This window comes from Kitasatospora humi (assembly GCF_020907985.1).
GTDB classification, from domain to species: domain Bacteria; phylum Actinomycetota; class Actinomycetes; order Streptomycetales; family Streptomycetaceae; genus Kitasatospora; species Kitasatospora humi.
In genome coordinates this window covers 1-112,672 of sequence record NZ_JAJJPA010000001.1, presented here as the reverse complement: position 1 = coordinate 112,672, position 112,672 = coordinate 1, and the positions used below count along the sequence as shown (strand labels likewise).

Here is a 112,672-nt window from a genome sequence, read left to right as displayed (position 1 = left end):
GGGCCAGGCCAACTACGCCGCCGCCAAGGCCGGCATCCAGGGGCTGACCGCCACGCTGGCGATCGAGCTGGGCCCGTTCAACGTCAACGTCAATGCGGTGGCGCCCGGTTACGTCGTCACCTCGATGACCGCCGCGACCGCCGAACGAGTGGGTTCCACTCCCGAGGAGCACCAGGCCGAGGTGGCCGCCCGCACTCCGCTGCGCCGCCCCGGTCAGCCCGAGGAGATCGCCTCGGTGGTGGCCTTCCTGGCCAGCGACGAGGCGTCGTACGTCAGCGGTCAGACCCTCTACGTCAACGGCGGCGCCCGCTGACGGGCCGTCGGTCGGGGCGGTGGGTGCCGCCCCGACCGGTGGTCACCCGCAGTTGAAGGGGTCGTACTCGCCTGGTGAGAAGTCGCCGATCAGGCCCAGGACGGCCAGCACCAGCAGCACCGAGGCGGCGAGCAGCAGCAGCGCCGCGAGCACCCGCAGGGCCCGGTCCGCCCCGCCGGTCACCGGCTGCGCCACGGCCCGCACCCCGGCGCTGAGGGTGGCCAGTAGCAGGCCCAGCGCCAGGAACCCGGCCCCCAAGGAGAGGACCGGGACGGCCCCCTGGTGCCGGCAGTGCCGGGTCGGCTCGACCACCGAGTGCTGGAAGGACCAGGCGTGCAGCACCTCGGCGAGCAGGCCGAGCAGGAAGAGCCCGCCGGCCGCGGCGGTGCGCCGGATCAGCGGGCGGTGGAGCGCGGTACTCATGGGCGGATCCCCCGTCAGGTGTTCGGGGGCAGCCTAGCGGGTGGGACGCCGGGGCCCCGCGTCCCACCCGGCGACCGCTCGTCAGCCGTTGGACCGCGGCTTCAGGGTGGTGCTCAGGATGGTGCGGTACTCGGCCGGTTGGGCGGCCGGCACGGTGTAGGGGTCCGCCGGGTCGGTGCCGTAGGTCGAGCCGGTGGCCGGCAGCGGCTTCGGGGTCGAGTAGCCGGCGAACACCATGGTCAGCGTGCCGTCCTGGTTCCGCACCACGGTCGGGTCGTAGACCCGGCCGCTGTAGTAGCCGGAGATGCCCAGCGGACCGCCGGAGGCGGCCTGCGCGGCCAGCGCCGAGAAGCTGTAGTCGGTGCCGATCAGCTTCTGCGGCGCCGACCAGTGCTGCCCGTCCTCGGAGGACGAGTAGAAGATCTGGTTGAACGCGTCGCTGTCGCCGTCCGAGGCGTGGGCACCGGACAGGAAGAGGCCGTAGGAGCCGTCCGGGTTGGTGATCACGGTGCCGCGCGAGCCGATCCAGCGCAGCACCGAGTCGCTGTTGGCGGTCGGCTCGCCCAGGCCGCTGACCTGGCCCAGGTCGGTGAAGTGCAGGCCGTCGGTGGTGTAGGCGGCGCGGACCACGGTGTAGTCCTCGTTGTTTCCGAACAGCGACTTGGGCTTGTTCTTGCCCTCGCCGATCGCGGCCAGCCGGGCGTACGGGGTGACCGCCGCGCCGGGCGCGCCCACGTCGCTGCCCTTGGCCACGGTGCCGGTGCCGCCGGTGCAGCCGGTCAGGTCGGTGGCGTCGGCCCCGGTGCAGCTGACCTGGACGATGCCGTTCGGGGTGCCCAGGCTCACGGTGACCGGGCCGCCGCCGGCCGGCTTCAGCGCCTTGGTGTCGCCGACCGGGATGGTGCCGGCCGGCAGCGTCACGGCGGCCGTGGTGCTGGTCGGGACGAAGTAGTCGACGATCTTCTCGGTGTAGAGCACCGCGACGCTGCCCCTGGGCGCGCCCGGGTAGCCGGGGACGGTGCTGATGATGCCGTCCGGGGAGACCAGGCCCGAGGTCTGTTGGGCGGTCGCCGGGACCACGCTGTCGGCGGTGATCGCGTCGCCCGCCTTGACGGCCACGCCGCCCGGGGTGCGGGTGGTGCAACCGGTGAAGGCGGTGGCGGTGGCGTCGTTGCAGTCCACCGTCACGCCGTCCACGGTGAAGTGACCGGGCTGCTCGAAGTCGGCGGTGCTGCCCACGGTGATGGTGACGCCGTCGCCGCCCGGGCCGGCCGGCACGGTGACCGCGCCGGTGGCGCTGGTGCTGCCGCCCATGCCGACCGGCTCGGCGGCGGGCAGACCGGCCAGCGGGTTGCCGTCCTTCGGGGTGAGGTGGTGCACGATCAGGTTGGTGCCCAGGGTGTCGCCCGAGGGGCGGGAGAGGGTGTAGAGCACCTGGCCGCGGTGGCCGGTGCCGTTGTAGTCCGGCACGGTCAGCACGAAGGCGTGGCCCTGGCCGTCGTCGTTGGTGTTGCCGTCCGGGCAGAGGCCGGGGTTCTGCTCCAGCGCCTCGCCCTGGTAGCGCCAGGTGCGGCCGTGGTCGTCGGAGGTCGCGGCGACCACCGCCTCGTCGCCGTCCTTGGGGCGGTAGTCGAACAGGCCGCTGAGGGTCCGGCCGCCGTCCTCGCTGGTGACGAACGGGAAGTAGTAGGGCTGCATCGGCAGCACGCTGCCCTTGGGCTGGCGCAGCACCGCGCCGGTCTCCGGGGTCGGGCCGCCGCTGGCGCAGTAGCCGGGCAGCGGGCCCGGGGTGCCGGTGACGCCGCTGGCCGCCGGGACGCCGTCGGCACCCGGGTCCACCGCGGTGTTCGGGTAGGTCACGCCGTTGACCGTGACGGTGGTGCCGGCGGTCGGGTCGCCCTGGGCCAGGGTCCACGGACCGCCGGTGACCCGGTCCACCACGGGAGTGCCGACGGTGTAACCGACCGGGCCGTGGTGGTGGCCGCGGCCCCGGCCCCAGCCGTCGGAGTCGGCGAGCGCCGGGCCGGCGGTGCAGGTGAGGGCGGCGACGGTGGTGACCGCGATGGCGGCTGCGGTCGCGGTACGACGGTGCGGCATGGGCGAGATCCTCCCGAAGTCGGGCCCGCGCTGGGCGTCCGCGCGGGACAGCGGCGATCCTGCACGGCTGTTCGGCGCCTCGGGGGCGGGATGCGGCAGAGTTCACCGGTCGTTCGTCGGCCTGCCGCCGATGGCACCCCTGCTGGGCACCGGTGCCCCGGTCAGCCGGTCCGGTTGTCCGCTCAGCGGGCGGACGGGGGCGCGATCCGGCCTGACTTTACCGTTGCTTGACGGGAGGTCAGGGAGTCGGCGGCCGACGGGCCGGGCATCGACTGAGGGTGGCCTGGACCGTTGGAGGCACGGCGAACTGTTCTTCGGACTTTTCCGGCGTGTTCACCAGTCCTGTCAAGGGTCCGAAATGACTATAGCTTCATCAGCTCTCCACACGATGGGATACCGGGGCCGACCCAGCGTCGGCCCGACCCTCCATCCAAAAGGAGTTCCATGGGCACCTCCCCCGCCACCGCGGGCTCCCGACGCTCCCTGAGCACCAAGGCCATGGCCATGCTCGCCGTCGGGGCCACCGCTCTGACCACCGGCCTGGTCAGCGCCCAGAGCGCGGCCGCAGCCACGAGCTTCCCGCACGTGGCCTTCAAGCTCCACCCCGCCTCCGAAGGCCAGATCAACGCGACGGCGCGCCCCACGCCGCTCAGCACCAGCGACTGCGTGACCCAGATCGGCATCCACTGCTACTCGCCGCTGCAGTACCGCGCCGCGTACGACCTGAACCCGCTGTACCAGCAGGGCATCACCGGCAAGGGCCGGACGATCGTCATCGTCGACTCCTACGGGTCGCCGACGATCCAGCACGACCTGGAGACCTTCGACAAGCAGTGGGGCATCCAGGACACCAAGGTCGACGTCGTCAAGTGGGGCAACGTTCCCGCCTTCGACCCGACCAACTCGGACATGACCAGCTGGGCCGGTGAGACCACCCTCGACGTCGAGTACGCCCACGCGATCGCCCCGGACGCCCACATCGTCCTGGTCGAGACGCCGGTCGCCGAGACCGAGGGCGTCACCGGCCTGCCGGAGATGATGGACGCCGAGAAGTCCCTGATCGACAAGGGCATCGGCGACGTCATCACGCAGAGCTTCGGCGCCACCGAGAACACCTTCCCGGGCTTCGACAAGGGCGACTACAAGTCCCTCACCGACCTGCGCTACGCGTTCAAGGACGCCGCCGCGCACAACGTGACGGTGCTCGCCTCCTCCGGCGACGCCGGCGTGACCGACTCGGACCTGAACAACAACCTGTACCCGTACAAGGTCAACTCCTGGCCGTCCGCCGACCCGCTGGTCACCAGCGTCGGCGGCACCCAGCTGACCCTGGACAACAACGGCAACCGCACCGCGGCCGACAAGGTCTGGCACGACGCGTACGGCGCCGGCGGCGGTGGCGTCTCGGCCGTCTTCGACCGGCCGTGGTACCAGGCCGGCGTGGCCAACGTGGTCGGCCAGCACCGCGGCACCCCGGACATCAGCATGAGCGCCGCGGTCGACGGCGCGGCCTGGACCTACGAGTCCTACGTCCCGGCCCAGGCCGGCTGGCACCTGACCGGTGGCACCAGCGAGGCGTCGCCGCTCTTCTCCGGCGTGGTCGCGCTCGCCGACCAGGCCGCCGGCCACCGCCTCGGCCAGCTCAACTGGCGGCTCTACGGCATGTCGATGCTGCCCTCCAACTGGAGCGGCATCACCGACGTGACCGCCGGTGACAACGGCTGGAACAACGTCCAGGGCTACCAGGCCAGCAAGGGCTACGACCTCGCCTCCGGGCTGGGCACGGTGGACGCCGCCAAGTTCGTCCACATGCTCGCGGGGCGCTGAGCCGGCCCTGACGGGTGACCGCCCCGGCGGCGCTCACGGGTGACCGCCCGGCGGCGGACCCCGAGCGACCGCCGGCCGGGAGACCGCCAAGGCGACCGGGGGGCACTCGCGGCGACACGCCGCGCGTGCCCCCTTCCGCGTGCGCGGCGGCGCATGTCACGCCTACCGTTGCTCGTCGGTCCAGTGGATGACCCCCGCTCCGGTGCGGAGCGGGCCCATCGAAGGGACGACGACTGCGATGACCACGATCCTGGTGACCGGCGGCACCGGCACGCTCGGCAGGCTCGTCACCGAACGGCTGCGCGCGGACGGGCACGACGTGCGCGTGCTGAGCCGAAGCTCCCACCCCTACGCCGTCGACCTGCGCGAGGGAGCGGGGTTGGCGGAGGCGGTCGCGGGCGTGGACACGATCGTGCACTGCGCCAGCTCACCGCGCGGCGGAGACGAGCAGGCGGCCCGCCATCTGATCGACGCGGCGCGCGCCGCCGGGGTGCGGCACCTGGTGTACATCTCGATCGTCGGAATCGACCGGGTGCCGCTCGGGTACTACCGGACCAAGCTCGCCGTCGAGAAGCTCATCGAGGGTTCCGGCCTCGGCTGGACCACGCTGCGCACGACGCAGTTCCACGACCTGGTCCGGCAACTCCTCGATGCCTTCGCCAAGTTGCCGGTCATGCTGCTCCCGGTCGGAATCACCGACCAGCCGATCGCGGCGTCGGAAGTCGCCGCCCGCCTGGCCGAACTGGCAACCGGCGCGCCTGCGGGGAGGGTTCCCGACATGGGCGGCCCCGAGGTCCGCACGCTGGCGCAGCTGGCCCGAACCTACCTGCGCGTGACCGGTCGCCGCCGCGCCGTGCTGAACGTGCCGCTGGCCGGGGCGACTTACCGCCGCATCCGGGAGGGCGGGCTGCTGGCACCGGACCGTGCGGTGGGCCGGATCACGTTCGAGCAGTACCTGACCGAGCGCGTGCACAGCGGGAGTTGACGCCCCGACGGCTACCCGTCCCGGCAGCGCGACCGCAGGGGCGGGCGAGCCGCTTGGCGCCGGTGACGGGAGTGGGCCGCGTGGGTGCCGGTCCCTGGGCGGAGACGCGTGAGGTGCCGCGCCCGGGCGGGACGCGGGAGCCCGGTGCCGTCACGCGCCTGCCTGTTGGGCCAGCTTCGCCGCGTAGCGCTCGGTCGAGCGGAGCTTGCGGCCGTCGGCGCCGGGCACCTTCGCTCGCAGCTCCAGGATCCTGGGCGCGAGTTCGAGCGCCAGTGCGGGGTCGCCGATGGCTCGCCAGCAGGCCTCCGCATTGGTGGTCACCTGCTGGGTCTCCTGGGCCTCGGGCCCGTCGGCGATCAGCAACACCATGGCGATCTCCCGGTACAGCTCCGCCGCTCCCACCAGGTCGCCCGCCAACCTGGCCAGGTGCGCGAGGACTTGACGGATCATCAGCACGGGAGGGGCGATCGGTCCGTGCGTCGCCACTGCTTGCTTCTCCAGGACGAGCGCGAGCTCCACCGCTTGATCATGGTCGTTGGCCTCGGCCATCGCGACGATCCGACCCAGCGCCTCGCGGTAGTCGGCCGGCGGTGCGTCGGGTTCCGGGGATGCTGCCGGAGCCTCGCCCTGGGCGGCCGTGGGCCCGGTTCCTGGTTCGCGGGCCGGCTCGGGTTCACTGGCCGGCTCGGGGTCACCGGCGGGCCCGGCGTCGCGGGCGGGCTGCTGGACGGAGTCCTGGGCCTGGACCTGCGTCCGGGCCTGCGTCTGGGCCTGCGTCCGGGCCTGGGCCTGCGGTTGCCCGGCGGCCGCGTCCTGCGGTGCCGGGTCAACGGTCTCCTGCTGGTCAAGCACTTGCTTCGCCAGCGACACACCCTCACCGCCGGTCGTCGCCGAGTCGCCGGGCGCCGCCGAGTCGGCGGCCGCGTGCTGACCGAGCGCTTGTTCCGCCGGAAGCTCCCCGGTCGGCAACCCGTCCCCGCCCTTGAGCAGGGACACCGGCCGAGTGGTCCGCACCGTCGCGGGCACACCGGGCTTGAGCAGCGACACCGGGCCCCGCTGGGCGGCGGTCCGCTGGCGCGGCACGGCACCGCCACCCGTCCCGGCCACCGCTCCGCCGGCCACGCCCGTCGCAGCGGCACCGGCCCCGCCCGCCACTGCGCCACCACCGGGCACCTGCACCGCAGCCGCCGAGCCAGCCGGACCGGCCGACGGACCATGGGGACCGGCCGAGCCGGCCGGACCCGTCGGCGCGGCAGCCACCGGCGCGGCCGTGGGCACGCTCTGCTGCCGGGCCGTGTTCTTGAAGACCGGCCGGTCCGGCGGATAGGCCGCCAGCACCAGCGCATCGGGCCGGAGCACCGAGTGCACCTGGGCACGCAGTTGCTCCGGTGCCAGGGTCGGGCCGGCGCCGGGCCGACCGCCGTGCAGGCACTCGATCAGCGCCCGGGTGAAGGTGCCGATCTGCTCCGGATCGGGCGCGACCACGGCCCAGAGCGGCACCCCCTCGGTGAACTGGGGGCTCTGCACCAGCGGCCAGGCGGCCTGCTCGGCGCTGAGGTCCGCGATCACCAGGGTGTCCCAGTCCGCAGGCCGGGCACGCAGCTCGCCGAGGATCGCCGACCAGGCCAGCCCGTCACTCCGGCCGGTGCCGGTCTTGGCGTCACGCAGCGTCAGTTGGAGCCCGGCGCCGCGCTTGTCCGCGACCAGGTGACCGCCGAGGTGCACCAGGAGCGGGCCCGGGTGGCGGGCGGCGGCCCGCAGGTGGGCGAAGACCGTCTGCGGATCACCGGCCGAAGGCAGGTGGACGGCGTCCACGGCTTCGGCGGCGAGCAGGATCTGCGGCGCGACCGCCGCCAGCATCGCGGAGAGCACCGGCCCCTGGCCACCCGAGCCGCTCCGGCCCCAGCCGCGCCGGCTTCCGTAACCGCCCTCGACGGCGAGGATCCGTCCGCGAAGCCCGCCGCCGACCACCGCCCCGGCCCCGTCGGCGGCCGTAGCGCCCGCCTGTGCCCTGGCCAGCGCGGCGACGTCGGCCAGCGGCACATCCGTGGTCCAGCCCGTGGAGACCGCGGGCGCACCGGCCGGGTCCGCCTCGTCCGAGCCGCCGGTGCTGGAGGCCCGTGCGGCCGCGCCGGCCGTGGGAGTGTCCGCGGGTGCCGCCTCGGTCACCGCTGCGGTGGGCCCGCCCGCTGACGCGCCGCCAGCCGCCGTTCCGGTCTCCCCCGCGGACGGGGCGTCGGGCTTCGGTCCGTCCGCACTCGGCACCGCACGCAGCACCGCCGTGGCCCGGGGCTGCGGCACGGCGCGCAGCACCGCCGTGGCCTGCGGCGCACCGCCCGGCCCGGTGGTGCCTGCCGCCGAGCCCGCTCCGGCCGCCTGGCGGATGGCCTCGGCCTCCTGCTCCTCGCCCCACGGCAGCCCGGCGGCCAGGGCCCTCGCCTTGGCGTCCGCCAGGCCCCGGTACTCCTCGGGCACGGCGTCCTCGACCACCGGCGCACCCGGCACCACCGGCGGCATGGGGGGCATCGGTGGCAGTGGTGGCAGCGCGCCGTTCCGCCCGCCCGGCGCCACGGCGTCGGTCGGCACCCCAGCAGTCCCAACGGTCGTTCCACTGTCCGCCAACGCCGGTCACCACCCCGCCCGCCACCCAGGGCGCCTCGGTCCACCGGGCCGCAGCCCTCGCGGCCGCGCCCCCTTCCGCGCCACCTTAAAGGGTTTGCACACCAGGGTTCCAGGCGCCTCGTGCACTGCTCAGCCCCGGGGAGCCCGGCAGCGGCCTCAGTACCTTTGCAGTAACCGAGGGGTCCCGGCCTAGCGTTCGACGCGCCGGCACTCACCCGAGGAACGAGGAGCACGTCATGAACGGGAACGCGGTACGGCGGATCGCGGTGTTCGGAGCGGGCGGCGGGGCCGGGCGACGGGCGGTCGCCGAGGCGGTGAGCCGGGGGCACGCGGTGACGGCGGTGGTCCCGAACCCTGCGACCTACCCGGGGCCGGCAGCCGACGGGGTCGTGGTGGTGGCGGGCGACGTGACCGATCAGGCCTCGGTGGCGGCACTGACGGCCGGTCACGATGCGGTGATCAGTGCGGTCCACCGTCCCGGCGTGCCGGCGGACGAGTTCTTCCCCGCGGCCGCGCGGGCCCTCACCGCCGGGCTGGCGGTGTCCCGGGTGCGCCGGCTGGTGGCGGTCGGCATTGGCACCGCGCTCGATGCGGCGCCGGGCGTGCCGCTGCACGACACCGAGGGTTTTCCGGCCGAGTACCGGGCTTTCTCGATCGGCCATGCGGCCGAACTGGCCGTGTGGCAGCAGGCGCCCGAGACCCTGGATTGGGTGGTGCTGGCTCCGCCGCCCACCTTGCTGGACGCGGACGGCGAGCGCACCGGCCGCTATCGCACCGGTGGAACGGGCCTGTTGGAGCTGCCCGCCGACGCCCCGCCGTTCCGCTACGCCGACCTGGCGGTCGCCCTGGTGGACGAGGCAGAGGCGCCCCGGCACCACCGCGCGCTGGTCGCGGTCGCCCACGGATGACGGACGACGACGGCCTCAGGGACGGGATTCGTACAGCACCGTGTGGAACAGTCCCGCCTCCTCCAGACCTGCCGGGTCCTCGCCCAGGGCCCGGACGGCGGCGACGGCGTACCGCTGCTCACGCTCGTCGGTGAACCGGCGCTGCGGGTACGTTCGGGTGGTGTCGGCCGTGGTCCGCAGACCATGGGCGGCGAGGGTCTCCGCGATCGGTGCGAACGGCACCGTGCGCAGCCAGAACGCGCTCACCCACACCGGGCGTTCGGCCCGGCTCAGCAGTGCGTCGAAGGTCCGCTCGGTGATGTAGCTGCCGCCGCCGGTCATGGTGATCAGGCCGACGTCGGCCAGTGCGGAGCTCAGCCGGGGGCCGGGCGGCTGCTCTTCGAGGTTGTCGGTGCAGCCCAGATCCAGCAGGCCGACCGCCTGGGCGTACCGCACCGCTCGGGCCGCGATGTCCAGGCCGATCACCGGGTAGGCGTCCGGGCGCCGCCGCTGCTCGTAGAACTCCTTGTCCCAGGCGGCCAGTTCGACCGTCGACAGTTGCCGGGCGCGGCGGCTGGTGTAGTGCTCGTACAGCTCGGCCATGGTCAGGTCGTGGTTGAGCAGCGCGGCATTGATGCCGTACGAGCAGCACACGTCCAGGACCGCCGGCCGTCGCGCGCCTGCGTCACCGGCGCTGCCGCGCAGCTCCGCCGCCCGGCGGAAGACCGGCTGCGCGTGCTGCGGGATCTCGTAGCCCAGCGGCTCGAGCCGGGTGAAGTACGCCCGTGGATCGGCCTGGTCGTAGATGTCCTCGAACCGGGCCTTGCCGCCGGGCCCTCCCCCGGCGTTCGGCCGGGAAGCTCCCCCACCCGGACCCGGTACCTCATCGTGAACGCTCATACGGCCACTCCCGAACGATCCATTCCTCCATCTCTACCACCGCAGCGGCTCCCGCAGGGACATGACACCCGAATCCGCACCCGGGTCGGCACCGGGGCGAACGGCGGTGGGGCCGGGCGAACGCTGGTGGCGGCAGCGTGACCAGGGCCGGGCGAGCGGCGGTGGCTCGAAACCGCAGGGTGCGGAATCCGCGCTTCCGACTTCCTGCTTGACTGGGCGCCGGCCCGACCGTTCGGACGGGCCGGCTCGCCCCCGTTCCCGAGCAGGCACCGTTCCCCCCAGCCACCGGCCCCAGCACGCACAGGCACGAGAAGGATCCATGCACTCCCTGCAACCGCTGCTCTCCGCGTTCGTCCCCATCTGGATCCTGACCGCGATCGGCTACCTGGTCAGCCGCACCGGACTGCTCGGCGACCAGGCCGAACCGGTGCTCGGCCGGTTCGTCTTCCACGTGGCCATGCCGGCGGCCCTGTTCACCATGCTCGCCAAGGCCCCGCTGCACAGCTTCGCCAACCCCTCGATGGTGGCGTTCGCCGCGGGCACGGTGGCGGCGAGCCTGCTGGGCTGGGCGGCGGCGCGGTGGCTCTTCGGGCGCCGGCCGGCCGACCAGGCGATCGCCGGGATGGCCGCGGGCTACGTCAACTCGGCCAACCTCGGGATACCGGTGGCGGTCCAGGTGCTGGGTGACGCCTCGTTCGTCGGCCCGGTCCTGCTCTTCCAGGTGCTGCTCGTGACGCCGGTGATCCTGGGCGCGCTGGACGCCGGCACCGATCAGGGCACCGGCACCAGCCGGCTGCTCCGGATGGTCCGTTTGCCGCTGCGCAACCCGATCATCCTGGCCTCCGCGCTGGGCGTCCTCTGCTCGGCGACCGGGTTCCGGCTACCCGGAGCGCTCGGCCACTCCTGCGAACTGCTCGGTGCCGCCGGGGTGCCGACCGCGCTGGTCACCCTGGGCATGTCGCTGCACGCCCGTCCGGTCCCCGAGCGGGCGCCGCAGGCCCCCACCCACCGCGCCGAGGTCGGGCTCGCCGTCCTCGCCAAGAACCTGGTGCAGCCACTGGTCGCCTTCGCCGTCGGCAGCCTGCTGCTGCACCTCACCGCCCACCAGTTGCTCGCGGTGGTGGTCTGCTCGGCCCTGCCGACCGCGCAGAACGTCTTCATCTACGCCCGGCAGTACGGGCTGAGCACCGCGCTGCCCCGGGACTCGGTGCTCTTCTCCACGCTGCTGTCGATGGTCACCCTCTCCACCGTGGACTGGGCCCTGGCCACCACCCACTGAACGCCCCCCAAGAGCCGCGGCCCGTCCCCGGGCTCCCGGTCTGACCTGCGTCGTTGTCCGGAGTTGATTGTCCGGCGGGCCTGGGCCCGCTGATCAATCCCGGGCCGGGCTAGAAACGGGGGCATGGAGTTCGGAATCCTCGGTCCGCTGCTGGTCAGCGACGAACACGGTGAGCGCCCGGTCGCCGCGCCCAAGCAGCGGGTGCTGCTGGCCGCGCTGCTGCTGCGCCGCGGCCAGGTGACCTCCACCGAGAGGCTCGCCGACTGCGTCTGGGACGGCGAGCCGCCGCGCAGCGCCAGGTCGGCCCTGCAGAACAGCGTGATGCGGCTGCGGGCCGGCCTCGGCGCGGCCGGTGCCCGCCTGCAGACCCACGCCGGCGGCTACCTGCTCGACGCGGCGCCCGAGGAGTTCGATCTGCACCGCTTCACCGAGCTGCACCGCCGCGGAGCGGCCGCCCTCGACCACCGCGACGACGAGCAGGCGGTCGAGCTGCTGGACGCCGCGCTGGCGGTCTGGCGCGGCGACGCCCTGCTGGACGTGCCCTCCGACCGGCTCCAGCGCGAGCAGGCGGAACGGCTCGCCGACCACCGCTTGCAGGCGATGGAGGGGAGGGTGACGGCCGAGCTGCGGCTGCGCCGCCGCTCCATGGTCGCCGAGCTGTACGCACTGACCGCCGCCCATCCGGGCCGGGAGCGGTTCTGGGCGCAGCTGATGACCGCGCTCTACCAGGAGGGCCGGCAGGCCGAGGCGCTGGCCGTCTACCAGCGGGTGCGCCGTGCGCTGGACGAGGAGCTCGGGGTGCTCCCGGGCGCCGAGCTGCGCGGGCTGCACCAGCGGATCCTGCGCGCGGACCTCGAGCCTCCGCTGGCGGACGGGCCACGGCCTGGTGACCGGCACCGCCCCGCCCCGCGCCCGGCAGCACCGGCCCACCCCGTCACCCCGCCGGCCCCGTCCCACCCCGCCACCCCGCCGGCCCCGGCCCACCCCGTCACCCCGCCGCCCCCGGCCCAGCTCGCCACCCCGCTGGCCGACTTCACCGGCCGGGTCACCGAGCTGGCCGAGCTGACCCGGTTGCTCACCGTCCGGCGGGGCACCGGCATCCGCGCCACCGTGCTGTCGGGTCCGGCCGGCAGCGGCAAGCGGACGTTGGCGGGGCAGGCGGCGCGGGCGGCGCAGCGGGCGTTCCCGGACGGCGTGCTCCGCGCCGACCTGCGGGGCAGTCGTACCGATCCGGCCACCCCGCACGAGGTGCTGGCCGCCTTCCTGACCGCGCTCGGCGTGCCGGCCGACCGGCTGCCTGCGGCGGGCGCCGACCGGGCCGCGCTGTTCCGCGGCATGGTGGCCGGGCGCCGCCTGCTGGTGGTGCTGGAGGACGCCCACAACGCGGCGCAGGTGCGCCCGCTGCTGCCCACCGACGCGGCGGGCGCGGCGCTGGTGACGGCTCGGTGCCGGCTGCCCGAGTTGGTGGGCGCCGTGCCCATGGCGCTCGGCCCGCTGCCGCTGCCCGATGCGGTGACCTTCCTGCGCCGGGCCGTGGACGCACGGCAACTGGTGGGCGATCCGGCGTGGCCGGGCGAGCCGACGGACGACCCGGCGGCCCTGGCCGAGTTGGCGGCGCTCTGCGACGGCCTGCCGCTGGCGCTGCGGATCTGTGCGCTGCGGTTGGCGACCCGGCCGGGCTGGACGGTGCGCCGGCTGGTGGACCGCCTGGTCGACCCGGAGCGGCGGCTCGACGAACTGCGGATCGGCGAACTGGACTTGCGGGCCGCCTTCGCCGGCACCCTGCGGGGGCTGGACCAGGCGACGGCGACGGCGTTCGGTCGGTTGGCGCTGCCCGGGCCGGCCACGGTCGGCACCCGGACCGCCGCCGAGGCGCTGGGCAGTTCCGCCTCCCACGCCGAGCACCTGCTGGAGCGGCTGGTCGACGCGCACCTGCTGACCAGCCGCACCCCGGGCCGGTACCGCTACCCCGCGCTGCTGCACCTCTTCGCGCGCGAGTACGCCCGGCAGCAGGGGGGTGCCGGGGGACGGCCGGGCCGGCAGCTCTGCACCACCCGGCGCTGCTGACGGGCCGTCCGTCAGTCCGCCTCCGTCGGCGCCGGGTGCACCCAGTGGTTGCTGCGGATCAGGCGTCCGGCGAACTCGACCCGGCGTTCCCCGAGCAGGCGGAACCCGGTCGCTCGGCAAATGCCGTTCGACGGGCCGTTGGTGACGGCGGGAAAGGCGTGCACCGCGCCCCAGCGTCGGTCGGCGGCGGCCTGGTCGAGCAGCTCGCGGACCGCCGACTTGGCCAGCCCGCACCCCTGGTAGCGTGGCAGCACCATCCAGCCGATCTCACTGATGAGCGCGCCCCCGGTCCCGGCGCCCGCGTGGGAGTCCTGTGGAGAGTCCTGGTGGGACCAGAGTGCGACAGTCCCCGCCGTACTACCGGCCACGTCGATCATCTTGATCCATGCGCGACCTGACGCCACGTCGGAAACGTCCCGTTCGAGCTTGGCGGCCATTCCCTCCACCGGCAGCGGGCCGCCGAGCTCGGCCATCATCACCGGGTCGCAGCGCATCGCCAGATAGGCGTCGAGATCCCGGAGTTCAACGTCCCGTAGCCGAATCCTCATTTTCCCGCTCCCTGTTCAACTACTGGTAAGACATGAGCACTTCACGTCACATCGGCTCTGTGCATTACTAGGTCTACGCGCGTTGTCCCGTCTTGAGCTCAGCATGCCCGAACATGCCCCACCATGCCCGTACATGTCAGTCAGGAGCATCTGGATGAGCGTCACCCGCCGTCTGCTGACCATCGTCGCAGCAGGCGCCACCTCCCTCGCCGCGGTCCTCGTGCCGACCGCCGCCGCCCACGCCGCCGCGGGCACCTACTCCCTGGTCGTACTCCCGGACCAGGGCGAGAGCGCCATCTACAACTTCGTCAACTCCGCCACCAAGTCGATCGACGTCACCATCTACGAGCTTCGTGACACCACGCTCGTCAACGACCTGATCGCCAAGCACAAAGCCGGCGTCACGGTCAGAGTGATCATGGACGGCAAGCAGACCTCGGTCAACGGCGCCGCCTACAGCGCCCTGCAGTCCGCCGGCGTCGGGGTGACCTACTCCTCCACCACGTTCGTCTACACGCACCAGAAGACGATCACCGTCGACGGCAACAAGTCCTACATCAGCACGGGCAACTTCGACACCACGTACTACTCGACCTCCCGCGACTACGGCGTCTTCGACACCGACAGCGCCGATGTCGCCGCGATCGAGGCCGTGTTCAACGCGGACTACGCCAAGACCTCGATCACCCCCTCCGACGGCGACAACCTCGTCTGGTCGCCCACCGACTCGCAGACCCAGCTGCTGAACCTGGTCAACGGTGCGCAGCACAGCCTCGATGTCGAGGAGGAGGAGTTCGGCGACACCGCCCTGGTCAACGCGGTCGTCGCGGACGCCCAACGCGGCGTCGCGGTCAGGGTCGTCGCCGAGAACGAGAACAGCACCTACACCAGTGAGCTGAACCAGGTCACCGCTGCCGGCGGCAAGGTGACCACCTACACCAGCTCCACCGGCTACTACATCCACGCCAAGGCGATCGTGGCCGACTACGGCACGTCGACCGCCAAGGCCTTCGCGGGTTCGGAGAACTTCTCCGACAACTCCCTCAACCACAACCGCGAGTTGGGCATCATCCTCAGCGACTCGGGCGTGGTCGGCGGACTCGAATCGGCCATCACCGCTGACTTCAACCACACCGCGGGCAGCGGCAGCGGCACCGTCACGGTCACCACCCCGGGCAACCAGAGCGGCACCGTCGGCACCGCCGCGAGCCTGCAGATCAGCGCCAGCGACACGGCCACCGGCACCCTGAGCTACTCGGCGAGCGGCCTGCCCGCCGGCCTGTCGATCAACTCCAGCACCGGCCTGATCAGCGGCACCCCGACCACCGCCGGCACCTCCAACGTGACCGTCACCGCCACCGACTCCACCGGTCCGACCGGCAGCACCACCTTCACCTGGACCATCAGCGGCGGGGGCGGCAACACCGTCACGGTGACCAACCCCGGCAACCAGACCGGCACCGTCGGCACCGCGGCCAGCGTGCAGATCACGGCCGGCGACTCCGCCGGCGGCCAGACGCTGAGCTACTCGGCCACCGGCCTGCCCGCCGGCCTGTCGATCAACTCCAGCACCGGCCTGATCAGCGGCACCCCGACCACCGCCGGCACCTCCAACGTGACCGTCACCGCCAAGGACACCACCAACGCCAGCGGTTCCGCCGGATTCACCTGGACCGTCAACCCGAGCTCCGGCGGCGGCTGCACCGCGTCCCAGCTGCTCGGCAACCCGGGCTTCGAAACCGGCACCGCCTCGCCGTGGACCGCGTCCTCCGGCGTGATCAGCGACTCCGCGTCCGAGCCCGCCCACTCCGGCTCCTGGGACGCCTGGCTGGACGGCTACGGCACCGCCACCACCGACACCCTGGCGCAGACCGTCACCCTGCCGACCGGCTGCACCAATGAGAACTTCAGCTACTGGCTGCACATCGACACCGCCGAGACCTCGACCACCACGGCCTACGACACCCTCAAGGTCCAGGTGCTCAACAGCTCCGGCACCGTGCTCGGCACCCTGGCCAGCTACTCCAACCTGAACGCCAACTCCGGCTACGCCCAGCACACCCTGAACCTGTCCGCCTACGCCGGCCAGACGGTCACCCTCAAGTTCACCGGCACCGAGGACAGCGAGTACCAGACCAGCTTCGTCATCGACGACACCGCCGTCAACGTGAGTTGATCACCGTGTAGTCAGCGCCGAGGCCCCCGGTTCGCCCGCCGAACCGGGGGCCTCACGCCGCGCCGAGCCGGACGGCCGGCCATGCGCGCTCTGCGACCGACCACCGAAAGCGGCGCCTACGAGCGCCACCTCCGGCGGGTGCGCAAGCAGTACCACTGCCACGGCGACACCCTGGTGGCCGCAACCGGCCGGCACCTGCCCCAACGCGGAGGTCACCGGCATCGCCGCAGGCATCCATCTCGTCGTCCGGGCACCCGGCGCCCCCGACCCTGACCGCCTGGTCATCGCCGCCGCCCACAACGACCTTGCCATCGGCAGCATTTCGCGCTACCTGCTCGCCGACGCCCGCGAAAAGGCCGACCGGATCGTCCTCGGTTACGCCAACGTCCCGGCAGCGCGCCATCGCAACCGCCATGCGCGAACTAGCCGCCCTCACCCGGCCGGTGGAGCCGAACGGGGACAACCGCTGAGGGCGGCTGTCAGGGATTGGAGAGCAGGTCGCGCAGCAGTGCCACGGTGTCCGGGTCGAGGCTGCGGCCGGTGCGGCGGCTCAGGGCGTCCAACCGGTTGACGGCCTTGAGGAGTTGGTCGCGGGCGCCGGCCGAGGCGTAGGCGTAGAACAGGTCGCGGTGCAGCAGTTCGACGTCGGGCGCCACGGCGAGGCCGCGGAAGACGGCCGCCTCGGCACTGCGGTGGTCGCCGTACTGCAGGCGGCGGGCGGCCAGTTCATGGGCGGTGTCGACGATCGCGGCCAGCATGTCCTGCCGGGCCGCCTCCGCCCAGCCGTAGGCGGTGGCCGGGGTCTCGGCGAACGGGGCGCCGCGGACCAGGGCGAGGGCGTGGGCGAGGGCGGCGTCGGCGGTGGTGCTGGTGCTGCGCATGCCGCGCCGGTAGAGGCTGCGGAACTCGTCCCAGTCGCAGGTGACCGTCGGGGCGAAGGTGCAGGTCTCCAGCTCGTCCTGCCGGAGGAACGCCCGGCCGTCGGGGTCACAGCCGAACCAGGCGGCGAGCCGGCCGACGGTGGCGGCTCCGGGCTGGTCGGCGCGCGCGTGGTCACCCGGATGCAGGGCGCGTTGGACGGCCGCCGGGTCGGCGCCCGGATTGAGCACCAGGAAGGCGGCCGCTTCGGTGAGGGCGGGCAGGGCGCTCGCTTCGGTCGGCCCGGTGGCACCGAGCACATCGACCGGGCCGAGCAGGCGCACCCGAGGGGTGGTGCGGACGGTGTGGGCCTCGGGCGAGCGGAGGATGGCCAGCAGGTCGTCCGCATCGGTACGGGCGACCACCGGAGTGCCGCCGGGCGGGGTGCCGCCGGGCACGGTGAGGGCGGGTTCCGCGGCGGGGAGCGGATCGGGCCGGAACGGCGTCCGCGGGTCGGCCGGAGCCGCCGGCAGGGCCGTTTCATGGGTGGGCGTGGGCTCGCTGGCGCCGGTGGGTTCGGTGGTGCCGGTGATGCCAGTGGGTTCGGTGGTGCCGGTGATGGTGCTGGTGTCGCCGGTGGCGGCGGGCGTGCCCGGGGCACTGGTGGGCTCGTTGGTGGTGGTGCTGTCAGTGCTACGGGCGGTGCCGCCGGGCTCAGTGGTGTCCGTGGTTGCAGCGGTGCCGGCAGGCACGTCGGCGGGCAGCGGCGTGGAGTCCACCGGCACCACGCGATCCACGGGCACCGCGGTGTCCGCGGACGGCGCGGTGCCCATCGACGGTGTGGCGTCCACTGCTGCCGCGGCACCCACCGGTGGCGTGGTGTCCGTGGTCGGCTGCTGGTCCCCGAGGCGCGGGGCAGCGTCCCAGGGCTGCGGCTCCACCAGCGCCGGAAGCCTCTCGGCGGCCGGCGCGCCGGCCTGGCGCCACGGCCCCTTGGGCGCACCACCGGCACCGGCGGGGTCGACCGTGGCGAACGGGCTGCTACCCGTGCCGATCAGCCGGGCGATCAGCTTGGGGCCGCTCTCCGGCGGCCCGTCGGGCAGCGCGCCGCCCACGAAGGAGGCGGTGCCGGCGGCGACGCCGGCCAGCACCGGCACGGGCTTCGGCAGCTCGGCGGGCTCGATCTCGTCCCCGTCGTAGGTCCAGGCGGGCGCCGGCTCCTCGCTGGTGGCGGCGGACGTGCTGAGCAGCTCGCTCCAATGGGCGAACTGTTCCTCGGTCAGCCGCTGCAGCTGAACGGACAGGTGCAGACCGGGCAGCACGGTGGCGCCGGTGCTGGGCAGCGTCCAGCGGGCGACCGGACCGCTGCCGCGCTCCGGAGCCCGGGAGATCACGGCCAGGCAGGTGCGCGGGCGGCCGTCCAGCAGCCGGCCCAGTTCCGACGGCACGTCGCCGGTCGGCGGCTGCGCGGAGAGCACGATGTCGGGCACCCAGGACTCGTCGGCCTCGCCGCGACTGCGGGCGTCCCGCGGATGGGCGGCACCGACGTTCAGCAGCGCGCCGCGCGCCTGCTCGATGCGCGGACCGAGTTCGTCCAGCGCCTCGGCGAGGGTCGGGTAGCGGTGCACCCGCTCGGCGACGGTGTCGGAGACCGGCAGTTCCTCCGGAAAGCCGATCAGGTGCAGGTTGAGCCGGTCCGCGAGCGGGCTGTGGGCCAGTTCCAGCGCGATGGTCCGCAGTACCGCCCGGGCGTCGTCGGGGTGTCCGGAGAGGTGCATCAGCCGGACGGTCTCCAGGTCGGCCAGGACCGCGGCACCGTCGGGCGCGGTGCCCAGCGTGACCAGCGCGGGGTAGGGCGCCGGCACCTTGCCGGCCTGCTCGGCGGAGAGCAGGTCGCCGCTGTCGCCCGCGCACCACCAGACGTTGGCGGCGTGCGCGGCCCGGAACGGGGCGATCGGCACGGCGGCGGCGGCCAGGTGCAGCTCGACGACGCCGCCGTTGGTGACCCGGACGGCAGCGAGCGGGGGCAGCCGCTTGCCGGTGCGGCTCACGTTGCGTCCCAGGGTGCGCAGCGACCGGTTGAGCAGGTCCAGCCCGGTGCTGCTCTGCCGGGCCTTGAGTTCGGCCTCGAAGGTGGCGGCGGGCAGCGCGGGCATCGGGATCCTGTGCCGGGGCCGGCGGGTCCGCTGCTGCCGGCCGCGGCGGTGGGCGACCGCGCCGATCAGCACGGCGGCGAGCAGCACGCCGATCCCGGAAGCGGCGAGGGCGGCGGTGTAGCTGCTCTTGGCGTCCTCGGCGGGTCCGCCGGGGTGGGCGACGGCGTGCGGGGGCACGCTCAGTTGGGGGGTCGGGTGCGGCGAACCGTCGCGGGTGGCGGGTGCCGACGCCGAACCGGCCGGTGCCGTGGCCGGACCGGACGCGGACGCACCCGGCGCGGACGCACCCGGCGCGGGTGATCCCTGGGCAGGCGTCCCCTGGGCAGCCGAACTCTGGTCAGGCGCCGACTGGTTGGGTGCCGGCTGGTTGGGCGCCGGCTGGTTGGGCGCGGGCTGACTGGGATCCGCCGCCGGCTGACTGGGCGCGGTACCCGGAATCGTCAGCACCATGCCGGGCTCCAGCAGGTCCGGATCGGTCAGCTTCTCCCCGTCCGGCGCGGTCACCCCCTTGTTCGCGTCGAACAGCTGCGGCCAGGCGTCCGAGCTGCCCAATTCGCGCTGGGCGACGCCCGAGAGCGTGTCACCGGGCCGCACGGTCACGGTGGCGTGCCGCGCCCCTCCCGAACCGGCCGCCGGGGCAGGAGCGTTGGCGGGCGCGATGGCGGGGGCCGGCGCGGCGTCGGGCTTGGCGTCGGCGGGCATCAGCAGGTGCCAGCCGGGCTGGATGGGCCGGTCCGCGTCGAAGACGGTACCGGAACCGTCCATCACCCGACCGGCGTTGAGCTTGGCGATCTCCTGCCACCGGTCCCCGGAGCCGAGTTGGTGTTCGGCGATCGACCAGAGGCTGTCGGCCGGGCGGCTGTCCTTCACCGTGTAGGTCGGCGCCTGCGGACCGGGATCGGCGACCGGCACCGCGGTGGTCGCGGGAGCCGTGGTCAGCGCGGCCTTCTGCGGTGCGGCGGTGAGTTGGGCCGGGGCCGTGGCGGCGCCGAGCTGCCCGGGGCTCGCGGTGGCGGCGAACGCGCCCCCGGCCACCGGGAGCAGCGCGATCACCGCACCCACCAGCCCGCCGGCGAGCCGCTGGCTCCAACCGAAGGCCGGCAACCGCCGCACCACCCGGCCGCGCAGCTGCGCCGGGATCTCCAGCAGCACCGAGAGCGCGAAGCAGCCCCAACCGGCCCAGCCGATCGCGACCAGCGCCCAGAGGAAGAGCCGCCCGTCGTCCGGCGAGGTGAGCACCTGCCCGATGTCCTGGTGCCCGACGCCGCCCATCGCGGCCACCGCCTGGGTGCCGTACAGCAGCGCGGCGGGCACCCCGACCAGCAGCACGGCGAGCACCAGCAGCGCGCCCAGCGCCGCCGGCAACGCGCGCACCGGGCCACGGCGGCGGCCCGGCGGGCCGACCGGGGCCGGGCGCGGTCGGCCGTTCGCCGAACTCCCGTGTCGACCTCGGGCCTTGGCTCGTGTCGCAGCCATCAGGCAGCCCCCGCATTCTGGCCGCCGACCACCATGGTCGCGGTACCGGTTCCTTGGATCGACAGGGTGGAGACACCGAACAGCCCGAGCAGCGCGGTCCGGTAGACGGGGTGGACGACGACCGTGATGCTGGTGGCCAGCGCGGGCGGCGGGTTGGCCGGGTCCGGCGGGTCGGCGGTCAGGCCCCGGTAGGCCGGGTCCTTCTGCAGGTAGGCGGTGGCCGCGGCATAGGCGGCCTTGGTGTTGATGAGGTACTGGCCCTTGTTGAACAGGGTCGGCTGGTCGATCTGCTGGCCGCCGACCCGGGCCGCCTCCTGCGCCATCTCGTCGGCGTTGACGATGGCCCGCAGTTCGCCGCCGCAGTCCAGCACGATGCCGAGGAACATCAGCATCATGGCGGAGCCGAGCGCCACGAAGATCGAGATGGTGCCGCGATCGCGGTCACCCCGACGGACCCTCACGTTCCCCTCCCCAGGGCTTGGACCTCAACTGCCCCGCCCGACACGGTGCTACGTCGAGCGGTACTGGTCGATGACGGATCGGAAGGTCCCCTGCAACTCCAAGGCGCCGGGTACCCAGATCGGCGACAAATCATTCACCGGAACCTTGCAGGACACGTCCACCCGGACGTCCTGTGGCAGCGGTTCGGCCGACAGCTGCTCGACGGTGGCCGCGACCCGCAGTCCGTCGCAGTGGACCCCGCTCTGGGCGAGCAGTTGGTTGACGGCCGCGGTGGCCGCGGACTGCTGCCGGCCCGCCGGGGCCAGCGAGCCCGCCCTGGCCCCGGTCCGGGCCGCCTCCTGCAGGGTTCCGGCGGTCTGCTCGGCCCGCCCGGCGACCAGGATCAGGACCAGTAGCCCCAGGACCACCGGGACCACCAGGGCCGCTTCGATCGCCAGGCTGCCGCGCTCGCCGTGCTGCGGCCTGGTGGACGGGGCGGTCACGGCTGGTACCTCTCGATCGGGGCCTGGGCGGTCTGGGAGAAGGTCAACTCCCCCGGCAGCACGAACAGCGGGTGCACGGTGACGGTGACCGTGACGACGGTGTCCCCCGGCCGGCGTTCCGGCACCGTGACCACGGTGTCGCCGAGCAGCCCGTCGAAGTGCTGCAGGAACAGCTCGGCCCGGGGCTCGGCCAGGCTGTTGTCGGTGGTGCCGTAGACCCGGGCCGCGTCCGCGCCTTCACGTGCGGCGGCCAGGGCGACACTGTCCGAGTACCAGATCAGCGCGCCCTGGACCACCAGCAGCACCAGCACGATGATGACCGGAAACACCATCGCGAAGCTGATGCTGAGCACTCCTCGGTCAGCCCCGCCTTGACGGCCGGTCAGCTGTTCGCGGGGATCGGCAGGTTCTGCGGGATGCTGCCCTTGGCCTTCTGCCCGAGGGTTGCCAGCGCGGCGACGATCGCCCCGGCGATCGCCACCACGACGACCACGATCAGCGCCAACTCGATGCTCAGCGCTCCGCGGTCGCCGGCGGCGCGGGCCGCCCTGGCGCGGGCCGCGGTCACCCGCAGCAGCGGCAGCGCCAGTTGCAGCGGGAGTAGCAGTGGTGCCAGGAACAGGCCCGCCAGGGCACGTAGGTTCTTCATCGGTGGATCTCCTTGGGAGGGGGGAGGTCGGGGAACGGAACGTCTCGGCACTGAAGTCCTGGCAGCCAGGCCCGGATTCAGAAGACATGGAGCATCTGGTAGAGCGCTGGATAGGTGATCAGCACGGTCATCAGCATGGTGAGGGCCGCACCGGGCGCCACCATCTGCTCACTGGTCGCACTGGCCTTCGCCAGGTCGTCGGCGAGCAACTCGTCACGAAGGCCCTTGGCGCGGGCCCGCAGGGTGTCGTAGACGGCGGCGCCGTCGCTGCCCGACAGCCGCATGATGTCGGCCACGTCCTGCAGTTGGGGCAGGCCGAGCTCGTCGGCCAGGGCCTCCAGTCCCTCCCAGGGCGGTACCCGGTCCGTGGCGGCGCGCTCCAGGGCGTCCTGGATCCGCCGGAAGACGGCACTGCGGCCGACCGCCGCCGCCCGTCGCATCGCCTCCGCCGGACCGTGGTCGGACGCCCGTTCCAGCGCGACCAGTTCGAGGTAGGCGGAGATGGCGTGCAGGTACTCCGTCCTGGCCTCCTTGGCCTCGCCCTGCACGATGCCGTCCGGCAGCAGCCAGCCGGCGACGGCGAGCCCCAGACCGGCCACCACCGGCAGCGCGACCGGCGGGCCGAAGCCGACGAACGCCGCCATCGCGGTGAGGTACGAGGGCAGCAGCAGGCCGATGAGGGCGAACAGCAGTTTGTGGGCCATGAAGCGGGCCGGGGTGCGGCCGATCAGCGCCAGCGATCGGGTCGGCAGCCGGGCGCCCACCAGACTCAGCGCCTTGCCGCCGAGCCGGTCGTACCAGCGCTCGTCCTCGGCGTCGGAACCGGGCCGCGAGGCGCCCGGAGCACGGTGGAGCCGATCCAGCGCCGTCCCCAGGTCGGGTGGCGCGGGCCGCAGTTCGGCGATCAGCAGGGCCAGGCCGGCGGCTGCCGCGAGGCCGGCCAGCACCGCCCAGGGCGAGATCATCGGGCCTCCCCGACCGGCTCGGCCGCCGACTCCTCGACCGCCTCGGGCAGCGCGGCCACCTGGCTGCGGCGGTCGGACTCCAGCAGCCGGGGCAGCGGCTTGCCGGCGGCCAGCGCGCGCATCCAGGCGATCACCCCGATGAAGGCCGCCCCCAGGGCGGCCAGCACCAGTTGCCCCTGGAAGGTGCCGTAGGGCGCGGTGTAGCGGGAGTTGAGCGAGCCGACCACGACCACCAGCAGGATGATGGTCACCAACCAGCGGACCGTGGTGCGGTGCTTGGACCGGTCGGCCTCGATGGCGCGCCGCTGGCGCACCTCCTCCCGGACCGATTCGGCGAGGTCGGCGAGCGCCCGGGCCAGGCCCGGTCCGCTGTCGCCGGCCCGCAGCAGCAGTGCGGCCAGCACCTTGTCGGCGGTCGCGTCGGCCAGCGTGTCGGCGAAGGCGCGCAGCGCCTCCTCGGTCCGCCAGCGGGCCTGCAACCGGGCGGCCAGCTCGTCCACTTCGCTCTGCAGCGCGGCGGGGGCGGTGCGGCGGCTGGTGACCAGCGCCTGGTTGAGTCCGGTGCCGAGCAGCAGCACGTCGGAGAGCCGCTGGGTCCAGTCCGCCAGGCCCTCCAGCCGGCGGATCTGCCGGTGGTCGGCGCGGGTGACGGCGAACAGCCAGGGCAGCCCGAAGACCAGCCCGGGGCCCAGCACCACGCTGAGCGGGATCCCGCTGAACAGCCAGGCGAGGGCGGCGGTGATCAGCGCCAGCCCGCTCTGGATCCGGCGCAGCCGCAGGGTGCTGCGATCGGGCGCACCGGTCGTGCCGTACCAGAGCAGTCGCATCCGCAGGGCGAGCCTGCCGGGCGCGCCATGGCTCCTCGGCGCGGTGGCGCTTGGGCGCAGCCCGACCAGCAGCGCCACCAGGCCGCCCGTGACCAGGACGCCGCACAGGGCGAAGAGCAGCATCACCGTTCCTCGGAGTGGACGTGACGGAACATCAGAGGCCTTCTCATCGGGCGCCGCCGATCCGCAGCGACAGCGGCGCGGCCCAACTCCCGTACGCCGACTGCAGCAGCCCGGCGTCGAAGCCGGCCCGGCGCAGGTCGTCCAGGCAGTTGGGCGGGGTGTGCGGCACGGCCCGCGGCTCGCCCAGGTCGGGGCGCGGACCGAAGACGGTGTTGAGGGCGGGGCGGCCGTGCTCGCCGAGGCCGGTCACCTCCATGACGTGCGAGACGAACCGGTGGCGCCGGCCGCCGAGCGCCGTCTCGTCGACCATGGCGACGTGCACGATCAGGTCGACGGCGTTGGCCGTCAGCCGGTAGGCAAGCGCATCCGTCATATGCGAGCCGTATTCAAGGCAGAGTTCGGCGATGCGGTCCACCACCATCTGCGGGCCGCGGGCGTGCAGCGTGCACATCGAGCCGCCCTCGCCGTTGGTCATCACCCGCAGCATGGGGACGACTTCGGCGGAGCGGACCTCGCCGACGATGATCCGCGAGAGGGTCATCCGCAGCGCCGCCGGGATCAGCTCGCCGATGGTCAGTTCGCCGGCCGGTTTGCCGTCGATCCGCTCGCCGTTGCCCTCCCGGGCCTCCATCGGCACCACCTGCCGCAGGTGGCCGAGGGTGTGCAGCCAGAGCTCGAACTCGGACTCCAGGGTGCCGATCCGCTCGTCCGGCGGGATCTCGGCCGCCATCGCCCGCAGCAGGCTGGTCTTGCCGACTCCCTGGGTGCCGGTGATCATCACGTTCTTCCGGGCCCGGATCGCCGCGGCCAGGAAGGCCGCGATGGTCGAGTCCACGGTGCCCAGGTCGACCATGTCGGCCAGGGTGGCGGAGGCGACCCGGTGCCGGCGGATCGCCACGTAGGGGCGGGGCGTCACCTCGGTCATCGCCTGCAGGCGCATGCCGCCCTCCAGGCGGAGCGCCAGGGTCGGGTTGGCGGTGTTCAGGCTGCGCTCGCCGCCGCCGTGCTGGCGTGCCAAGTCCTGGAGCAGCTCAATGAGTTCGGCATCCGAGTCGGCGACCGGCGGCACCTGGCGCAGCGGCTGGTGGACGCGTGAGATCCAGACGTCGTCACAGCCGTTGATCAGGATGTTCTCGATCTCCGGGTCGTCCAGGTAGGGCTGCAGGCGCCCGGCCCGGAACAGCAGGTCGTAGACCGCCTCGGACAGGGCGCGGTCCTGCTCCCGGGTCGGCGCCACGCCGTGGCTCTGCGCGTAGGAGTCCGACCAGCGGGCCACCGCCTCCTCGATCAGGGCCCGGCCGCGCTGGCGCCGGGTGGCGCGGTCCACGTCGCTCCCCTGGCTGACGGTCAGCTGAGCGAGTTGCTTGTGGAGTTCGGCCGCCACCTGGCGCTTGAGCTCACGGGCCACCTGCGGGTCGACGGCCGGCGGCGCGGGTTCGGCGCTCCACGGGTCGGGGGCCGGCAGCACGGGCAGCGCCGTGGCGGAACCGGGCGGTGGCGTGGCGGAACCGGGCCCCGGCACGGCGGGGGCCGGAGCGGGTGCGGGCTGGGGCCAGGGGTGCGCGACCCGGCTCGGCTGCGGTCCGGCGGGCGGTACGGACCACGGCTGGCCGCCGGCCGGGCCGGTGAACTGGCCGGACGACCGCACGGGCCCGGTGGTGACGGCGGAGGCGGTGGGCGCGGGGCCGGGCACGGCGGCTCCCGGGAAGGGCGTACCGGCAGTCTGGCCGGGCGCCGGCAGCCGGTACTCGGACTCCGCGTCGTCCGGTTCGACCGGCCACGGCAGGCCTGCCGGATCGGCGGCCGCACGGTCACGCATGGGGCTACCGCGCACGGAGCACCTCCCCTTGGGTCTCGGTCTCCTCGGCCGGCGCCGGGAACGGTTCGGGCGCCGCCGGGTGCGGAGCTATCCCGGCGAGCGGCGGTCGGCCGGCGGTGGCCGGGGGGTGCGCCGCGACGCCCGGCCGCACCTGCACCGGCCCGGTCTGCGGGACGAAGACCTGCCCGGCGGGTGAGGCGAACGCCTGCCCCAGCGCAGCCACCCCCGGCACCCCGCCCGACGGCACCGGAGTGAGGTCGGCCGCGCCGCCCGAGGGCCCGGGGGCGCCGTCGAACCAGGAGCGCACGGCCGGCTCATCGGCCGGGGCGGGGGCGCCCTGCGACTCCGGGGCGTAGTCCCCGACCACCCGGGCGAGTCCCGCTATCCCGGCCTCACGGCCCTGCGGGGCGGCACCGGGCTGCTCCGTCCCGTCGCGGGCCGGCCGGCCCCGGTCGTCCGGCTGCGCCTGCTGCCGCGGTGCGGTGCCCATCGCCTCGGCCTGCGGGGCCCGGCGGGCGCCGGCGTACGGCGCCGGGGCCACCGGCTCCGCTGCCCCGGCGTCCGTGGTGCCCGGCACGGGGCCGCCCCAGCCGTCACCGGCCCCGGCCGGACGCCCCTGCTCGGGTTGCTGGTGGCCCCCGGTCCGCGCATGGCCCGGGTGACCACCCGACGGCTCGGGCACCGGCGAGTACGCAGCGGGCTGCGGCTGCCCCCAAGCGCCCTGCGGCGGCGGCGCCTCCCACCCCAGCGTCGACGGCTGCTGGACCTCCCACCCCGGCGTCGACGGCTGCTGGACCTCCCACCCGGGAGCCGACGTCTGCGGCTGCGGCTGCGGCGCCACCCCGGCAACCGCCGCACCCGCCCGCACCGGCGTCAACCGCTCCCGCTGCTCCCGCGCCACCGCGAGCAGCCGGTCCGCGGCCGTCCGGGCGGCCCGCATCAGCTCCGACCTGATGAACCGCCGATCCGTGCTGTCCCCGCCGTCCGAAAGCACCCGGGCGGGCCGCGGGGCGTACGGCAGCTCGCCGTGCACGGGCAGCCGCAGTTCGCGGGTGACGTCGGAGGCGGGGTACGGCCCCTCGGTGACCAGCAGCAGCCCCAGCCCGTCCGCACCGCCGCCGGCGGCCAGGTCCTCGCGCAGCGCGGCGAGCCGGGGGCGGGCCGCGCTGAGGCCGCGCAGCGTGGTGCGGACCGTGGCGGCCACGCAGTCGGCGCGCCGGGCGAGCACCGCTCCGGGGCCGTGGGCGCCCGAGCGGCCGAGGTCGAGCAGCACGTCGTAGCCCTGGGTGTGCAGCCCGCGGAGCACCTCCACCAGCGGCTCCCAGGTGTAGGCGAGGCCGGCGGCCTGGGCCGGGTCGGTCAGGCCGGGCAGCAGCAGGCGGTCCCCGGTGGCGCCGGGCGAAACGTCGATCAGCTGTTCCCAGAGCGCCTCGGCGAGCAGCCCGCGGCGGTCGGCGACGGCCAGGTTGCGCAGCCCGTACACGGCCTCGACGCGCCCTTCCAGGGCCCCGGCCAGCGCGGCCCCGCCGTCGGGGTCGCACTCGACCAGCAGCACCCTGCGGCCGTCGGCCAGCGGCCAGGCGAGCAGCAGGGCGAGCGAGGAGGTGGTGGCACCCGGCGCACCCGGGCCGCCGGTCACCGCGATGACGGCCATCAGGCGCTCCCCGAGGGACTCGTGGACGGGCCGGCGGACGGGTTGGCGGAGGGGCTGGGGGCCGCGCTGCCGCCCGGCTTGGGCGCCAGGATGATCTGGAACTTGCCGCCCGCCGCCCACTGGGCCAGCTTGACGGCGTCGGCCGGTGGCACCGCCACGTCGATCACCTGACTGTCGCCGCCCTTGCCGGTCTGGGCGACCACCGCGTTCATGGTCTGCGGCGCGCCACCGCCGTTGTCCCCCAGTTGCACGATCTCGATCTGCTCCCCCAACTGCACACCGACGGCGGGCAGCTGGCTGGGGTGCACGGGCAGGCCGACCTCCTGCATGCCGGGCTGCACCACCAGGGCGCTGGTGAGGTCGGCGGCCAGCAGCAGGCTGCCGCGGTGCAGGTCGGTGGTGGCGCGGCGGCCGACCGCCCGGTTGAGGTCGGAGGCGCTGATCGGGGCCAGCGCGGGGTCGCTGGCGATCCGGGCCACCACCAGGTCCTGGGCGGTGAGCGGCTGCCCGTACGGCACGTCACGGGCGAGCGCCAGCACGGCGATCCGCTGCCCGGTGCTGTTGTAGAGCACCGCTCCGCCGAGCCCGCCGGCCGCGATCAGCGCGACGGACATCGCCAGCACCGCAGGTCGCCGTCGGCGCGAGCGCAGCGAGCGCGACGGCGCGGTGGGACGGCCGCCGTCGCGGGCCGAAGCGGCGGCGGTGCCGAGGGTCGGCGTGGTACGGCTGTCCATCGGGCGGCGGCCCTTCCTCGCGTCGGCAGTTCGAGCAGTGCGCCCCGAACCGGCGGTCTGACTTCGTTAGTTGAGCATCTGGAGCTGGTTGACCTGGAGCTGCACGGGCAGGCTGGAGACCTGCAGGTCCAGCGGGTCCCAGGGCGCCGGGCCGTTGGGGTCGTTGTTGTTGACGGTGGTGACGTGCCACGTCTCGGTGGCCAGCGGCCAGTAGCCGCCGCCGGGGGCCGCCGAGGCGGTGGGCGCGGGCGCGCCGCTCGGGGGTGCGCCGTTGGCGGGCGACAGCGAGCCGAACCGCCAGTAGCAGGCGCCGGCGGGCGGGTTGTTCTCCATGCCGTCCACGTAGGGCACACCAGGGCCGTGGCAGTCCGCGACCGCCTCCTTCCCGTCGGCCTGGTACCCCATGTCCCAACTCACGTCGGTGAGCGTGGCGGTCGCGGTGACGCTGACGCCGTTGAGGGACACGGTCCGGCTCTGCGGGCCGATCGTCTCGGGGTCGGGCGCGGCCGCGGTGCCGTGGTCGTACCAGAGGAAGACGGGCACTGTGACCAGCGACTTGCCGGTGGGGGCGGTGTGGATCACGGGACGGACGAACTGCAGCTTGCCGATGGCCATTTGGGCCACCGTGCCGGGGGTCGGCGGCGGCGCGGCGGCGCTGGGGGCCTGGGCGAACCAGCTGATCACCGAGTCCTGGAGGTTGCCGTTGGCGTCCCAGCAGGATTGGAGGTAGGGGGTCTTGCCCGGCTCGGGGGTCTGGTCCTTCAAGGCGGGATCCGAGGGGTCGAGCGCCTTGAAGTAGCACCCCTGGTTGCCGTCGTCGCTGTTGTCGAACCAGCCCAGGTCAGGGTCCCAGCACGGCTTCTGGAGGCCCTTCCAGACGCAGACCGGCTCGCCGCCCCCGTTGCCGGATCCGGTGTTGCCACCGCTGCCGGGCGCGCCACCGCTGCCGGGCTGCGAGATCTCCAGGCAGACCGCCAGCACCAGGCACTGGTTGATCCCGCCGGTCGGCGCGTCCGCCTGCGCCGGAACCGCCGAGCCGGCCAGCAGACCGGTCAGCACGATGAATGGTCCGAGGTGTCGCAATGTCCTCAGCATGTCCGACCCGTCTCACGGTTGAAGTCGAAGACTTTCCAGAGGGCGCCGCTGCTCCGCAGCACGGCGGTCGCCGGATACCGGGTCAGATGCTGCGGAGCGTCCTTCAATGATCCGGTACCGGCATCGACCTGGTGCCAGCCGCTGACATCCACACAGTCGGAGATTACCGCTGTCTGGGAAGTGCCGTTGAGATCGAGACTCTTGACGACGGGATCGAGCACCGGCTGACCCGTCATGACCATTTTGGCGTCTTGTAGCGAACGTAAACTCATAAGAACGTTCGCCAGGGCTACATCGGCGGAGTACACCCGCACCTGGGCACCCTGCGGATCACCCCCGGCATATGCCTTCACCTGCGCCGCCCACCAGTCCTGATAGGTCTTCAGCACCACCCGACCGACGGCCTCCTGCGGGCCGCTCGTCGGCGCTTGAGCCCCCCCGCCCGACGCACTGCTCGAACTGCCCGCACCGGCGCCGGTCGAAACCCCGTTCCCCCCAGCGGTTTCGCCGCCCCCAGACGTCCCATTGGTACCAATGACCCCGCTAGGGCCGGCGCTCGGCAAATGATCCGCGCTCCCCGCGCCCGCCTGCGCGCAGGCGGCCGTGACGAGCAGCAGCACCGCGCCGACCCCGATCGCCCGTAGGCGTAACAAAGCCCTGTCACGGCCCATAGCCCCACCTTGTCGCGACTGCCCGACAGCTGGCCGGAGTTGGCGGCGCCCTCGGTGACCGAAAGGCGCCGTCCGTTGCCGGTGTGCGGTGTGAGGCCGATTGTTCGCCACCTCACCCTCCCGCGGCAACACCTCGGGCCCCTGACCTTAGTCGGAACCCGGATCCGTTGTGGTGTTTTCGCGCCACAGAACGGCCAACAGTTCCTCGGAAACCGACAATCCGGCCAGCGCGCCCCGCACCGCCGCCCGATTTCGAAGCAACAACCGGCCACCCGAAGGAGGGACGAGCAGTCTGCCCCCGATGCCTGACGCCAGCTCGCCCCAGGCGAGTTCGGCGGCCACCGCGGCCTGCATGTCCGCCGGTCCGACGGCCGGCGGAGCCGTCGGCACCCCGCGCTCCAACACCCGGGAGAGCGCCCAGCTGAACGATCCCTCACCGCCGGGCACGGTCGCGGAGCGGCTGCGCCGACCGGTCGGGAACGGGCCGATCCGGCCCCAGAGCGGCACCCGGGAGTGGGTGAGCAACTCGCCCACCTCCTGGGAGGCGCCGGAGAGCAGCGCCCAGGTGTCCGGGCGGGCCACCACGTCCACCAGCAGCAGCGCCTCCTCCTGGCTGCCGTGCACCATGGTGCTCACCACCCAGTCCCAGGCCAGCCCCCGGCGGTAGGCGTTGTCGGCGGTGCTGCCGGCGGTGACCAGCGCCAGCCGGCGCCCGCGCGGATCGGCGACCAGTTGGCCGAGCAGCCCCACCACCAGGTGGCGCCCCTCCTGCCGGGCCGCCGCCCGCAGCGCCGTCAGCATCGCGTTGGCGTCCGCGTCGGGCGGCACCACGGTGACCCGGCAGCCCCGGCTGCCGGTGTCGAAGCAGACCGGAGGCAGCGCCCGGGCCAGCGCCTCGGCCCCCAGGGCGGCCTGCGCCGAGCCCGCGAAGCCCTTGTCCGGCCCGCCATTGGCACCGATCAGCACCAGGTCGACACCGCTCGCCGCGCCCGCAGTCCCTGCTCTCCCTGCCGTCCCAGACGTCCCCGCCGTCATCCGCCCGCACCCCTCGTCACCGTGTCGCCGCCGTCCGCCGGCATTCCGTCGTCCGGCACTCCCTGTGTTCTCCGGTCCGCTCCTGGACCATGGGCCCTACTGTCCCGCGCCTCGCCGGGCGCACCATCGGGATGTGGACCGTGTCGACCGTATCGAGGATCTGGGCGGGGCCGGGTGCCTTCGGCTGCTCAGCACCGTGCCCATCGGGCGGGCGGTGTACACCGTGCACGCGCTGCCGCGGGGGGTGCCGGCGGAGCTCCGGGTCGAGGCGGACGGGCGGCTGCCGCTCCGGCTGGTACCGGACGACGCGGCGTCCCGGGCACCACCCGCTCCCCGGCCGGCGGGCCTGCGCGCGAGGTCCGCGTCCACGGCGGTTCCCGGCCCAGGGAACAGCTGACCGACCGGTAGGACTACGCTCCCCAGCACGGGTGGTTGGCCGTCCGCCCGTCGATGCCCCGACCGGCCCTGGAGCGCCCCATGACGTCCTTCGCCTCCCTCGACGAGCTGACCGCTGCGGTCGGCACCGAGCTCGGCACCAGCGACTGGCACACCATCACGCAGGAGCAGGTGAACCTGTTCGCCGAGGCCACCGGGGACCACCAATGGATCCACGTCGACCCGGAGCGCGCCAAGGAGGGCCCGTTCGGCGGCCCGATCGCGCACGGCTACCTCACCCTGTCGCTGATCCCCATGCTGGCCAAGGAGTGCTACAGCGTCGGCGGGGTGCGGATGGCGGTCAACTACGGCTCGGACAAGGTGCGCTTCCCGGCTCCGGTGCCGGTCGGCACCCCGGTGCGGGCCACCGCCGAACTGCTCTCGGTGACCGAGGCGCCGGGCGGCCGGCAGGCGGTGGTGCGGTTCACCGTCAGCAGCGAGGCCAGTGCCAAGCCGCACTGCGTGGCCGAGACGATCACCCGCTTCTACCTCTGACACCGTTCCGAGGGCGACCGACGGCGCGTCAGGCGGGCACAGCTGACGCACTGTCGGTGGGTGCACGCCCGAACGGCGGTCCTCCCGTGCATCTGCCGCGCCCGCCAGGGGCCGCTTCGGTACGCTGCGGACGAGATGGTGATCGTATCGAGCGGCTGCCCGAGGCCAGGGCGCGGCTCCGCTCGCCGCGCCGCCGTCGACGTCCACGCGTCTTGGAGGTGCTGTGCTCGGCTCCGTTCCCGACTCTTCTCCGATCACCCGGCTTCGCAGCCTGACGGCCGCCGGCTGGCGGCGAGTGCGGACGGACGCCTTCGGCGCCGAACCGACCGGCGCACGCCTGGCCCGGATCCTGGCCAGCCCCAACTTCGCGGACGGCGCCTTCCGCAACCCGGTGCCGACCCGCCGGGTGGTCTACGAGCGCTCGCCGCTGGAGATCACCCGCGCCCAGCTGGCGAGCAACCGCGCCCGCCGCGCGCCGGCCGCCCCGATCCCGCTGCACCGGCTGCGGTCGGCGGAGCTGGCCGTGCCGCCGGCCTCCGGGCTGCGGCTGAGCTGGCTGGGCCACGCCACCGTGCTGGCCGAGCTGGACGGGCGGCGGGTGCTCTTCGACCCGGTCTGGGGGGTGCGCTGCTCGCCGTTCCCCGGGATCGGTCCCAAGCGGCTGCATCCGGTGCCGATCCGGATCGCCGACCTCGGCCCGGTGGACGTGGTGGTGGTGTCGCACGACCACTACGACCACCTGGACATGACCTCGATCCGGGCGCTGCTCGGCAGCGGCGCGCAGTTCGCGGCCCCGCTGGGGGTCGGCGCGCACCTGGAGCACTGGGGCGTGCCGGCCGAGCGGATCACCGAGCTCGACTGGTGGGAGTCGGCCGAGGTGGCCGGCCTCACCCTGACCGCCACCCCGGCCCGGCACTACTGCAGCCGCGGTCCGCGGACCAGCAGCCACTTCCTCTGGGCGTCCTGGGCAGTGGCCGGGCCGGCGCACCGGGTCTTCCACAGCGGGGACAGCGGCTACTTCCCGGGGTTCGCCGAGACCGGGCGGCGGCTGGGCCCGTTCGACGCGACCATGGTGCAGGTCGGCGCCTACAGCCCGTTCTGGCCCGAAGTGCACATGACGCCGGAGGAGGGCGTGCGGGCGCACCTGGACCTGCGCGGCGAGCTGCTGCTGCCGATCCACTGGGGCACCTTCAACCTGGCGCAGCACGCCTGGGAGGAGCCGGTGGAGCGCACCTTGGCGGCGGCCGCGGCGGTCGGCGCCGAGGTCGCGGTGCCTGTGATCGGGCGGCCGTTCGAGCCGGCCGCACCGCCCGCGCTGGAGCCCTGGTGGCACGCGGTGGCCGCGCCCGGCCTGCCGGTGCCGGTGGACGCGCTCGCTCCGGCACCGGCGCAGTCGGCGCTGCCGGCGGCCGGCCAGGAGGACGAGGTCCCGGCCTGACGCCGTACCGACCGGCCCGCTACCCAGCGGTAACTGCGTCGGGGCGGTCTGCCAGTATGTCGGGATGACGATCGACGCGCCGGCCCGGGAGCAGCAACCGGGTGACCCCAAGCCCGTCCACTTCCTCGACCTGCTGCGGATCGAGGAACTGGACGAGAACCTCTACCGCGGCTGGTGCCACGCCGGCGCCCCGCTGCGGGCGTTCGGCGGCCAGGTGGCCGCGCAGGCGCTCACCGCGGGTGGCCGCACGGTCGACCAGGCGCGGCACGTGCACTCGCTGCACGGCTACTTCATGCGTCCCGGCGATCCGCGCCGACCGATCGTCTACCAGGTGGAGCGGCTGCGGGACGGCCGCTCCTACGCCACCCGCCGGGTCACGGCGGTCCAGCGCGGCGAGGCGATCTTCACGCTGTCCGCCTCGTTCAAGGTGCCGGAGACCAGCCGGGAGCGCCAGCGCACGATGCCGCCGGTGCCGGGCCCGGAAGGGCTGGACGACCCGTTCCTCACCTGGGCCGCGAACGATCCGGACGACTTCCGCGCGGCCCTCGGGTACCACTCGCTGGAGATCCGGTTCGTGCCGTCGGACGCGCCGGGCATGCCGCCGGAGCTGCCCGGGGTGCCGCAGCAGTTCGTCTGGCTGCGCACCGGCACCCCGCTGCCCGCCGACGACCCGCTGATCCAGACCTGCGCGCTGACCTACCTCTCCGATCTGACGCTGGCCTCGACCACCGCGCTGCACCTGCAGAAGCACGCCTTCCAGCGCACCGATCCGACCAGGGTGTCGCTCGCCTCGCTGGACCACGCGATGTGGTTCCACCGCCCGATCCGGGCCGACGAGTGGGTGCTGTTCGCCCAGCGCAGTCCGTCGGCGTCGGACGGCCGCGGGCTGGCGCTCGGCGAGTTCTACGACCGGGACGGGGTGCTGGTGGCCTCCGCCGTCCAGGAGACCCTGCTGCGGGAGCTGCGGCCGAAGGGGAACTGATCGCTCGTCACCGTGGGTCGACGAGGCTGCGACGGCGGGCAAGGGCGTCGGCGGTACCGGCTGCCTGCGGCGACCGGCCGCACCGGGGCCGGCTACACCGGAGGACTGCCGCACCGGAGGACGGGCGGCACCAAAGCCCGGCCGCACCGGAGGACAGCCGCACCGGGGGCCGCGGCGCGTGTGACGTGACGCAATGAAAGTCGGACTTGCCACGATCCGTTTCGATGTGTGGCACCTGGGCTGCGTTCATCCCGGTGTCGTCATCGTTTAACACCGCGGTGGAATGCTCCCCACCATGGATGAACCGCGCTTCCCGGGCCGCTCGCCGCTGAGTGGCCACGACCCCGTTGACCAGGTGCGCTTTCCGCTGCCCAAACGCCATCGGCGACTGCTGGCGTGTGCCGCGGTGGCCGCCTCCGTGGCGCTCGGCGGCCTGGGCGTGGGCGCCACCGTGGAGACCGTCGGGCATCAGCAGGTCTCGGTCAACGCGGGCGCCGAGCACTGAGGGCCTGAACCGACCTGCCCCCGACTCGCCGGTCAGCGCCGGGAGTGCCGCCCCGTCCCGCCCACCGGCAGCTCGCCGAGTTCCGCCGCGTAGCGGGCGGCGGGCGCCAGCAGCCGCCAACCGCCCCGGCCGGCCCCGGCCGCCGGTGCCGGGGCGATCAGGCCCAGGCGGTGCAGCAGGTCCAGCACCTCGCGCCGGAACGCGGCGCGGTCCGACAGATGGGCCCGGCGCTCGGCGTCGGCGCCGGCCTCCTCCGGGTGCCACTCGTCGGCGACGTCGCCGAGGATCCCGTCTATCAGCGCCTCCGCGATCGGCACCCCGACCTGCGCGGGTTCGCCCGGCAGCGGCCGCAGCTCCTCCACCAGCCGCTCCACCAGGAGCAGCGCCGCCTCCGCCAGCGGCCCGGGGCCGGGCAGCCGGAGGTCGGTCAGCTCGCCGGCCGGGTCGAGCAGCGCCACGCCCTCCGCCCTGACCTCGGTGACCAGGCCGAGGAAGTCGGCGAACAGCTCCGCCTCCCGCTCCCGGGCCTCCCAGAGCCACTCGTGCTCCAGCCCGGTGAGCTCCTGCACCAGCAGCACCGGTGTCTCGGCCAGCCGTCGGCGCACCGCGACCGGGATGGTGGTGCGCGGCGCCGGCGGGTCCTCCGGCTGGGCCGGGCGGCAGGCGGCGGCCAGTGCGGCGGCCAGCGGGTGGTTCACGCCGTGCCAGGCCTCGGGCAGCTCGGTGACCGCCTGCCACTCGGCCAGCTGGGTGACGGCGGCGGTCAGGTCGGCCGGCTCGACGGTCACCGACTCGGCGGCGCAGGTCTGGGCGATCCGGGCGGCGAGCTGGCCCGGGGGCCAGCGGTCCGGACCGAGCAGTACCACCGAGAGGGCCACCGCGAGCGCCGCGTAGCGCCGCGGCGTGCCGGGAGTGCCGGCCAGCAGCAGCTGGCGTTCGGCACCCGGACCGAGCTCGGCCTTGACCAGCCGGGCGAAACCGTCTCCGACGATCAGCGGATAGCCGAGCAGGTCGGCGAAACGCTCGGCCAGCCAGTCGGCATGACGCTGGATCAGCGGAAAGGCCGGTGCGTGCGGGCCGGTCGCGGTCACCAGCGGCTGGGCGAGCAGCATCCGGGCAGCGGTGCGTCGTTCGGTGGCCTGCACGGCGCTGGCCTCGCGCTTGCGGTGCCGTCCGGCGCCGCCGCGCACGGCCGGCACGGTGCCCGCCGGTGCCGGCCGGCGGCCGCGCCGGGCCCGGGGCAGCGGTTGACGGGCCGTCGGGCCGTGCCACCAGCTGACCGCGGCCAGATCGGCGGCGGCCGGCGCGGGGGCGGTGCCGAAGTGCCGGGCGCCGTAGAGGCCGAAGGCGTCGGTGAACAGGTCGTGCGCTTGGCGCGGCTCGCAGCCGGCGAACCGGCGGGCCAGCAGCAGCAACTGGTCGGCCTCGGGCTGCCGGCTGCGGGTGGGCTCGGCAGCGGGGACCGCCACCTCGGTGCGCCTACGGAGGGTCATTGTGCCGCCGGGCAGTTCGGTGCCGTGCAGCGCTCCGCCCCCGTTCACGCGCCCCTCCGCCGTGCCGCCCGTCTCGCCTGCCGTCCCACCGTCGGGAGCCACCGATGACTCCCGACGGAACAGCCTAAGGCACCTGACGGGGCGCCCGTGGACGATGCGGGTCGGTGCGGCGCCTACGCGTCGGTAACAATGTCTTCCGAGCGACCCGTCGCGTCAATTATCGTGCCGGGGTTCCCGTACCGACTCTCGCGTCGGGGTGCCGCCCCACCCTGTCCCGTACTCAGCCCGGAGGGCATCACCGCATGTTGCACAGCCTCAGCACCAGTGGCCGGCTGCAGACCCTCGGCAGCAGTGGCCGGCTCGCCGGACGGGCCCGCGGCCTGTTCTCCGCCTTCGCGGCGACCTCGGCTGCCCACCTCGGCTCGCTGCTGACCGGCAGCTCGGCGGCCGAGCAGGTGACCAAGCCCGCCCTGATGCCGCTGCTGGCCGCACACGCGGTCGCCACCGAGGGCCCCACGCCGTCGCTGCTCACCCCCGCGCTGGCGGCCAGCACCGCCGGCGACGTGCTGCTGCAGTTCGACTCCGAACCCGCCTTCCTGGCCGGCATGGCCTCCTTCGCGGCGGCGCACGTCTGCTACATCGCGATGTTCGCCAAGCAGGGCGCGATGACGGAGCGTCGACGCCTCGCCATCGTGGCAGCCGGCTACGCGCTGGCCTGGGCGGTGCTGCTCAACCGGCTCTGGCCGGGGCTGGGCTCGCTGAAGGTCCCGGTGGCCGGCTACAGCCTGCTGCTGGCCAGTACGGCGGTGACCTCCACCGGCCTGGGTCTGCGGGCCGGCCTGGGCGGCGGGCTCTTCCTGCTCTCCGACACCCTGATCGCCACCCGGCTGGCCGGCTGGAAGCAGCTCCCCGGCCATGAGTTCTGGATCATGGCGACCTACCTGCTGGCCCAGTACCTGCTGGCCACCGCCGCCCTCAGGGCGCAGACCCAGCGCTCCGACGCTTAGAGGTCGAGGTCCACCACGACCGGGGCGTGGTCGGAGGTGCCCTTGCCCTTGCGGGCCTCGCGGTCGACGTAGCTGTCGCTGACGGCGGCGGCGAACGCGGCGTTGCCGTACACCAGGTCGATCCGCATGCCCCGGTTCTTGGGGAAGCAGAGCTGGCGGTAGTCCCAGTAGGTGTAGGGGCGGTCGTACTTGAGGGCGCGCGGGACCACGTCGGACAGGCCGGCGGCGCGCAGGTCGGCCAGCGCCTTCCGCTCCAGCGGGGTGACATGGGTCTGGCCCTCGAACGCGGCCACGTCGAAGACGTCCTCGTCGGTCGGGGCCACGTTGTAGTCGCCGAGCACCGCGAACGGGCGGTCGGCGGCCGCGTCCTCGGCGATGTCCTGACGCAGCGTCGCCAGCCAGTCCAGCTTGTAACGGTAGTGCGCGTGGCCGACCTCGCGCCCGTTGGGCACGTACACCGACCAGACCCGCACCGGCCCGCAGGTGGCCGCGATGGCGCGGGCCTCCAGCTCGGGCAGCAGCGCGTCCTCCGCCTGGTAGCCGGGCTGGTTGGGCAGGCCGCGCACCACGTCCGTCAGGCCGACCTTGGAGAGGATCGCCACGCCGTTCCACCGCCCGGTGCCGTGCGCCTCGGTCTCGTAACCGAGCTCCCGCACCGCCTCGTAGGGGAAGGCGCCGGCGGCGACCTTCAGCTCCTGCAGGCAGAGCACATCGGGCTTGGCGCCCTCCAGCCACTCCAGCAGCTTGGGCAGCCGCGCGGTGACGGAGTTGATGTTCCAGGTGGCGATGCGCAGGGTCACGACGAAGGCCTTAGCTAGCGGACTGAACGGACGACGGCGGGCACCCGGAGAGCACCCACCTCGAATCTACCGCCGTCCACCGACAGGGCGGGATCGGCTCGGCACCGGCGCCGACCCGCCGCCCCGGCGCACCGGCTCGGCGGCGGCCGGGACTCCTGCTGGGGCCACCTCCTCAGCCCCTCTCCCGGAGCAATCAGGTGAACCCCGCGCCCCGGCGGCCCGCGCTGCCGCTCCAGTGGCCCGACCACAACCAGACTGGGCCGAAAAGGGGAACGGACGAGAGGTGCGCGGCGGATGCGGCAGCGCTTGCGGAACGAACAGCCGAAGCGGGACGAGACGGCGCCGTTGACCGAAGTGCGCGGGCCGGAGGCGCGGGACCGGCAGGGCGCCGCCGACGCCCGGCACCGCGCACGGGCCGAACGCGCCGAGGGCGCGGCCGACTACCTCGACGGGCGACTGCCCTTCCTGGACGCGGCCAAGGACGCGGTGCGCAAGGTCTTCCCCGACCACTGGTCGTTCCTGCTCGGCGAACTGGCGCTCTACAGCTTCGCCCTGCTGGTGCTCACGGGCGTCTACCTGACCTTCTTCTTCACGCCCTCGTCGGGCGAGGTGGTGTACAACGGCGGGTACCTGCCGCTGTCCGGCGTGCGGATGACCGCGGCCTACGCCAGCACCCTGCGGATCAGCTTCGACGTGCGCGGCGGGCTGCTGATCCGGCAGATGCACCACTGGTCGGCGCTGGTCTTCCTGGCCTCGATCGGGGCCCACATGCTGCGGATCTTCTTCACCGGCGCCTTCCGCCGCCCTCGCGAGGTGAACTGGCTGATCGGCCTGACGCTCTTCCAACTCGCCCTGGTGGAGGGGTTCGCGGGCTACTCGCTCCCCGACGACCTGCTCTCCGGCACCGGGCTGCGCACCGCGCAGGGCTTCATGCTGGCGGTCCCCCTGGTCGGCACGTACCTCGCCTTCTTCGCGTTCGGCGGCCCGTGGCCCGGCACGGAGATCGCGCAGCGCCTCTACACCACTCACATCCTGCTGCTGCCCGGGCTGTTGCTGGGCCTGGTGACAGCACATCTGATCCTGGTCTACTACCTCAAGCACACCCAGTGGGGCGGGCCGGGCCGCAGCGGCCGCAACGTGGTCGGCAAGCCGGCCTTCCCGCAGTTCACCGCGGCGACCGTCGGACTGATGGCACTGGTCTTCGGCGTGGTGGCGGTGCTGGCCGCGGTCGCCCAGATCAACCCGATCTGGAACTACGGTCCGTACCGTCCCGACCAGGCCTCGACGGATGCCCAACCCGACTGGTACATGGGCTTCCTGGAGGGCGCGCTGCGGCTGATGCCGGGCGCGGAGACCCGGCTCTGGGGGCACACCGTGTCGTGGAACCCGCTGCTGCCGACGATCGTGCTCCCGATCGTGCTGTTCGCCGCGTTGTACGCGTACCCGTTCGTCGAGCAGTGGATCACCGGTGACCGCAGCGAACACCACCTGTGCGACCGGCCGCGCAACCGGCCGACCCGCACGGCGATCGGGGTGGCCGGGTTCACCGCGTACGCGGTCCTGCTGATGGCCGGCGGGCAGGACGTGTTGGCCTACCAGTTCGACGTCTCGGTGAACGGGGTGAACTGGACGCTGCGGATTGCCCTGTTCGTGCTGCCGCTGCTGGCCTTCTGGCTGACCCGCTGGCTCTGCCTGGCACTTCAGGCGAGGGACCGGTCACGGTTCGATTCCGGGGTGCCGACGGGCTTCGTGAGCCAGTCGGTGGAGGGCGGCTACGAGCAGGGACACGAGGAGCTGACGGTGCGCCAGAAGTACACACTGGCCATGGAGCGGGCACCGGAGCCGATGGTGGCGCCCGGTGGACCGCGGCGGCAGCGGCTGCGTGCGGCCCTGAGCGAGTGGTACTACCGTGACCGGGTGCGTTAGACGGCTGCCCGCCGGCCGAGGAGCGCGGGGTAGTCGGGCAGGTCGGCAAGCTCGGCCACCTTCTCGCCCTCCCTGAGCATCCAGTCGAGGATGGCGCGCCGGCTCAGTAGGGTGACAGCGAGCTCGCCCGGTCGTGCAGCACCTGTGTCCGGTCGTCGTCGAGGTGGCGCCGCAGCGCCTCCCTGTTCTCCGGTCCCGCGCTGCCCATCGCCCGAAGCGCCCCGAACAGCGTGGAGACCTCCGGCGCCCGGTCCGACGCCCGCGCAAGCGCCTCGGCGTCCAGGGCCGACTCAGGGTCCCGCTCCGACGGACCCTGCCTCACCGTCGGGGCAGGGGCGCTGTGTCGGCGTCGTCAGGGGTGCGGCGATCCGCTTCTCGAACCAGTGGTGGGCGTACCTCTCGTCGTTGAAGGCGGCGACCTCCTGGAAGCCGTAGGAGTGGTACAGGCTGATCGCGGCAGTGAGCGCCTTGTTGGTGTCCAGCCGCAGCACGGAGTGGCCGTGCTTGGCAGCTCGCGCCTCCAACTCGGCCAGGAACCGGCGGCCGAGTCCGAGGCCCCGGGCGTCGGGTGCGACCCACATGCGTTTGACCTCGGCGGGGGCGCCGGGCGGCAGCTTCAGGCCGGCGCAGCCGACGGGCTCGCCGTGCAGCCGGGCGATCAGGAGCAGGCCGTGCGGTGGCCGGAGTTCGGCGGCGTCGGGCAGCAGGCTCCGCGTGGGGTCGAAGCCGGTCTCGAAGCGTTCCTGGATCTCGGCGTAGTAGGACCGCAGGCAGTGCCGGGCGTCGGGGTGGTGCGGATCGACGATGTCCAGCGTGACGGTCGCGGCGGTCAGCAGTCGATCGACCTCGGCCATGGCGGCGACCAGCCGGGCGCGCTGGGCGGTGTTGAGCGGCCCGAGCAGGGCGCCCGCCAACTCGTCGCTACGGGCGTCGAGCGCGGCGCGTTCCGCCAGGCCGGCGTCGGTGAGCCGGACGGTGCGCACCCGTCTGTCCTCAGGCTGCGGCTGCACTGTCACCAGGCCGTCGGCCTCCAGGGAGCGCAGCAGTCTGCTGACGTATCCCGAGTCGAGACCGAGGCGCTGTCGCAGCCGCCGTACGTCCTGGCCCTGCTCGCCGATCTCCCAGAGCAGCCGGGCCTCGCCGACGGGCCGGTCGCGGCCCAGGTAGTGGTCGTGGAGAACACCCACGCGTTCGGTGACGGTGCGGTTGAACCGCCGCACCTGTTCGATCTGCGCCGCATCCATTTTCTGACCCTAGTCAGAGGACTGGTTCGGCGCCAGGAAGCACGGCGAGGGGCCGCGGGTCGTGGCAGGTTCGCGTTCCCGTTTCCGCATCCTGCGTCCCGCCTCCGGAAACCGTTTGGCGAGGTCACCGCAGCTGCGCTATAGACATGCCATGACCACCTGGCAGCTGGCCCCCGAGTGCTTCGGCACCGCTGACGCGACCAGCCTGCGCCGCGACTACTACGACGAGGTCGCCAGTCGCTACTGGAAGCGGCGCGCGACCCCCGAGGAGGTCGACGAGGGCCTGGCGAACGACGGAGTGGAGCTGCTCGTCCCGCCCACGGGCCAGTTCGTGGTGGGTCGTTACGATGGCGAGGCCGCCGCCTGCGGAGGCCTGCTGATGCTGGACTCCGAACGCGCCGAGCTCACCCGCGTCTACCTGCGCCCCGCCTTCCGGGGCAAGAAGGGCGCGAGCCTGCTGCTGGATCTGCTGGAGAGCGAGGCGCGCCGACTCGGCGCGTCCCGGATGCTCCTCAACACCCGCCTCGACCTGATCGAGGCCCGCTCGCTGTACGTCCGCCACGGCTACCGCGAGATCCCGGCGTACTGCACCGGCCCGTACGTGGAGATCTGCTACGGCAAGGACCTCGACCGAACCGCTTGACCGGCGGGGCGGCACGGCAGGCGGCGGACGCCGTGCGCGGGCCGCCGCCGCTCACCGGTGGCCCTGCGCCCGGGCCTTGGTCCAGGCGGTCTCCCGCAGCAGCCTCAGCCCGTTGAGGCCGACGATGACGGTGGAGCCCTCGTGACCGAGGACGCCGAGTGGCAGCGGCAGGGTGGCGACCAGGTCCCAGACCGCCAGGCCGGAGATGAACACCGAGGCGATCACCAGGTTCTGCACCACGAAGGAGCGGGAGCGGCGGGAGAGCGCCACCACGGCCGGCACGGTGGCGAGTTCGTCCCGGACGATGACCGCGTCAGCGGTCTCCAGCGCGAGGTCGGAGCCGGCCCGGCCCATGGCGATGCCGGTGTGGGCGGCGGCCAGCGCCGGAGCGTCGTTGACGCCGTCACCGATCACCAGCACCTTGTGGCCTGCCCGTTCCTGCTCTTTGACGGCGAGGACCTTGTCCTGCGGCAGCAGGCCGGCGCGAACGTCGGTGATGCCGACCTCGGCGGCCAGGCGGGCGGCGGCGCGCGGGTTGTCACCGGTGACGAGCAGCGGCACCGTGCCCGTCAGGGTGGTCAGCGCAGTGACGGTGGCGGCGGCGTCCGGACGGAGCCGGTCGGCGATGCCGAGCACGCCGACCGGGACGCCGTCGGCCTCCACCAGGACGGCGGTGCGACCGCTGTCCTCCAACTCGGCGGCGACGGTGGCGGCCTGGGCCCGGGCGGCGTCCGCGGGGCCTTCCCCGGCCGCAGACCGGGAGGCGCCCGCGAGCAACCGGGCCGGGGCGCCGACGGCTACGGCGCGGCCGGCCACGGTGGCGGTCACGCCGACGCCGGGGGCGGAGGCGAAGCCTTCCGCCGTGGCCACGGCAAGGCCCCGGGTGCGGGCGGCGTCGACGACGGCACGGGCGAGCGGGTGCTCGCTGGGGTGCTCAGCCGACGCCGCCAGCGCCAGGAGCTGGTCCTGCGTCAGCCCGGAACCGGTCAGCGGTCGGATGTCGGTGACCTTCGGAGTGCCCTCGGTGAGGGTGCCGGTCTTGTCCAGCGCGACCGAGTCGACCTGCCCCAGGCGCTCCATCACGACGGCGGACTTCACCAGCACACCATGCCGCCCGGCGTTGGCGATCGCGGAGAGCAGCGGCGGCATGGTCGCCAGCACCACCGCGCACGGCGAGGCGACGATCATGAAGGTCATCGCCCGCAGCAGCGAGCCGGTGAACGCCGCCCCGAGGGCGAGCGGGACGGCGAAGACCGCGAGGGTGGCGATGACCATTCCGATCGAGTAGCGCTGCTCGACCTTCTCGATGAACAGCTGCGTGGGGGCCTTGGTCTCGGAGGCTTCCTCGACCATCTTCACGATCCGGGCGATGACCGAGTCGCAGGCGTCCCGGTCGACCTTGACCCGCAGGGCGCCGGTGCCGTTCACGGTGCCGGCGAACACCTCGTCACCGGGCTGCTTGGCCACCGGCAGCGGCTCGCCGGTGATGGTGGCCTGGTCGACTTCGCTCGCGCCGGCCAGTACCAGGCCGTCGGCGCCGATCCGCTCCCCGGGGCGCACCAGGAGGGTGTCCCCGACGGTCAGCCGCCCGGTCGGCACGGTCTCCTCGGAGCCGTCGTCGAGCAGCCGGGTCGCGGTGGCGGGAGCGAGGTCCAGCAGGCCGCGCACCGAGTCGGCGGTCCGCGCGGTGGCCAGCGCCTCCAGAGCGCCGGAGGTGGCGAAGATGACGATCAGCAGAGCACCGTCGACCACCTGGCCGACCGCCGCGGCACCGAGCGCGGCGACGATCATCAGCAGGTCGACGTCGAGCGTCTTCTCCTTCAGCGCCCGCAGGCCCGCCCAGGCCGGTTCCCACCCGCCGGTCGCGTACGCGAGGGCGTACAGCGGGCCCCAGGCCCAGGTCGGGGCGCCGGTCAGCTGCAGTGGCAGGGCGGTCAGGAACAGCGCGGTCGCCGCGGCGGCCCACCGGGCTTCGGGCAGCGCGAAGAGCCGGGTGCGCCGCCGAGGGGCGACACCGGTGGAAGCGAGGGCCACCTCGGGGGTTGAGCGCTCGATCAGGGTGGAGGACACGGCAGGCAGGACCCTTCAGCACAGACCACGGGCACGACTCACGACTCGGTCACCATACAGGAACACATGAACATGCCTTCATGTCTACCTGTGTGACCTGTAGTATTGGCACATGGGTCATGGAGCCGCTCCCGCGAAGAACGCCGTCCCGCTCACCCGGCTGGACCAGGCCAGCGCCGCTCATGTGGCCACCACCTTGCAGGCCTTGGCCACCCCGTCCCGGCTCCTGATCCTCGCCCGGCTGCGCGAAGGCCCCTGTGCCGCCACCGAGTTGGCGAACGAGGTCGGCATGGAGCAGTCAGCCTGCTCCCACCAGCTGCGGCTGCTGCGCAACCTCGGCCTGGTCGTCGGCCGGCGGCACGGCCGCTCGGTCGTCTACGCGCTGTACGACAACCACGTCGCCCAGCTGCTCGACCAAGCCGTCTACCACATCGAGCATCTGCGGCAGGGCCTGAGCGACTCCGCGGACGCCGTCGATGCCGCAGACACCGCCGACCGGGACGTCACGGGCCACCAAGCGGCGGAAGCCACAGGCTGACCTGACCGACCGACCCGCGGGCCGCTGACCCGCGGGCCTCCAACCGCCGACCGCCAACCGCCAACCCGCCGCGGGTCATTGCCCGCGCAGCGCGTGCTGGAACACGAACCCCGCGACCCCCGGCGCCAGCACCGCGAACCCGATCAGCAGCAGCCACCACCCGTAGATCACCCCCAGCGCCGTCACCGCAGCCCCGGCCGCCGTCCACACCGGGTAGACGCTCGACGGCGAGAAGAAGGCCAACGGGCCGGTGCCCGCCGCGACTTCGGCATCCGGGTCATCGGACAGCCGGCGCCCCTGCTTGACGAGCTGCCCCCAGCAGAACGCCGCCACCAGCGACGACATCAGGAACGCCACCACCAATGCGGCCTTGCCCGCCGGCTCGTGGGCGAACACCCCGTAGGTCGTGGCGAGGATCGCGAAGAAGCAGGCCCAGCCCGTGAACAGCCACGCCTCCGACTTCATCGGGCGCCCTCCTCCAGTCGTTCGAGTTCGGCAGCCCGGCTGTGGTCCGGGAAGTGCAGGTCGAAGGCCGGGCACTCGGAGCGGATCCGGGGCATGGTGTGGAAGTTGTGGCGCGGCGGTGGGCAGGAGGTGGCCCACTCCAGCGAGCGGCCGTAGCCCCAGGGGTCGTCCTCCGTCACCGTGCGGCCCTTCCGCCCGGTCAGCCAGACGTTGTAGAGGAACGGCAGGGTGGACAGGCCCAGCAGGAACGAGCCGATGGTGGAGACGGTGTTGAGCGTGGTGAAGCCGTCCGAGGCCAGGTAGTCGGCGTAGCGGCGGGGCATGCCCTCGGCGCCGAGCCAGTGCTGCACCAGGAAGGTGGCCTGGAAGCTCGGGAAGAGCAGCCAGAAGTGCACTTTGCCGACACGCTCGTTGAGCATCCGGCCGGTCATCTTGGGCCACCAGAAGTAGAAGCCGGCGAAGGTCGCGAAGACCACCGTGCCGAAGAGCACGTAGTGCATGTGCGCGACGACGAAGAAGCTGTCGCTGACCTGGAAGTCGATCGGCGGGGCGGCGAGCAGCACGCCCGTCAGGCCGCCGAACAGGAACGTCGTCATGAAGCCCAGGCTGAACAGCATCGGCGTCTCGAAGGAGAGCGATCCGTTCCACAAGGTGCCGACCCAGTTGAAGAACTTCACGCCGGTCGGCACCGCGATCAGCAGCGAGGTGAGCGAGAAGAACGGCAGCAGCACCTGGCCGGTGACGAACATGTGGTGCGCCCAGACCACCGCGGACAGCGCGGTGATCGCGATGGTCGCACCGATCAGCCCGTAGTAGCCGAAGACCGGCTTGCGGCTGAACACCGGCAGGATCTCGGTGACGATCCCGAAGAACGGCAGCGCGACGATGTAGACCTCCGGATGCCCGAAGAACCAGAACAGGTGCTGCCAGAGCAGCGGTCCGCCGTTAGCCGGGTCGAACACATGGGCACCGAACCGGCGGTCGGCCTCCAGCGCGAGCAGCGCGGCGGTGAGGACGGGGAAGGAGAGCAGCGCCAGGATCGAGGTGAAGAGCACGTTCCAGGTGAAGACCGACATCCGGAAGAGGGTCATGCCGGGGGCGCGCAGGCAGACGATGGTGGTGATGAAGTTGACCGAGCCCAGGATGGTGCTCAGGCCGGCGACCACCAGGCCCATGGTCCACAGGTCGCCGCCCGAACCGGGGCTGCGCACCGGCCCGTTGAGCGGCGCGTAGGCGAACCAGCCGAAGGAGGCGGCGCCGTTGCTGGTGAAGAAGCCGGCGACCACCATCAGCCCGCCGAACAGGAAGACCCAGTAGGTGAAGGCGTTCAGCCGGGGGAAGGCGACGTCGGGCGAGCCGATCTGCAGCGGCATCACGGCGTTCGCGAAGCCGGCGAAGGTGGGGGTGGCGAAGAGCAGCAGCATCAGCGTGCCGTGGATGGTGAACAGCTGGTTGTACTGCTCGGCGGTGAAGAACTGCAGCCCGGGGCGGGCCAGCTCGGCGCGCATCAGCATCGCCAGGATCCCGGCGAACAGGAAGTACCCGAAGGCGGTGACGAGGTAGAGGTTGCCGATCTGCTTGTGGTCGGTGGTCGTCAGCCAGCCGAACACCCGCGTTCCGCGTCGTACCCGCACCGGGTCAGCCGCAGGAGCCTGCACCACTTGAGCCATCCGGCCTCCCTCACCGAGCCACCCGAACCGACCCGCCTCATGGAACCGCCTGGACGGCTCACGACGCGTGCGCCGCGCCGCCGTAAACCTCTTGATGCTCCGTCAGGACGATCGGGAGACTCGTGGCATGAAGCTGATCAACGCACGAGAGGCGGTGCTGGAACACTTCCGCTGGGACGGCGGGCACGCCGACGTCTGGGCGGTCTTCCGGGACGGCGCGGCGCTGGCGGCCGTGGTGCGCGGGCTCGCGGAGCCGTTCCGCGGGGCGGGCGTGACGGCCGTGGTCGGGCTGGAGTCGCGCGGCTTCCTGCTGGGCGCCGCGGCGGCCGTGCAACTGGGCGTGGGCTTCGTGCCGGTGCGCAAGGAGGCCGGACTGTTCCCGGGCGAGAAACTCACCCGGGAGACCGATCCGGACTACCGCAGGCTGCGGCACACCCTGCGGCTGCAGCGGGCCGCGCTCAGCGGGCGGGACCGGGTGCTGCTGGTCGACGACTGGATCGAGACCGGCAGCCAGGCCGCCGCGGTGCGCGAGCTGGTGCTGGAGTGCGGGGCGGGCTGGGCCGGCTGCGCGGTGGTGGTGGACCAGTTGACGGGACGCCGGCGGCCCGCGCTCGGCCCGATCCACGGGCTGCTGCGGGCCGACGAGCTGCCGGCCGATCCGGAGGCCGGTCCGGCGCGGCCGTGCGCTCTACCGCTCCGCGGGGGACCGCTTGACGGCCCCGGAGACCGGTCCGGCGCGGCCGTGCGGCCTACCGCTCCGCGCGGGACCGCTTGACGGCCCCGGAGACCGGCCCGGCGCGGCCGTGCGGTCTACCGCTCCGCGCGGGACCGCTTGACGGCCCCGGAGACCGGCCCGGCGCGGCCGTGCGGTCTACCGCTCCGCGCGGGACCGCTTGACGGTGCGGAAGCGGCGGGCGACCGCGCGGGCGAGGTCGGCGGCGCCGATCAGGCCGGCGTTGTTGCCCAGCGCGGCCGGGACGATCTGCGCCTCGGGGCGGAAGCCACGGCCGGTGAGGGTGCGGCGGAAGGCGTCCTGGGCGGGCCCGAGCAACAGGTCGCCGGCCGCCGAGACGCCGCCGCCGATCACGAACCGGCCCGGGTCCAGGGCGGCTGCCAGGTTGGCCAGGCCCACGCCCAGCCAGTTGCCGATGTCGTGGAGCAGTTCCACGGCCATCGGGTCGCCCTCCCGGGCGGCCTCGGTGACCAGCGGACCGGTGATCGCCGCGACCTCGCCGCCGACCCGGGCCAGCAGCGGCTGGGCCACCGGCGACTCCGCGGCGGCCAGCTCGCGGGCCTCGCGGACCAGTGCGTTGCCCGAGGAGTACTGCTCCCAGCACCCCCGGTTGCCGCACGGGCAGCGGTGCCCGCCGGGCACCACCTGCATGTGGCCGAACTCCCCCGCGAGGCCGAACCGCCCGCGGTCCACCCGCCCCTGACGGACCAGCGCGCCGCCGATCCCGGTGCCCAGCGTGATCATCACCAGCAGGTCCTCGTCACGCCCGGCGCCGAACCGCCACTCGGCCCAGGCCGCGGCGTTGGCGTCGTTCTCGACGACCACGGGGAACTTCAGCCTGTTGCTGAGGGCCTCGCGCAGCGGTTCGTCGCGCCAGTTGAGGTGCGGGGCGAAGAGCACCCGGGAGCGGTCGGCGTCGACCCAGCCGGCGGCGCCGATGCCGACCGCGTGCACGTCGTGCCGGTCGGCCAGCTCCAGGACCAGCTCGACGATGACGTCCTCGACCACCTTGGGGCTCTTGCTCTTTTCCGGGGTGTCGGCGCGCAGCTGCTCGACGATGGCGCCCTCGCCGCTCACCACCCCGGCGACCACCTTGGTGCCGCCGATGTCGATCCCGATGGTGGGCAGCCGGAGCACCCCTGCGGGCAGGCTGCGGCGGCGCCGGTCGCGGTAGTCGTCGGTCTGGTGCGGACGGCCGGCCCGCTGGCCGAGACCGCGCTGGCCGAGACCGAGCAGGGCGGGCAGTACGGGCTGGCCACCACGGGCGGAGGACTGGTTCACGCGGTGACGATACGCCCCGTCAGATGAGAAGCCGCTGATCGAATCCTGAGGATCGGGGCCTCCCGTGCACACGGGCCGCTCAGGCAGGTGCCAAACTAGGGGGTGGTCATCGCGGGGACATTCATGCGCATGTGATCTTTCTCTCAGCTTCCTCTCAGATTGGGAGTAACCGATCATGCGTTCGCCGCGTCCCCGTATAAGTGAGTGCGCACCGGCCAGCGGGGTCCGGGCGATGAGGCTTCCCGGATACGAGATACACAGATGCAACTGACAGGTCAGCCCTTCCTGATCCTTACGATCATCCTGGTGCCGGTCTCCATCCTGCTGGCGATGCTGCTCTGGGGCCGGGTCGGCGGCCCCAAGCCGGTGCGGTTCCTGGCCCGTCTGGTCATGATCCTCTTCTGCCAGGCGACCGCGGTGACCATGGTCTTCGTCATGGTGAACAACGCCAACATGATCTACGGCAGCTGGAGCGACCTGCTCGGTTCGGACGAGCACGTGCAGGCGGTGCCCACCCCGGCGGCGGCCGCCGCCGACCAGCCGAACGGGCCGGGGTCGGGCAGCGACGCCAAGCCGCCCAAGGCGCTGCAGCAGTTCAAGCCCGTGGACGACCCGCTGGTGCCGAAGGACGTGGAGACCACCGATCTGAAGGGCCAGCAGTCCGGGGTGACCGCCGAGGTCAACGTCTGGCTGCCGCCGCAGTACAACGACCCGGCGTACAAGGACAAGAAGTTCCCGGTGGTCGAGATGCTGCCCGGCTTCCCCGGCTCCTCGAAGGCCTGGTTCGGCTCGCTGAAGGTGACCGAGCAGCTGAAGCCGCTGATGGAGTCGGGCCAGGTGACCCCGTTCATCCTGATCTCCCCGCGCACCCAGCTGATCAGCACCACCGTGGACACCGGCTGCGCCGACGTGCCGGGCAAGGTCAACGCGGACACCTGGCTCTCCCGGGACGTGCCGCAGATGATCCTGGACAACTTCCGGGCCGACCCGTCGCCGGACCGCTGGGCGATCATGGGGTACTCGGCCGGCGGGCACTGCGCGGACCGGATGGCGCTGCTGCACCCGGACCGCTTCCGCGCCGGGATCTCCCTCTCCGGCTACAGCGACCCGCACGCCGAGGAGCTGTCGCTGACCGCCAAGGACCCCAAGCTGCGGCAGACCGCCAACCCGCTCTACATCCTGGAGCACGCCGCGACCCCGCCGAAGGTCGCGCTGTTCCAGAGCGGCGGCAAGGGCGACGGCTACGAGGACGGGCAGGCGCTGGCCGCCGCCGCCAAGGCACCCACCACGGTGAACGTCGAGCTGACCCCGGGTTCGCACACCCCGTCGCTGTGGCGGCCGATGATCCCGGGCGTCTTCAAGTGGCTGACCTCGATCATCCCGGTGCAGCACTGACCTGACCGCGAACGGCGCCCGACGGATCCGCTGGTCCGCCGGGCGCCGTCGCGTTTCCCGGGCGGCTGCTCAGGCCAGCTCCAGCGCCAGGTAGAAGTCCACCCGGTCCTCCAACCGCGACAGGTCGCGGCCGGTCAGCTCCTCGATCCGGCCGATCCGGTACCGCAGGGTGTTCACGTGCACGTGCAGCCGGGCGGCGCAGCGGGTCCAGGAGCCGTCGGAGCGCAGGAACGCCTCCAGGGTGCGGACCAGGTCGGCCTGGTGCTCCAGGTCGTAGCCGATCACCTTGTCGAGCAGCCGGCTGCGGAAGGCGCGCCGCACCTCGTCGGGCACGGCGGCGAGCAGCAGCACGTGGGAGGCGAGCTCCTCGGGGCCGGCCACGCAGACCCGGCCGACCCGGGAGGCGGCGATCCGGCGGGCGTGCCGGGCCTCCTCCAGGGCGCCGCGCAGGGCGCCGGCCGCCTGGGCGGGCGCGGAGACGCCGACCGTGATCCGCCCGGCCGGGCCGAGCCCGGCCTCCAGCGGGGCCAGCAGGTCGCGCAGTGCGTCGGCCGGCACGGGCGCCGCGGGCGCGGGCAGCACCACCACGGCGCCGGTGCCGTCTGCGGCGACCAGTGCGCGGTCGGCGGTGCCGGTGAGCGCCTCCTCCAGGACGGCCCGCACCGCGCCCTCCGGCAGGCCCGCGCCCTCGGCGCTGATGGCCAGCCAAGTCTCTTCGGGCGTGGGCGAGTTGGCCATGGCACTCGGGTATCCGGCCATCACGGCAGCGGCGTGCAGGGTGCGGCTGATCTCGGCCGGGTCGGCGTCGCGGCGCAGCAGTGCCAGGATCTCGTCCGCGAGCCTGCGGCGCAGCCGGCGGTCCTCGTCGCGGCGGGTGCGCTCGGCGGCGACCAGCCGGGCCAGGTTCTCGGCCAGTTGCTGGCGCTTGGCGGTCCATTCGGTGATGTCGCCGGCGATGGCCAGCAGCCAGTCGGCGAGCGGGGCCGGCGCCTCGGGGTCGGCGGCCGCGGGCAGCAGCGAGTAGGTGCCGGTGGTGAGCTGGGCCCGGTGCGGCGGGCGGCGGCGCTGCCGCTGGGCGGCCAGGTGGGCGCGGACCAGCTGGTCGCGGTCGGCGGCGCCCAGGTGCTCGGCAGGTCCGGCGATCACCCGGCCGGTCGGGCCGAGCACCCAGCAGTCCAGGTCGAGGTCGCCGCCGAGCAGTTGGAGGACGGCGTCCAGTCCGCCGCCGCCGGCCGCGGAGACCAGCTGGCGGTGCCGGTCGACCAGCGCGGCCAGGTCGGCGGCGCGGTCGGCGGAGACCTGGCGGCCGACGTACTCGGTCAGGGTGGCGAAGGCGACGTCGTCGGGGACGGCCAGCAGCGGCATCCGGTGCCGCCGGCAGGCTTCGACCAGGTCCTCGGGGATCGGTCCGACCTCGGCGGCGCCGGCCGCCAGTGCCACCGCCCCGCCGGCCGCCAGGGTGCGCACGAAGCGCTCCGAGTCCGCCGGTGAGGTGCGCCAGAGCATGCCGGTGAGCACCAGTTCGCCGCCGTGCAGGTAGCGGCTCGGGTCCTGCAGGTCCGTGGTCATCACCCCGGTGACCTGTCGGCTGAGCTCCTCATCGGCGGCCAGCAGGTGCAGCTGTGGGGCGCCGGGGGCGAGCAGGTCACGGACGCGCATCCGCTGACTCCTTCGTCTGAACGGGGGTGACCGGTGTGTCGGGGCGGGACGGGGGACAGTGTGCCCGGTGCCGCGCGCCTTCGCGCGGGCCGGTTCAGGCGGCCGTGACCTCAGCCGTCGGCCGTGACCTCGACCGCCGCTTCGGAGGTCACCGCCGGACTACGGCCGGAAGGCACGGCCGGGGCGCCCGCTCGGGGTGTCCGGTGTTCGCCGTGCTCAGCGCTGAGCGCTGCCCTTAGAGGAACGTACAGGATGCCGGGTGGCGGCGGCGCACGGGCTTCATGCCATCGGTGACTGCCTGTGGGTTCCCGGTCGGCGGTTCACTGGCCGTACGCCGCTGGACACGCCGCGGTGGCCGAGCTGAGGAGGCACCCGCATGGAGTTCCTGCGGCCCGCCGGTTGGGACGAGGCGCTCGCGGCGAAGGCCGAGTGCCCGACCGCGCTGCCGATCTCGGGCGGCACGGACGTCATGGTCGAGATCAACTTCGACGTGCACCGCCCGGCGGCGCTGCTCGATCTGAACCGGGTCACCGAGCTGGCCGAGTGGACGATCGAGGACGGCGTGGTCCGGTTGGGCGCGGCGGTGCCGTACGCACGGATCATCGAGGAGCTGTCCGGTCCGCTGCCGGGCCTGGCGCTGGCCGCGCACACGGTCGGTTCGCCGCAGATCCGCAACCGCGGCACGGTCGGCGGCAACCTGGGCGCCGCCTCCCCCGCCGGTGACTCGCACCCGCCACTGCTGGCGGCCGGCCGCGACGTCGCCGTGGAGGTGGCCTCACGGGCGCGCGGCACCCGGCTGATCCCGATCGACGACTTCTACCTCGGGGTGAAGCGCAACGCCCTGGCGCCGGACGAGCTGATCCGCCGGGTGCACGTCCCGGTCGCGGACGGCCCGCAGCAGTTCTCCAAGATCGGCACCCGCAACGCCATGGTGATCGCGGTGGCCGCGTTCGGATTGGCGCTGCACCCGAGGAACCGCACGGTGGGCACCGGGATCGGCTCGGCGGCCCCGACGCCGCGCCGGGCCGTCGAGGCGGAGGAGTACCTGCGCGGCGTGCTGGAAGAGCAGCGGCTGTGGGAGTCGGGCGCACCGCTCGGCAGCGAGGTGGTCCAGCGGTTCGGCGAGCTGGTCCGGGCGGCCGCCGCGCCGATCGACGACGTGCGCGGCACCGCCGACTACCGGCGGCACACCCTGTCGGTGATGGCCCGGCGCACCCTCACCTGGTGTTGGAACGACTACGGCAAGCAGATCAGGAGCGCGGCATGAGGGTTGCTTTCACCGCCAACGGCAGGCCGGTCGAGGCGGACGACGTGTGGGAGGGCGAGAGCCTGCTCTACGTGCTGCGCGAGCGGGTGGGCCTGCCCGGCTCCAAGAACGCCTGCGAGCAGGGCGAGTGCGGCTCCTGCACGGTCTACCTGGACGGGGTGCCGGTCTGCGCGTGCCTGGTCGCGGCCGGTCAGGTGCAGGACCGCGAGGTGCGCACCGTGGAGGGGCTGGCGGATCCGGTCAGCGGTGACGTGGGCGTGGTCCAGCAGGCGTTCCTCGACGCCGGCGCGGTGCAGTGCGGGTTCTGCACCCCGGGCCTGCTGGTGCAGACCCACGCGCTGCTGGCCCGCGACCCGCGACCCGGCGACACCGACATCCGCGAGGCGCTGAGCGGCAACCTGTGCCGCTGCACCGGCTACGAGAAGATCATGGACGCGGTGCGGCTGGCCTCGGCCCGCGTGAGCGCACAGGGGCGGGGTCAGGCATGAGCGAGCGTGGCGGGCGAGTCACCAGGAGCTGTGCGTCGTGCGGAGTGCCCACCCAGCGCGGCGAGGTGGGCGCATGAGCACGCGCACGATCCAGGACCAGAAGAACCTGCGCAAGCTCAACCAGGCGTCCCGGCACGGCATCGGCGCCTCCCCGCTGCGCCCGGACGGCACGTTGAAGGTGAAGGGCGAGTTCGCCTACTCCTCCGACCTCTGGCACGAGGACATGCTGTGGGGCATGGCGCTGCGCTCGCCGCATCCGCGGGCGACCATCCTCTCGGTGGACGTCTCCGAGGCCCTGAAGACCCCGGGCGTCCACGCGGTGCTGACCCACGAGGACATCCCCGGATCCAAGTTCTACGGTCTGGAGATCGCGGACCAGCCGGCGCTGGCGATCGACAAGGTCCGCTACCACGGTGAGGCGATCGCCATCGTGGCGGCCGACCATCCGGAGACCGCCCGCCGGGCGGTGCGCAAGATCAAGGTCGAGTACCGGGTGCTCACCCCGATCACCACCGAGGAGCAGTGCCTCCACCCGGAGACCTACGGCTACGTCCACGAGCCGCAGGAGTACAAGTCCCACGCCCACGGCAACATCTGCCACGAGCAGCGGCTGGTCTGCGGTCTGGGTGTGACCGACGAGGTGCGGGCGATGGCGGACGTCATCGTCAGGGGCGAGTACGAGGTCGGCATGCAGGACCAGGCGTTCCTGGGCCCGGAGTCCGGACTCGCGGTGCCGGCCGAGGACGGCGGCGTCGACCTCTACGTGGCCACCCAGTGGCTGCACGTGGACCGGCAGCAGATCGCCCCGGTGCTGGGCCTGCCCGAGGAGAAGGTGCGGCTCACGCTGGCCGGGGTCGGCGGCGCGTTCGGCGGCCGCGAGGACCTGTCGATGCAGATCCACGCCTGCCTGCTGGCGCTGCGCACCGGAAGGCCGGTCAAGATCGTCTACTCCCGCGACGAGTCCTTCTTCGGCCATGTGCACCGCCACCCGGCGCGCCTGACGTATGAGCACGGCGCCACGAGGGACGGCAAGTTGGTGTACTCCGACGCCCGCATCGTGCTGGACGGCGGCGCCTACGCGTCCGCGTCCCCGGCCGTGGTGGGCAACGCGGCCTCGCTGGGCAACGGCCCGTACGTCATCCCGAACGTGCGGATGCACGCCCTCGCGCTCTACAGCAACAACCCGTCCTGCGGGGCGATGCGCGGCTTCGGTGCGGTGCAGGCGGCGTTCGGCTACGAGAGCCAGATGGACAAACTCGCCGCGGCGCTCGACATGGACCCGGTGGAGTTCCGCCGGCTCAACGCCATGGCGGAGGGCGACCTGATGCCGACCGGGCAGCGGATCGACGCGCCCGCCCCCGTCGCCGAACTGCTGCGGCGGGTCAAGGACATGCCGTTGCCGCCACCGCTGGACCCGACCGACCCGGACATCCGCACGCTGCCCGGCGCGCGCTCCAACACCTCGCACGGCGAGGGCATCGTGCGGGGCGTCGGCTACTCGGTGGGCATCAAGAACGTCGGCTTCTCGGAAGGCTTCGACGACTACTCCACCGCCCGGGTGCGCCTGGAGGTCATCGGCGGCGAGCCGGTCGCCATGGTGCACACCGCGATGGCCGAGGTCGGGCAGGGCGGCATCACGGTGCACGCCCAGATCGCCCGCACCGAGCTGGGCGTCGAGCAGGTGACCATCCACCCGGCCAACACCGAGATCGGCTCGGCCGGTTCCACCTCCGCCTCCCGCCAGACCTACATGACCGGCGGCGCCGTCAAGCTGGCCGCCGAGGCGGTCAAGCAGGAGCTGATCGCCAGGGGCCGCCGCCGGTACGGCTGGACGCAGCACGACATCGAGCTGGCCGACGGCAAGGTGGTCTCCAGGTCCGCCGGCGTGCTGGTCCCGATGGTGGAGCTGCTCGGCGACGGGGCGATCGAGCTGACCCGCGAGCACCACCACCGCCCCACCCAGCCGTTCGACCCGCAGACCGGCCAGGGCTTCGGCCACGTGCAGTACAGCTTCTGCGCCAACCGCGCGGTGGTCGACGTGGACGTGGAGCTGGGCCTGGTCAAGGTGGTGGAGCTGACGGCCGTCCAGGACGTCGGCAAGGCGCTGAACCCGCTCGCGGTGATCGGCCAGATCCAGGGCGGCTGCACCCAGGCACTCGGCCTGGCGGTGATGGAGGAGATCATCATCAGGGACGGCGAGGTGCGCAACGCCTCGTTCACCGACTACCTGATCCCCACCATCCTGGACACCCCGCCGATTCCGGTGGAGATCCTCGAACTGCCCGACCCCAACGCCCCGTACGGACTGCGCGGGGTCGGCGAGGCCCCCACGGTCTCCGCCACCCCCTCGATCGTCGCCGCGATCCGCCAGGCGACCGGGATCGCGCTCAACCGCATCCCGGTCCGTCCCGAGCACCTCACCGGGACGCTGTAGCAACGCCCCCGTGAGTCGACACCGTCCCCCTGCCCGGTTCCCCCCATGACCCGTCAGGTCGACTCGCCCACGCCCAATCCCCACCGACACTTGGGAGTGGACACATGACCCGGATCCCGACGGAGCCGGCCCCCACTGGAGCGGTCTCCGGCCCCGCCACCAGACCCGGCGCCCTGGACGCGTACTTCCGGATCTCGGCCCGCGGCTCGACCGTCGGCGCCGAGCTCCGCGGCGGCCTCACCACGTTCATGGCGATGGCCTACATCCTCCTGCTGAACCCGCTGGTCCTCAGCGGCCCCGACGTCACCGGCAGCAGGCTCGACCACGCCCAGCTGACCACCGCCACGGCACTGGCGGCGGCCGTGACCACGGTGCTGATGGGCGTGGTCGGCAAGGTGCCGCTGGCGGTCGCCGCCGGGCTGTCGGTCTCGGGCGCGGTCTCCGCCCTGGTGGTGCCGCACACCACCTGGGCGCAGGCGATGGGCCTGTGCGTGGTCTACGGCCTGCTGATCGTGCTGCTGGTGGTCTCCGGACTGCGCGAAAGGATCATGAACGGGATCCCGCTGCCGCTGAAGCACGCGATCACCATCGGGATCGGTCTGTTCGTCGCACTGATCGGCCTGCACAAGGCGGGTGTGGTGACGGGCGGCGGGCCGACGCTGCTGTCGCTCGGGCCGGCGGGCGAGCTGACCGGCTGGCCGGTGGTCTGCTTCGCCGTCACCCTGCTGACCATCATCGTGCTGCTCGCCCGCCGGGTGCGCGGCGCGATCCTGATCGGCATCGCGGCCGGCACCGTGGTCGCCGTGCTCGTCAACTCGGCTGCGCACCTTCCGGCCAAGTCCTGGGGCAGCGCACCGCCCGCCCTCCACGGCAGTCCGGTCGCGGCGCCCGACTTCGGCCTGCTCGGCCGCGTCGACCTGGTCGGCGCGTTCGGCCGCGGGGGCCTGGGGGCGATCAGCGCCTCGGTGGCGGTCTTCACCCTGGTGCTGGCCGGTTTCTTCAACGCGATGGCGACGATCATCGGGGTCGGCACCGAAGCCGGTCTGGCCGATGGTCGGGGCCGGATGCCGGGCCTGTCCCGGGCGCTGTTGATCGACGGCGCCGGCGGTGCGATCGGCGGCCTGGCCGGCGCGTCGGGGCAGACGGTCTTCGTGGAGTCGGCCACCGGGGTCGGCGACGGCGCCCGGACGGGGCTGGCCTCCGTCGTCACCGGCGGGATGTTCGCGCTGATGCTCTTCTTCGCGCCGGTCGCCGGCCTGGTCCCGGTCGAGGTGGGATCGGCCGGCGCTGGTGGTGATCGGCGCGATGATGATGGGCCAGGCCCGGCACGTCGACTGGGGTGACCGGGAGACCGCCGTCCCGGCGTTCCTGACCTGCGCCCTGATGCCGTTCACGTACAGCATCACCGCGGGAGTGGCGGCCGGAGTCGTCTCCCACCTGGCGATCAGGGCCGGCACCGGCCGGTGGCGGGAGCCCGGGGCGGTGATGTGGGTGCTCGGCGCGGTCTTCCTGGTGTACTTCGCGCTCGCTCCGATCAAGGAATGGCTGGGTGTGCACTGATCACCGGATCCGCGACGCCCGGGCCGCGCGCTGGGGCACCGATCTTTGAGATCATCGTTGGGTAGCCGACAGGAGCCGCCGACATGCAGGACATCGCCGAACAGTTGCAGGCCTGGCACGCCGCCGGGCGCCCGTTCGCCGTGGCGACCGTGGTCGGTGTCTCGGGCAGCGCACCGCGCGATCCGGGGGCGGCGCTGGCGGTGAACGACGCCGGGGAGGTGGTCGGCAGCGTCTCCGGCGGCTGCGTGGAGGGGGCGGTCTACGAACTGTGCCGGACGGCGCTGGAGACCGGCGCCCCGGTGCTGGAGCGGTTCGGCTACAGCGACGAGGACGCCTTCGCCGTCGGCCTGAGCTGCGGCGGGGTCCTGGAGGTGTTCGTGCAGCGGGTGCAGCCGGGTGGCGACACCGGGCTGGACGCCGGGATCGCCCTCCTCGGCGCCGGGACTCCGGTGGCGCTGGCCCGGATGGTCGACGGTCCGGCCGGGCTGCTGGGCGCCACGGTCGCCGTCACCGGTGACACCCACGACGGCAGCCTCCCTTCGCTGACCGGCGATTTGGAGCGCTCGCTGGTGGCCGAGGCGCGGGCCATGCTGGACGCCGGCCGCACCGGCGCGGTGACCCTGGCGCTGGACGGCCGCCCGTGCGACCCCACGGCGGCCGGCACGGTCACCTTCTTCGTCGAGTCCTTCGTGCCCAAGCCGCGGATGCTGGTCTTCGGTGCGATCGACTTCGCCGCCGCCGTGGTCAGGATCGGCAGGTTCCTCGGCTACCGGGTGACGGTCTGCGACGCCCGCCCGGTCTTCGCCACCGCGCGCCGGTTCCCAGACGCCGACGAGGTGGTGGTGGAGTGGCCGCACCGCTACCTGGACTCGCAGCTCGACCGGCTGGACGGCCGCACCGTGCTCTGCGTGCTCACCCATGACGTGAAGTTCGACGTACCGCTGCTGGAGCGCGCGCTGCGGCTGCCGGTGGGCTTCGTCGGGGCGATGGGGTCGCGCCGCACCCACCGGGAACGCGACGCCAGGCTGCGCGAGGCCGGTCTGACGGACGCGGAGATCGCCCGGCTGCACTCGCCGATCGGCCTGGACCTCGGCGCCCGCACTCCGGAGGAGACCGCGGTGGCGATCGCGGCCGAGATCGTGGCCGGCCGCCGCGGCGGCGGCTGCCTGCCGCTCTCGGCCGGCACCGGGCCGATCCACCACGACCTCAACCGGCCGCGGCGCGGTGCGTTCCGGGTGGCCTGAGCCGCCGTCAGCTCCCAGGAACCTCCCAGTCGGACCCTCCGTCAGCCCGGTTTCCTGGGTGTCCGCCGCGCCTTGGGTCCGAGCGGGCACTCTGCGGTCGTGGATGGTCACCGAGACCGCTTCGATGGCGGATGATGTGGCAGTGCAAAACGCAGATCAGTTCGGGTTCGCCGATGCCGCCGGCCCGCCCCCGACCCCGCCCGCCGCTGCACCGCCAGGCGCCGAGTCCGGGGCGGCGGGGGCGCTCGACCGTGCCGTCCGGGCCGCCCAGGCCGGGGACGAGGACGCCTTCAGACAGGTGTTCCGCACCGTGCAGCCGCTGCTCCTGCGGTATCTGCGGGTACTAGTGGGAGGTGACGGGGCCGACGCCGAGGACGTCGCCTCGGAGACCTGGCTGCAGATCGCCCGTGACCTGCACACCTTCCAGGGCGACGGGGACGGCTTCCGGGGCTGGGCCGCGACCATCGCCCGGCACCGCGCGATGGACCACCTCCGGGCCCGGCGCCGCCGCCCGGCCGCGGACCTCCCGGAGGAGTACCTGACCGAGCTTCCGGCGGGCGACGACACCGAGGGCGCGGCGCTGGCCACCGTCGGCACCCAGGAGGCGCTGGCGATGATCGCCGGCCTGCCCAAGGACCAGGCCGAGGCGGTGCTGCTGCGGGTGGTGCTGCAGCTGGACGCCGAGACCGCCGCCCGGGTGCTCGGCAAGCGGGCCGGTACCGTGCGGATGGCCGCCCACCGGGGCCTGCGCCGGCTCGCCAAGCTGCTGGAGTCCCCCGGCGCCGTCCCCGCGCCGCGAGGCGCCGCGGCCCGGCTGCGCGTCCGGCCGAGAAAAAACCCTGCCGAAGGTGTGACACCGCCCGGGGCCACGACGCTGAAGGACATGAGATGAGCACCAACCGATCCCGTCGGATCGACCGCGACGTTGCCGAGCAGCTGCTCGGCGGCGAAGCCGTCGGTACGGTCGGTGGTCCCGGCGCCCTCTCCCGAATGCTCGCGGCCGCGGCCGCCCCGGCGACCGAGCGTGAGCTGGCGGGTGAGGAGGCGGCGGTGGCCGCGTTCCGGGAGGCCGCTCGGCTCGCCCCGACCCGTTCCAGCGTGCCACCCCGGAGGAGCCGCCCGATGGCCGAGTGCGTCCCGGCGCGCCCGCGCGTGGCCGCGCGGTTCCTCGGCGCCCGCGCCGCGGTGGCGGCGCTCGCGGTGACGGCGCTCGGCGGGGTCGCGGTGGCGGCCGGCACCGGGCACCTGCCCGCGGTGCTCGGCGGCGAGTCCCCCAACCTGTCCTCGCAGAACACCGCGGCCTCCGGCTCGGCGGGCGCCCAACCCGGCAGGGGCCACCTCGGCGCCTCGACCGCACCCCGCCCCGGCGGCCCGGCGGCCGACCGCACCCAGCCCGGCAGGCCGCCGGCGTCCGCACAGCCGACCGACGGGGATTCGAACAGCCCGTCCGGTGATCCGTCGGCCCAGCCCGCGGGGTCGACGGGGGCCGCGCTGCTGGCGCTGTGCAAGGCGTGGCCGCAAGACGGTCAGCAGGGCGATTCGGATTCCCGGTTCGAGCCGCTGACGCGCGCGGCGGGCGGCTCGAACCGGGTGCGCGCGTTCTGCGCCGACCTGGCGCGGCGGTCTCCGGACCCCGGCGGGCCGACCGCCCCCGCGCCGGCGGCGGCGAGCCCGACGGACGGCGACCGGAAGGGGCCGCCCGGACACCAGGGCGGCGACTCGGGCGGCCCGGGCAGCACGCACGGCAAGCCCGGCCCCCCGAGCCAGGACCCGGGCGGCGACGCCGGCGAGCACGGCGGCAACGGTGGCGGGAACGGCCACTCACGCCCCGGCCAGGATCCCGGCCAGAACCAGAGCCAGCCGGCGGGAGGCCACGGCAGGCAGTAGGACCAGCAGACTTCCGACCGCCGGGGGCTTTCCCCGGGCACCCCAGCGGTCGGACCGCCGGCAACCGTTCACTCTCGGCTGCCGGCAGCGCCGCCCGTTGATGGTCTCCCCCGGGGCCATCAGGGCGCGGCATCGTTCTGGGTCCGACCCGGCTGGGGTCGGCCGGGTCGGACCCAGAACGCCTGACCTCCCGCTGCGGCTCCACCGTGCGTGAACGCCGACGAGCTGTCGGGCGGAACGCGCGGCTGCCGAGCGGAACGCGCAGCTGCCGGGCGGAACGCGCCGACTGCCGGGCACCGGCTGACCGCGTGCCCCAGTAGGGCGGGTCGCCGCGAGCGGGCTCCCCGCCGGGCGACGTCACCCGGCGTCGAGCTTGGCCAACTGTCGCAGCAGCCCCGGCCACAGCCGCCCGACCAGCCGAGCCGCCCTGGCCTCCACGGTGACCGGCACCACCGGCTTGCCGGTGCGCACCGCCTTGACGATCTCGGCCGCCACCTTCTCCGGCGGGAACCCGCGCCGGGCGTAGAGCTTGCTGATCCGGGCCTGCTTGGCGGCCTGCTGCTCGGCGGTCAGCCCGGAGAAGGTGGAGGTGCGGGCGATGTTGGTGTTGACGATGCCGGGACAGATCGCGCTCACCCCGATGCCGCTGTCGGCGAGTTCGGCGCGCAGGCAGTCGGAGAGCATCAGCACCGCCGCCTTGCTGGTGGCGTAGGCGGCCAGCACCTTGGACGGCAGGTAGGCGGCCGCCGAGGCCAGGTTGACGATGTGCCCGCCCTGGCCCCGGTCGGCCATCAGGTCGCCGAACGCCCGGCAACCGTGGATCACGCCCCACAGGTTGACGTCCAGGACCCGCTGCCACTCCTTCTCGGTGGTCTGCAGGAAGGTCCCGGAGTGGCCGATGCCGGCGTTGTTGACCAGGACGTCCGGCACGCCGTGGGTGGCGGCGACGGTCTGCGCGAAGGCGTCCACGGCGGGGCCGTCGCTGACGTCCACCTGGTAGGCGTGGCCGGCGCCGCCGAGCAGCTCCACGAGTTCGGCGGTGCGCTCGGCTGCGGCCAGGTCCAGGTCGCAGACCACCACGGTGGCCTGCTGCTGTTCGGCGAAGGCCAGCGCGGTGGCGCGTCCGATCCCGCTGCCGGCCCCGGTGATCACCACCAGCGGCCCGGTGCTGCCGCTCGTTCCCGAACTCCCCTCCTCGATCCGCCCGGTGAACTCCCGCACCATCCCGGCCACCGTCGGACCATGCTCCAGCAGCGCGGACCAGTGGGTGGCGTTCAGCTGACGTCGCGTCAGATTCGGCACCCAGCGCTCCAGGCCCTCGGAGAGGAAGGTGTTGACGTAGTGGTCGCGCAGCAGCGTGATCAGCTGCACCGGCACCTCGGTGGGCCGCTCGCGCGGCGAGCGCAGCGTGGGCCGCATGTTGGCCCGGTACAACTCGATGCCTCGCACCGCATCCTGACGCAGCGTCGGCTGCGGGTGCCCGGCGCGCGGGTTGACCGCCTCCAGGTCGCGCAGCACCCGGGGCCAGGCCCGGGCCAGCCCGAGGCGCCAGAACGCGGGTGCCAGGAAGGGCAGGTGGAAGGCGGTGATGTACCAGGAGTGCGCGCCCTGGACCAGCAGTTGGCGCAGGTGCCGGGGGGTCGGGCGGCGCATCCGGTGCCGGATCCAGTACCCCATGTGGTCCAGGCAGGGGCCGGAGATGCTGGTGTAGGAGGCGAGTCGGCGCTCCGCACCGGGCTCGGTGACGGCCTCCCAGGCTTGCAGCGAGCCCCAGTCGTGGGCGACCACGTGCACCGGCCGGTCGGGGCTGACCGCGTCGGCCACCGCGAACAGGTCGGCGGCCAGCAGGGCCAGGCGGTAGCCCTCGCGGCTGTCCGGGATCCCGGACCCGCCCGCGCCGCGGACGTCGTAGCGCACCACATGGTGGTCGGCGGCGAGGTCGGCGGCCACGTCGTCCCACACCACATGGGTGTCCGGATAGCCGTGCACCAGCAGCACGGTGGGGCCGTCCGGGTCGCCCTGCTCGAAGACGGCGAGGTCGATGCCGGCCGAGTGCACGAAGCGGCGGCGGGGTTCGGTCCAGGCGTTCATCGGGCTTCCTCCGGCTGCTCGTTACGGTCGGACTCGCCGCGGGCGGGCCCGGCAGGGACGGACTCGCCGCGGGCGGGTCCGGCAGGGTCGGACTCGCCGCGGGCGGGCCCGGCAGGGACGGACTCGCCGCGGGCGGGCCGGGTCCAGCGCCGCACGCGTGGCAGGTCGTCGTCCAGCCAGTGGGCGTTTTCCTCGGTGGCCACCGGCAATTCCTCGAACTTGATCTCAGACCTCCAGGACCAGGGTCTCGCCCTCGGCCGCCCGGGAGACGCAGGGCAGCAGGGCTCCGTCGGCGCGCTCCTCGGCGGTGAGCCGGCGGTCTCGGTGTTCGGGGGTGCCGGCCAGCACCCGCACCCGGCAGGTGCCGCAGAATCCCCGGTGGCATGAGTACGGCGTGCCGGGCCGGGCCGCGCGCAGCACGTCCAGCGCGGACTTGTCGGCGGGGACGGCCAGTTCCTCCCCGGTGTCGGAGAGCCTGAGGGTGAACGGTCGGCCGTCGCGCACCGGGGCGGCGCCGAAGCGCTCGAAGTGCAGCGCGGTGGCCGGCGAGGCGTCGAAGGTCTGCTGGACGGCGGCCAGCATGGGGGCCGGGCCGCAGCAGTAGACGGCGGCGCCCCGGGCGGCCCGGGCCAGCAGCTGTTCGCCGGTGGGTGTGCCGCCGACCAGCAGCGTCACCCGGCCCGGCGCCAGCGCCGTCAGCTCCTCGGTGAACGGCATGGTCTCGCTGCTACGGCCGGCATGGACCAACTGCCAGTCCAGGCCGCGCCGCTGGGCCTCACGGGCGATCGGCAGCAACGGCGTGATGCCGATGCCGCCGGCGATCAGCAGCAGGCGGGGTTCGGCGCAGAAGACGAAACCGTTGCGGGGCCGGCGGACCGTCAGGCGGGCGCCGGGGTGCAGGGTGTCGTGGATCTCCACCGAACCGCCGCCACCGCCGGCGATCCGCCGCACCGCGATCCGGTAACCGGTGCGGTCGGCTGGGTCGCCGCAGAGCGAGTAGTGGCGGATCCGGCCCGAGGGCAGGGTGAGTCGGAGGTGGGCTCCGGGCTGCCAGGGCGGCAGCGGGCCGCCGGCCGGATCGGCGAGGCGCAGCTCCACCACGTCGTCGGCGATCCGGCGGTGGGCGGTCACCACCAGGACCAGCGGGGCACGGCCGCGGCTGGGCGGGCGGCGCGGGCTGCGGCGCAGCGGCGGGCTGCCGAGGGCGGGGGTGTAGACGTCGCTGAACCGGGTGAGGAGTGCGAAGAAGCGGTCGGCGCGGGGGCGGCCGTAGAGGTCCGGCGGCGGGTTGTCCAGGTCGTGTCGACTGGTGCGGCCGAAGGCCAGGGTGGGGGCCGGGGCGGGCGCCCCCGGGGGCGGGGCGGGCTCGGCGGCTCGCGGGGGCGGGGCGGGCTCGGCGGCTCGCGGGGGCCGGGCGGGCTCGGCCGCCTGGCCTGTCGATGGGGTCATCCCTGTCGATGGGGTCATCCGGGGCTCCTGGAGGGACGGCTCAGCGGGCGGCGGCGGCCCGGGCGGCGGGCGAGGTGGCCAGGTAGCCGAGCGCCTGGGCGCTGGAACCCTCCTGGGTGGGGTGGTAGCGGGGCTTGAAGTACCGCAGCCCGGAGCGGACGGACTGGATCGGATCGGGCAGCATGCCGCGCTGCGAGACGTCCCAGGCCTGCCGCCAGCTGGGCTTCAGCCGGCCGCGCAGCTCCGGGTCGGCCGCCAGCAGGAAGCGCACACCGCGCACCCAGAGGTGCACCAGCAGCGGCCCGCCCAGCAGCATGCCGCGGATCCGCCGACCGTAGCCCCGGTCCAGGTGGACCAGCAGGTCGAAGGCCACGCTGCGGTGCTCGACCTCCTCGGCACCGTGCCAGCGCAGCAGGTCGAGCATCGTCCGGTCGGCGTCGGCCCGCTCCAGGCCCGGCGAGTTGAGCGCCCAGTTGCCGAGGAACGCGGTGAAGTGCTCGATCGCGGCGACGAAGGCCACCCGCTCGATGGTGTTCTCGCGCCGCCGACGGGGGCTCAGGTGCGGCTTCGGCCCGAGGACCCGCTGGAACAGCCAGGCGATCTGGCGCACGTACGGGCGCGGGTCGAGGCCCTGGCCGAGCATGTGGTCCAGCACCTCCTGGTGGGCCTCGGCGTGGATCGCCTCCTGGCCGATGAAGCCGAGCACCTCCTCGCGCAACTGCTCGTCGGTGATCAGCGGCAGCGCGTCCTTGAAGACCTCGGTGAACCAGCGCTCGCCCTCGGGCAGCAGCAGGTGCAGCACGTTGATGGTGTGGGTGGCGAACGGTTCGTCAGGGATCCAGTGCAGCGGCAGCCGGCTCCAGTCGAACTTCACATCGCGGGGCTCCAGCACGAGGTCGTTGTGGACCTCTGCGGCGGTTCTGGGCATGGGGCCCTCCGTAACCTGCGGGCGTGGGGCAGCTGACCTCGAGGTGGCAGCGGGGTGGCAGCACCTCAAACTACTGGCCGGTATCGCCCGGGACAAGGGTCTGGAGCCCTCTTATCAACAGTTGGTCTAATAAGGTCGCGAACGGTCCAACTCCGGTCGCCGCTCGGACTCTCCGCACCTAGCGTGAGGTCGCCGGTACCGTCCGGCAGGAGAGGAGCAGAACCATGATCACCGCCCGTGACATCATGCACGCCAACGCACAGTGCATCGACGCCGAGCAGACGCTGCGCGAGGCCGCGAAAATGATGAAGGCCAGCGGAGTTGGCGCACTGCCGATCTGCGGCCCGGACAAGAAGCTCAAGGGCATCATCACCGACCGCGACATCGTCCTGGAGTGTCTCGGCGCCGGCAAGGATCCCGACACCATGCGGGCCATGGACCTGGCCGGCCACCTGCACTGCGTGCGCGCCGACGACAGCATGGAGGAGGTGCTGAAGAAGATGGAACAGCACCAGATCCGCCGGATGCCGGTGATCCACGACGGCAAGCTGGTCGGCATCATCACCGAGAAGGACCTGGCGATGGGCCACCGGATGTCCAAGGGCGTCACCGACCAGCAGATCATCGACTTCATGGACAGCATGTTCGCCAAGAACTGAGACCACGCGGGCCGTGCGCACCCCAAGCGGGGCGGGCCGGGAACCCCTACCCGGGAGCCCCGGCCGCCCCGCGGCCCGTCACTCGGCGCCGAGCGCCTCCACCAGCCCGGGCAGGCCGCCGCGAGCCTTGATGAAGCCAAGGTGGTCGTGGAAGTCCCGGCTGTGCACGATCAGGCCGTCGCGCACCCTGAGCACCTGGATGTTCGAGACCTCGAAGGTGCGGTTGGTCGACGTCTGGCGCACCTCGTAGTCGTACTCGGCGACGATCACCTCGGGATCGTCGGTCTCCCGGACCACCTGGTTCTTCCCGGTCAGCGTGAACGGAGCGTTCTCCCTGAGCACCTCCAAGCGCTCCCGGAGCGCGGCCCGCCCCTCGATCCGACGCGGCGCGACCGGCTCGAAGACGATCTCCACCACGGCATCCTCGGCATACAGCTCGGCCAGCCCGGCGAACCGGCCGGAGGTGATTCCGGCATGCAGCTTCTCGAAGACCTCGCGCGGCGTTGCGGTTTCAGTCATGATCAACCCCCAGACACACCGGTCGCTAGAATCGGACTAGCGACTCCGGTTTCTCTGGGAGCGACGATACGGACTGGCGACTCCGGTTGTCCAGCGACGGGAAGGACCAGGACGACGTGAGCACTGACCAGGCGCGCCCGCTGCGGGCGGACGCGGCCCGCAACCGGGCCCGGCTGCTGGACGTCGCCGCGCAGGTGTTCGCCGACCGGGGCGTCTCGGTGACCACCGAGGAGATCGCGAAGGCGGCGGGCGTCGGGGTCGGCACGCTGTTCCGGCACTTCCCGACGAAGGAGGCGCTGCTGGAGGCGGTGCTGGTGCGCCGCCTGGAGACGCTGACCAGCGAGATCGGCCGGCTGACCGAGGAGCAGGAACCGGCCGCCGCGTTCTTCGCCTGCTTCACCCTGATGGTCGACCAGTCGGCCGGCAAGAAGGAGTTCGCCCAGGCCCTGACGGCGGCCGGGGTGGACGTGCACCAGAAGCTCCACGAGCCCGGCCGGCTGGTCCGCGCCCGACTGGCCGACCTCCTGGTCGGCGCACAGCGGGCGGGCGCCGTGCGGGCCGACTTGGCCGTGCCCGAGCTGCTGGCCCTGCTGGTGGGCACGGCCGTCATGGTGGAGCGCCTGGGCCAGGACCAGGCGGGCCGCGAGCGGATCCTCTCGGTGATCTTCACCGGCCTGCGGCCGGCGCACTGAGCGAACGCTTGGTCAGAGGCGCTGAGGCGGAGGCGGATCCGCCGCGCATCCGGGCAACCAGGCCGCGGCGCTCCCCCGGCCGCGAGCCGCGACGGCTCAGCGGCGTCCGGCGGTCGTATGGTCGAAGCCCGATGCCGAGGAGGACGTCCGATGCACAGCGTGACCTATTCGATGGGCGTCTCCCTCGACGGCTACATCGTCGGGCCGGACGGCACCTTCAGCTGGACGGCCCCCGACGAGGAGGTCTTTCGCTTCGTCACCGACGAGATCCGAGGGGTCGGCGTCCACCTGTTGGGACGACGGCTGTACGAGACGATGCTGTACTGGGAGACCGCCGACCAGGATCCGTCGCTCGACGACTCCATGCTCGAGTGGACCGCGATCTGGAAGCCGCTGCCGAAGGTGGTGTTCTCCACCACGCTGTCGGCGGTGCAGGGCAATGCCCGCCTGGCCTCCGGCGGCCTGGCGGAGGAGATCCAGCGGTTGCGGGCCGAGCCCGGGGAGGCCGAGATCGCGATCGGCGGCGCGACTCTCGCCGCCGAGGCGGCCGCGCTGGGGCTGATCGACGAGTACCGCGCCAGGGTCTACCCGGTGCTGGTCGGCGGTGGCGTTCCGTTCTTCCCCCAGCACGAGCGTCGGGTGGATCTCGAACTCGTCGAGACCCGCACCTTCAGCTCGGGGGTCGTCTACCTGCGCCACCGCGTGGCGCGCTGGTCGGCGGGTGGCCGGTGATGACGGCCGCCCCGGCCGGCGGGCGGCCGGGGCGGTGCCGGGGCGCAGGGGCGGGGCGGTGCCGGGGCGCGGGACCGGTCCGGGGTCCGCGCCGTCCCCTGGCCCGAGGTCGCCGGGCTCCTGGGCATCCACGAGCACCCGGGCCGGGGCGCCGCGGGCCGCCTGCTCGGGTACCGGCTGCTGGTCCGCGACGGCACGTCGTTCGTCATCCCCCGGATTCCGGCGGACGGCCACGACGCCTTCACGGACCGGATCGTCGACGCCGTGCGCCGGCACCGCCGCCCGACCCTCTGAGCGATGACCGCCTCGCCTGCCGCCGCCCGTGGTGCAACTGAGCGCTCCGGCGCAGCCGTCAGACCGCCATCGCCAGCATCAGTGGTGCCGCCCGCTCGGCCAGCACCTCGGCGGCTGCGCGCAACCGGTGCGCGCTGCTGACCGGCAGCGACATCGCCAGGCAGCCCACCGTGCTGCCGGCGGCGACCGGCACCGCGGCGCAGACCGTGCCGAGCGCGTACTCCTGGAGGTCGAGCATCGGGGTGCTGCTCGGCTGCTGCTCCAGGCGGTGCAGCAGTTGCTCGCTGTCGGTGATGGTGCGCGAGGTGAGCCGGGCGATCGGGTGCCGGGACAGGTGGTCCAGGCGGCCGTCGTGGTCGAGTTGGCTGAGCAGGCACTTGCCGATCGCACTGGCGTGCGCGGTGGCCTTGAAGTCGACCCACTCGTGCACGGCGGGCGCGTGCTCGCCCTCGGCCACCGCCTCGACGCGGAGTTCGCCGTCGTGGTAGCGGCTGAAGTAGACGGCGGCGCCGAGCTCGTCGCGCAGTTCGGTGAGCTTGTGCTGCAGGCGGATCCGGACCAGCTGCTCCCGGTTGCTCTGGCCGAGCATGGCGAAGGTGCCACCGAGCAGCCAGGCGCCGTCCACCGCCTGGAGGTAGCCCTCCGTGCTGAGCAGGTCGACCAGTTCGCGTACGGCGGGCTCGCTCATCGCCGTCTCCCGCGCCAGGTCGTGCAGCGTGGCCCCGTAGGGGTGTCGGTCGACGGCCTCCAGCAGCCGCAGCGCACCGCGAACCGCACCCTGTGGTCCGGCCGCACCTCGGTCCAGCGCGATGTGACCACCCTGGCCGGGTACCGGCATGGTCCGCTCCTTCCGTCGCACTCGACAGCCCCGTCGGCTTCCGTCGGCCGCAACCGGCGAAGACCAACCTCCAGCCTAGCTTCCGACGGGCCGTCAGGTTCGTCGGTCGGGGCGAATTCCCGCAGGTGACGGGTATTGGCCGAATGGCATATGCCAGTCGGCCAAGGGGCCTGGCACCCTTGACAGGGAAGCCGGTGCTGCCGTGCTCCCTCTCTCCCCTGCCTCCCGGAGACGGTCGGCCGAAGCGTTGGCGGCCGCCGCCCGGCAGGTCTGCCGAGCGGAGCCCGGGTCGCCGCCTGTGGGCGCTGAGGCGGCTGAGGGGGCTGAGGCGGCCGATGTGCCCGAGGTGGCTGAGGCGGCTGAGGGGGCTGATGTGCCCGAGGTGGATGAGGCGGCTCAGCGGGCATCCGACCGGCGGCTGAACCAGTGGTCCAGCAGCGCCGCGGGGAGCTCGTCGGCCCCGGGCAGCGGACGGCCGGCGAGCAGGGCGGCGGCCGCGGCGCCGGTGAGCCCGGCCGCGTGCAGCACCGCGGTCGCCTCGGCGGCCGGCAGCGCGTTGAACCAGCGCAGCGCCAGACGCTCCTGTCCGACCTCGGTGAGCCGACCGGTGAGGCGCAACCGGGCAACGCCACCGTCCGGGTGGATGCCGAGGCGCACATGGGTCGCGGCGCGGCTGCCGGACAGCCGCAGCCGGTGCCTGGTGTCGGGCTGCAGCCGGGTGCGCGGCAGGATCTCGAACCAGCCCCCGGGGTCCCCGTCCGGGTCGCCCACGGGGTCGGCGGCCGGGTCGCCCCCGCCGGTGGCGTCGTATCCCATCAGGTCTGCCCAGCCCGGGGCGTTGGCCACGAAGTGGCTGGTGTCCACCTCGACGGCCAGCAGCTCGCCACTCCCGGCCAGGGCGATCCGCACCCAGTCGCCGGCCTTGTCGCGCCGACGCCTGGTTTCCCAGCCCTCGCCCATGACCGTGGCGCGACCGGGAGCATTGAGGTGGTGCGGGGAGGAGAAGTAGCGGTCGGACGCGGCCTCGGCCACCCCGCCGTACTCCTGGGCGGCCAGGTCGAAGGTGAGGCCGGCCAGGTCGCGGGGATCGGGCAGCACCTCGCCGTGCACCCGCAGCCGGGCGACGCCGCCGTCCGGCCAGATGTTGAGCCGCACATGGGTGTAGCGGGTGGGGTCGGTGACCGCGAACTCGTGGGCGGTGTCGCCGCGCAGCGGGGTGCGGGGCACGATGTCGGTCCACTCGGCGGTCGCCAGTTCGGCGGGTGACGGGTGGCCGGGTACCGACGCGGCCTGCACCGAGCCGCTCTCCGGGTGGTTGCCGGTGAAGTGCGCGGTGTCCACGATCACGTCGTGGATCCGGCCGGCGGCGCCGAGGCGGACGATGACCCAGTCGTGGTCCTCGTCGCTGGGGTGCGGATGCTCGGCGCTGGGCCCGCGCCGGCGCCGGGATTCCCAGCCGTCCATGATCTGGCCCTTGAGGCCGAAGGTGTGGGGGCGGAACTCGGCGGGCCGGGCGAGCAGCAGGTGTTCGGCGTCGGCGAAGGTGTCCTCGTTGGTGGCGACCACGCCGGCGCCGAGCAGTCGGGAGGCGAGGTTGACCAGGTCGGCGAAGGGAGCGGTGGCGGGCGGACGGTCACTCATGTGTCGCTCCTCTGGGCGGGACAGGGCTGGTTCAGGGTCGGCGCAGTTGCCGGCCGAACGGTTCGGCGTGCGGGTCGACCGGGCGGCCGCGCAGCCAGGTGGTGCGCACGGTGCCGGTGAGGGTGCGGCCCGCGTAGGGAGTGACGGGGTGGCGGTGGTGCAGGGCCGCCGGGTCGACGGTGAAGGCACCCTCCGGATCGAAGGCCACCAGGTCGGCGTCGCAGCCCACCGCGATGCTGCCCTTGGTGCTGGTGAGGCCGACCAGTTCGGCCGGCCCGGCGGCCATCCATCGGACCACGTCGGTCAGTTGGTGCCCGCGCCGACGAGCCTCGGTCCAGATCGCCGGCAGGCCGAGCTGCAGGGAGGCTATGCCGCCCCAGGCCTTGACGAAGTCTCCGCTACCACCGTCACCATGACGCTGCTTCAGCTCGCTGGTGGCCGGCGAGTGGTCGGAGACGACGCCGACGAACTCGCCGTCGGCCAGGGCGGCCCAGAGCCGGTCGCGATTGGCCTCGTCGCGGATCGGCGGGCAGCACTTGAAGGCGGTGTCGCCGTCCGGCACCTCCTCGGCGGCCAGGGTCAGATAGTGCGGGCACGTCTCGGCGGTCACCCGCACGCCGTCGGCGCGGGCCCGGGCGAGCAGCGGCAGCACCTCGGCCGAGGAGACGTGCAGGATGTGCACTCGGGTGCCGGTCTGCCGGGCGGCGGCCAACAACGTTGCCACGGCTGCGGATTCAGCGCGGTCCGGGCGGGAGGCCAGGAAGTCGCGGTAGTGGCGGCCGGGCACCTGGGGGGCCGCGGCCAGTGCGCCGGGGTCCTCGGCGTGGATGACGGCCAGCGCGCCGAGCCGGGCCTGCTCGGTGAGCGCCTCGGTGAGTTCGGCCTGGCCGAGGTGCCCGAACTCATCGACCCCGGACGGCGAGAGGAAGCTCTTGAAGCCGAACACCCCGTGCTCGTGCAGGGCTTGCAGGTCGCCGGTGTTGCCGGGAACGGCACCGCCCCAGAAGCCGACGTCGACCCAGGTCTGCCCGTGGGCCGCCCGCCGCTTGACGGCCAGGCCGGCCGCGGACGTGGTGGGCGGTACGGAGTTGAGCGGCATGTCGATGATGGTGGTCACGCCGCCGGCGGCGGCCGCCCGGGTGGCGGTGGCGAAGCCCTCCCACTCGGTGCGGCCGGGCTCGTTGACGTGCACGTGGGTGTCGACCAGGCCGGGCAGCAGGGCGGTCTCCCCGAGGTCGGTGAGTTCGTCACCCGCGAGCGAGCCGTGGGCGCCGATCCGCTCGATCCGACCGCCGCGGACGAGCACATCGGCCGGTCGCTCGCCGTCCGGGAGGACCGCTCGACGGGACCGGATCACCATGCTCGACTGCTGCATCAAGGACCTCCGAGAAGGGTTGCCGCAGTGGGAACGGCTGGGAGCCTAGGGCCGCCTTCAACAAAACGTCAATGCGTGGAACGCGCGAACGTGGCTGGAACCCGCGCCACTTCAGGCCCCGGAGAGCAGCTCACGGGCCAACCGCTCTCCTGCCCGTTCGGCCAGCTCACCGGCTCTGGTCAGACTGTCGCCGGGGTGCTCGGCCAGGTCGGTGAGGGCGTAGGCGGCGACGAAGCCGGCCCGGCGCCAGGCGCTCTCGGCCAGGTCGACGCGGCCCGCCACCGCGGCCACCGGAACCCCCGCTCCGGTGGCCGCCGCGGCGACTCCGGCGGGCGCCTTGCCGTGCAGCGTCTGTTCGTCGAGGCAGCCCTCGCCGGTCACGACGAGCGCTGCCCCGCGCACGGCCTCGTCGAAGCCCAGCAGATCGAGCAGCAGCTCGATGCCGGGTCGCACGGTGGCGCCGAGCAGCGCCAGGGCGGCGAAGCCGACCCCGCCGGCCGCCCCGGCGCCGGGCGCCTCGCGCAGCTCACGGCCCGTGGCCTCCCGGACCACCTCGGCCCAGCGGGTCAACCCGGCTTCCAGCACGGCGAGTTCGGCGCCCTCCGCGCCCTTCTGCGGGGCGTACACGGCGGTGGCGCCGCGCGGGCCGAGCAACGGGTTGTCGACATCGCTCGCCACCGTGACCTCCACTCCGCTGAGGACGTCGGCGAGCGGTCCCCGTTCCAGCCGGTGCAGCCGGCGCAGGGCCGCACCGCCCGGCGGGAGTTCGGTGCCGTGCTCGTCGTAGAGGCCGGCCCCGAGCGCCTGCACCAGTCCGGCCCCGCCGTCGGTGCCGGCGCTGCCGCCCAGGCCCAGCAGGATCCGCCGGGCACCGGCGCCGACGGCCCGGCCGATCAGCTGGCCGACCCCGTAGGTGCCGGCGGCCAGCGGTGCGGTGCGGCCGCCGGGCAATCGGGACAGGCCGGCGGCTTGGGCCAGTTCGACCACGGCGAGATCGCCCCGCAGCGCGAAGGCGGCGTCCACCGGCAGTCCGGTCGGTCCGGCCACCTTGGCCGGGACCCGGCTGAAACCGGCCGCCAGCGCGGCGTCCAGGGTGCCCTCGCCGCCGTCCGCGACCGGCAGTCGGCGGACCTCGGTGCCGGGCGCCGCCCGGTGGATGCCCGCGGCCAGCCGGGCGGCGGCCTCGGCCGCCGTCAAGGTGCCCTTGAACTTGTCGGGGGCGACGACCACATGGCCCTGGGTGGGGGTGGCGGACATTCGGTGGCTCACTTCCGGGTCGAACCGATGCTGCGGTCCATCCTGCGACGGATGGAGCAGGCGACCGGGCAGGTGATGCCCTCCTGGGGGGCGGGCACCACCAGCGGCGCCCTCCCGATGGCGCGAGCACGGCCGGCGCCCTCCCGACGGCGCGAGCACGGCCGGACCGGTTCACGCCACCAAGGGGGGCCGTGGTCAGCGCGGTCCGCGCCCGGCCAGTCGCTCCACGCCGCGCAGCAGCGCCGAGTGGTCCAGCGAGCCGTCGCCGTTGGCCCGGGCCGAGGCGACCAGTTGGGCGGCCACCGCGCCGAGCGGCAGTGGTGCGCCGACGGCGCGCGCGGCAGCGGTCACGATGCCCATGTCCTTGTGGTGCAGGTCGATCCGGAAGCCGGGCGCGAACGCGCGGTCGAGCATGTTGGCCTTCTTGCGGTCGAGCACCGCGGAGCCGGCCAGCCCGCCGCCGAGCACGTCCAGTGCGGCCGCCAGGTCGACGCCCGCGTTCTCCAGGAACACCACGGCTTCGGCCAACACCTGGAGGTTCACCGCGACGATCAGCTGGTTGGCGGCCTTGACCGTCTGCCCCGCGCCCGTCGGGCCGACGTGGACGACCGTGGTGCCCAGGGCGTCGAGCAGCGGCTTGGCCTCGGCGAAGGCCTCGGGTGCGCCGCCGACCATGATCGACAGCACCGCCTCGACGGCGCCGGCCTCGCCGCCGGAGACCGGGGCGTCCAGGGTACGGATGCCCTTCGCCCGGGCCGCGGCCTCGACTTTGGCGGAGGTCTGCGGCGCGACCGAGGACATGTCGATCACCAGGGTGCCGGGCCCGGTGTGCTCCAGCACACCGCCCGCACCGAGGATCACCTCCTCGACCTGCGGGTCCGCCGGGACCATGGTGATGACCACCTCGGCCTCCCGCACCGCCTCGGCGATGCTGCCGGCGCCGTGGCCGCCGACCGCCACCAGGGCGTCGATCTGCGGCTGGGTCAGGCTGTGGCCGGTGACCCGGTGGCCGGCCCTGACCAGGTTGGCGGCCATCGGGGCGCCCATGATGCCGAGGCCGATGAAGGCGATCCTGCGACTCATCGTGCTCGTCCTTAGGTCGAGAGGGGTGTCGTGTCGAACGTGGTCAGCGGGCTGCGCGCAGCTCGCGCGGCAGCCAGTCGAAGCTGTCGGCGCTGTTCCCCGCGGCGGACCGGTACTCCAGACCGATCGGGCCGGTGTAGCCGGCCGCGGTCAGGCGGTCGAGCAGCGCGGCGAGGTCGAGCGAGCCGGTGCCGGGCTCGTGGCGGCCGGGATTGTCGGCGATCTGCACATGGCCGATCCGGTCGGCATGGCTGTCGATCACGGCTTCCAAGTGCTCGCCGTTGACCGACAGGTGGTAGAGGTCGCACAGGAACCTGGCGTTGCCGAGCCCGGTGGCGGCGTTGACCCGGTCGACCACGGCGACCGCGGCGGCGGCGGTGTGCAGCGGGTAGTCCGGCGCGTCCTCCCGGTTGAGTGCCTCGATCAGTAGCACGGCGCCGATCGAGTGGGCGGTACGGGCGGCCAACGCAAGGTTCTTCAGGGCCAGTTGGTCCTGGGCGACCGGGTCCACCCCGGCGATCCGGTTGCCGTAGAGGGCGTTCAGCGCACCGGCGCCCAACGACTCGGCCAGTGCCGCGGCCACCGGGAGGTTCTCCCTGAACCGCTCGCTCGCGGCCGGCAGCGAGGCGGTTCCCTTGGCGCCCGCCGACAGGTCGTCCAGCAGGTTCAACCCGCTCAGGCGCAGCCCGGCATCCTTGAACGCGGTGCGCAGCGCGTCGAGTTGGGCCTTTCTCGGAACGGCTTGGGTGCCGAACGGCCACCACAGCTCGGCAGCCGTGAAGCCGGCGGCGGCAGCCGCGGCCGGGCGCTCCAGCAGCGGCAGTTCGGCGAACAGGATCGACAGGTTGACGGTGGCGCGCCCGCCGATGGACGCGAACGCGGAAGCGGCGGCCATGTCCTTCTCCTCGGAATTCGGCGAATTCCACGATGTGAAAGCTGAATTCTGCTCAACGGAAGCTTGCCATGTCCGCCCGGAGCGCCGTCAAGGCTGCTGCAACGGTTTGTTGAAGTTGCCGCCGGTGACCGCTCCCGCGCGCCGGCCGCTCGCTACAGTGAACGCGTGCGATTGATGGTGGAATTCACGACAGAACCGTTCGAGCTGGGTGCCTTCCCGGACCACGCGGCGGCCGCCCGCCGAGCTGCGGACGAGGCCGGACTCGAGGTGACGGTCGGTCCGTTCGGCACCAGCGCCACGGGCGAGGCCGAGCAGGTCATGGCCGCGGTCACCCGACTGCTGCACGACAGCCTGGACGCCGGCGCCAACCGGATCTCCTTCCAGGTCAGCGTGTTGCCGGTGGGCGAGGAGGTGGCCGCGCCATGACCGACGCCCGGGAGCACCCGCTCACCGCGGCGATCAAGCCGCTGCTGGACGCCGTCGGCGCCACCCCGTTCGACCCGGCCGAGGCCCGGCCCGACGACGTGATCCTGGAGTGGGAGGGCGCCCCAGCGGTCGCCGTCCGGCTGCCGCACCTGGGCAGCGCGCTGGACCGGTTGCTGGCCGAGGTGACCCGCCAGTTCGGCGGCCGGCCGCTCAGCGAGCTGGACCGACCGGAGAAGCAGCGCGCGGTGGCGATGCTGGAGGAACGCGGCGCCTTCACCGTCCGCCATGGCGTGGAGACCGTGGCGTCGGCCCTGGGTGTCAGCCGGTTCACCGTGTACAACTACCTGAACCGCCAAACCTGATCCGCTACCTTCAACAAAGTGTTGACGGTCGGGGGTGGTAGGCCTACCTTGTGCGAGTGGCACCACTCTTCAGGAGGTCCACCGTGACCCACCACCCCCACGCGTCAGACGACCCACCCGGCGCCCTGAAGGCGCTCGCCACCGCCGAGCCCGCCGACCTGCGAAAGCTCCTGCTGGAGATCTGCGCCAGCCCCCAGTGGGCCGCGGCGGTCGCGGCCACCCGCCCCTGGCCCGACCGGGCCGCCCTGCTCGCCGCCAACGCGGCGGCCCTGGCCACCCTGAGCACCGCCGACCTCACCCAGGCGCTGGCCGGCCATGCCCGGATCGGCCGCCCCACCCCTGGCAACGCCGCCTCCGAGCGCGAGCAAGCCGGCATCCGCGGCGCGGACCGGGCAGTGCTCGACGAACTCGACCGGGCCAATGCCGCCTACGAGGCGAAGTTCGGCCACGTGTTCCTGATCTGTGCCACCGACCGCACCGCGGAGGCCGTGCTCGCCGCCCTGCGCGAGCGCCACCCGAACACTGCGGCAACCGAGGCGGAGATCGTCCGGCGCGAACTGCGCAGGATCAACGACATCCGTCTCAGTCGCCTTCTCGACGAGGCACTCTGAGGGACACTCGGAGAAAGGGACTGAGCAGCCGTCAGTTCCTGACCATACGTCACACCACTTATTGAACAGGGACGTTCACTCAATGACCGGCATCTCCACGCACGTGCTCGACACCAGCCTGGGCCGCCCGGCCGAGGGCGTCCCGGTCGAACTGGCGCTCAGCACCGAGGGTGGCTGGACGGTGCTCGGCACCTGGGCCACGGACTCCGACGGCCGGGTCGAGGACCTGCCGGCCGTGACGGCGGGCTCGGTCGTCCGACTGACCTTCGACACCGCCGCGTACCACGCGCGCTCGTCGACCGGGGCGCCGTTCTTCCCCGAGGTCACGATCGTCTTCACGGTCGCGCCCGCACAGCGCCACTACCACGTGCCGCTGCTGCTGAACCCCTTCGGATATTCCGTCTACCGCGGAAGCTAGCCACCAAGGAGCCGTCGATGGCCCACGTGCTCGGTCAGAACCAGTACGGCAAGGCGGAGAACCGGATCGTCCGCGTCCAGCGGGACGGCGCCCGGCACTCGATCAAGGACCTCAATGTGTCGGTGGCCCTCCAGGGCGAGTTCAGGGACGCCTACCTCACCGGATCGAACGCCAACTGCCTGCCCACCGACAGCACCAAGAACACCGTCTTCGCCTTCGCCAAGGAGCACGGCATCGAGTCGGCCGAGGCGTTCGGCATCCTGCTGGCGCGCCACTTCGTCACCGGGACCGAGCGCGGCGTGGTGCACAGCGCCCGGATCCGGATCGAGGAGTACGCCTGGAACCGGATCCAGGCCCCCGGCGCCCCCACCACCGGCGCCGGCGAGGTCGGCCACTCCTTCGTCCGCGACGGCGGTGAAGTGCGCACCACCGAGGTGGTGTTCGACGGCGAGCTGGTCCAGGTGATCTCCGGCCTCCAGGACCTGGTCGTGATGAACACCACCGACTCGGAGTTCTGGGGCTTCATCAAGGACAAGTACACCACCCTGCCGGAGTCCTTCGACCGGATCCTGGCCACCCAGGTGACCGCTCGCTGGAAGTACTCCTACTCCGGCGCCGACGGCCAGGCCCCGCCCGAATGGAACCGCAGCTACCGGGAGGTCCGCCGCCACCTGCTGGAGGCCTTCGCCGGGACCTACTCCTACTCGCTGCAGCAGACCCTGCACGCGATGGGCACCCGGGTGCTGGACAACCGGCCCGAGGTGGACGAGGTCCGCCTGGAGCTGCCGAACAAGCACCACTTCCTGGTCGACCTCGAGCCGTTCGGCCTGACCAACGACAACGAGGTGTACCACGCCGCCGATCGGATGTACGGCTTGATCGAGGGCACGGTGCACCGCGACGGCGTGCTCCCGGCCATTCCGGTGCGCTAGAGCCGAGCGAGGAGTCCCCATGGCAGTCCAACCACCGCCCGCCGACCGGAGAACAGTGATCGAGAACGCGGCGATCGCCACCGTCGACGCCCAGGGCACCGAGTGCGCCCGCGGGCACGTGGTGATCAAGGGCAATCTGATCGAGTCGGTCGGCGACGGCCCCGCACCGCAGGGGCTGGACGGCGTCGTGCGCCGGATCGACGGCGCGGGCCACCTGCTCACTCCCGGCCTGGTCAACGCCCACCACCACTTCTACCAGTGGATCACCCGCGGCCTGGCCCAGGACGACACCCTGTTCGACTGGCTGGTCACGCTCTACCCGACCTGGGCCAGGATCGACGACCGGCTGGTGCACGCCGCCTCGCTGGGCTCGGTCGCCGCGCTGCTGAAGTCCGGCTGCACCACCGCGAGCGACCACCACTACGTCTTTCCGCGCGGCGCCGGTGACCTCCTGGGCGCCTCGATCGAAGCCGTCCAGCAGCTCGGCCTGCGCTTCACCGCCCTGCGCGGCTCGATGGACCTCAGCCGCAAGGACGGCGGCCTGCCACCCGACCGCGCGGTGGAGGATATCGACGAGGTCCTCAGCGCCAGCGAGGCGGCGGTGGACCGCTGGCACGATCCCTCGTTCGGCTCGATGCTGCAGATCGCGATCGCGCCCTGCTCGCCGTTCTCGGTCTCCACCGAACTGCTGCGCCGGTCCGCCGAACTGGCCCGCCGCAAGGGCGTGCGGCTGCACACCCACGGCTCGGAGACCGCCGAGGAGGGGCGGTTCTGCGAGGAGCAGTTCGGGATGGGCCCGACCGACTACTTCGAGTCCACCGGCTGGCTCGGCGAGGACGTCTGGATGGCGCACTGCGTGCACATGAACGACTCCGACATCGCCAAGTTCGCCGAGACCGGCACCGGCGTGGCCCACTGCCCGTCGTCCAACGCCCGGCTCGCGGCCGGCATAGCCCGGGTGCCCGACATGATCAGGGCCGGTGTCCCGGTGGGCCTGGGCGTGGACGGCACCGCCTCCAACGAGTCCGGCGAGCTGGGCACCGAGCTGCGCAACGCGCTGCTGATCAACCGCCTGCACGGCCGGCCGGACGCGCTGACCGCCCGCGGTGCACTGCGCCTGGGCACCATGGGCGGTGCCCGGCTGCTCGGCCGCCAGCACGAGATCGGCTCGATCGAGGTCGGCAAGCTGGCCGACCTGGCGCTCTGGAAGGTGGACGGGGTCATGCACTCCTCGATCGCCGACCCGGTCGCCGCGCTCGTCCTCGGCGCGCTGCCGCCGCTGTCGGTGCTGTTCGTCAACGGCAACGCCGTGGTCGAAGAGGGGAGGCTGACCACGGCGGACGAGAACCGGATCGCGCTGATCTGCGCCCGTGCCGCCCAGGAGCTGGCTGCGCGCGGCTGAGCCGCGTGCCCCGGTCCCCTCCCCCGACCTCGGACTCCGGGCCGCCCAGGGACGGTGCGTGACCCGGAACTCCGCCCGCCGCCCTCGTAAGGCGGGTGGACCGCGGCCCCGGACCCACGGCGAGGGTCCGGGGCCGCGGCATGACCGCACAGCGTCACCACGTAAGTTATTGGGTCGAAACATTCGACTTCGAGAGAGATCCGCTATGTCCACCGTGGGACCGGCGATTCCCGCCGCCCGCCCGCCCGCACTGCGCGGCTCGCTGCGCCGGACCCTGCGGGCGGCTTCGCGCCACCCGGTGGTCGCCGCAACCGTGCTGTCGGGTCTGCTCCATCTGGTGTGGGTGTTCTGGCTGGCCAATGACGCGGGCGACCTGTCCGCCCAGTACGCCTGGACCGACTTCGCCCGGGACCACCCGGAGTCGGCCTACAACCTGTCGTGGTACGGCGGGATGCACGTCGCGTCGTACAGCGTGGTGTCGCCGTACCTGATGAGCTTCCTGGGAGTGCGGACCACGGGCGCGCTGGCCGGTGTCGCCAGTGCTGCCCTCGGTGCCCTGCTGCTCAGCCGGTCGGGCGTCTCCCGGCCGATGTGGCCGGCGCTGTTCACGGCCTTCGTGCTCTGGTGCGACGTGGCGTCCGGGCGGGTGACCTTCGCGCTGGGGCTGGCCTTCGGGCTGGCCGCCGCCGTGGTCGCCTTCACCTGCGGCGGCCCTCGGCTGCGCGGCGCGCTGCTCTTCGTGCTGGCCGCGCTGGGCACCATGGGCAGCCCGGTCGTGGGGCTGTTCCTGGAGGTGGCGGCGGCCGGGCTGTTCCTGACCGGGCGGCGGCGGGACAGCTACCCGCTCTTCCTGGCACCGGCCGTGGTGGTCGGCGCGACCACGCTGCTCTTCCCGTTCAGCGGGGTGCAGCCGTTCTCGTTCCACAACATGGTGCTGGTGGTGGCGGCGGCACTGGCGGTGGTCTGGCTGGTGCCGCGCGAGTGGGCGGCGGTGCGCCGCGGCGGGATCGTCTATGCGATCGGCACCCTGCTGGTCTTCCTGGTCCCGTCGCCGGTGGGCAGCAACGTGGAGCGGCTCAGCCTGCTGTTCGCCGGCACCGCGCTGCTGGCCGCGCTGACCGGCAGCGCGCAGACCCGCAAGCGGGCGGTGTGCACACTGCTCGCCTTCCTGTCGGTGACCGGCTGGATCACCGGCCGGACGATCGGCGACCTGCTGGCGACGGCGCCGAAGGCCCCGGCGGCCCGGGACGGCGGCGCGTTGATCGACGAGTTGCAGGAGCTGGGCGCCGACCGCGGCCGGGTCGAGGTGGTGCCGCTCTCCTCGCACTGGGAGGCGAGCGGGGTGGCGCCCTACGTCGACCTGGCGCGCGGCTGGAACCGGCAGGCGGACTACACCCGCAACCCGCTGTTCTACGCCGCCAAGAAGCTCACCGCCGACGACTACCACGCCTGGCTGCGGCAGTGGGCGGTGGGCTATGTGGCCCTCTCCTCGGACAAGCCGGACAACGGCGCGAGGGACGAGGCGGCGCTGATCCGGGCCGGCCAGCCCTGGCTGAAGCAGGTCTGGCAGCACGGCGCCTGGACGGTCTACCAGGTGACCGACACGACCTCGCTCGCCGATCCGCCGGCCGTGGTGCAGCACGCCGGAGCGGCCTCGATGACCGTGCAGGTGCCGGCCGCCGGCGAGGTGCGCCTGAGGGTGCCGTGGTCGCCCTGGCTGGGTCTGGCCGGGCACACCGATGACGAGCACGGCTGCCTGGCCCGCTCGGGCGACTGGACGGTGCTGCGCGCACCCGCCGCCGGGACCTACCGAGTCACCGGCTCCTACGGTCTCACCCGTGGCAACCCCTGCCCGGCGGGAAACTCCTGACGGCCGGTCAGCGGCATTTTCCAACCGAGGGCCCCGTCGGAAACCGAACGTCCGGCGGGGCCCTCGGTGTTCGGGGGTCAGGCCTGCAACGTCCTGGTGGCGGTGGGCGCGTGGCCGGGCTCGGTGGCCGGCTCCTCCCACTCGACCACCTGCGCGATGTCGGCGGTGGGGCTCATCGGGATGTTGGTGACCCGTTCCAGGATCACCTCGACCACCACCGGCACCCGGTGTTCGGCGGCCAGCTTCCCGGCCCGCTCGAAGGCGGCACCCAGCTCGTCGGGCCCGGTGACCCGGATCGCCTTGCAGCCCAGGCCCTCGACCACCTTGACGTGGTCGACGCCGTAACCGCCCAGTTCGGGCGCGTTGATGTTCTCGAACTCCAGGTTGACCTGGAAGTCGATGCCCAGGCCGAGCTGCGCCTGCCGGATCAGACCCAAGTAGGCGTTGTTCAGCAGCACATGGACGTAGGGGATGCGGTGCTGGGCGCCGACCGCCAGTTCCTCCATCATGAACTGGAAGTCGTAGTCGCCGGAGAGGGCCACCACCGGGCTGCGCGGGTCCGCGGTGGCGACCCCGAGCGCGGCCGGAATGGTCCAGCCGAGCGGCCCGGCCTGGCCGCAGTTGATCCAGTGCCGCGGTCGGTAGACGTGCAGCAGCTGGGCGCCGGCGATCTGGGCGAGGCCGATGCTGGTGACGTAGCGGGTGTCCGGGCCGAAGGCCCTGTTCATCTCCTCGTAGACCCGCTGCGGCTTCATCGGCACGTCGTCGAAGTGGGTGCGGCGCAGCAGGGTCGCCTTGCGCTCCTGGGTCTCGGCGATCCAGTCGGCGCGGTCCGGCAGCCGCCCGGCGGCCTTCCACTCCTCGGCCACCTCGATGAGGAGCCCGAGCGCGAGCCCGGCGTCCGAGGCGATGCCCAGGGTGGGGGCGAAGATCCGGCCGATCTGGGTGGGGTCGATGTCGACGTGCACGAAGGTGCGCCCCTCGGTGTAGACGTCCAGCCGGTAGCCGGTGTGGCGGTTGGCCCAGCGGTTGCCGATGCCGAGCACGAAGTCCGAGGCGAGGAAGGTGGCGTTGGCGTAGCGGTGCGCGGTCTGGACGCCCACCATGCCGGCGTGCAGCTCGTGGTCGTCGGGGATGGCGCCCCAGCCCATCAGGGTGGGGATCACCGGGGTGCCGGTCAGTTCGGCGAACTCGACCAGCAGGTCGGCCGCGTCGGCGTTGATGACGCCGCCGCCGGCCACGATGAGCGGGCGTTCGGACGCCAGCAGCAGTCGCAGCGCCCGCTCCACCTGGGCCCGGGTGGCGGCCGGCTTGTGGACGGGCAGCGGCTGGTAGGTGTCCGGGTCGAACTCGATCTCGGCCTGCTGGACGTCGATCGGCAGGTCGATCAGCACCGGCCCCGGACGGCCGGACCGCATCAGCTGGAAGGCCTGCTGGAAGACCCCGGGAACCTGGCCGGCTTCCAGCACGGTGGTGGCGGCCTTGGTGACGGGCCGGGCGATGGCGGCGATGTCGACGGCCTGGAAGTCCTCCTTGTGCAGTTTTGCGACCGGCGCCTGGCCGGTGACGCACAGGATCGGGACGGAGTCGGCGATGGCCGAGTAGAGGCCGGTGATCATGTCGGTGCCGGCCGGCCCGGAGGTGCCGACGCAGACTCCGATGTTGCCGGCCCCGGCCCGGGTGTAGCCCTCGGCCATGTGCGAGGCGCCCTCCACGTGCCGGGCCAGGACGTGCCGGATGCCGCCGCCCTCCCTGAGCGCCTTGTAGAACGGGTTGATGGCGGCGCCCGGCACGCCGAACGCGACCTCGACTCCTTCGCGCTTGAGGATCTCAACTGCCGCGCGGGCGGCCGTCATTCGAGGCATCGGCTGACTCCTGCCAGTGATTCCACATTGCGGAATTCCGCTTCTGCTATTCGAAATCACGGTAGGCGGCGGCCAATTGGCGCGTCAAGGTTCGCGGAAGTCGATTTCAACAATTCGTTGATCGCCAGGTCCGGCGCGGCGGCCGGGCTGCCGCAGACCCTGCGGTGGACCGGCGGCACGGTGGGCACGGCGGTGCTGGTCCCGCTCTTCAGCACCCCCGGCCGACCCGCCACCGGCAGTGCGGCGCACCGCCTGGTGCAGGGCGTCGACGCGGCCTTCGCACCGGGCACCGCGGTGGCGGCGGCCTCCGTCCTGGTGGCGGCGCCGGTGAAACGCGACCGGCGGGCCTGACGCCCGCAACTCGTCCGGTCCACCGAGGCGTTGACCGGTGGACCGGACGAGTTGCGGAAATCAGCCGAGGCGCTCCAGGAAGTCCGGCACGAGCGGGCCGGCCAGCTCGCGGAACTCCTCGAAGTACGCGTGGCGGGCACCGGGGATCAGGCGGACCCGCGCGCCGGGGATCCGCTCCGCGAGCAGGGCGGCGTTGGCAGTGGGGTTGAACCGGTCGTCGGTGCCGTGCAGCACCAGGGTGGGCGCGAGGACCTGCGGCAGCACGTCCCACGCGTCGTGCCCGTTGCTGGCGAGCAGGTGGCCGCGCCGGGCGTGCGGCGGCATGGCCGGGTCGCCGACGGTGCGGTGCGGTCCCGGGTGGGCGGCCAGCCACTGCGGCGTGTACATCAGGTCCAGCAGGCTGCGCAGCCGCTCGGCCGGGTCCGGGGAGACGAGCGAGCGGCGCACGGTGTCGTCGCGCTCGACGGCCTCGGGACCGCCGGGCGAGGTGCAGCCGAGCACCAGCGAGCGGACCCGCTGCGGATGGCGGACGGCCAGCCACTGGGCGACCCGTCCGCCCATCGAGGTGCCGTAGACGTCGGCCCGCTCGATGCCCAGGTGGTCCAGGACGGCGATCGCGTCCTCGGCGAAGACCTGGGTGCTGTACGGCCCTTCGGGCTTGTCGCTCTCGCCGGTGCCCCGGTAGTCGAGGGTGATGGTGCGGCGGGCGGCATGGAAGTCACCGCGGACCGCGTCCCACCACCGGTGGTTGTTCGCCTGTCCGGCGAGCAGCAGCAGCGGGGCGCCCGCGCCCTGGGTCTGGTGGGCGATGCGGATCCCGTCAGCGGTGATGGCGTGTGGCACGGCTTCCGTCCTTGTCGGCCCGGGCCGGCGACCACCGGCCTCGCCGCCCACCCTACGAGGGCGGCGGCCGCCGGGGAGCGGGCACCCCGGCGGCGGTGCGGTCCGCGGCCGCTCAGTCGAGCAGGGCGTAGCCCGCTAGGGTCAGGAAGTCGACGAACTCATCGGCGAGCGCGACCTGTTCGAAGAGCTCGCGGCTCTCGGCCCAGCGACCGGCAGCGAACGCCGCGTCGCCCACTTCGGCGCGGATGGTGTCCAGTTCCTCGGAGATCAGCCGCCTGGCGAGTTCGGCGGTGACCTTCTCGCCGGTGTCGGCCAGCACCACGCCGTTGCGGATCCACTGCCAGACCTGCGAGCGGGAGATCTCGGCGGTGGCGGCGTCCTCCATCATGTTGAAGATGGCGACCGCGCCCAGGCCGCCGAGCCAGGCCTCGCAGTACCGAAGGCCGACGGCCACGGCGTTGCGCAGCCCGGCCGCGGTGCAGGATCCGCCGGCGCCCGCGATGTCCAGCAACTGCTGGGCGGTGACCGGCTGTTCGGAGCCGGCATGGTCCTTCTGATGGGGCCGCTCCGCCAGCACGGCGTCAAAGCTCGCACGGGCCACCGGCACCAGGTCGGGGTGGGCCACCCAGGAGCCGTCGAACCCGCCGGCCGCCTCGCGGTCCTTGTCGGCCTTGACCTTCTCCAGCGCCGCCGCGTTGACCTGCGGGTCCCTGCGGGACGGGATGAACGCGGCCATGCCGCCGATCGCATGGGCGCCGCGCCGGTGGCAGGTCCGCACCAGCAGACGGGTGTAGGCGGCCATGAACGGCGAGGTCATGCCCACGGTGTTGCGGTCCGGCAGGACGAAGTGCTCACCGGCGTCGCGGAAGTTCTTGACGATCGAGAACAGGTAGTCCCACCGGCCGGCGTTCAACCCGGCGGCGTGGTCGCGCAGTTCGTGGAGGATCTCGTCCATCTCGAAGGCGGCCGTGATCGTCTCGATCAGCACGGTGGCCCGGATGGTGCCGTGCGGGACGCCGAGTCGGCGCTGGGCGTGGGTGAAGACGTCGTTCCAGAGCCGGGCCTCCAGGTGGCTCTCGATCTTCGGCAGGTAGAAGTAGGGCCCGGAGTTGGGGTCCGCCTCGCCCTTGGCCAGCAGCCGCCGGGCGTTGTGGAAGAAGTAGAGGCCGAAGTCGAAGAGGGCGCCGGACACCGGGGTGCCGTCGACCAGCAGGTGGCGCTCGTCCAGGTGCCAGCCGCGCGGCCGGACCACCACGGTGGCCAGTTGGTCGGCGGGCAGCAGCTTGTACTCCTTGCCCTGCGGGGAGGTGAAGTCGATCCGCCCCTCGAAGGCGTCGATCAGGTTGAGCTGACCGGAGACCAGGGCCTCCCAGGTCGGCGAGGTGGCGTCCTCGAAGTCGGCCAGCCAGACCTCGGCGCCGGAGTTGAGGGCGTTGACGGCCATCTTGCGGTCGGTCGGGCCGGTGATCTCAACGCGGCGGTCCTGGAGCGCCCGCGGCGCCGGGGCCACCGTCCAGTCGCCGGCCCGGATGCCGGCGGTCTCGGGCAGGAAGTCGAGGGCGCCGGTGCGGGCGATCTCGGCGCGGCGCTGCCGGCGCCGGGCCAGCAACTCCTGCCGGCGGGGTTCGAATGCCTGGTGGAGGCCGGCCACGAAGGCCAGGGCCGCCGGGGTGAGCACCTCCTCCGCGCGGTGGACCCGCGGGCCGGCGACAGTGACGACCGGAGGCTGGGCGGTTGCCATGGCAGGACACTCCTTGGGCGGCGATTCTGTAAAGTGGAGAGTAGTTTCCGCAATACAGAATTTCAACGGTTTGTTGACGGATCGCCGCACCCCCTGGGATCCCGACGGCAGGCCCCGACCAACGAGGACCGACCCGTGCCCAGCAGCTCAGCACCCGACCGCGCCGGCGGCGTCCAGTCCGTCGAGCGCGCCTTCCAGCTGCTGGAGGCCCTCGCCGACACCGGGGGCGTCGCCACCCTGAGCGAGCTGTCCAACAGTTCCGGCCTGCCGATGCCGACCATCCACCGCCTGGTACGTACCCTCGCGCAGCAGGGGTATGTCCGCCAGGACAGCGCGCGCCGCTACACCTTGGGCCCCCGGCTGATCCGGCTCGGCGAGACCGCGGGTCGACTGCTCGGCAGCTGGGCCCGGCCGTACCTGGCCGAGCTCATGGAGGCCACCGGCGAGACCGCCAACCTGGCCGTACTGGAGGGCGGCGAGGTGGTGTACGTCGGGCAGGTGCAGTCCCGCCGCTCGATGCGGATGTTCACCGAAGTCGGCCGCCGGGTGCAGCCGCACTGCACCGGAGTGGGCAAGGCACTGCTCGCCCAGCTGCCCGAGGAGGAGGCGCGGACCGTGCTCGGCAGCCAGCCGCTGCCCGCGCACACCGAGTTCACCGTCACCGACCGGGACGAGCTGTTCGCCCAGCTGGCCCACGCCCGCGAGGTGGGCTACGTGGTCGACGACCAGGAGCAGGAGATCGGGGTGCGCTGCATCGCGGTGGCGGTGCCCGGTGCGCCGACCCCGACCGCGCTGTCGGTGTCAGGGCCGGAGGCCCGGATCCGGGCCCTGGAGGAGCAGAGCGGCGCCGAGCCGCTGGTCACGGTGATGCAGGGGATCGCCGAGCGGCTCGGCGGCGTGCTCGCCCCCTGACGCTGCGCACACGGTCGATGACCTGGAGTGGCTAGAGTGGCGGCATGCGCTCACTGCTCGTCCCCCTGCTCGGCGCCGCCCTGCTGGCCGGCGGGCACCACGCCGATCTGAAGGTGGTGCCGTTCGACCCGGATCCGGCCCCGCCCGGCGGCACCACCACGGTCCACGCCTTCGTCGCGAACGACGGCCCCGACGTGGCCGGGGCGTTCACCGTGACGGTCCGACTGCCCGCCCGGACGCATGCCGTCGGACCGTACTTCCCGGCGAACTGCACCCCCGACCCCCGTGCCACCGTGGTGGTGTGCAGCTTCCCGGCCGGGCTCGGGGTGCTGCGGTCGGCGACCGCGCTGGTGCCGATCAGGCTGTCCGGCACCGCATCGGGCACCCTCACCGGCGGCTCGGTCGAGGTGAGGAGCGCGAACGACCCGGACCACTCGAACGACAGGCGGTCGTTCGTGGTCCGGGTCGGTCGCTCAGCCGCCTGGGGTCAGCGGTAGACGCGCACGTAGTCGGCCTTCATGGTGATCGGGGCCGAGGACGTCGGCGACGGGTGGTACTTGCCCGCGCTGATGGCCATGTCCAGGATCAGGCTCGCCGAGAAGTTCGGGCCGACGCCCTTGCCGTCGGAGAAGACCTTGACGCCGTTGACGTACCAGTCGACCGAGTTGGCGCCGTAGTAGGTGCCGACGGTGACCCACTGGCCCGGCTTGACGGCGTTCGCGTCCCGGTCGTCCTTGGAGGCCAGGTTGACGTGGTTGGTCAGCTCCAGCACGTTCGGGTTGTCGGGGTGGTACTCGTAGGAGTCGATCTCACCGTGGCTGCTGCCCAGCGCGGTGTTGCCGTTCTCCCAGGTCCAGAACGACGCCCAGGCGCCCACCTGACTCGGCAGCTGCACCCGGGTCTCGGCGTAGTCGCCGGTGTGCACCTGGAAGTTCTGCGGGGAGTTCTGGGTGGTGAGCAGACCGGTGTTCCAGGCCTTCAGCCCGTTCTCCAGGACGTTGCTGCTCGGCGTTGCGGTGAAGGTGGCGACGCCGTTGGCGACGGTGACCGCGGACGGGTTGATCCAGTCGAGCTTGTTGTCGTTCGGGTTGTGGGTGCCGTAGTGGTAGGCGCCGCTGCTGGCGTCGTTCCAGCGGTTGGTGTCCACGCTGCTGCCGTTGAACTCGTCCGACCAGACCAGCGACTTGCCGGCGATCGGCGACGCCGGCGCGGGGGCCGGAGCGGGCGCGGGGGCCGGGGCCGGCGCGGGGGCCGGGGCCGGCGCGGGAGCCGGGGCCGGCGCGGGAGCCGGGGCGGGGGCCGGAGCCGGAGCCGGGGCGGGGGCCGGAGCCGGAGCCGGGGCGGGGGCCGGAGCCGGAGCCGGGGCGGGCGCGGGGGCCGGAGCCGGAGCCGGAGCCGGGGCGGGCGCGGGGGCCGGAGCCGGAGCCGGAGCCGGGGCGGGCGCGGGGGCCGGGGTCGACGCGGCCTTGGCGACGGTGAGCTTCTTGGAGGCCAGGTTGTGCCAGGCGCCGGCGTGGTCCTGGTAGTAGCCGAAGACGGTGTAGCTGCCGACCGGGAAGGTGCGGGCACCGGTGGTCATGGAGACGCCGCCCGGGCAGATCCGCACGTTGCCGTGCGAGCCGGGGAAGTCGAGGTTGTGGCCGGCCGCGTCGCGGACCCCGACGCCGAGCTTCTGCGCGGTGAAGCAGGAGTCGGAGTGCACGGTCAGGTCGGCGGTGACGTTGGTGTTGGCGGCGGCGGTGGTCGGGGTCAGGCGGTCCTGGGTGACCGTCGGAGCGGCGGCCGAGCCGGTCAGGGCGCTGGCCTGGCCGACCAGCGGAACGGCGAGCAGGCCGAGGGCGCCGGCGACGACGGCGAGGCGCGCTGGGGTGGCGGCAGGTATCACGGGAGTTTTCCTCGTGCGACGCCTGCGGAGTTAGCTGTCGGGTTCGGGCCGCACTGTGCCCGGCCGCCGCTGAAGCGGACGGCCTCACCCCGAGCCGCGGCGCGCACCGCACGCCACACGGGCGCGCGAAGCAGGTCGTGGCAGTACCGGGTCCCCCGCTCCTGCCTGTGGCGATGCTGTGGTCACCGTCCGTCGGGCAGGCAGGATTCGGCGTCCCGACGTTGGGTCCGCCGGAGTCGGCGAACGCGTGCAGGCTAGGCAGATGATGTGATCCTTAACAATGTTTGAGAAGTGTCGCCATGGTCACACCAACCCCTGCCGCCGCTCCGGCGACTCCCGCAAGTAGCCCGCGCGGCAAGCAAGTTACGTGGACATGAAGACTTGTCCAGCGCCTTCCCAGGAAGCTCCCAGGACTCCAGACTGCTGCACATGCAGACTCTTCTACGCGCGTTGAAGACGCGCACCGCGTCCGTGCTGACCGTCGGCCTGCTCACCCTGGCCCCCACCGTCATGGTCGCCACCGACGCCCACGCCGACGTCAGCGGCAGCATCTGCCAGAGCGCCCTCCCCCAGCAGGCCGACGACACCCTCAACGAGATCGCCGATGGCGGCCCGTTCCCGTTCTCCCAGGACGGCGTGGTCTTCCAGAACCGCGAGGGCGTCCTGCCGACCCAGGACTACGGCTACTACCACGAGTACACGGTCGTCACCCCGGGCGCCTCCACTCGCGGCACCCGCAGAATCATCACCGGCGAGGGGGACCAGGAGGACTACTACACCTCCGACCACTACGCCTCGTTCTACTTGATCGACTTCACCTGCTGACCACCACGCGCTGACGCCACCGCCCCGCGGGCCTCGCCGCCACCGACGACGATCGGCGGCCGGTGGGGCGGTTCGGGGGCCGTCAGGTGTGCTGGAGCACCAGTTCGTCCTTGAGCGTCGCGCGGATCTGGTCGCGCAGTTCCTTGCTGTCCTGGTGTCCGTGCACCGAGACCGCGTGCTCGGCGGCGGCACGGACCACCTCTTCCTCCTCGCCGGTGATGCACAGCGAGCAGTTGCTCTCGCTGGGGAATTCCCGGCAGTCGGCGACCTTGCGCATCGTGGACCTCCCGACCCGGCACGCGCCGCGCCCACCGGCGGGCCACCGGCTGGCCGGACGACCGGCGAACGGCGGCACGCGCGTGTCGCGTCACCATTGTCCCTCCGCCACGCCGGTCCGATAGCGTGGGAATCCGACAACACCGACATTCTCCGACCGGAAGCGAGGAACTCCACCCGCCATGAGCGAGACCGCTGCCCTGCCCGCCTTCGCCGGGCGGACGTACCTGTTCCAGGTCGACAACGGTGCCGTCTTCCGCAACGCCTACTCGGCCGACGGCAAGCGGCTGCGCTGGGAGGGGCTGGGTGAGTCGGCCGGCCAGTGGGAGGACGTCGAACTGCAGGTCGCCGAGGTCGCGCCGCAGATCTACTTCGTCAGTTGGACCGAGCGGAGCGGGATCACGGTCAGCCATGTGATGGACCTGGGCGCGCTGACGGTGCGGGCGTTCTGGACCTTCGAGGGCGAGGGCGGCCGGGTCGGCGAGCTGCACACCGGCACACTGGAGCCGGTGCTCTGATCGACCGTCAGCCCGGCTGGGCCAGGTGCTGGGAGAGCCAGCCGAGGGCAGCGGGCTCCAGCCTGGTCCAGGTCTCGAAGTTGTGCCCGCCGTGCTCGACGGTGGCCAGCGAGACCGTGGTCGGCGGCCGGGCCGCGGCGGCGAACGCCGGGGCTCCCTTGGCCGAGGCGCTGTCGTCCTCGCTGTACGCGAGCAGCAGCGCCACCTGCGGCGGCGGCAGGTTGTGCAGCCGCCAGAGCAGGTCGGCCTCGTTGCGCCGCTGCTGATCACCGGCGAACAGGTCTCCGGTGGTCGGGTCCTCGGCTGCCTTGAAGTAGCCGTCCAGCGCGGCGGCGGCCGGGAACGCGGCCGGATCGCGCATCGCCAGCTTGAGCGCGCAGTAGCCACCGGTGGAGTCGCCGATGATGCCCCAGCCGCGGCCCTGGCCGATCACCCGGAACGCGCCGGCCACCGCCCGCGGCACCTCATGGGTGAAGTAGGTGGCGGCCTGCGGGCCACCGGGCACGTCCTCGCACTCGGTGTCCCTGGGCATCGCGGGCGCTGACCGCAGCATCACCAGCACGGTGGGCTGCTGCTGTCCGCTGCGCAACAGGCCGAGCGAGATGCCGGGGTAGTCGAGCCGGGTGACCAGGTTGCGGGCGGCGCCCGGGTAGCCGGTCAGCACCACCAGGGCGGGGAAGCGCTGCTGCGCGTAGCCGGGTTGGAAGTACTGCGGCGGCAGGTAGACATAGCCGTCGGTGCTCAGGCCGGTGCCGCCGCCACCGATCCGCACGGTCAGCAGCTGCCCGCTGCGCTGCGGCGGGCCGCCCTGGACGTTCTCGGTCGCCAGGGTGCGGGCGGTGGCGGGAGCACTCGACCCGCCGCCCGGGTTGCCGGGGCCGACGGATTGCACGGCGGGGTGCGCGATGCCCAGCAGGTCGGACCAACTGGTGTAGAACGAGAAGTAGTTGTTCACCAGCAGGCCGACCACGACGAGCACCGCGAGCTGGGTGACCAGGATGGCGGTGATCCGGCCGACCACAGCCGCCGGTCCGGGCCGGGCCAGTCTGGGCCAGTACAGGACCGTGCCGATGACCGCGCCCAGAGCGGCCAGCAAGGCCAGCGTCAAGAGCTCGTGGCTGGTCAGGCCCATTCGGATCGGCTCCTCGTCAGCTCCCCGTCGGCCCCGCTGCCCGCGCGATCGGCCGGCCCCGCTTGCCGGGCGATACCGACGCCTCCGCACCGGCGGTGGCGGCCTCCGGCCGGGCCTCGGCCCGGCGGCGGTCGATCAGGGCGACGCTGCGGTCGTTCATGGTTCAAACGCTACGCCGAGGTGCGTCCGCGCAGGTCGCCAGTCACCGTCTGCCACCATCCCCTGCCGGTGGCGGGTCGGCGACGGTCTCCCCCGGAGGGTGGCCGCCGCTCGCCACCATCCCCTCCCGGTGGCGGTCGATGACGGTCTCCCCCGGAGGGTGGCCGCCGCTCCTCGGGCAGGCCACCCGAGTGCGGGCCGCCGCAGCGCGCGACGATGCGCGCCGCTGCTCGGGTACGTGCCAAGGCTGTCCGCCGCTCCGGAGTCGGCGGTTCTCTGATCACACCTGCATTGGACCGCACTTTGAGCCATTTGCCCGAATGTGACACCCGTTGCAGCGAAGCCAGGGCAGGAGCCCGTCCGGGCACCGTGCGCCGCCGGCTTGGCTTCAGCCCATCGGCTTCCAGTCCGCCGCGAAGGCCCGGGCGGGATTGTGACGCAGGATCAGCTCGGCCGTCGGCCGGTCGAGGGCCGCCTCGATGCGCGGGCGCAGGTTGGTGAGCAGGAACGGCATGCCCGGGCCGTCGGCGGTGGACCGGGCCGCGGCGGTCACCGTGTCACCGCCCAGCAGCAGTTGCTCGGCGTGCCCGGCCTCGGCGAGCGCCACCAGGACGTCGAGCAGGCGCCAGTCGGTGGCGGCGTTGGCCCGGGACGGACCGTCGAAGGCGAGGAAGGCACCGCTCCGAGCCAGCTCCCGGTGGATCCGCTCGTCCGGGAACCGGTTGAGATGGCCCAGCAGCACACTGCTCGGCGGCACCTCCAACTGCCCGCAGAGCAGGTCGAGCACCTCGGTGGCCGCCGTGCCCAGCTCATGGTGGACGCCGATCGGTGCTCCGGTGACGTGGTGCGCGGCGGCGGCCGCGGCCATGGTTCGGCGGGCGTGCTCGTCGAGGCCGTGGAAGCCCCCCGCCACCTTGATCATTCCCGCCCGGGGACCGTCGGTCCCGATGCCCTGGGTCAGCTCGGTGATGAACAGCTCGGCCAGCGAGTCGAGTTCGGGCAGCCGGTCGTAGTGGGCGGCCCGGTGCATGCCGGTGGCGGCGACCAGGTGCACGCCGCTGCTGCGGGCCAGCTCGGGCAGCTCGGTGGCCCGGCGGCCCATCCCGTACGGCGTCCACTGCACGACCGCCTGACCACCCGCCACCCGGAAGGCTGCCAACTCGGCAGCGGCCGCCGCCACATCGTCAAGCTCCTGGCCCGGCAGCAGCTGGCTTCGCAGGAAGAGGTGGTCATGGGCGTCGCAGACACCCAGATCGGCCGGGTCGAGATCGCCGAGCACGCTACGGACGGTGGTCACTGGGCTGCCTCCTCGGCGGTGAGCTTCTCGGCGTCGAGCCCTTCGAATGTCGCCGCGGCCACGCGCAACGCGGCCAGGGCCTTGGGTGCACCGATGTACGGCGCCAGATGCACGAACACCTCCACCACCTGTTCCCTGGTCAGCCCCACCCGCAGACTGCTGCGGATGTGTCCGGTCAGCTGGGGGTCCACACCGCCCAGGGTGGCCAGGCTCGCCAGATTGGCCAGCTGACGCTCCTTCGGCTCCAGGCCTGGCCGTTGGTAGGTACCGCCGAACAGGCTGGTGACGATCCAGTCCGGAAAGCCCGGCGCGATCCGCTCCAGCCCGGGCAGTGCGGCCTCCTGGGTCGCCCGGTCCTGGAAGCGGTCCAAGGTGCGATAGCCGGCCTCACGGTCGACGACGGTCCTGGTGAGCTTCATCTCTTCCCTCCTGTCAGTTGGTTGACGTGACATCACCAGTGCCTTCCCTGAGGCAGTTCGGTCAGCTCCGGCATGCTCAGGTGGTGCACCCGGTACTGCTCACCGGGGAGTTGGCCCGTCACCTCGTCCGTGCCGAGGGTCAGGGTGACCAGTTCCCAGCGCGTGGTGTCGATCGCGACGGCTGCCGAGTGCACACCGGGCAGCTCGGCGTGGGTGGACAGTGTGCTGAGCGATCGCTCGATCAACTCGGCCGGATCGCCGTCGGCCGGGATCGGCTGCAGTCGGCGCACGGCGGTGGCCGGGGTGGCGTCGAACCGCGGCCCGCGCCGGTGGGCCAGGCCCAGCCAGCTGCGCACCACCGGGCGCCCGAAATCCTGGCTGAGCCCACGGAAGCCCGCCCCCCAGAGGAAGGCGTTCATCCCGGCGACCGTGTTCCAGAGGTAGAACGGCGCGTACTGGTTGACCGGCGAGCCGGCCGCACCCCGCTCGCGGACCAGATAGGCCTTCATCGCCAAGCCCGGGAACTCGTCCATCAGCCGACCCTTCTCGGCGACCCGACGATGGACGATCCCCATGTCGTAGTCCGCGGGCAGAGTGATCTCGTACTGCATCGCCAGCACCGGCGCCTCCCCCTTGTTTCGTTCGATCGACTTCGGACCGGTTGCCGGTCGGCTTCAGCCCGGTTACTGATCGGCTTCAGACCAGTCGCCGGTCGGCTTCAGACAGCTGGCTCTTGAGCAGCGCCAGCGCGCCGCGCACCGCCTGGTGGAACGGCTCCTCGGACTCCGCCGACCGGGCCAGCACATAGCCACCTTGGAGCACCGCGACCAGTGCCTGCGCCAGCTCCGCCGCCGGGGCTCCCGGGCGCAGCTCCCCGGCCCGGCGCCCCTCCTCGATCACCTCCGCCAGTCGGCCGGTGAGCCAGTCGAAGGTCTCCCGCACCGGCGCCCGCAGCTCGGCGTCGGCCACCACGTCCGGATCCTGCGCCATCCGCCCGATCCGGCAGCCGCGCAGCACCTCGCGCTCCCGCAGCAGGTAGTTCTCGATCCGCTGGTAGGCACCGCCGGGCCCGCCCAGCTGCTGTTCGGCCAGTGCCCGCATCTGCTCGCCGCTGCGCCGCAGCGCGGCCGCGGCGAGGTCGGGCTTGCCCTGGAAGTGGTGGTACATGCTGCCTTGTCCGACGCCCGCCCGCTGCTGGATGGCCCGCGGGCTGGTGCCGACGTAGCCCCGCTCCCAGAGGAGCTCCTGGGTGCTCTCGATGAGCCGGTCGCTGGTGTTCATGCGAGTACTGTACATACCAGTAGGTACAGTGGTCCAGTCACTCGTCGCCCCCATGGGTGACCAGCAGCATCCACCCCAGGACACCTCGATGAGGATCCGGACAGAGGTCTGGACAGCACCGCGTCGCAGGCGCGATAGTGACCGCGGAATAGTTGAATCTTCACGAGTTGTTGTCCGGGTCGGCACATCGGGAGCACCTGAAGGAGTCCTCACCGTGATCACCCGCTCGCCCGCCGAGGAGTACACCCGGGCCCAGCTGTTCTTCGACTCGAAGGCCTACGCTGACGCCGCCCGGATCCTGCAGCCGCTGGTCGAGGCCGAGCCCGAGCAGCTCGCCGCCCGGCTGCTGCTGGCCCGCAGCTACTACCACTCGGCGCAGCTGAACCGGGCCGCCGCCGAGCTGCGGCTGATCCTGGCGCAGGATCCCACCGAGAGCTACGCGCACCTGATGCTCGGCCGCACCCTGGAGCGCCAGGGCCGCAACGACGAGGCCCGCCCGCACCTGCGCCTGGCCGCCGCGATGACCGACGCGTTCGCCTGACGACCACGCCCACCGGACCGCCGCCCGCCCGCACCCCCACGCGGGCGGGCGGCTCCTGCCGTGCCGAAACAACCGGCGAGCCCGGGCAGTCGGTGCCGCCATGACCCACCACCCGTCGCACTCGGGAGCGCGGGACGGCAACTGGGCGGGCGCCTTCCAACTCGGCGTCCTGGTCGCCGCCGCGAGTCAGGGCATCGGCCTCGCCCGGGCCGCTGGACAGCGGTCATCGAAAGACCGGCAGGCTGCGCACCGCCAGCGTCGAGATCAGCGCGCTCGCCACCAACGCCGTCACCAGGCGGCCCCGTTCACCCGTCAGCACGCGCCCGAGCAAGGCACCGCCCGCAGCGAGCAGCAACTGCCAGGAGGCCGAGGCCAGGAACGCGGCGAGGACGAAGACCGGCCCCGCCCGACGCTGCGCACTGCCGCCGAGCACCAGCGCGATGAAGTAGATCATCGTCGCCGGGTTGAGCAGGGTCAGGCCGACCAGGGCGGCATAGGCGCGGGCAGCCGTACCGGCCACCACCTGCGGGCCGTTGTCGGCTACCGCACCACCTCGTGCTTTCGGTGCGGTCAGCGCGGTCCGCACCGCGATTGCGAGCAGCACCACACCGGCCGCCCAGCGCAGCGGAGTCGAGGCCGGCGCCAGGAACTTCGCGGCGCTGTGGCCGCCCAGCACCGCGACCGCCGCGTACACCCCGTCGGCCGTCGCCACGCCGAGCGCGGCACCCGCTCCGACCCGCCAGCCCCGGCGGGCAGACAGCCCCAGCAACAGCACTCCGATGGCACCCACCGGTACCGCGATCCCGTATCCGGCCAGCAGGCCGGCGAGTACCGCGGCGTTCATGCGAGCGGCGGCTCGTGCGGTCCGGGCCGGCGGCCACCGCGCTGTCGCTCCGACCCGGCCGTTCCGCCGGCGGTGGGATGGACTGCGAGGGTGCGGGTGGAGCACATGCGGGCAGTCTGCCGGGCCTGCCCCACCCCGCGCACCGGCTTTTCCCGCAGGCGGCCACGGCAGTCAACCGACCGATCGCTGCCGTCTCCTGAGAAGACCGCCATGCAGTCCTCGTCCGTTGGGTGATCCGGGGGTTGCAGGAGAAGGCGGCCCGAGCCCTTCCTGCCGAGGACGTCGAACGCGCGGAGGGATGGTGACCGCGCCGCGCCCCCCGACGCCTCCCACGGCGCCTCTCGGCGGGCGTCGGCCACCGACCATCCCGACCTCGTGCCCAGGCCCCTGGCGAACCTGGCCGGACTCGAAGCCCGCGGCGCCACGTCAGTGCGGGCGGCGGGCTGTCCGGCCGCTGACACGAAATAGTCATACAAGTCGGACGCAAGTCGGAATCCGGCGGGTCTGCTATCAATCCGTATGCGTGTCATTCGGTCCGGCGGCGTCTCCCCACCGCCGGATCGTCCCCGTATCCGGCCGCTCAGCGAGGCACCCGTGCGCATCATCCCCGCCCGCACCACCTTGGCAACCGCCACCGTCCTGGCGGCCATCCAGGTGGCCGGCACCGCCCAGGCCACCGAACCCGCTGCCCATCAGGCCGCGCTGCCGCCAAGCTCCGTCCGGGGGCTGACACCGGTCGCCACCACCTCGCACCTCCCTGCCGGCGACAAGGGCGCGCTGGACGTGTGGTTCAACCTGGCCACCGCCACCCTCAACTCCGACGGTTCGGTGGCCATCAGCGGAAACTACAGCTGCTGGGACGACTCGGGGATCCAACAGGCCCAGCTGCGCGTCGACTTCACCTCGGCCAACGGCGCCCACGGCAGCACCGCCATGACCGCTCCGTGCGACGGGGGCGGTGCTCCGTTCACGGCCGTGGCGTATCCCGACCCGGGTTCCACCGCCTTCACCAAGAGCTCCTCGGTCGAAGCGCACGCCACGCTGACCATCGACCAGGCCACCGGCGAGGAGGCGACCGACGAGGCGACTCTGTTCGTCGAGCCGCGCACGCTGCGCGCCGATCCCGTCGTCAACAACGCCGATGGCACCCGCACCGTCGGCGGCACGTACAGCTGCACCGCCGCCACACCCGACACCACCCTGACCTACACGATCGCCGACGACTCGCCCAACGCCGACTACGCCGGCACGGCCATGCTCCAACTCCCCTGCCCTGCCGTCGAGAAGGCCTGGACCATCACCATCACTCGCAACCTCCAGCTACCCGGCAACGCGCCCGGCACCCCCGGGGCCCCGGGCGCCGGCAGCGTCAGCAGCGCCGCCGAGGCCGTCAGGGTCCGCCAGCGGGAGTCCTGCCCACCCCAGGTCTGCAAGGGGGCCGGCAGCGGTTCCCAGGGCGAGACCTGGGTCTGGGTGGACAAAACCGGGGGGTTCGGCAGTTTCACCGGCTCGGAGACCGCCTGGGGCGAGTAGCCCCGCAGAAGCGGATCCCTCGACGGCCCGTCAGGTCCTTTCTGCCAAGACAGCCTTGTCCTTACTCAGCCGGGTGGGGCGACTCCCGAGTTCAGCTCCACCGGAGTTCACTCCAAGCTCACTGCAAGCTCACTGCAAACGGCAGCCAGGCCGCGGTCCGAACGGGTGACATGGTGCATGCGGAACCGGGGCGAGCGGGAATACGTCGCACACCAACCGCCTCTGCCGAAAGGTGCCGTTCATGCGCCGCATCGCCGCCGCTCTCCTGGGAGCCATCGCACTCGTCGGGCTCGCGGTCACACCGGCCGGCGCCATCACCGACCCGGGTGCCGCGGCCCGCTGCGTGATGCAGGACGCCACCGGCGGCCTCACCAATCCGGCGGCGATTCCCAACGGGATCCTCGGCTGCCTGAAGTAGCACGTTCGTCCACCCGGCCCACGGTGACGCCCACCCCGCAAGGAGAACCCTGCATGACCACAACACGTCGGGCCTGCGCGAAGGCCGTCCTGGCCCTGGCGGCCGGCTCCGTCGCGGCCCTGCTGGCCGCCGCCCCGGCAGCCGCGACCGCACACGCCGCCGGGCGAAGCGCACCCACGGTGCGCGCCGGCGAGGTCTTCACCTGCGCCTACATCGACGACAAGAAGCTGCCCGACGTGTACGGCCGAGGCTGCACCCCCCAGAAGGTCGGGCCACTGTCCGACTTCACCATCCGCCCCGCCCTCGTCGGCTCCGCCTACCACTGCCGGACCGGCTGGGCCGACGGCCTTGAGGTGGTCAACGGGTCGGACTGCCAGAAGATCGCCTGACCGCTGCTCCCGCGCACGTGGCAACGCCCCGCCGGCCCACGTGCGCGGTCCGTCGTCCGGCCACTGGAGGACATCTTCGAGGCAGTCCCGGGCCGAGAGGGTCGCGACGGGCCGAGAGGGGGCAGGGCGGACGGCCGTGCCACCATGAACGCATGGACTTCGACGGAGAACGCCCGATCGCACCACGGTCGTTGCTGGTCGACCGCGTCAACTGGTTCCACCTGGAACACCCCGTCTTCGTCGGTGCCGGCTGCCGCTTCTGGACGGAATCACGAGCCCTGGTGGTCGAGACGCCGTCGGGTGAACGGCACACGTACGCGGGTTGGGTGTGTCGGTGAGGCCGCGAAGTCTTCGTCGCAAGCGACTTGAGCCCCCTTGCTGCCCCTCGGGCGGCTGCCGGGGCGGCTGCGCTCACCGCACGGCGCGCCGCCTCCGCACGGTAGCCATGAGCCGGCACCCTGTCCGGTCAAGACCGATCAGTTTTGGAGAAGCCCCGGCCCGAGGCTCCCGCCTAGCCTCGGTTCCATGAACGACATCACCATTCACTGGACCTTCCTCCCCCACACCGACCCCGAGGCCTCGCTCGCCTTCTACCGCGACATCCTCGGCTTCGAGGTGCGCAACGACGTCGGCAACGGCACGATGCGCTGGATCACCGTCGGCCCGGCCAACCAGCCCGGCACCTCCATCGTGCTGGAACCGCCGCTGGCCGGGCCCGGCTACACCGAGGAGGAGCACCGCGTCGTCGCCGAGATGATGGCCAAGGGCACCTATGCCCGCCTGACGCTCGCCACCAGCGACCTCGACGGAGTCTTCGCCAAGGTCAAGGCCAACGGCGCCGAGGTCGCGCAGGAGCCGACCGACCAGCCCTACGGTGTCCGGGACTGCGCGTTCCGGGACCCGGCGGGCAACCTGGTCCGCTTCAACGAGATGCGCTGAGTCCGCCGCCTCGTGGGCCGCACGCGCCAGGCGCTCTGTGCGTCGTAGGCTGCACCGACCAGGCGATCGAAGCGTCGCAGGCTCCGAAGAACCAGGCGATCGAATCCCACGGGGGCCGCTGCGGCGGCCCCCACCGCATGGAGGAAACCGATGAGCAAGGCCCCTCAGCAGGCGCCCGCGCGGCACGCTGCCGACAGCCACGACCTGATCCGCGTGCACGGTGCCCGCGTGAACAACCTCAGGGACGTCAGCATCGAGATCCCCAAGCGACGGCTGACGGTGTTCACCGGGGTGTCCGGCTCGGGCAAGAGCTCGCTGGTGTTCGACACCATCGCGGCGGAGTCGCAGCGCCTGATCAACGAGACGTACAGCGCCTTCGTCCAGGGGTTCATGCCGACGCTCGCCCGACCGGAGGTCGACGTCCTCGAAGGGCTGACCACGGCGATCACGGTCGACCAGCAGCGGATGGGCGGCGACCCGCGCTCCACGGTCGGCACGGCCACCGACGCCAACGCGCTGCTGCGCATCCTGTTCAGTCGGCTCGGCAAGCCGCACATCGGCTCGCCCAAGGCGTTCTCCTTCAACGTCCCCTCGATCAGTGGCGCGGGCGCAGTCACCGTGGAGCGCGGCGGCAAGACCGTGAAGGAGCGGCGCAGCTTCAGCATCACCGGCGGCATGTGTCCGCGCTGCGAGGGCCGGGGCTCGGTCTCCGATCTCGACCTGACCCAGCTGTACGACGCTGCCAAGTCGCTCGCCGAAGGTGCGCTCACCGTTCCCGGTTACACGTCGGGCGGTTGGAACTACCGGCTGTACAGCGAGTCGGGCTTCGTCGACCCGGAGAAGCCGATCCGCAAGTACACCAAGAAGGAGTTGCACGACTTCCTGCACCACGAGCCGGTCCGGATGAAGATCGCGGGCATCAACATGACCTACGAGGGTCTGGTGCCCCGCATCCGGAAGTCCATGCTGGCCAAGGACAGGGAGTCGATGCAGCCGCACATCCGGGCGTTCGTGGACCGGGCGGTCACCTTCACCGCCTGCCCCGACTGCGACGGCACCCGGCTCAGTGAGGCGGCCCGGTCGTCGCGGATCGGCAAGGTCAACATCGCTGACGCTTGTGCGATGCAGATCAGCGATCTGGCTGCCTGGACCCGAGGACTTGACGAGCCGTCAGTCGCTCCGCTGCTCGCCACCCTTCAGCACACCCTCGACTCGTTCGTGGAGATCGGCCTCGGCTACCTCTCGCTGGACCGGCCGTCGGGCACGCTGTCGGGCGGCGAGGCGCAGCGCGTCAAGATGATCCGCCACCTCGGCTCCTCGCTCACCGACACCACCTATGTCTTCGACGAACCCACCACGGGCCTGCACCCGCACGACATCCAGCGGATGAACGAACTGCTGCTGCGACTGCGGGACAAGGGCAACACGGTGCTGGTCGTGGAGCACAAGCCGGAGGTGATCGCGATCGCCGACCACGTGGTCGACCTCGGTCCCGGCGCGGGCTCGCACGGCGGCACGGTCTGCTTCGAGGGGACGGTGGACGGCCTGCGAGGCAGCGGCACCATCACCGGCCGCCACCTCGGCGACCGGGCCGCGCTCAAGGAGGCGGTGCGCAAGCCCACCGGCGTCCTGGAGATCCGCGGCGCGAGCACCAACAACCTGCAGGACGTCGACGTGGACGTGCCGTTGGGGGTACTCACGGTCATCACCGGGGTGGCCGGCTCGGGAAAGAGCTCGCTGATCCACGGGTCGCTGCCGCAGCGGTCGGGGGCGGCCGACTCCGGTGTGGTGTCGATCGACCAGGGTGCGATCCGCGGTTCGCGGCGCAGCAACCCGGCGACGTACACCGGGCTGCTGGAGCCGATCCGCAAGGCGTTCGCGAAGGCCAACGGCGTGAAACCGGCCCTGTTCAGCGCCAACTCCGAAGGTGCCTGCCCGAATTGCAACGGCGCGGGGGTCATCTACACCGACCTGGCGATGATGGCCGGCGTCGCCACCACCTGCGAGGTGTGCGAGGGGAAGCGCTTCGACGCGTCGGTCCTCGAATACCACTTCGGCGGTCGCGACATCAGCGAAGTACTGGGCATGTCCGTGGACGAGGCCGAGGCGTTCTTCGGCGCCGGTGAGGCGCGCACGCCGGCCGCGCACGCCATCCTCAAGCGGCTCGCCGATGTGGGGCTGGGCTACCTGACGCTCGGCCAGCCGCTCACCACGCTCTCCGGCGGCGAGCGGCAGCGGCTCAAGTTGGCGACCCACATGGCGGAGAAGGGCGGCGTCTATGTGCTGGACGAGCCGACCACCGGTCTGCACCTGGCCGATGTCGAGCAACTGCTCGGCCTGCTCGACCGGTTGGTCGACTCCGGCAAGTCGGTGATCGTGATCGAGCACCACCAGGCGGTGATGGCGCACGCCGACTGGATCATCGACCTGGGCCCCGGCGCCGGACACGACGGCGGTCGGATCGTCTTCGAGGGCACGCCCAGCGACCTGGTCGCCGCCCGCTCCACCCTCACCGGCGAGCACCTGGCGGCGTACGTCGAGGCCTGACCGGGCTGCGGTCCGGGTTCGGGCGGGTGGAGCGGGGCGGGGGGCACGTAAGGGGCGGGGTCGGCCGAGGGGCTGGAACCAGTCAGCCGAGGGGCGGCCACTCCACCAGCTGCTGGAGGACGGCCTGATCGCCCTCGCGCTGTACGGCCGCCAACGGCAGGCGGCCGTACAGCGCGAGCAGCAGTTCGCCGGCCGGGCCGCGCAGGCTCGCCTCGACAGCTGTCGTACCGTCGACCAAGTGGGCACCGGCGGAATCGAGTTCGAGCGGCCAGGACGTTCCTTCCGCCGCGTGCAAGCCGATCCGGACCGGATCGTGCGGCCAGGGGCCACTGGAGCCGTAGATGACGGCGACGAACTCGGCGATGCCGTCCAACGCGATGCCGGCCGGGATCGACTGCGGGGCGCCGAGGGCCAGTTGGGCGTCGTAGGCGTGTACGGCGGCCTCGTGGACCTGGCGACGAGCCACCGCGCCCGCCGTCACGGGTGCCCCGCTGGCCGCCCACCAGGCCCAGCACCCGGCCTCGGGGCCGGCCTTGCGCAGCGCGCTGACCAGCGTCTCGGTCGCCGCGGCGAGCTCCGCGAGCGCCTCGGCGGCGGGGGCCCCGGCAGCGGACGGCTCAGCGGCGGGCAGGTCGGCGACCGCCGGCGGGTGGTCGCTCGGCCCGGCCGCCACCGTGGCAGCCCAGAAGCGCTGCACCTTGGCGAGGTGCGCGACCAAGTCCCGCAGCGACCAGTCCGGGCAGCTGGGCACCCGGCCCTCGAGGTCGGGTGCGGCGGCGACGGCCTCGCTCAGGGCGGCGGAGCGGTCCTCGATCAGGGCGAGGAGTTCTTCGAAAGGCGGAGTCTGGGTCATCGTGACGTTCTAGCAGACAGCACCGACAGGGGCCGCCGTGGCGGTGACCCATTGGCTCTTCACCGCCGGAGAGGCACCGGTGATGTCCCGTCAGTTGCTCAACTGGGGGCGGCACCGGTGAACCGCTCTGGTCCCGGTGGCCGCGTTGGGAGTTGCCGCCGACCGCGCGGCCCGACTGAGTGCGCGAACACCACTGACGCTACCCGACCGGTGACTCGGCGCCGCCGGCCCGCGTCGCGGTGCTGAACGGCGCCCGTGGTTCCCAGCGCGCCGGCAGGTCGCGCATCAGCAGGGCGCAGTCCACCACCGCACTGCCGGGCGGGAATCGGTCCGGGTCGTCGAAGTAGGAGGACTCGGCGGCGGTCACCCGGCAGGGCGTCATCTCCCAGGCGTCGGTGTGCAGGGTGACGGCGTCCAAGTGGTCGGCGCGGCGGGAACCGGGGCGGGCGGGCTCGGAGAGTCCGCAGCTGCCTGCGCGGAAGAAGGCAGCTGCCTCGGCCAGGTCGCCGAAGAGGTGACTGCCGGTCAGCTCGGCGGTGGTGGCGGCGGTGACCGATACCCGCAGGGCGTGGTCGCGGGTGGTGAAGGACAGGCTGACGGTGTCGCCGGTGTCCCGGGTGCGGAAGTCGGCGCGGCCGTGCGGCCCGGGAAAGAGGCGGCCTCCGGCCCAGGCGTTGAGCCGCGAATCGGTGTCCCGGCGCGGTATGTAGACGCCCGTCTCGGTCCCCGCCGGGCCGTCCCACTCCACGGCGAACCGGTGGGCGGCGTTCTCGCTGCGGGCGCCGAACCGCCAGGGCGCCCAGCTCGGACGGACCGCGGCGAGCCGGATCAGACAGATGCCGGCGACGGCATGTCCGTGGCTCAGTTGGGGCCGCAGCGGCGCGGGCAGCAGGCGGGCGGCGACGGCCGGATCGACGCGGTAGTTCACCAGCAGTCGGCGCTCGACGGTGCTGGCCATGGTGGGCTGGAGCATCAGACCTCCTCGTGGTCCGTGGTGCCCGGTGTGGTGCGCCACCGGGTGTGGCGCAGCACGATCTGCTCCGGACAGACGGCGCTGAGGAACCGCCCCACGCAGATCGCCAGCCGGTCATCGGCCAGTGCGTAGAGGATCCGGTTGGCGTCCCGCCGTTCCGTGATCAGCCGGGCCTCCTTGAGCACCTTGAGGTGTCTGGAGACGGAGGGCCCGCTGATGGTGAACAGGGACGCGATCTGCCCGGCCGCCAACTCACCGCCCCTGAGGTGCTCCAGGATCTGACGCCTGGTCGGGTCGGCGAGCGCGCGGAAGACGCTCGCCTCGTTGTCCGTCTGAGTCATGGTCACTATTTAGCCATGTAGCTAAGTTGCTAAACACGCGGGCTTCCGATGACTCGACGACCGGCCCAGACACAGGCACAGAAACAGGCCCGGGCGCAGGCGCAGGCGCAGGCACAGGCCCGGGCCCGGGCGCAGGCGCAGACGCAGGCCCGGGCATAGGCGCAGCACAGGCACGCCAACGCGTCGGGCCCGGCCGGCTGACCGACCTTGGGCCCGACGGCGGCGGTGATGTCAGGCGAGCGCCAGGCTGATCTGGTCGCCGAAGACCACCCAGCGCTGGCCGGGGTCGCGGTCGTCGCACGGCTTCACGGAGATGTCCGGGGTGTGCCAGGTGTTGGAGAGGCAGTAACCCGAGGCGAAGGTGAGCGAGATCCGCTGCCCCGCGAAGCTCCAGTACTGGCCCAGACTGCCGGCGTCGCACGACCGCGACGACACGTCGGGGCTGCCCCACGTGTTGGTCAGGCAGTAGGCGCGGTCGTTGGTGAGGGAGATCTGGTTTCCTTGCAGGGTCCAGTGCTGGCCGCGGTCGCTGGAGTTGCACGGCTTCGAGGAGATGTCCGGGGTGTACCAGGTGTTGGCGAGGCAGTAGACGCCCGGGGTGCGCACGGTGCGCGGGCTGCCGGCGTGGGCACTGCCGGCGGCGCCGGCCGCACCGGCGGGCAGGAGGGAAGCCGACAGCGCCAGCGTGGCGAGGGCGAGCGTCTTGCGGAAGGCGATGGCCATGAGGCGTTTTCCGTTCTCGCTGCGGAAGTTGTGCAGTTCGAGCACGAGCGAGCGGTGTCCGCCCAGCCCGTGCCCAATGGCATTGCGATTAGCAGCATCGTCCGTCAGCGAATTGCTGAAGCCCCGAATGGCGTACTTTCGCTCGGGCGTGTGAATGTGAGGCGATCCGACGGCGCGTTCCCCGTGTGCGCGCCAGGGAAGCGCTGTCCGCGCCGGGAGGCTCGAACCGAAGGTGCGGCTGCGGGCCGGAAAGGTGACTGGATGGCTGAGAAAGCGAACGGGAGGCGAGCGGCTCGGGGGCGGCGCTCGCAACTTCCCGGTCGTCGAGCCCCGGGTACGGCCACAGGTTCCACGGTCACCGGGTTCCCTCAGCGGTCGGTCAACACGGCGGCCGGCCTGGTGAGATCGACCGTCGGCTCCTGCTCCGGCCGCATCGACGATCTCCGCACTGCGGTCGTCCTCCAAGTCCCGACTCGAGTCCCGGCTTGAGTCCCCGCTTGAGTCCCGGCTTGAGTCCCGGCTTGAGTCCCGGCTTGAGTCCCGGCTTGCCCGGAGCACCGCCGTGCGGCGCCCGGGCGAGCCCGCCCCGGCTGGTGCCGTCGCAAGATCGCTCGTCCTCCTCGGGGAACGGCCGGGCGGTCAACTCGTCGGTGATCGAGAGCCGCCCGTCGAGGGAACGCGTGACGGGGGCCGGCTCGGCACGGCCTGAGCCCGGCCGGCGCGGGCGGCGGACCGCCGGGGAGGGATCAGTCGCGCAGAGTCGGCCTGCCTACCGTGAGTGCCGCGTCGGCGGCGTCGAGGATCTTGCCGAAGGTGTGCGCGATGACGGGCTTGGCGAACACGCGGGTGATGGTCGCGCCGAACGGGAGACGGACCTGGAAGGTGGTCGTCCACGCGACTTCGGTGCCCCCGGCGACTTCGGTGAAGGTCATGCGGCCGAGTTCGTGCCGGGACGGCGGGAAGCTGCGTTCGACGGTGTAGTCGAAGTCGTACGGCGGGTGGTAGCTGGTGACCCGCTCGCGGAACCAGCCGATCGCCCAGGTGTGCAGCCGGACCGCGCCCACCCCGTAGGGCGCCCCCGCACCCGCTCGGGCGAGTCGCGCCCTGAGGATGAGCGGGGAGCGGGTGTAGTTGGTGGTGGTGGCGCACCAGTCGAACACCTCCGCGATCGGTGCCGCGATGACGCGTCGAACGGTCAAGGTCTCCATCGTCGTCCCCTCTCCGGGCCGGCCAGCGGTACGGCCTGACAACCGCACCCGACAGGTGGACAGGACGCCGTACGCGAATGTGACACCGCCGAACAGTGACGTGGGTCACGGCCGGGCGTCCCCATTTCATCACTCAGCGTAGCCAAAGAAACTCGCTCCTTCGTTCGATTCTGACTGGCTTTTGAACGAACGGATGTTCGATACTGACCTTGTGGCGACCCCTGTCCTGCTCCCCCGGGTGGCGCCGGCTCCGTCCGCGGACGGTCCGGTGCCGGTTCCGGCTGCGCTGGCGCGGCTGCTGCCCGGGCGGGGGCTGCGACGGGGCGCGGCGGTGTCGGTGGCGGATGACGCGGGGCTGCTGCTCGCGCTGGCCTCGGGCGGTGCGGGCGCGGCCGACGCGTGGTGCGCCTCGATCGGGCTGCCCGAGCTGGGGCTGCTGGCCGCCACCGGGTACGGGATCGACCCCGGACGGCTGCTGCTGGTCGACGAGCCGGGGCGGCAGTGGCCCGAGGTGGTGGCGGCGCTGGCCGGCGCCGTGGAGGTGCTGCTGCTGCGGCCGAGCACCGGGCTGGTGCCGTCGCAGCTGGCGGCCCGGCTCGGCGCGGTCCTGCGGCGCAGCGGCTGTGTGCTGCTGGTGGCCGGTCCGTGGCCCGGTGCGGAGCTGCGGCTCAGCGTGCGGGACAGCCGCTGGTTCGGGCTGGGCGCGGGGCACGGTCTGCTGTCGGGGCGGCAGGCGCGGGTGCTCGTCGAGGGTCGCGGGGCGGCGGCGCGCGGGCGGTCGGGGTGGGTGTGGCTGCCGGACGAGCACGGGGTGGTGCGGGGGCTGACCGAGGCCGAGCAGGCCGAGGTCGACTCCCACCGGGGCACGGCACGGGGCGGCGCACTCGCGCCCGCCGCCGTCGGGGTGGGGTTCGGCGAGCGCGGGCTGCCGGGCGACGCGGTGGGGCGGGGGCGGCTGACGGCGGTGTGAGATGGCTGCGGTCGAGGAACGCGCAGGCGGCGACGGGAGGGTGGGCGGCGCCGCGGGCGCAGGCGGCGACAGGAGCGTAGGCGGCGCCGCGGACGCACGCGTTGAAAGGGGCACGGACGGCGCCGAGGGCGCAAGCGGTGCCAAGGCCCCCGGCGGCGAGGGCCCGGCCGCCGCGCGGGTGCTGGCGGTCTGGTACCCGGACTGGCCGATCATCGCCACCGGCGGACTGGCCGGGCCGGACGCGCTGGTCGCGGTGGTCGAGGACGGCCGGGTGCTGACCTGTTCGAACGCGGCGCGGCGAGCCGGGGTGCGGCGCGGGCAGCGGCTTCGGCTGGCCCACCGGCTCTGCCCGGAGCTGCGGTTGCGCGAGCGGGATCCGGAGGCCGAGACCCGGCGGTTCGAATCCGTGGTGGCCGTGCTCACCGAGTTCACCCCTCGGGTGGAGGTGCTGCGGCCCGGGCTCTGCGTGCTGCCGGTGAAGGGGCCCGCCCGGTACTTCGGCGGGGAGCAGGCGCTGGTCGACTCGGTGCGCCGGACGCTGGCGGAGTTGGGTGCCGAGCGGCGGACCCGGGACGAGGCGGACCGCGAGACCGACTGGGGCGGTCCGCTGCCGGAGGGTCCGGAAGGAGCTGAACCCCAGGAGCGACCCGCCGTGCTGCCGCCCGGCCCCCGGGTCGGGGTCGCGGACGGGGTCTTCGCGGGCGTGCTGGCCGCGCGGGCGGGGGTGCTGGTGCCGGCCGGGCGGACGGCCGAGTTCCTGGCCCCCTACCCGGTCGGCGCGCTGGAGGACCCGGCACTGGCGGAGCTGCTGGTCCGGCTCGGCCTACCCACCCTGGGCGACTTCGCCCGGCTGCCCGCCGGGACGGTGGCCGACCGGTTCGGCCCGGCCGGCCGGTTGGCGCACCGGTTGGCACGCGGCCTGGAGGCCCGTCCCCCGGCGGCACCCGCACCCGGGGTCGAGCTGGCGGTGGAGCACCGCTTCGATCCGCCGGAGCTGCTGGCCGAACCGCTGGTCTTCGTCGGCCGCACCCTCGCCGAGCAGCTGCACAGCGGGCTCGCGGCAGCCGGGCTGGCCTGCCGGCGGGTCTCGGTCGAGGTGTCGTGTGCCGATGGCAATTCGGCTGCCCGGCTCTGGCAGCACGAGGGGCGGCTCTCCGCGCCGGCGCTGGCGGAGCGGGTGCGGTGGCAGCTGCAGGCCTGGCAGGGCTCGGGGTTCTTCGCGCCGACGGCCGGGGGCTTCACCGCGCTGCGGCTGGTCCCGGACGAGCTGGTGCCCGACCAGGGCAAGCAACTCGCGCTCTGGGGACAGACCGTGGTGGCCGACCGGGTGGAGCGGGCCGCGGCCCGGGTGCAGGCGCTGCTGGGCTACGGCGGACTGAGCCGGGTCGAACGGGTCGGCGGGCGCGGCCCCGGCGAGGTGCTGGTGCGGGTGCCCTGGGGGGAGCATCCGGCGCCGGCCGCCGATCGGGACGCACCCTGGCCCGGGCGGCTGGGCCACCCCGCGCCCGGGGTGGTCTGGCCGGTGCCGGTGCCGGTGGCCGTGCTGGACGCCACCGGGCAGCCGGTGGGGGTGAGCGGCCGGGCGGAGGTCTCGGCGCCGCCCGCCGGGCTGCTGCTGGACGGGCGGCTGCTGGCGATCACCGGCTGGGCGGGGCCGTGGCCCGCGGTCGAGCAGTGGTGGGATGCGGAGCTGTCCCGGCGGCGGGCCAGGTTCCAGGTCACCCTGGCGGACGGCCGGGCGCTGCTGCTCGTGGTGGCGGGCGGCGGCTGGGCCGTGGAGGGCTCCTACACCTGAACAACCAATCCTTCGTATGTAGTTGAGAGAGATCCCGTCATGGCATTCGACAGCAAGCACCGGCTCCCCTGGAGTGAGCTGCGGCGCCGGATGACCACGCCCGCGGCCACCGGTTCGCCGGCGGACAGCCCGGCCGCGGAGACCCAACCCCGGGACACCCCGGCCGTGGAGACCCCACCCCAGGACACCCCGGCCGTGGAGGCCCCACACCCGGACACCCCGGCCGTGGAGGCCCCACACCCGGACACCCCGGCCGTGGCGCCCCTGCCCGCGCCGCCCGCCGGGCTGCCCTGGGCCGAGCTGCACGTGCACTCCGCCTTCAGCTTCCTGGACGGTGCCGACGAGCCGGAGGCCCTGGTCGCAGAGGCACTCAGACTGGGCGTGGAGACCTTGGCGGTGACCGACCACGACGGCCTGTACGGCGCGGTCCGGCTCGGCCTGGCCGCCCGGGGGACGGGCCTGCGAACCGTCTTCGGCGCCGAGTTGAACCTGCGCACCGGCCGCGGCAACGGACTGCCCGACGAGCACCTGCTGGTCCTGGCCCGCTCCCCCGAGGGCTACCGCCGGCTCTCCGCCGCGATTGCCGCCGCCCAGCTGGCCGGCGGGCACAAGGGGCGCCCGGACTACTCCTTCACCGAGCTGGCCGAGGCGCACGGCGGCGAATGGGCGGTGCTCACCGGCTGCCGCAGCGGACGGGTGCAGCGGGCCCTGGCCGAGCGCGGCCCGGATCCAGCCGAGCGCGAACTCCGGTCACTGGCCGAGGCGTTCGGTCCGGAGAACGTCTTCGTCGAGCTGATCGACCACCGACTGCCGGGCGACGATCCGCGCAATGACGCGCTGGCCCGACTGGCGGACCGCACCGGGCTGACCGTGGTGGCCTCCAACAACGTGCACCACGCCAGTCCGGCCGGGGGGCGGCTCGCCCAGGGGCTGGCCGCGCTGCGGAGCCGCCGCACGGTGCGGGATGCGGCCGGCTGGACCAGGGCGGCGGGCACCGCGCACCTGCGGTCGGCGGCCGAGATGGAGCGCCGGTTGGCCAGGTTCCCGGGCGCGAGGCAGGCCACGGCGGAGCTCGGCCGTGCCTGTGCGTTCGAATTCGCCGCGCTGGCCCCGCAGTTGCCCGCGTTCCCGGTGCCGCCCGGCGAGACCGAGTTCAGCCATCTGCGCGGGCTGACCCTGCGCGGTGCCGAGCGGCGGTTCACCCCGGACAACGCTGCCGCCCATGCCCAGGTGGCCAAGGAGCTGGCCGTGATCGGTGAGTTGGAGCTGGCCGGCTACTTCCTGATCGTGCACGACATCGTGGAGTTCTGCCGGGCCGAGGACATCTGGTGCCAGGGTCGCGGCTCGGCGGCCAACTCGGCGGTCTGCTACGCGCTGGGCATCACCGCGGTGGACCCCATCCACTACGGGCTGCTGTTCGAGCGGTTCCTCAGCATGGAACGGGACGGGCCGCCCGACATCGATCTGGACATCGAGCACCGGCGCCGCGAGGAGGTGATCCAGTACGTCTACCAGCGCTACGGGCGCGAGCACGCCGCCCAGGTGGCCAATGTGATCACCTACCGCCCCCGCCTCGCGCTGCGGGACGCCGCCCGGGTGCTCGGCTATCCGATGGACCAGGTGAACGCCTTCTCCCGGCAGGTGGACTTCCACTCCGCGCCGCGCGAGGATGCCGTGATCCCGGCCGACGTGCTCGACCTCGGCCGTCAACTGCACGGACTGCCGAGGCACCTGGGCATCCACTCGGGCGGCATGGTGCTGACCGGGGAGCCGATCGGGCGGATCTGCCCGACCGAGTGGGCCCGGATGCCGGGCCGCTCGGTGCTGCAGTGGGACAAGGAGTCCACGGCCGGCGCCGGGCTGATCAAGATCGACCTGCTGGGCCTCGGCATGCTCTCCGCGCTCCATGACACCTGCGACCTGGTCGCCCGGCACCACGGCGAGCGCTGGGACTTGGCGAGCATCCCACCGGACGACAAGGACGTCTACGAGATGCTCTGCCGGGCCGACACCGTCGGGGTCTTCCAGGTGGAGTCGCGGGCCCAGATGTCCACCCTGCCCCGGCTCAAGCCGCGCGAGTTCTACGACCTGGTGGTGGAGGTCGCACTGATCCGCCCGGGGCCGATCCAGGGCGGCTCGGTGCACCCCTACCTGCGCCGCCGGGCCGGCCAGGAGCGGGCCGACTGCCCGCACCCGCTGATGAGGCGGGCCCTGGACAAGACGCTCGGAGTGCCGCTGTTCCAGGAGCAGATGATGCAACTGGCCATCGACTGCGCGGGGTTCAGCGGCGCGGAGGCGGACCGGCTGCGCCAGGCGATGGGCGCCAAGCGCTCCCACCAACGGGTGGCCGAGTTGCGGCAGCGGCTGCTGGACGGCATGGCCGAGCGCGGCATCCCGCAGCCGGTGGCCGAGGACATCTTCAGCAAGATCGAGGCGTTCTCCAACTACGGCTTCCCGGAGAGCCATTCGATCAGTTTCGCCCATCTGGTGTATGCCAGCGCCTGGTTGAAGTACCACTACCCCGCGGCCTTCACCTGCGCGCTGCTCGCCAACCAGCCGATGGGCTTCTACTCCCCGCTGAGCCTGATCTCCGACGCCCGCCGGCACGGCGTGAAGGTGCACCCGGTGGACGTCAACGCCAGTGCGGCGGAGCCGACCCTGGAAGGACCCCGGGACGCCCCGGCGATCCGGCTGGGGCTGGCCACGGTGCGCGGGCTGGGCGAGGAGCACGCCTCGGCGGTGGCGGCGGGCCGGCCCTACCGGGACCTGGCGGACTTCGCCCAGCGGACCAGGCTGCCGGTGGCGGTACTGGAGGCGCTGGCCACCGCCGGGGCGTTCCGCTGCTTCGGCCTGACGCGACGTCAGGCACTCTGGGCAGCGGGCGCGGTGGCGGTCACCGGCGAGGCGGATCCGCTGCCCGGTACCGCTCCGGGGGCAACGGCTCCGCAACTGCCGCCGATGACACCGGTGGAGGAGACCATCGCCGACCTGTGGGCGACCGGCGCGTCGGCCGACGGGCATCCGGTGGAGCACGTCCGCCCCGCACTGCGGCACATCGGCGCGGTGCCCGCCGGGGAGCTGGCCGGCCTGGCGCACGGCTGCGAGATCATCGTGGGGGGCCTGGTCACGCACCGGCAACGCCCGCCCACGGCGGGCGGGGTGCTCTTCCTCAGCCTGGAGGACGAGACCGGGCTCATCAACGTGGTCTGCAACCGCCCGGTCTGGGAGGCCCATCGCCGCACCGCGCTGGACCGGGCCGGCCTGCTGATCCACGGCCGGCTGGAGCGCAACCACGGTGCGATCAACGTGGTGGCCACCCGGATCTCACCGCTGCGGGTGGCGGTGCCGTGAGGAGTCCCACCCGCCGACCGTGTCACGCACTGCGCAGCAGCACCGCGGAGAGCGGCACGAAGCCGCCGGAGCCGCCGACAGCCGGGTCCTCGCCGCTGGTGCGGCGGATCAGGTTGACGGCGATCCGCTGTGCCTGCTGCTTGGCGCGCTCGGCGACCGGACCCTGGTGGCGGCCGTCCACGGTGGCGGACCAGAGCTGCACCCAGCGCCCGTAGTGCTCGGCGGTCAGCGGCCGGCGGGCGTGCAGGGCGGCGTGCGGGGCGAAAAGATTGCGGCGGTACTCGGCGCTGCGCAGCAGCGAGCTCGCCCAGAAGTCGGTGATGTGCGGGAGGTGCGCCTCCAGGTCCATCTGCGCGAAGTGCGGGCCGATCAGCGGGTCGGCGAAGGCGGCCCGGTAGAACCGGCGCAGCAGCAGATCCAGGTCACCCCGAGTAGTGATGTCGCTCCGCATGCAGATCTCCTCTCCCGTCCTCCACCGTA

At 73.1% G+C, this 112,672-nt stretch carries 103 protein-coding genes, 1 pseudogene and 1 riboswitch (1 of these 105 cut by a window edge); of the genes and pseudogenes, 49 read left to right on the top strand and 55 right to left on the bottom strand.

What is annotated here, in order from left to right:
• Positions 1-313, top strand: the final stretch of a protein-coding gene (gene fabG / locus LN042_RS00525; RefSeq protein WP_230047709.1) for a 3-oxoacyl-ACP reductase FabG. Its footprint begins 446 nt before the window's first position; the window shows 313 of its 759 coding nt (coding positions 447-759); its start codon lies off the left edge, out of view; the stop codon is at positions 311-313.
• A 42-nt stretch (positions 314-355) separates the two neighbouring features.
• On the opposite strand, the gene LN042_RS00520 is transcribed toward fabG, so the two are convergent.
• Both LN042_RS00520 and LN042_RS00515 read right to left on the bottom strand, forming a co-directional pair.
• The gene (locus LN042_RS00520) at positions 356-736 is read right to left on the bottom strand and encodes a hypothetical protein (protein WP_230047708.1); all 381 of its coding nucleotides are present in this window, start codon (positions 734-736) and stop codon (positions 356-358) included.
• A gap of 81 nt (positions 737-817) precedes the next feature.
• Positions 818-2,833 carry a hypothetical protein gene (locus LN042_RS00515; RefSeq protein WP_230047707.1) on the bottom strand — a complete coding sequence of 672 codons (2,016 nt, stop codon included), beginning with the start codon at positions 2,831-2,833 and terminating at the stop codon, positions 818-820.
• 444 nt (positions 2,834-3,277) lie between these two features.
• Between LN042_RS00515 and LN042_RS00510 the strand changes: the two genes are divergently transcribed.
• Positions 3,278-4,660: a S53 family peptidase gene (locus LN042_RS00510; protein ID WP_230047706.1), complete on the top strand. Its 1,383-nt coding sequence runs from the start codon at positions 3,278-3,280 to the stop codon at positions 4,658-4,660.
• A 238-nt stretch (positions 4,661-4,898) separates the two neighbouring features.
• The gene (locus LN042_RS00505; RefSeq protein ID WP_230047705.1) at positions 4,899-5,645 is read left to right on the top strand and encodes an SDR family oxidoreductase; all 747 of its coding nucleotides are present in this window, start codon (positions 4,899-4,901) and stop codon (positions 5,643-5,645) included.
• Between the two features lie 150 nt (positions 5,646-5,795).
• On the opposite strand, the gene LN042_RS00500 is transcribed toward LN042_RS00505, so the two are convergent.
• A complete protein-coding gene (locus tag LN042_RS00500) occupies positions 5,796-8,171 on the bottom strand; it encodes a hypothetical protein (protein WP_230047704.1) in 2,376 nt (791 codons plus the stop codon).
• A 332-nt stretch (positions 8,172-8,503) separates the two neighbouring features.
• Here LN042_RS00500 and LN042_RS00495 point away from each other — a divergent pair, with 332 nt between their 5' ends.
• The gene (locus tag LN042_RS00495) at positions 8,504-9,175 is read left to right on the top strand and encodes an NAD(P)-dependent oxidoreductase (RefSeq protein WP_230047703.1); all 672 of its coding nucleotides are present in this window, start codon (positions 8,504-8,506) and stop codon (positions 9,173-9,175) included.
• Between the two features lie 15 nt (positions 9,176-9,190).
• Here the strand turns inward: LN042_RS00495 and LN042_RS00490 are convergent, their stop codons facing one another.
• On the bottom strand, positions 9,191-10,054 hold the full coding sequence (locus tag LN042_RS00490; protein ID WP_230047702.1) for a hypothetical protein: 864 nt from the start codon (positions 10,052-10,054) through the stop codon (positions 9,191-9,193).
• Positions 10,055-10,373: 319 nt separating this feature from the next.
• Between LN042_RS00490 and LN042_RS00485 the strand changes: the two genes are divergently transcribed.
• A complete protein-coding gene (locus LN042_RS00485) occupies positions 10,374-11,333 on the top strand; it encodes an AEC family transporter (RefSeq protein WP_230047701.1) in 960 nt (319 codons plus the stop codon).
• A gap of 123 nt (positions 11,334-11,456) precedes the next feature.
• Positions 11,457-13,400 carry an AfsR/SARP family transcriptional regulator gene (locus LN042_RS00480; protein WP_230047700.1) on the top strand — a complete coding sequence of 648 codons (1,944 nt, stop codon included), beginning with the start codon at positions 11,457-11,459 and terminating at the stop codon, positions 13,398-13,400.
• A gap of 11 nt (positions 13,401-13,411) precedes the next feature.
• Here LN042_RS00480 and LN042_RS00475 read toward each other — a convergent pair whose 3' ends face one another.
• Positions 13,412-13,942, bottom strand: a complete 531-nt coding sequence (locus LN042_RS00475; protein WP_230048066.1) for a GNAT family N-acetyltransferase — start codon at positions 13,940-13,942, stop codon at positions 13,412-13,414.
• A 160-nt stretch (positions 13,943-14,102) separates the two neighbouring features.
• Between LN042_RS00475 and LN042_RS00470 the strand changes: the two genes are divergently transcribed.
• Positions 14,103-16,124, top strand: a complete 2,022-nt coding sequence (locus LN042_RS00470; RefSeq protein WP_230047699.1) for a putative Ig domain-containing protein — start codon at positions 14,103-14,105, stop codon at positions 16,122-16,124.
• Between the two features lie 479 nt (positions 16,125-16,603).
• Here LN042_RS00470 and LN042_RS37085 read toward each other — a convergent pair whose 3' ends face one another.
• The 13 genes from LN042_RS37085 to LN042_RS00400 all read right to left on the bottom strand — a co-directional run bounded on the left by LN042_RS37085 (position 16,604) and on the right by LN042_RS00400 (position 31,130).
• Positions 16,604-20,512: a LysM peptidoglycan-binding domain-containing protein gene (locus LN042_RS37085; RefSeq protein ID WP_308191741.1), complete on the bottom strand. Its 3,909-nt coding sequence runs from the start codon at positions 20,510-20,512 to the stop codon at positions 16,604-16,606.
• A gap of 101 nt (positions 20,513-20,613) precedes the next feature.
• A complete protein-coding gene (locus LN042_RS00455) occupies positions 20,614-21,075 on the bottom strand; it encodes a hypothetical protein (protein WP_230047698.1) in 462 nt (153 codons plus the stop codon).
• A 48-nt stretch (positions 21,076-21,123) separates the two neighbouring features.
• Positions 21,124-21,558: a TadE/TadG family type IV pilus assembly protein gene (locus LN042_RS00450; protein WP_230047697.1), complete on the bottom strand. Its 435-nt coding sequence runs from the start codon at positions 21,556-21,558 to the stop codon at positions 21,124-21,126.
• Positions 21,555-21,911 carry a TadE/TadG family type IV pilus assembly protein gene (locus tag LN042_RS00445; RefSeq protein ID WP_308191740.1) on the bottom strand — a complete coding sequence of 119 codons (357 nt, stop codon included), beginning with the start codon at positions 21,909-21,911 and terminating at the stop codon, positions 21,555-21,557. The genes LN042_RS00450 and LN042_RS00445 overlap by 4 nt, the downstream gene beginning before the upstream one ends.
• Positions 21,912-21,940: 29 nt before the next feature.
• Positions 21,941-22,207, bottom strand: a complete 267-nt coding sequence (locus LN042_RS00440) for a hypothetical protein (RefSeq protein ID WP_230047695.1) — start codon at positions 22,205-22,207, stop codon at positions 21,941-21,943.
• Positions 22,208-22,284: 77 nt separating this feature from the next.
• Positions 22,285-23,172, bottom strand: a complete 888-nt coding sequence (locus tag LN042_RS00435; protein WP_230047694.1) for a type II secretion system F family protein — start codon at positions 23,170-23,172, stop codon at positions 22,285-22,287.
• On the bottom strand, positions 23,169-24,122 hold the full coding sequence (locus LN042_RS00430) for a type II secretion system F family protein (protein ID WP_230047693.1): 954 nt from the start codon (positions 24,120-24,122) through the stop codon (positions 23,169-23,171). The genes LN042_RS00435 and LN042_RS00430 overlap by 4 nt, the downstream gene beginning before the upstream one ends.
• 43 nt (positions 24,123-24,165) lie before the next feature.
• Positions 24,166-25,941 carry a TadA family conjugal transfer-associated ATPase gene (locus LN042_RS00425; RefSeq protein WP_230047692.1) on the bottom strand — a complete coding sequence of 592 codons (1,776 nt, stop codon included), beginning with the start codon at positions 25,939-25,941 and terminating at the stop codon, positions 24,166-24,168.
• Between the two features lie 4 nt (positions 25,942-25,945).
• Positions 25,946-27,595 (bottom strand): hypothetical protein, encoded by a 1,650-nt coding sequence (locus LN042_RS00420; protein WP_230047691.1) that lies wholly within the window; start codon positions 27,593-27,595, stop codon positions 25,946-25,948.
• A complete protein-coding gene (locus tag LN042_RS00415; RefSeq protein ID WP_230047690.1) occupies positions 27,595-28,329 on the bottom strand; it encodes an SAF domain-containing protein in 735 nt (244 codons plus the stop codon). The genes LN042_RS00420 and LN042_RS00415 overlap by 1 nt, the downstream gene beginning before the upstream one ends.
• 66 nt (positions 28,330-28,395) lie before the next feature.
• Positions 28,396-29,412 carry a hypothetical protein gene (locus LN042_RS00410; RefSeq protein WP_230047689.1) on the bottom strand — a complete coding sequence of 339 codons (1,017 nt, stop codon included), beginning with the start codon at positions 29,410-29,412 and terminating at the stop codon, positions 28,396-28,398.
• 5 nt (positions 29,413-29,417) lie between these two features.
• Positions 29,418-29,816, bottom strand: coding sequence for a hypothetical protein (locus LN042_RS00405; protein ID WP_230047688.1), 399 nt, complete (start codon positions 29,814-29,816; stop codon positions 29,418-29,420).
• A 426-nt stretch (positions 29,817-30,242) separates the two neighbouring features.
• Positions 30,243-31,130, bottom strand: a complete 888-nt coding sequence (locus LN042_RS00400) for a serine/threonine-protein kinase (RefSeq protein ID WP_230047687.1) — start codon at positions 31,128-31,130, stop codon at positions 30,243-30,245.
• Positions 31,131-31,607: 477 nt separating this feature from the next.
• Between LN042_RS00400 and LN042_RS00395 the strand changes: the two genes are divergently transcribed.
• The 4 genes from LN042_RS00395 to LN042_RS00380 all read left to right on the top strand — a co-directional run bounded on the left by LN042_RS00395 (position 31,608) and on the right by LN042_RS00380 (position 34,985).
• Positions 31,608-32,060, top strand: coding sequence for a MaoC family dehydratase (locus LN042_RS00395; protein ID WP_230047686.1), 453 nt, complete (start codon positions 31,608-31,610; stop codon positions 32,058-32,060).
• A gap of 223 nt (positions 32,061-32,283) precedes the next feature.
• Positions 32,284-33,498 (top strand): MBL fold metallo-hydrolase, encoded by a 1,215-nt coding sequence (locus LN042_RS00390; protein ID WP_372495646.1) that lies wholly within the window; start codon positions 32,284-32,286, stop codon positions 33,496-33,498.
• A gap of 64 nt (positions 33,499-33,562) precedes the next feature.
• Complete coding sequence (locus tag LN042_RS00385; protein WP_230047685.1) at positions 33,563-34,480, top strand: acyl-CoA thioesterase; 918 nt, start codon at positions 33,563-33,565, stop codon at positions 34,478-34,480.
• 295 nt (positions 34,481-34,775) lie between these two features.
• Positions 34,776-34,985: a hypothetical protein gene (locus LN042_RS00380; RefSeq protein ID WP_230047684.1), complete on the top strand. Its 210-nt coding sequence runs from the start codon at positions 34,776-34,778 to the stop codon at positions 34,983-34,985.
• 32 nt (positions 34,986-35,017) lie between these two features.
• Here the strand turns inward: LN042_RS00380 and LN042_RS00375 are convergent, their stop codons facing one another.
• Positions 35,018-36,526, bottom strand: coding sequence for a DUF2398 family protein (locus tag LN042_RS00375; protein ID WP_230047683.1), 1,509 nt, complete (start codon positions 36,524-36,526; stop codon positions 35,018-35,020).
• Between the two features lie 254 nt (positions 36,527-36,780).
• Between LN042_RS00375 and LN042_RS00370 the strand changes: the two genes are divergently transcribed.
• Positions 36,781-37,485 carry a lysoplasmalogenase gene (locus tag LN042_RS00370; RefSeq protein WP_230047682.1) on the top strand — a complete coding sequence of 235 codons (705 nt, stop codon included), beginning with the start codon at positions 36,781-36,783 and terminating at the stop codon, positions 37,483-37,485.
• Here the strand turns inward: LN042_RS00370 and LN042_RS00365 are convergent.
• Positions 37,482-38,279: an exodeoxyribonuclease III gene (locus LN042_RS00365; protein ID WP_230048063.1), complete on the bottom strand. Its 798-nt coding sequence runs from the start codon at positions 38,277-38,279 to the stop codon at positions 37,482-37,484. The genes LN042_RS00370 and LN042_RS00365 overlap by 4 nt on opposite strands.
• A 300-nt stretch (positions 38,280-38,579) precedes the next feature.
• Here LN042_RS00365 and qcrB point away from each other — a divergent pair, with 300 nt between their 5' ends.
• The gene (gene qcrB / locus LN042_RS00360; RefSeq protein ID WP_230047681.1) at positions 38,580-40,211 is read left to right on the top strand and encodes a cytochrome bc1 complex cytochrome b subunit; all 1,632 of its coding nucleotides are present in this window, start codon (positions 38,580-38,582) and stop codon (positions 40,209-40,211) included.
• A 290-nt stretch (positions 40,212-40,501) separates the two neighbouring features.
• Here the strand turns inward: qcrB and LN042_RS00355 are convergent, their stop codons facing one another.
• The gene (locus tag LN042_RS00355; RefSeq protein ID WP_230047680.1) at positions 40,502-41,455 is read right to left on the bottom strand and encodes a helix-turn-helix domain-containing GNAT family N-acetyltransferase; all 954 of its coding nucleotides are present in this window, start codon (positions 41,453-41,455) and stop codon (positions 40,502-40,504) included.
• A 151-nt stretch (positions 41,456-41,606) separates the two neighbouring features.
• Here LN042_RS00355 and LN042_RS00350 point away from each other — a divergent pair, with 151 nt between their 5' ends.
• A complete protein-coding gene (locus LN042_RS00350; protein ID WP_230047679.1) occupies positions 41,607-42,098 on the top strand; it encodes a GNAT family N-acetyltransferase in 492 nt (163 codons plus the stop codon).
• 51 nt (positions 42,099-42,149) lie between these two features.
• Here LN042_RS00350 and LN042_RS00345 read toward each other — a convergent pair whose 3' ends face one another.
• Positions 42,150-44,168, bottom strand: coding sequence for a heavy metal translocating P-type ATPase (locus tag LN042_RS00345; RefSeq protein ID WP_308191739.1), 2,019 nt, complete (start codon positions 44,166-44,168; stop codon positions 42,150-42,152).
• A gap of 112 nt (positions 44,169-44,280) precedes the next feature.
• Between LN042_RS00345 and LN042_RS00340 the strand changes: the two genes are divergently transcribed.
• The gene (locus tag LN042_RS00340) at positions 44,281-44,706 is read left to right on the top strand and encodes an ArsR/SmtB family transcription factor (RefSeq protein WP_230047678.1); all 426 of its coding nucleotides are present in this window, start codon (positions 44,281-44,283) and stop codon (positions 44,704-44,706) included.
• Between the two features lie 75 nt (positions 44,707-44,781).
• Here the strand turns inward: LN042_RS00340 and ctaF are convergent, their stop codons facing one another.
• Both ctaF and ctaD read right to left on the bottom strand, forming a co-directional pair.
• Complete coding sequence (gene ctaF / locus LN042_RS00335) at positions 44,782-45,171, bottom strand: aa3-type cytochrome oxidase subunit IV (RefSeq protein WP_230047677.1); 390 nt, start codon at positions 45,169-45,171, stop codon at positions 44,782-44,784.
• Positions 45,168-46,841, bottom strand: a complete 1,674-nt coding sequence (ctaD, locus tag LN042_RS00330; protein WP_230047676.1) for an aa3-type cytochrome oxidase subunit I — start codon at positions 46,839-46,841, stop codon at positions 45,168-45,170. Before ctaD ends, ctaF begins: the two co-directional genes overlap by 4 nt.
• A 127-nt stretch (positions 46,842-46,968) precedes the next feature.
• On the opposite strand from ctaD, the gene LN042_RS00325 reads away from it, so the two are divergent.
• On the top strand, positions 46,969-47,616 hold the full coding sequence (locus LN042_RS00325; protein WP_230047675.1) for a phosphoribosyltransferase family protein: 648 nt from the start codon (positions 46,969-46,971) through the stop codon (positions 47,614-47,616).
• A 96-nt stretch (positions 47,617-47,712) separates the two neighbouring features.
• On the opposite strand, the gene LN042_RS00320 is transcribed toward LN042_RS00325, so the two are convergent.
• Complete coding sequence (locus LN042_RS00320) at positions 47,713-48,810, bottom strand: ROK family glucokinase (RefSeq protein ID WP_372495663.1); 1,098 nt, start codon at positions 48,808-48,810, stop codon at positions 47,713-47,715.
• A 306-nt stretch (positions 48,811-49,116) separates the two neighbouring features.
• On the opposite strand from LN042_RS00320, the gene LN042_RS00315 reads away from it, so the two are divergent.
• Positions 49,117-50,250, top strand: coding sequence for an alpha/beta hydrolase (locus LN042_RS00315; RefSeq protein WP_230047673.1), 1,134 nt, complete (start codon positions 49,117-49,119; stop codon positions 50,248-50,250).
• A 69-nt stretch (positions 50,251-50,319) separates the two neighbouring features.
• Here LN042_RS00315 and LN042_RS00310 read toward each other — a convergent pair whose 3' ends face one another.
• Positions 50,320-51,909 (bottom strand): PucR family transcriptional regulator, encoded by a 1,590-nt coding sequence (locus LN042_RS00310; RefSeq protein ID WP_230047672.1) that lies wholly within the window; start codon positions 51,907-51,909, stop codon positions 50,320-50,322.
• A gap of 376 nt (positions 51,910-52,285) precedes the next feature.
• On the opposite strand from LN042_RS00310, the gene LN042_RS00305 reads away from it, so the two are divergent.
• The 7 genes and pseudogenes from LN042_RS00305 (at position 52,286) to LN042_RS00275 (ending at position 60,789) form a co-directional block, all read left to right on the top strand.
• Positions 52,286-53,176, top strand: a complete 891-nt coding sequence (locus tag LN042_RS00305; RefSeq protein WP_230047671.1) for an FAD binding domain-containing protein — start codon at positions 52,286-52,288, stop codon at positions 53,174-53,176.
• Complete coding sequence (locus LN042_RS00300; RefSeq protein WP_230047670.1) at positions 53,173-53,664, top strand: (2Fe-2S)-binding protein; 492 nt, start codon at positions 53,173-53,175, stop codon at positions 53,662-53,664. The genes LN042_RS00305 and LN042_RS00300 overlap by 4 nt, the downstream gene beginning before the upstream one ends.
• A 73-nt stretch (positions 53,665-53,737) precedes the next feature.
• Positions 53,738-56,098 carry a xanthine dehydrogenase subunit D gene (gene pucD / locus LN042_RS00295; RefSeq protein WP_230047669.1) on the top strand — a complete coding sequence of 787 codons (2,361 nt, stop codon included), beginning with the start codon at positions 53,738-53,740 and terminating at the stop codon, positions 56,096-56,098.
• Between the two features lie 104 nt (positions 56,099-56,202).
• Positions 56,203-57,658: pseudogene (locus tag LN042_RS00290) on the top strand (NCS2 family permease).
• Between the two features lie 83 nt (positions 57,659-57,741).
• Positions 57,742-58,902 (top strand): XdhC family protein, encoded by a 1,161-nt coding sequence (locus LN042_RS00285; RefSeq protein WP_230047668.1) that lies wholly within the window; start codon positions 57,742-57,744, stop codon positions 58,900-58,902.
• A 142-nt stretch (positions 58,903-59,044) separates the two neighbouring features.
• The gene (locus tag LN042_RS00280) at positions 59,045-59,794 is read left to right on the top strand and encodes an RNA polymerase sigma factor (RefSeq protein WP_230047667.1); all 750 of its coding nucleotides are present in this window, start codon (positions 59,045-59,047) and stop codon (positions 59,792-59,794) included.
• Positions 59,791-60,789, top strand: coding sequence for a hypothetical protein (locus tag LN042_RS00275; RefSeq protein ID WP_230047666.1), 999 nt, complete (start codon positions 59,791-59,793; stop codon positions 60,787-60,789). Before LN042_RS00280 ends, LN042_RS00275 begins: the two co-directional genes overlap by 4 nt.
• A gap of 357 nt (positions 60,790-61,146) precedes the next feature.
• Here the strand turns inward: LN042_RS00275 and LN042_RS00270 are convergent, their stop codons facing one another.
• From LN042_RS00270 to LN042_RS00255, 4 genes are read right to left on the bottom strand one after another with little or no spacing between them, the layout of a single operon-like run.
• Positions 61,147-62,880 (bottom strand): SDR family oxidoreductase, encoded by a 1,734-nt coding sequence (locus LN042_RS00270; protein WP_230047665.1) that lies wholly within the window; start codon positions 62,878-62,880, stop codon positions 61,147-61,149.
• Positions 62,877-63,083 carry a hypothetical protein gene (locus LN042_RS00265; protein WP_230047664.1) on the bottom strand — a complete coding sequence of 69 codons (207 nt, stop codon included), beginning with the start codon at positions 63,081-63,083 and terminating at the stop codon, positions 62,877-62,879. Before LN042_RS00265 ends, LN042_RS00270 begins: the two co-directional genes overlap by 4 nt.
• 22 nt (positions 63,084-63,105) lie before the next feature.
• Entirely contained in the window at positions 63,106-64,347 is a 1,242-nt protein-coding gene (locus LN042_RS00260) for a PDR/VanB family oxidoreductase (RefSeq protein WP_283843510.1), read from the bottom strand.
• A gap of 22 nt (positions 64,348-64,369) precedes the next feature.
• The gene (locus LN042_RS00255; RefSeq protein ID WP_230047663.1) at positions 64,370-65,257 is read right to left on the bottom strand and encodes a metal-dependent hydrolase; all 888 of its coding nucleotides are present in this window, start codon (positions 65,255-65,257) and stop codon (positions 64,370-64,372) included.
• 224 nt (positions 65,258-65,481) lie between these two features.
• On the opposite strand from LN042_RS00255, the gene LN042_RS00250 reads away from it, so the two are divergent.
• A complete protein-coding gene (locus LN042_RS00250; protein WP_230047662.1) occupies positions 65,482-65,916 on the top strand; it encodes a CBS domain-containing protein in 435 nt (144 codons plus the stop codon).
• Between the two features lie 78 nt (positions 65,917-65,994).
• Here LN042_RS00250 and LN042_RS00245 read toward each other — a convergent pair whose 3' ends face one another.
• On the bottom strand, positions 65,995-66,435 hold the full coding sequence (locus LN042_RS00245; RefSeq protein ID WP_230047661.1) for a nuclear transport factor 2 family protein: 441 nt from the start codon (positions 66,433-66,435) through the stop codon (positions 65,995-65,997).
• A gap of 116 nt (positions 66,436-66,551) precedes the next feature.
• Between LN042_RS00245 and LN042_RS00240 the strand changes: the two genes are divergently transcribed.
• Both LN042_RS00240 and LN042_RS00235 read left to right on the top strand, forming a co-directional pair.
• Positions 66,552-67,127, top strand: a complete 576-nt coding sequence (locus LN042_RS00240) for a TetR/AcrR family transcriptional regulator (RefSeq protein ID WP_230047660.1) — start codon at positions 66,552-66,554, stop codon at positions 67,125-67,127.
• Positions 67,128-67,277: 150 nt separating this feature from the next.
• On the top strand, positions 67,278-67,859 hold the full coding sequence (locus LN042_RS00235) for a dihydrofolate reductase family protein (RefSeq protein ID WP_230047659.1): 582 nt from the start codon (positions 67,278-67,280) through the stop codon (positions 67,857-67,859).
• 352 nt (positions 67,860-68,211) lie between these two features.
• On the opposite strand, the gene LN042_RS00230 is transcribed toward LN042_RS00235, so the two are convergent.
• The 6 genes from LN042_RS00230 to LN042_RS00205 all read right to left on the bottom strand — a co-directional run bounded on the left by LN042_RS00230 (position 68,212) and on the right by LN042_RS00205 (position 75,242).
• Positions 68,212-68,964, bottom strand: a complete 753-nt coding sequence (locus tag LN042_RS00230; protein ID WP_372495662.1) for an IclR family transcriptional regulator — start codon at positions 68,962-68,964, stop codon at positions 68,212-68,214.
• Positions 68,965-69,387: 423 nt separating this feature from the next.
• Positions 69,388-70,632: an allantoicase gene (gene alc / locus LN042_RS00225; protein WP_230047657.1), complete on the bottom strand. Its 1,245-nt coding sequence runs from the start codon at positions 70,630-70,632 to the stop codon at positions 69,388-69,390.
• 31 nt (positions 70,633-70,663) lie between these two features.
• Positions 70,664-72,007: an allantoinase AllB gene (gene allB / locus LN042_RS00220; RefSeq protein WP_230047656.1), complete on the bottom strand. Its 1,344-nt coding sequence runs from the start codon at positions 72,005-72,007 to the stop codon at positions 70,664-70,666.
• A gap of 111 nt (positions 72,008-72,118) precedes the next feature.
• Positions 72,119-73,264: a glycerate kinase gene (locus LN042_RS00215; RefSeq protein ID WP_230047655.1), complete on the bottom strand. Its 1,146-nt coding sequence runs from the start codon at positions 73,262-73,264 to the stop codon at positions 72,119-72,121.
• 195 nt (positions 73,265-73,459) lie between these two features.
• On the bottom strand, positions 73,460-74,347 hold the full coding sequence (locus LN042_RS00210) for a 2-hydroxy-3-oxopropionate reductase (RefSeq protein ID WP_230047654.1): 888 nt from the start codon (positions 74,345-74,347) through the stop codon (positions 73,460-73,462).
• Positions 74,348-74,390: 43 nt separating this feature from the next.
• The gene (locus LN042_RS00205) at positions 74,391-75,242 is read right to left on the bottom strand and encodes a TIM barrel protein (RefSeq protein WP_230047653.1); all 852 of its coding nucleotides are present in this window, start codon (positions 75,240-75,242) and stop codon (positions 74,391-74,393) included.
• 174 nt (positions 75,243-75,416) lie between these two features.
• Between LN042_RS00205 and LN042_RS00200 the strand changes: the two genes are divergently transcribed.
• The 7 genes from LN042_RS00200 to LN042_RS00170 all read left to right on the top strand — a co-directional run bounded on the left by LN042_RS00200 (position 75,417) and on the right by LN042_RS00170 (position 81,263).
• Positions 75,417-75,668, top strand: coding sequence for a thiamine-binding protein (locus tag LN042_RS00200; protein ID WP_249800464.1), 252 nt, complete (start codon positions 75,417-75,419; stop codon positions 75,666-75,668).
• Positions 75,665-76,030: a helix-turn-helix domain-containing protein gene (locus LN042_RS00195; protein WP_230047651.1), complete on the top strand. Its 366-nt coding sequence runs from the start codon at positions 75,665-75,667 to the stop codon at positions 76,028-76,030. The genes LN042_RS00200 and LN042_RS00195 overlap by 4 nt, the downstream gene beginning before the upstream one ends.
• 83 nt (positions 76,031-76,113) lie before the next feature.
• Positions 76,114-76,641, top strand: a complete 528-nt coding sequence (uraD, locus tag LN042_RS00190; RefSeq protein WP_230047650.1) for a 2-oxo-4-hydroxy-4-carboxy-5-ureidoimidazoline decarboxylase — start codon at positions 76,114-76,116, stop codon at positions 76,639-76,641.
• An 82-nt stretch (positions 76,642-76,723) separates the two neighbouring features.
• On the top strand, positions 76,724-77,059 hold the full coding sequence (gene uraH, locus LN042_RS00185; RefSeq protein ID WP_230047649.1) for a hydroxyisourate hydrolase: 336 nt from the start codon (positions 76,724-76,726) through the stop codon (positions 77,057-77,059).
• 17 nt (positions 77,060-77,076) lie between these two features.
• A complete protein-coding gene (gene pucL / locus LN042_RS00180) occupies positions 77,077-77,991 on the top strand; it encodes a factor-independent urate hydroxylase (protein ID WP_230047648.1) in 915 nt (304 codons plus the stop codon).
• Between the two features lie 19 nt (positions 77,992-78,010).
• Entirely contained in the window at positions 78,011-79,393 is a 1,383-nt protein-coding gene (locus LN042_RS00175; RefSeq protein ID WP_230047647.1) for an 8-oxoguanine deaminase, read from the top strand.
• 205 nt (positions 79,394-79,598) lie between these two features.
• Positions 79,599-81,263 (top strand): DUF8823 domain-containing protein, encoded by a 1,665-nt coding sequence (locus tag LN042_RS00170; protein WP_230047646.1) that lies wholly within the window; start codon positions 79,599-79,601, stop codon positions 81,261-81,263.
• Positions 81,264-81,340: 77 nt separating this feature from the next.
• On the opposite strand, the gene gcl is transcribed toward LN042_RS00170, so the two are convergent.
• The gene (gcl, locus tag LN042_RS00165; protein ID WP_230047645.1) at positions 81,341-83,128 is read right to left on the bottom strand and encodes a glyoxylate carboligase; all 1,788 of its coding nucleotides are present in this window, start codon (positions 83,126-83,128) and stop codon (positions 81,341-81,343) included.
• Between the two features lie 117 nt (positions 83,129-83,245).
• On the opposite strand from gcl, the gene LN042_RS00160 reads away from it, so the two are divergent.
• Complete coding sequence (locus LN042_RS00160; protein WP_230047644.1) at positions 83,246-83,479, top strand: hypothetical protein; 234 nt, start codon at positions 83,246-83,248, stop codon at positions 83,477-83,479.
• Between the two features lie 60 nt (positions 83,480-83,539).
• Here the strand turns inward: LN042_RS00160 and LN042_RS00155 are convergent, their stop codons facing one another.
• Both LN042_RS00155 and aceB read right to left on the bottom strand, forming a co-directional pair.
• Positions 83,540-84,322: an alpha/beta fold hydrolase gene (locus tag LN042_RS00155; protein ID WP_230047643.1), complete on the bottom strand. Its 783-nt coding sequence runs from the start codon at positions 84,320-84,322 to the stop codon at positions 83,540-83,542.
• Positions 84,323-84,434: 112 nt separating this feature from the next.
• Entirely contained in the window at positions 84,435-86,063 is a 1,629-nt protein-coding gene (aceB, locus tag LN042_RS00150) for a malate synthase A (protein ID WP_230047642.1), read from the bottom strand.
• Positions 86,064-86,198: 135 nt separating this feature from the next.
• Between aceB and LN042_RS00145 the strand changes: the two genes are divergently transcribed.
• Together LN042_RS00145 and LN042_RS00140 are read left to right on the top strand one after the other, a co-directional pair.
• Positions 86,199-86,975, top strand: coding sequence for an IclR family transcriptional regulator (locus LN042_RS00145; protein WP_230047641.1), 777 nt, complete (start codon positions 86,199-86,201; stop codon positions 86,973-86,975).
• A 44-nt stretch (positions 86,976-87,019) separates the two neighbouring features.
• Positions 87,020-87,472 (top strand): hypothetical protein, encoded by a 453-nt coding sequence (locus tag LN042_RS00140; protein ID WP_230047640.1) that lies wholly within the window; start codon positions 87,020-87,022, stop codon positions 87,470-87,472.
• Here LN042_RS00140 and LN042_RS00135 read toward each other — a convergent pair.
• The gene (locus tag LN042_RS00135; RefSeq protein WP_230047639.1) at positions 87,463-88,860 is read right to left on the bottom strand and encodes a glycoside hydrolase family 16 protein; all 1,398 of its coding nucleotides are present in this window, start codon (positions 88,858-88,860) and stop codon (positions 87,463-87,465) included. The two genes, LN042_RS00140 and LN042_RS00135, sit on opposite strands and share 10 nt — an antisense overlap.
• 3 nt (positions 88,861-88,863) lie before the next feature.
• Positions 88,864-89,043, bottom strand: a riboswitch (cyclic di-AMP (ydaO/yuaA leader).
• Positions 89,044-89,289: 246 nt separating this feature from the next.
• Between LN042_RS00135 and LN042_RS00130 the strand changes: the two genes are divergently transcribed.
• A complete protein-coding gene (locus LN042_RS00130; protein WP_230047638.1) occupies positions 89,290-89,685 on the top strand; it encodes a ribonuclease in 396 nt (131 codons plus the stop codon).
• A gap of 82 nt (positions 89,686-89,767) precedes the next feature.
• Here the strand turns inward: LN042_RS00130 and LN042_RS00125 are convergent, their stop codons facing one another.
• Positions 89,768-89,962, bottom strand: coding sequence for a DUF1059 domain-containing protein (locus tag LN042_RS00125; protein WP_230047637.1), 195 nt, complete (start codon positions 89,960-89,962; stop codon positions 89,768-89,770).
• 181 nt (positions 89,963-90,143) lie between these two features.
• Here LN042_RS00125 and LN042_RS00120 point away from each other — a divergent pair, with 181 nt between their 5' ends.
• Positions 90,144-90,479 (top strand): MoaF-related domain-containing protein, encoded by a 336-nt coding sequence (locus tag LN042_RS00120; RefSeq protein ID WP_230047636.1) that lies wholly within the window; start codon positions 90,144-90,146, stop codon positions 90,477-90,479.
• 7 nt (positions 90,480-90,486) lie between these two features.
• Here LN042_RS00120 and LN042_RS00115 read toward each other — a convergent pair whose 3' ends face one another.
• The 6 genes from LN042_RS00115 to LN042_RS00090 form a co-directional block, all read right to left on the bottom strand.
• The gene (locus LN042_RS00115; protein ID WP_230047635.1) at positions 90,487-91,611 is read right to left on the bottom strand and encodes an alpha/beta hydrolase; all 1,125 of its coding nucleotides are present in this window, start codon (positions 91,609-91,611) and stop codon (positions 90,487-90,489) included.
• Positions 91,612-91,627: 16 nt separating this feature from the next.
• Positions 91,628-91,771, bottom strand: a complete 144-nt coding sequence (locus LN042_RS00110) for a hypothetical protein (RefSeq protein ID WP_230047634.1) — start codon at positions 91,769-91,771, stop codon at positions 91,628-91,630.
• A gap of 387 nt (positions 91,772-92,158) precedes the next feature.
• Positions 92,159-93,067 carry a phosphotriesterase family protein gene (locus tag LN042_RS00105; protein ID WP_230047633.1) on the bottom strand — a complete coding sequence of 303 codons (909 nt, stop codon included), beginning with the start codon at positions 93,065-93,067 and terminating at the stop codon, positions 92,159-92,161.
• Complete coding sequence (locus LN042_RS00100; RefSeq protein ID WP_230047632.1) at positions 93,064-93,486, bottom strand: carboxymuconolactone decarboxylase family protein; 423 nt, start codon at positions 93,484-93,486, stop codon at positions 93,064-93,066. The genes LN042_RS00105 and LN042_RS00100 overlap by 4 nt, the downstream gene beginning before the upstream one ends.
• A 32-nt stretch (positions 93,487-93,518) precedes the next feature.
• A complete protein-coding gene (locus tag LN042_RS00095; protein WP_230047631.1) occupies positions 93,519-94,106 on the bottom strand; it encodes a DUF4865 family protein in 588 nt (195 codons plus the stop codon).
• 76 nt (positions 94,107-94,182) lie between these two features.
• On the bottom strand, positions 94,183-94,767 hold the full coding sequence (locus tag LN042_RS00090) for a TetR/AcrR family transcriptional regulator (RefSeq protein WP_230047630.1): 585 nt from the start codon (positions 94,765-94,767) through the stop codon (positions 94,183-94,185).
• 214 nt (positions 94,768-94,981) lie between these two features.
• On the opposite strand from LN042_RS00090, the gene LN042_RS00085 reads away from it, so the two are divergent.
• Complete coding sequence (locus LN042_RS00085; RefSeq protein WP_230047629.1) at positions 94,982-95,308, top strand: tetratricopeptide repeat protein; 327 nt, start codon at positions 94,982-94,984, stop codon at positions 95,306-95,308.
• A 223-nt stretch (positions 95,309-95,531) separates the two neighbouring features.
• Here LN042_RS00085 and LN042_RS00080 read toward each other — a convergent pair whose 3' ends face one another.
• A complete protein-coding gene (locus LN042_RS00080; RefSeq protein WP_230047628.1) occupies positions 95,532-96,152 on the bottom strand; it encodes a LysE family transporter in 621 nt (206 codons plus the stop codon).
• Positions 96,153-96,746: 594 nt separating this feature from the next.
• Here LN042_RS00080 and LN042_RS00075 point away from each other — a divergent pair.
• The 6 genes from LN042_RS00075 to LN042_RS00050 all read left to right on the top strand — a co-directional run bounded on the left by LN042_RS00075 (position 96,747) and on the right by LN042_RS00050 (position 101,978).
• On the top strand, positions 96,747-97,685 hold the full coding sequence (locus LN042_RS00075) for a hypothetical protein (protein ID WP_230047627.1): 939 nt from the start codon (positions 96,747-96,749) through the stop codon (positions 97,683-97,685).
• Between the two features lie 241 nt (positions 97,686-97,926).
• Positions 97,927-98,103, top strand: a complete 177-nt coding sequence (locus tag LN042_RS00070; RefSeq protein ID WP_230047626.1) for a hypothetical protein — start codon at positions 97,927-97,929, stop codon at positions 98,101-98,103.
• Positions 98,104-98,156: 53 nt separating this feature from the next.
• Complete coding sequence (locus tag LN042_RS00065; protein WP_230047625.1) at positions 98,157-98,492, top strand: hypothetical protein; 336 nt, start codon at positions 98,157-98,159, stop codon at positions 98,490-98,492.
• 152 nt (positions 98,493-98,644) lie between these two features.
• Positions 98,645-98,830: a hypothetical protein gene (locus LN042_RS00060; RefSeq protein WP_230047624.1), complete on the top strand. Its 186-nt coding sequence runs from the start codon at positions 98,645-98,647 to the stop codon at positions 98,828-98,830.
• Positions 98,831-99,017: 187 nt separating this feature from the next.
• Positions 99,018-99,431: a VOC family protein gene (locus LN042_RS00055; RefSeq protein ID WP_230047623.1), complete on the top strand. Its 414-nt coding sequence runs from the start codon at positions 99,018-99,020 to the stop codon at positions 99,429-99,431.
• Between the two features lie 150 nt (positions 99,432-99,581).
• Positions 99,582-101,978, top strand: coding sequence for an ATP-binding cassette domain-containing protein (locus tag LN042_RS00050; protein ID WP_230047622.1), 2,397 nt, complete (start codon positions 99,582-99,584; stop codon positions 101,976-101,978).
• 82 nt (positions 101,979-102,060) lie between these two features.
• On the opposite strand, the gene LN042_RS00045 is transcribed toward LN042_RS00050, so the two are convergent.
• The 5 genes from LN042_RS00045 to LN042_RS00025 form a co-directional block, all read right to left on the bottom strand.
• On the bottom strand, positions 102,061-102,831 hold the full coding sequence (locus LN042_RS00045) for a maleylpyruvate isomerase family mycothiol-dependent enzyme (RefSeq protein WP_230047621.1): 771 nt from the start codon (positions 102,829-102,831) through the stop codon (positions 102,061-102,063).
• A 199-nt stretch (positions 102,832-103,030) separates the two neighbouring features.
• Positions 103,031-103,804: a DUF2071 domain-containing protein gene (locus LN042_RS00040; RefSeq protein ID WP_230047620.1), complete on the bottom strand. Its 774-nt coding sequence runs from the start codon at positions 103,802-103,804 to the stop codon at positions 103,031-103,033.
• A complete protein-coding gene (locus LN042_RS00035) occupies positions 103,804-104,145 on the bottom strand; it encodes a metalloregulator ArsR/SmtB family transcription factor (protein WP_230047619.1) in 342 nt (113 codons plus the stop codon). Before LN042_RS00035 ends, LN042_RS00040 begins: the two co-directional genes overlap by 1 nt.
• Positions 104,146-104,376: 231 nt before the next feature.
• The gene (locus tag LN042_RS00030) at positions 104,377-104,913 is read right to left on the bottom strand and encodes a ricin-type beta-trefoil lectin domain protein (RefSeq protein WP_230047618.1); all 537 of its coding nucleotides are present in this window, start codon (positions 104,911-104,913) and stop codon (positions 104,377-104,379) included.
• A 701-nt stretch (positions 104,914-105,614) separates the two neighbouring features.
• Entirely contained in the window at positions 105,615-106,076 is a 462-nt protein-coding gene (locus LN042_RS00025; protein WP_230047617.1) for an SRPBCC family protein, read from the bottom strand.
• Positions 106,077-106,287: 211 nt separating this feature from the next.
• Between LN042_RS00025 and imuA' the strand changes: the two genes are divergently transcribed.
• The 3 genes from imuA' to LN042_RS00010 are packed head-to-tail and all read left to right on the top strand — an operon-like array spanning position 106,288 to position 112,192.
• A complete protein-coding gene (imuA', locus tag LN042_RS00020; protein ID WP_230047616.1) occupies positions 106,288-107,046 on the top strand; it encodes a DnaE2-dependent mutagenesis accessory factor ImuA' in 759 nt (252 codons plus the stop codon).
• A 1-nt stretch (position 107,047) separates the two neighbouring features.
• Positions 107,048-108,841, top strand: a complete 1,794-nt coding sequence (locus tag LN042_RS00015; RefSeq protein ID WP_230047615.1) for a DNA polymerase Y family protein — start codon at positions 107,048-107,050, stop codon at positions 108,839-108,841.
• Positions 108,842-108,880: 39 nt separating this feature from the next.
• On the top strand, positions 108,881-112,192 hold the full coding sequence (locus LN042_RS00010) for an error-prone DNA polymerase (RefSeq protein WP_230047614.1): 3,312 nt from the start codon (positions 108,881-108,883) through the stop codon (positions 112,190-112,192).
• A gap of 22 nt (positions 112,193-112,214) precedes the next feature.
• Here LN042_RS00010 and LN042_RS00005 read toward each other — a convergent pair whose 3' ends face one another.
• Positions 112,215-112,643, bottom strand: coding sequence for a group III truncated hemoglobin (locus LN042_RS00005; RefSeq protein WP_230047613.1), 429 nt, complete (start codon positions 112,641-112,643; stop codon positions 112,215-112,217).
• Positions 112,644-112,672 lie beyond the last annotated feature (29 nt).

Excerpts from the sequence above, each read along its gene's own strand:
- LN042_RS00045 (WP_230047621.1), bottom strand. The coding sequence starts at position 102,831 with ATGACCCAGACTCCGCCTTTCGAAGAACTCCTCGCCCTGATCGAGGAC.
- LN042_RS00470 (WP_230047699.1), top strand. The coding sequence starts at position 14,103 with ATGAGCGTCACCCGCCGTCTGCTGACCATCGTCGCAGCAGGCGCCACC.
- LN042_RS00255 (WP_230047663.1), bottom strand. The coding sequence starts at position 65,257 with ATGCCCAGAACCGCCGCAGAGGTCCACAACGACCTCGTGCTGGAGCCC.
- LN042_RS00070 (WP_230047626.1), top strand. The coding sequence starts at position 97,927 with ATGCGCCGCATCGCCGCCGCTCTCCTGGGAGCCATCGCACTCGTCGGG.
- LN042_RS00430 (WP_230047693.1), bottom strand. The coding sequence starts at position 24,122 with ATGCTGCTCTTCGCCCTGTGCGGCGTCCTGGTCACGGGCGGCCTGGTG.
- LN042_RS00380 (WP_230047684.1), top strand. The coding sequence starts at position 34,776 with ATGGATGAACCGCGCTTCCCGGGCCGCTCGCCGCTGAGTGGCCACGAC.
- LN042_RS00305 (WP_230047671.1), top strand. The coding sequence starts at position 52,286 with ATGGAGTTCCTGCGGCCCGCCGGTTGGGACGAGGCGCTCGCGGCGAAG.
- LN042_RS00065 (WP_230047625.1), top strand. The coding sequence starts at position 98,157 with ATGACCACAACACGTCGGGCCTGCGCGAAGGCCGTCCTGGCCCTGGCG.
- LN042_RS00315 (WP_230047673.1), top strand. The coding sequence starts at position 49,117 with ATGCAACTGACAGGTCAGCCCTTCCTGATCCTTACGATCATCCTGGTG.
- LN042_RS00125 (WP_230047637.1), bottom strand. The coding sequence starts at position 89,962 with ATGCGCAAGGTCGCCGACTGCCGGGAATTCCCCAGCGAGAGCAACTGC.
- LN042_RS00415 (WP_230047690.1), bottom strand. The coding sequence starts at position 28,329 with ATGGACAGCCGTACCACGCCGACCCTCGGCACCGCCGCCGCTTCGGCC.
- LN042_RS00195 (WP_230047651.1), top strand. The coding sequence starts at position 75,665 with ATGACCGACGCCCGGGAGCACCCGCTCACCGCGGCGATCAAGCCGCTG.
- LN042_RS00520 (WP_230047708.1), bottom strand. The coding sequence starts at position 736 with ATGAGTACCGCGCTCCACCGCCCGCTGATCCGGCGCACCGCCGCGGCC.
- LN042_RS00270 (WP_230047665.1), bottom strand. The coding sequence starts at position 62,880 with ATGAACGCCTGGACCGAACCCCGCCGCCGCTTCGTGCACTCGGCCGGC.
- LN042_RS00300 (WP_230047670.1), top strand. The coding sequence starts at position 53,173 with ATGAGGGTTGCTTTCACCGCCAACGGCAGGCCGGTCGAGGCGGACGAC.
- LN042_RS00235 (WP_230047659.1), top strand. The coding sequence starts at position 67,278 with ATGCACAGCGTGACCTATTCGATGGGCGTCTCCCTCGACGGCTACATC.
- aceB (WP_230047642.1), bottom strand. The coding sequence starts at position 86,063 with ATGGCAACCGCCCAGCCTCCGGTCGTCACTGTCGCCGGCCCGCGGGTC.
- LN042_RS00370 (WP_230047682.1), top strand. The coding sequence starts at position 36,781 with ATGTTGCACAGCCTCAGCACCAGTGGCCGGCTGCAGACCCTCGGCAGC.
- LN042_RS00435 (WP_230047694.1), bottom strand. The coding sequence starts at position 23,172 with ATGATCTCGCCCTGGGCGGTGCTGGCCGGCCTCGCGGCAGCCGCCGGC.
- LN042_RS00040 (WP_230047620.1), bottom strand. The coding sequence starts at position 103,804 with ATGCTCCAGCCCACCATGGCCAGCACCGTCGAGCGCCGACTGCTGGTG.
- LN042_RS00425 (WP_230047692.1), bottom strand. The coding sequence starts at position 25,941 with ATGCGTGACCGTGCGGCCGCCGATCCGGCAGGCCTGCCGTGGCCGGTC.
- LN042_RS00175 (WP_230047647.1), top strand. The coding sequence starts at position 78,011 with ATGGCAGTCCAACCACCGCCCGCCGACCGGAGAACAGTGATCGAGAAC.
- LN042_RS00350 (WP_230047679.1), top strand. The coding sequence starts at position 41,607 with ATGACCACCTGGCAGCTGGCCCCCGAGTGCTTCGGCACCGCTGACGCG.
- LN042_RS00510 (WP_230047706.1), top strand. The coding sequence starts at position 3,278 with ATGGGCACCTCCCCCGCCACCGCGGGCTCCCGACGCTCCCTGAGCACC.
- LN042_RS00480 (WP_230047700.1), top strand. The coding sequence starts at position 11,457 with ATGGAGTTCGGAATCCTCGGTCCGCTGCTGGTCAGCGACGAACACGGT.
- LN042_RS00355 (WP_230047680.1), bottom strand. The coding sequence starts at position 41,455 with ATGGATGCGGCGCAGATCGAACAGGTGCGGCGGTTCAACCGCACCGTC.
- LN042_RS00110 (WP_230047634.1), bottom strand. The coding sequence starts at position 91,771 with ATGAACGACCGCAGCGTCGCCCTGATCGACCGCCGCCGGGCCGAGGCC.
- pucL (WP_230047648.1), top strand. The coding sequence starts at position 77,077 with ATGGCCCACGTGCTCGGTCAGAACCAGTACGGCAAGGCGGAGAACCGG.
- LN042_RS00200 (WP_249800464.1), top strand. The coding sequence starts at position 75,417 with ATGGTGGAATTCACGACAGAACCGTTCGAGCTGGGTGCCTTCCCGGAC.
- LN042_RS00340 (WP_230047678.1), top strand. The coding sequence starts at position 44,281 with ATGGGTCATGGAGCCGCTCCCGCGAAGAACGCCGTCCCGCTCACCCGG.
- LN042_RS00130 (WP_230047638.1), top strand. The coding sequence starts at position 89,290 with ATGCAGACTCTTCTACGCGCGTTGAAGACGCGCACCGCGTCCGTGCTG.
- LN042_RS00100 (WP_230047632.1), bottom strand. The coding sequence starts at position 93,486 with ATGAAGCTCACCAGGACCGTCGTCGACCGTGAGGCCGGCTATCGCACC.
- LN042_RS00275 (WP_230047666.1), top strand. The coding sequence starts at position 59,791 with ATGAGCACCAACCGATCCCGTCGGATCGACCGCGACGTTGCCGAGCAG.
- LN042_RS00010 (WP_230047614.1), top strand. The coding sequence starts at position 108,881 with ATGGCATTCGACAGCAAGCACCGGCTCCCCTGGAGTGAGCTGCGGCGC.
- LN042_RS00440 (WP_230047695.1), bottom strand. The coding sequence starts at position 22,207 with ATGAAGAACCTACGTGCCCTGGCGGGCCTGTTCCTGGCACCACTGCTA.
- LN042_RS00420 (WP_230047691.1), bottom strand. The coding sequence starts at position 27,595 with ATGGCCGTCATCGCGGTGACCGGCGGCCCGGGTGCGCCGGGTGCCACC.
- LN042_RS00005 (WP_230047613.1), bottom strand. The coding sequence starts at position 112,643 with ATGCGGAGCGACATCACTACTCGGGGTGACCTGGATCTGCTGCTGCGC.
- LN042_RS00025 (WP_230047617.1), bottom strand. The coding sequence starts at position 106,076 with ATGGAGACCTTGACCGTTCGACGCGTCATCGCGGCACCGATCGCGGAG.
- LN042_RS00170 (WP_230047646.1), top strand. The coding sequence starts at position 79,599 with ATGTCCACCGTGGGACCGGCGATTCCCGCCGCCCGCCCGCCCGCACTG.
- gcl (WP_230047645.1), bottom strand. The coding sequence starts at position 83,128 with ATGCCTCGAATGACGGCCGCCCGCGCGGCAGTTGAGATCCTCAAGCGC.
- LN042_RS00140 (WP_230047640.1), top strand. The coding sequence starts at position 87,020 with ATGCGCTCACTGCTCGTCCCCCTGCTCGGCGCCGCCCTGCTGGCCGGC.
- alc (WP_230047657.1), bottom strand. The coding sequence starts at position 70,632 with ATGAGTGACCGTCCGCCCGCCACCGCTCCCTTCGCCGACCTGGTCAAC.
- LN042_RS00210 (WP_230047654.1), bottom strand. The coding sequence starts at position 74,347 with ATGAGTCGCAGGATCGCCTTCATCGGCCTCGGCATCATGGGCGCCCCG.
- LN042_RS00215 (WP_230047655.1), bottom strand. The coding sequence starts at position 73,264 with ATGTCCGCCACCCCCACCCAGGGCCATGTGGTCGTCGCCCCCGACAAG.
- LN042_RS00400 (WP_230047687.1), bottom strand. The coding sequence starts at position 31,130 with ATGACGGCGGGGACGTCTGGGACGGCAGGGAGAGCAGGGACTGCGGGC.
- LN042_RS00035 (WP_230047619.1), bottom strand. The coding sequence starts at position 104,145 with ATGACTCAGACGGACAACGAGGCGAGCGTCTTCCGCGCGCTCGCCGAC.
- uraH (WP_230047649.1), top strand. The coding sequence starts at position 76,724 with ATGACCGGCATCTCCACGCACGTGCTCGACACCAGCCTGGGCCGCCCG.
- LN042_RS00505 (WP_230047705.1), top strand. The coding sequence starts at position 4,899 with ATGACCACGATCCTGGTGACCGGCGGCACCGGCACGCTCGGCAGGCTC.
- LN042_RS00050 (WP_230047622.1), top strand. The coding sequence starts at position 99,582 with ATGAGCAAGGCCCCTCAGCAGGCGCCCGCGCGGCACGCTGCCGACAGC.
- LN042_RS00060 (WP_230047624.1), top strand. The coding sequence starts at position 98,645 with ATGGACTTCGACGGAGAACGCCCGATCGCACCACGGTCGTTGCTGGTC.
- LN042_RS00245 (WP_230047661.1), bottom strand. The coding sequence starts at position 66,435 with ATGACTGAAACCGCAACGCCGCGCGAGGTCTTCGAGAAGCTGCATGCC.
- LN042_RS00500 (WP_230047704.1), bottom strand. The coding sequence starts at position 8,171 with ATGCCCCCCATGCCGCCGGTGGTGCCGGGTGCGCCGGTGGTCGAGGAC.
- LN042_RS00250 (WP_230047662.1), top strand. The coding sequence starts at position 65,482 with ATGATCACCGCCCGTGACATCATGCACGCCAACGCACAGTGCATCGAC.
- LN042_RS00090 (WP_230047630.1), bottom strand. The coding sequence starts at position 94,767 with ATGAACACCAGCGACCGGCTCATCGAGAGCACCCAGGAGCTCCTCTGG.
- pucD (WP_230047669.1), top strand. The coding sequence starts at position 53,738 with ATGAGCACGCGCACGATCCAGGACCAGAAGAACCTGCGCAAGCTCAAC.
- LN042_RS00485 (WP_230047701.1), top strand. The coding sequence starts at position 10,374 with ATGCACTCCCTGCAACCGCTGCTCTCCGCGTTCGTCCCCATCTGGATC.
- qcrB (WP_230047681.1), top strand. The coding sequence starts at position 38,580 with ATGCGGCAGCGCTTGCGGAACGAACAGCCGAAGCGGGACGAGACGGCG.
- LN042_RS00260 (WP_283843510.1), bottom strand. The coding sequence starts at position 64,347 with ATGACCCCATCGACAGGGATGACCCCATCGACAGGCCAGGCGGCCGAG.
- LN042_RS00115 (WP_230047635.1), bottom strand. The coding sequence starts at position 91,611 with ATGGGCCTGACCAGCCACGAGCTCTTGACGCTGGCCTTGCTGGCCGCT.
- LN042_RS00385 (WP_230047685.1), top strand. The coding sequence starts at position 33,563 with ATGACGATCGACGCGCCGGCCCGGGAGCAGCAACCGGGTGACCCCAAG.
- LN042_RS00310 (WP_230047672.1), bottom strand. The coding sequence starts at position 51,909 with ATGCGCGTCCGTGACCTGCTCGCCCCCGGCGCCCCACAGCTGCACCTG.
- LN042_RS00015 (WP_230047615.1), top strand. The coding sequence starts at position 107,048 with ATGGCTGCGGTCGAGGAACGCGCAGGCGGCGACGGGAGGGTGGGCGGC.
- LN042_RS00205 (WP_230047653.1), bottom strand. The coding sequence starts at position 75,242 with ATGGCCGCCGCTTCCGCGTTCGCGTCCATCGGCGGGCGCGCCACCGTC.
- ctaD (WP_230047676.1), bottom strand. The coding sequence starts at position 46,841 with ATGGCTCAAGTGGTGCAGGCTCCTGCGGCTGACCCGGTGCGGGTACGA.
- LN042_RS00055 (WP_230047623.1), top strand. The coding sequence starts at position 99,018 with ATGAACGACATCACCATTCACTGGACCTTCCTCCCCCACACCGACCCC.
- LN042_RS00285 (WP_230047668.1), top strand. The coding sequence starts at position 57,742 with ATGCAGGACATCGCCGAACAGTTGCAGGCCTGGCACGCCGCCGGGCGC.
- LN042_RS00490 (WP_230047702.1), bottom strand. The coding sequence starts at position 10,054 with ATGAGCGTTCACGATGAGGTACCGGGTCCGGGTGGGGGAGCTTCCCGG.
- LN042_RS00395 (WP_230047686.1), top strand. The coding sequence starts at position 31,608 with ATGACGTCCTTCGCCTCCCTCGACGAGCTGACCGCTGCGGTCGGCACC.
- ctaF (WP_230047677.1), bottom strand. The coding sequence starts at position 45,171 with ATGAAGTCGGAGGCGTGGCTGTTCACGGGCTGGGCCTGCTTCTTCGCG.
- LN042_RS00120 (WP_230047636.1), top strand. The coding sequence starts at position 90,144 with ATGAGCGAGACCGCTGCCCTGCCCGCCTTCGCCGGGCGGACGTACCTG.
- LN042_RS00080 (WP_230047628.1), bottom strand. The coding sequence starts at position 96,152 with ATGAACGCCGCGGTACTCGCCGGCCTGCTGGCCGGATACGGGATCGCG.
- LN042_RS00515 (WP_230047707.1), bottom strand. The coding sequence starts at position 2,833 with ATGCCGCACCGTCGTACCGCGACCGCAGCCGCCATCGCGGTCACCACC.
- LN042_RS00495 (WP_230047703.1), top strand. The coding sequence starts at position 8,504 with ATGAACGGGAACGCGGTACGGCGGATCGCGGTGTTCGGAGCGGGCGGC.
- allB (WP_230047656.1), bottom strand. The coding sequence starts at position 72,007 with ATGCAGCAGTCGAGCATGGTGATCCGGTCCCGTCGAGCGGTCCTCCCG.
- LN042_RS00325 (WP_230047675.1), top strand. The coding sequence starts at position 46,969 with ATGAAGCTGATCAACGCACGAGAGGCGGTGCTGGAACACTTCCGCTGG.